Here is an 84,452-nt window from a genome sequence, read left to right on the forward strand (position 1 = left end):
GACAAGCTATGATTTTATCCTTGAAGCTCTATTTTATGAAGCATTATTATATGCATCTTCATAGAGAATTGGTATGACAGATAATAGGATGTGATAGATAAAGAGAAATTACATAACCCGACAATAAATACAAAAGTTATTTTGCTTATTTATTTTTGCTTATTTATACTCAGAATAAGAATAAAAGCAAAAACCCCTAAAATTAATAACTTCCGGAATTAAGAACTTCTAAGATTAAGAACTTTTAAAATCAAAAACTTTAAAATAAAAACTTCGGCTGTATTGGTATCTCAATTAAGAACTCGCTCCCCTGATTAGGTTTGGAGAAGCAACTCAATTTTCCACCATGTTTTTCTGTAATTATCTGATCACATATGTATAAACCAATACCAATACCTTTGCCAACAGATTTTGTTGTGAAGAAAGGATCGAATATTCGGTGACGGATTTCATCTGTCATCCCAAAAGCATTGTCTGTTATCTGAATTGATAAACAATTTTTACGAGTTACTTCAGTGCTAATTCTAATTTGAGGATGTATAATTTCTTTTTCTTCGTCGTTGACTGCACACAATGTATTAAGATAATCTCTATTTACTAGTTGCTTATCTTTATTGCGATTGATAGATGGTTTGTTGTTATTAAGAATTAACTCATCTAAAGCATCAATTGCATTGTTAAGGATATTTATAAATACTTGATTTATTTGATTTGGGTAACAATAAACTAAAGGAATGTTTCTATATTCTTTAATAACTTCCACACCTGGATAGAAGTATTCTATAGAATCATCTTGAACCCTTCGGGGCTTAAGACGATGTTGCAAAATTACCAAAGTATTATCAATAATTTCATGGATATCTACTTTTTTGATTTTGGCTTCATCAACCCGAGAGAAATTTTGCAAATATTTGACTATTTCGACTATGCGCTCAGTCCCTCTTCTCATTGAATAAAAAACTTCCCCTAGATCTTCTTGAAGAAAATTAATATCAATTGCAGCAATTTTTTCTCGAATATTGGCACTAGGTTGGGGATATTCTTGCTCGTATAATTTGACTAATTCTAACAACTCTCGAATACGTTTACTGGTACGAATAATATTTTCGTCAATAAAGTCAATTGGATGATTAATTTCGTTGACAACACCAGCAACTAATTTTCCTAAACTCGACATTTTTTCAGTTTGGACTAACTGAACTTGAGTTTTTTGCAAATCATCCAAGGTTTGTTTTAATCTTTCATTGGTTTTTGAAAGATTTTCTTGTGCTTGTTTGCGCCATTGGGTTTCCTCTGTAAGCTCTTTGATTTTTTGATTGAGCAGAAGAAAATTACTGTTGGCTGAAGTACGGTTTTGTAAGCGTAAGAGATTGACTGCAGGAGAATCTGCAGAACGGGCTTGAATAACTGCTCCCTCACAACGAGAACTTAATTCTTCTCCATCAGAGTTACGAAATGTTAAAGAGCCAAGAAGCATCTCCCGAGTCCGCGAACAAGCCCTTAGATAGTCTAGAACTTTTTCATCAGCCTCGGTGACTAAATCGAAAAGCATTTTACCTTGCAATTCTTGCTTGCTCACACCCAACATTATCGCAAGAGGTCTGTTAGAAGCTATTATTTCTCCCTCAGCATTCACAAGCAATAAAGGCTCTGGTAAAATAGTAGCGACTTCAAGAAAATTTTCTGGATTCATCAGGTTTTATTAAATCATTATTGTCTGGAGTTTTACTCCATTTAAGTCTTACTTAACCCTTAAGATATTCTCTACCTTTTACTTCCCGAGCTTCCTCAGTCTGTTTTAAATGAATCACTACTGTGCAACCAGAAGCACCAGAAGCAATGGTTTCTTGCAACTCAACTTTGGCATAACCAAGGTTCTCAGCAGCTATGGAACCAAATACATTTGAGGTCATCATACACATTGAAGGACGACCAATAACTTTTTCTGCAAATGGACAAGTACGATTGCCAAGAACAATCTTTTCATCATTCTCTTCAATAATGTAAAAGTCACCCTGTATTCGTTTTTTCAGATCGACCAACACCTTAGCAACTTGTTCGCGGGAAAGATTAGATAGATTTAATGCAGATTTATATTCTTGGTCTATTTGTCTACCCATTGACTGACCAACTATAGCAATAAACCCCGATGCTTCTTCCAAACCAACTATTTCTTGCAAAGCACCAGACAGTTCTCTGATTAAAGTACGTAAAAACACATCACGTTCGAGGGAAATATCAATATTGGTGATCGATGTTTCTTGGACTGGTAAAGAGGACATAAGATTATTTTCTCGCAAATAACGGCATACGTTTTTTAGAGGTTAATTCAGATATATTCTAGAGAATCTTTGAGATAACCTGCTTAAACATTAGTGCTTATATAGTTTATTTGCAGTTGATGTATTGATATCTAATGGTTATACATTTCTTCATGTGTGAGTATTTGTATATTACCATTAGATCGTGTGTGTTTACATGTTCTCATAGTAACGTATGACATATCTAATGTTAGTACGATTCAATGCATGTTAATCAAGCAAATACAAGCATTGCTACTAAATTAGGTAATATAAGATTAAGTATTAAAAAATACAAGTATATCTGCATCAACATCTAAATATAAATATTTATGTCAAACTCAAATAAAAGACAGCGATCGCAACGGAAAACTATATGTAATGATTGTGCTTTTCATACGTTGAACAATGGTTCTGTGCAATGTACTCATCCTGATGAGTTAAAAGTTAACTGTTCTACTGTGGTTTTTTGTAATTCCTTTCAACCAGCACAGGAGATTGATAGTCCTTGCGTGTCATTTGATTTTGATAATTAATAGATTTTTATGATTAGTAATTAATCCAGAAGTTGAAAGCCGTTCTTGCAAGTCAAGAACGGTTAGAAAAATATTACCAAATCTAATGGAGGGATCAGAAAGGAAGATTCATCCTAAAAGTCAAAATTTATTTCAACAAGCTCCATAAAACCCATTAGCGATCACCTTGAATCTAAAAAAACTACTAAGAATAGACTATTAAGCAGTTTCTAAGGATGCAATTGGAAAATACTGCTTTAATATCTCAAGCCAACTTGCAATTCGCTCGTCAGTTTTATCGCTTTCATTTACCTCATCAATAGGTAGTCCAACAAATTTACTATCACGCACCGCAAAGGAATATTCGTAGGTATAACCATCAGTTGGAAATTCACCAACTAAAGTTGCACCTAATTTTTTGAAGTGGTCGTACAAAGTTCCTAATGCGCTGACAAATTGTTCACCATGGGTTACATAATCTCCTGCTCCGAACAAGGCAACAGTTTTACCGGTAAAATCGGGTTTGTCCATTTCCATATCAAAGAGTGGATCGCGCCAATCATTTTGTACTTCTCCGGAGCCCCAAGTAGAACAGCCAAAGAGTAAATAATCATACTCAAGCATTTCATCGACACTCATAAAATCTTCTTCCATGCTGTAGATGTCACATACCTCTTCACCAATTAGTTCGTGAATTTTGGTCGCAACTCCTTGGGTAACACCGGAAGTACTACCATAGAAAATAGCTATTTTTGCCATAATTAAAGCTCCTCTGGATCTAACGTAATAAATTTTTCCTTCCGAACGCTAGGATTTGTACTTCCAGAGATTCCTTAAAATTCAAAAAGATAGGTTTGCAGTTGAGAACTTGTAGTTTCTAAGTGTCCTATTAAGATTTACTTCATTTAAAACACTTTTCTTACTCCCTTCACACCAAGACAATTACCTATAAAAATTTCTCTTTTTCTTCCCATACTCCCCACACTTACTTTTCTTCCCACACTCCCCCCTCTTCCCTTTCTTTCCACACTCCCCACTCTTCCTTTTCTTCCCACACTCCCTCCCCCCTCTTCCCTTTCTTCCCACACTCCCCACACTTCTTCTCTCACTCAATCAAGTAATTTTCGACTGAGATAGAAGTGATTATTCCGAGCTAGGTTTGGACAACATCTTTTTTTGAAGCATAGTTTTGCTGTAACTTCCAAAAATTAGATATTTCTTCACTGACTAAATCTGGGTAGAAATAATGGAAGAAGTGACTACCTTGGGGACATTTCCAGACAGTATCTTCAGGTTTTAGCCATTCATCCCATTTATATAACTCTAAATAGCTTAAAATTGGATCTACTTGACCGCCACATATCATTAATGGCATAGTAACACCGCCTACAGGCAATTTTTCTATATTAAATAACGAATGTCTCAAAGGTAAATTTTCTAAATCTCGATCAAATTGATTAATTAATTTTTGTGGATTTAATTTCTGTAGAGTACAAATCGGTTCTTCCCTAAACATATTTTGAATAGTATTGAATAAAGCTTCTGCTCTGGTAAGAGTGTATATTTGACGCTGTTGATAATAATTTACATGCCAAGTATTTGCAGGTTGCGTTGCAACCGAAAGCAAAGTTAAAGATTTGACGAACGGAGGATATTGGCGAGCAAAAATCAATGCAATAGCACCGCCAGCACCATGACCGACCAGATGAACGGGAGATTTTCTAGTTTGTAGGTAGTCATGTAGTAACTTTACTGCTGTATCCATGCAAGCAGCTTCATCCTTTGACTGAACGTATTCCCATCCTGAAATATTTGCATGTCGTAATAATCTTTTAATTAAAGGCATACTTAAAGATCTCAAAGAAGGGCTCGCACTAACCCAAACAGCATCACAAGATATAGACATCCCAAATCCCTCAAAGCAAGATTACAATCACTAGCTAACAACAATTTGCAATAAATGGACTGCCCCTCAACTGCAATTATCCCTATAAATAAACAATATACAGTAAAGCATAGTTGCTTAATGAAGATTAATTGCAATAAGTCCTGATTGAATAGTATTGAGATTAAACATAAAAAAAAGTTTAAATATCACAAATAACATTTAAACTGATGAATTATTTATTACAACTTTTATTTCGTTATTGAAAAAGCGATGAAAGATAACGATCATCTAATTACAGATCAATTGAGAAACATTTTAAAAATTTTATGTTTTTATTCAATTCGCAACTATAGGTTTACTTGAAAGATAGTAAATTAATTAGTATATAAATCCTTGGGGGTGCACCCAACACCCCCAAAACAAAACCATAATTAGCTGACAGATACGGTTACCCCAACACTCTCATTAGCCATTCTGTCCACAGCACAAAGAGCATATGTACCACTTGGCATATCTGCAAAGGTAGTACTTACAGGTATGATTTTCTTGAGTTTCCAGCGTTTTTCTTCCTGCTCGTACAATGTCCAAGAACGAATATCAGCAGTACCAGCAGACCAACTAATTCGACGAGAATTAGCTGTTACTCCTGTGGGTGGTGATGGAGGAGTATTATCCCCTCGCCATTCCATCCTGGGAACTAGCGCGGGGTTGACATAAAGAGCATACTCGAATTTTTCAGCAATACTTTCACGGTTTCGAGTAATAGAATCACTGCTAAAGAAAATATTACCCAGAGATAATTTAGATGCTAGGGTACGACTAATTGTGATTTGTTTAATAATTTCCTGATTTTTCCAAGCTTTACCATCCAAACGGGCAATATTATTACCCGCATAAATATGTCGTTTTTTGGGATTAATACTCGTCCACCATTGGAGTAAAGTTGGATAGCTCTGGGCTGTTTGCTCGATTCGCCAGTAAAGTTGAGGAGCAATGTAATCAACCCAACCTTCTTCTAACCATTTTTTCGCATCGGCGTATAGTACATCATAAGCATCTAAACCAACAATTCCTGCAGGTTGTCCCGGACGATAAATGCCGAAAGGACTAATACCAAACTTGAGATGAGGTTTTGCTGATTTAATTCCTTGGAATAAGCGTAAAACCATACGATTGACATTATCTCGTCGCCAATCGTCTAAATTTAGGTTACCACCATTGGCACGATAGGCCGAATAGGTTTTGCTATCGGGGAAATCTTTTCCGGAAATCGGATAGGGATAGAAGTAATCATCTAAGTGAACGCCGTCAATATCGTAACGTTCTACTACATCCATGATGACATTATACGCCCGGTCTTGTACTGCCTTTGCGCCGGGATCCATCCACAATTGATTACCCCAAGGATAAACATATTCTGGGTTAGTAATTGCCATGTGGGGATTGACATTTCGCGGTCCCTTTATAGATGTTTTGGCGCGGTAGGGGTTGAACCAAGCATGTATTTCTAAATTTCGTTTGCGACATTCTGCGATCGCAAATTCTAAGGGGTCATAATATGGGGAAGGAGCTCGTCCTTGAGCGCCAGTCAACCAAGCACTCCAAGGTTCATATTTAGATATGTAAAAAGCATCTCCTTCTGGTCTGACTTGAAGAATTACCGCGTTAAAATTTAATTTTTGCAGTTTATCAAGTATTTTAATTAATTCAGCTTGTTGTTGAGAAGCAGGAAGTCCGCTTCGGGAAGGCCAATCACTATTCCACACAGTGGTAATCCACGCACCACGAAATTCCCGATAGTGAGAAAGTTTTACGTTGTCGAGAGTTATTGATGGTTCTGGTGGTTTTTCTTTTTCTGGCGCTTTAGGTACTCCATCTGGGGGAATAACTAAGTAACGGGAAGAAATTTTGTCTGCTTCCTTCAAATAAACCAAAGCCTGATAAACAAATAAAGCTACATCCCCTCGAGTAGCAGCCAAATTGGGGTTAAGTATTTTCGTGTTTGGAAAACTACCAACTATACCTGCACGAGTTGCAATTGCTGCGGCTTTTTTTGCCCATCCAGGAATATTTGCAGCATCAGTATAAATCAGCGGTAAGGCATCAAGTAAATCGGATTCGACCCTGGTAGTCCAACCCAAACCACTAATAATTGAAATTAGGGCATTAATTCGTTTAATTCTGTAGGAAGGACGGAATAAACCACCGGGATATCCAGTAATAAAAACCGTTTCGTAAGACTTTTGAATTGCTGATATAGCCCAGTGTGTAGCTGGAACATCATTAAATGGTTGGTAATCTCGTTTTTTGGTAACTTGGGAAAAAGTCGCTGTCACAATTGCAGCAAATTCAGCACGAGTTACAGAATTATTGGGGCGAAATCTGCCATCGGGATACCCGGTTAAAATCCCACGTTTTGCTAAGGCTTCAATAAATGGACGCGCCCAATGATTATTAATGTCCGGAAACCGACTTGAAGTAGATACCATAGTTCGCTTGAGTATAGTTGTATTTAAATTAACCTTGACGCCACTTGTGCCTATGCTACCTCACTCAGTAATTTTTGGCGTCACAATGGTGTTTTAAAGTACTAATAATTTAATTCGTTTTTTTGCGTAGAAGAAATAGTGAGAAGTAAAAAATTGGGAGATTTTGGTTACGGTAACTATCTTCCCGAATTCGACCCAATATTTTCTCTAGTTGTTCTCTATAAAATGAATATTTTTAATTTAGTTGCAAGCAACAAGAATAAATTGCGTAATTAATCGCTAATTTTTATTTTTTCACACAAACTAAATCGAACGCATATTTGAGGAAATATTGATCATGAATCTTAAACTATTTACTATTAGTCTCGCGACTATCTCTACACTGGGTATTTTCAAGACTGCAGTATTAGTCCAAGCAGTTCATAATATCCCCTTAAAAATAAAATAACTGTATATTTACTTCAATCGTATTCTCAATGTGATAAATTCTTAACCGTAAATTAATAAAATTTCCTCATTCGCTAGTTAAACAATTTACAGTTAAAACACACAAAAATATACATATGAACTCCAATACTCCAGGGAAGTTGAACCGTCGTCAGTTTTTACTTTCTTCTGCACTTATGGGTGGAGGAATCATTGCGACCAATCTTATCTCAACATCAAAAGTTTTTGGTCAAGGACCAGCAATTATTACTTCTGATAAGATGCGTCCTAATATCCCCTATGGTGTAGCAAGTGGAGACATTACAAACAATAGCATTGTAATTTGGAGTCGTAGCGATCGCCCCGCTAGAATGTTTGTAGAATATTCTACTAGTGAATCTTTTCGCGGTGACGTAGAGCGTTTTAGGGGACCGCTAGCTTTAGAAAATAGCGATTTTACAGCACGTTTAAATCTAAAAAATCTACCAGCAGACGAACAAATATTTTATCGAGTAACTTTCCAGGATATTGATAACAAAAATATTTACAGCGCTCCTGTTAGTGGTAGTTTTAGAACTGCTCCCACAAGTGAAAGAGATATATTCTTTGCTTGGAGTGGAGATACTGCAGGTCAAGGATGGGGAATTAATCCCGACTTTGGTGGGATGAAAATTTACGAAACTATACGCCAACTAAATCCCGACTTTTTTATCCATTCAGGTGACAATGTTTATGTTGATGGTCCCGTTGAATCATCTGTAATATTAGATGACGGTACCACTTGGAAAAATATTACTACGGAAGAAAAATCCAAGGTAGCAGAAACTCTAAAGGAATTTCGTGGTAACTATATATATAACTTGTTGGATGAAAATGTGAGGCGTTTTAATGCAGAAGTTCCCATTCTAGTACAGTGGGACGATCATGAAGTAACTAACAATTGGTATCCAGGGGAAATTCTCCCTGCAGATGACGATCGCTACACAATAAAAGATGTTAACTTGCTCGCAAAAAGAGGAAGACAAGCATTTTTGGAATATAGCCCCATCCGATATAAAGGTAATAATCCACAAAAAACAAGAATTGACCGCTTCTTTAACTATGGTGAATTGTTAGATATTTTCATGTTAGATGAGCGCAGCTATCGTGGACCAAATACCCCTAACAATCAAACAATACAAAGTGAAGAAACAGAATTTCTGGGTTCTAGACAATTACGAAAGTTAAAAAGAAAGCTGCTTAAATCAAAAGCGACCTGGAAAATCATTGCTAGTGATATGCCCCTAGGACTAGTAGTTAGAGATGGTAGCACTAATTTTGAAGCTTGGGCAAACGCAGATGATTTAGCTTTGGGTCGGGAACTAGAACTTACTGATTTACTTAGATTTATTCAAAGAAAGAACATTCAAAACGTTGTTTGGTTAACTGCAGATGTGCATTACGCTGCAGCACATTATTACGATCCGGCTCAAGCACGGTTCAAAGATTTTAAACCTTTCTGGGAATTTGTTGCTGGACCTCTAAATTCAGGTACATTCGGACCAAATCAACTGGATAATACCTTCGGCCCAGTTGTGAAGTTTCAAAGTATACCATCAGATTTGCAACCAAACCGTCCCCCTAGTGAGGGGTTACAGTTCTTCGGTACAGTTAGGATAGATAATGATACAAAAAGAATGACAGTAACATTGCGTAATTTGGCTGGTGAGACTCTTTATAGCGTAGATTTATCGCCCGAGTAATCTTGAATATAATTTCAACCCTTCTATAATGTACCGAGCTTTAAAAGTGCACAATAGCTTAAGTAAGTAGGCAAGAAAAAAGTAAACTATGTAAATAAATATAAAATATCTGTATTTGGCTAGTAGTAGCGCTTTAGCGCTAAAGCGCGATTACAAACAAGTTATGATTTTTCTTACTAACGTACTTAGCACTACGTCATAAAGTTAAAATATCGGTGAATTTGGGAAATTCTCATCCTGAAAGACTTATATTCTCTACATAAGAAATAAAAAAAATTGATTTAGAAATATTACCTCATAAAAATAAGATAGCTGTATTGCACATATTTTTAATTAGCCTATACTTATACGGCAAAATGTAAAATATTATATCAGCGCGTGTTCCTATAATATTGATAGGATTAAGAATCAATTATGAGAATAAACGAGAAATATTAACTTGATATTTTTATTTGCTTTTTTATGCTTAAAAAAAAGCTATTTAAGGCAAAAATAAATGTGTCAATTCAGTCTTAAAGTGAGTCCATTAGACAAAATTTTGTGAATAAATTTAAATCATCCTAAATTGTGGAATAAGCAAAAATTTAGTGTAGTTAATAACATAATAATTCAGAAATAGTTTTTTATTTAAGTATTGTAAATTTTCGAGGGGATGTATCTATGTCTTTTAATACTCGCTTTAGATTTTCGTTTTTAAGAACACAAAAATTTACCGTTAGGATAGCAATTTTATTGCTCCTTTTTTCGTCGCCCTTGTTTTTCTGGAATGCTAGTTGGGGACAAAATATCACTTCTGTAAAGAGTCAGCAGAAACCAAGTAAAATACCTGAAAATTCTGAAATATCAGACAATATTAATACTGAATTAAAAAAATTCAATTCCCAATATAGCTCCTTTGAAGATAAAAAAGAAGCGATTTATGTTCTTCGAAAGTACCTCAAAGATCCAAAAAAACAGGTACGCATTACTGCATTGGATGCTTTAAGTGCTATCGGTACTGGTGCTGACGATGCTTTAGACGATCTCAAATACATGATCAAAACAGAGCAAGATCCAGAAATTTTGAGTAATGCGATCACTACAATAGGGTCAATTAATGCCACACATGCAATTTCAGAATTAATTGATGTATTCAAAGATGAAAAACAAGATTTACAAGTACGTTTATCAGCTGGTGAAGTAATTACTTATACAGAAGAAAACAAAAAATTAATATCAGATCTAATTCCTTGGCTACTGGATGTATTAAAAAATCCGAATGTAAGCGAAACCAAACTACGTATAAAGGTTGCAAAGCTTTTGTCAAAAAAATTGCATCAACTGAAGCGAAAACAATATCCAGAAGAGACTGTAGAAGTTTTAACAGAAGCACTAAAAGACCCCACTTGGCGAGTACGTAGTTATGCTGCTGACACCTTAGGAAATATAGGTTTTAATGCAGAATCTTCTATTGACCAACTTGTTGCAGCCTACAACAGAGGACGCAACAATACCATGAAAAATAGCGTAATCGGAGCTTTAGGAGATATTGGCAGTAGTAAGAGGACGAATAATAAAAGATCTTTAATGATTGTAACTAAAATGACAAACATTCTAAAAGATGAGAAGAACATAAATATATATATATTCACAAATATAACTGATGCCCTGACAAGGGTTGTTGTCAAATTAGAGCAAAACAAAACCAACCATATAAAACCAAAACAGTTAAACGGTCTAATCTCAAATTTAGAAAAAGCTCTAGTAAGTATAGAAAAATCGAACTTCAATAGTGTTTACATACAAACAGATACAGTAAATTTACGCTCTAGTCTTGAGAGGTTGCAACATCATCAAGTTATTAATGAGATTATCAAGAACCCCTCCGTATGGGGTCTCGGAGTTTATCTAATCTCTCTATTTGGGATTTTTTGGCTACGTCCTTTATGGTTGCTTAAAATTGACAAAGCTCTAAAATCTGTTGGTTATTTCAAACTGCCTGTAATTGATAAAGAGATATCTTTAAACTGGTTACTACTAACACTGAAATATCGCCCGAGAGTACTGGATGCTTGGGTGCAAGAATATCTGAAATCAGTACAAAATGAATTTGAGCAAAAGGATACAGTAAGCGACAGAAATGTTTACATTTCCATCCCTGTGGTACGTGATAAAGACAAACCTATTGCCGAACTCAAAAGCGAACATTTGCGTTCAACCTTTGACAAAAAACGAGGTTGCTTGCTAATTCAGGGTGAAGGGGGAGTTGGTAAAACAAGTCTTGCTTGTCAAATCGCCAAGTGGGCGATGTCAGATGATAAGTCACAACTCCTGTGCAAACACCGAATGTTACCAGTATTGATTGAAGAAGACTTAGAAATTTCAAATGAAATTGAAATTGAGATGGGAAAGTTAAGCAAATCACCTCTTATTGCTGCTTTGATAGATACAATCCAAGGACAATTACAAGACTTGACGGATGAAATAGAACCAGTTTCTGAAGAACTGCTCGAACGTCTCCTCAGAGAACGTCGAATTTTGGTAATAGTTGACCATCTTTCGGAGATGAACGAAACTACACGTAAGGCAATTCGACCTGAGTCTCCAGATTTTCCCATCAATGCTTTAGTTGTTACCTCTCGCTCAGAGGAAAACCTTGGTAAGGTGACCAAAACTACTCTCAAACCTCTCCGCATTCAAGGAGATAGACTGTCGTCATTCATGGAAGCCTACTTAACTCAAGCTAACAAACGTGAATTATTCACCGATACAGAGTTTTTTCAAGCTTGTAGTGGTTTATCGCAGATGGTAGGGGAACGAAATATTACCGCCCTGCTAGCAAAACTCTATGCTGACCAGTTAATTGCAACTAAAGTAGAGGGAGTTCAGCAAGTACCTTTACAGAAATCTGAAAATATTCCTGACTTAATGCTATGGTATCTTAACGAACTTAACCGCACTGTACTTAGTGACTACAGGTTAACCAATCCCACTATTCAACAAGATGCCAAAGTTATTGCTTGGGAATGTGTAAAACGAACTTTTCAACCAACAGATGCTCAAAGAGATAAGATTTTAGCTTCTCTTCAAGGTGATGACGCAGAACTTCGTCTAATTTATTTTGAAAAACGCCTGCGTATTATTCAAACTACTGATGTAGCACAAAAGAAGATCCGCTTTGCACTCGATCCCTTAGCTGAATATCTGGCTGCAATGCATTTTGTAGAGCTTTGTCAACACTCTAATAATCATCAAGAACACAATCCCTGGAATGATTTTAGTTACAAATTAAATGAAGGATTAATTAAGATAAATTTAATTAAAGGTTTTTGTGTCGCATTATATGATTACTGCCAAATTTTAGTAGAAAAAGAAGATGAACCAGTACTGGAAGTAGCTCGATTTATTCTTCAGCAATTTGAAAAGGAAAAGTCACCATTGAAACTGTTAATCAATCCTTCCACAAGTAAAAGTGATACCTCGCAAGAAAAACTCATTAGAATCAATTGAATATCAAGTTAATATTCCATTGTAATGAGAACTTACCCAGCTTTATGGAGCCGTTAATTAACCCTTCCATAAAGCTGACAAATTAATCACTAATAACTACCCACTACAGCAACATCGGTCGGAATACAAGCATTTACCAAAGGTAAGAGAGGTCCAAGCTGATCTTGTCCATTTACAGCTAGATCGCTGTGACACAAGTAAACCTTTTCCGAAACGCGAGCAAGTAAATCTCCTAAAATCATTTGTAGTCTGTTTTCTTCTGCTTCGGTTTCATCTAAAGCAGTCCAAGGTTGTCCCAATCGATGTTGTAGAAATAAGGGTGCGCCAAATAAAGTTGCAGAACCTCCCTTTGACCACAAAGGAGAACCTATATCAAGCCAAAAATGCCAGCGATGAAAACTTCTACTTGCACGGTATTGATAAATTGTTGCCAAAGTTACAGCATTAGCTGCAGGTCCCACCGGACGAACAGGAAAAGAATTTGCGGCGATCGTACCGCGTCGTAGCAGTTGAATGAATTGGGCAATATTATCTATTTCTAAATTACCTAGGTTAATGGTGGGTGAATTATTCTCGTTCTGGGAGGCTTCTATTTGTTTAATACGGGTATTAATTTCCCAGTAATGTTGAGCGGTTTCTAGTAATTCCCGCAAAGCTGCTAATTGTTCGTAAGCGGTGTATGCAATGTTAGAGAGAAATTTTTCAATGGTGCTGTATAAAAGAGATACAGGACTGGGAATTAGATGTTGTTGGTAATTGGAACGCTGTTGTTCCAACCATTGTAATATTTCATCATAGGCTTTGGTCGATCCATATCCCAGACGGTCCCATCTATTGTATGCATTAACTGGTAATAATTGAGGAACTTCAGGATGAGGTCTAAAACAGTAATCTGCAATTAAGCCAGCACGTACAGGATCTATTTCAGTAGTTAAGCCGGTATTTTCGTTATTTGCGAAAGAAGATGGGATACTTCCCTGTTTGCGACTTAAAACTACCAACATTTGTGCGATATCATTTTTGTCTACTAAACGTCCTAGACCGGGATAAACTAGGGCTAAAATTGTCAGCAAAGAACGGACTAAGGGCGAACTAATTAAAGGACGCTGATACTTGAGGGAATTAACGCAGATTCCTTGTTTGTGAAGAATTTCAATTAAAGTATAACGAGCGATCGCATCTAAACCTGGAGCAATTATGGCAATATCTTGGGGTTGAATAGACCCTGAGTCAATGACTTTAGTGATAGTTTCAGCAGTTTTTCGTAATAATTGAGCCCGGGAAGTAGTTTGGATGGATTGCACTGTCTGGGGTAAGCTTGACAAGGTCATGGGTTCAAAGACCAAATCCAGCATTGGTTTAGTTAAACTGGGAGCTAATGAGGAAAAAACTTCTTGTTCTAAGGTTTCAACTTTGCAGCGTCCTGCTAATTGAGCCATGTATTCGGGATCGGCTCCCAAACCCAAACGTACTAAACCTTCGTGGTTATAACTGAAAGCTCCCACAACCCCATTATCCAAAAGAAACTCAAATAAATTTCCCATACAAGCAGGATAATCTTGTATATCGTCTGCTAAAACAGCTTGATAACGCCTAAGTAACTGCTGTTGGTATATGGGATCGGATAATAAATACTGGTTGTACAGTTCAGTTACGATTCCATAAGTTAAAAAACCTCGTTCCAAACACCATTCACGCCAGTTTAATAATAATTCCGATGTTAGGTTTGGTTCCAATTGGATAGTATTTTCATCAGTTGCAGTAGATTTACTAATAATTTCTTCTATTTGTTTGCAGGGAACTTGACTGTAAGCTGCTAATTGTAATAAATCCAAAATTCGTCGAACCAAACGATATTCGTTAAGGCCCAGTCGACGCAAAGTTGTATCATCTAAGTGGGAACGCCAAAGTTTTGTCGCAAATTCCTGTTCTGTCTCAGGACGTAACCTGACTGGGAATTGAGCTTTTAAATTCAATGTTTGAGTTAACAAAGGCCAAAATAAAATTACCTCATCTTGAAAGAAACCTAAAGGCGTTTTAGTTCGTAATGGATATTTTCCCTGAGTTCTGCTCAGAATTTTATCTGTTAATTGCTGGCGATTATCATTATTTGCAGAAAATACTAAAATTCCCGGTTCTAACTGACCAATATCTAGCTCTTTTTGTTCATTGTAATTACTTTTTGTCAATTTTTGACTTGCATCAAATGACTTATTGTAAATTGAATTGTATTGTAGCCAACTATAAAATTCTTCTACTAAGCGAGTGCTTTTTCCACTACGACTGGAGCCAAGTACCCAAAGAGAGTTAAAAGTCACAAATTATCTCCTTGTAAATTTGTTACTATACCTCGTACATTAGTACGTTAAAAAAATAGCGAGCAATGCTCTTCTAATTTACCTAAGATGAAAAATTCTGATTGGGGACGAGAAATTTACTCTTTTCTTTTGTCAGCTTACAAAAGGTACTTAACAACTCCAGAACGTTCTCTGGAAGAAGCTTATAAAGCAGCTTTACAGATTAAAAATATCGAAGATAATTATTTTAATGGCGAAAAAATAGCCCTAGAATCCACGCAATACAGTCGTAGTATCGTCGAACTATTTGAGTCAGATTTAAAGAAACATCTCAAAACAGTAAGAATGCGGCTAACAGAATTTAAGGCTAGTCGCTTTTTCTTGAGTGAATTCAGTCAAAATGCTTTGAAAAAACAAGAAATCAAAATTCTCGAACCTGATTTCATTTTAGAAAGGTTGAGATTTATTGATGAAATCGTCGGCAAGTACAATACTATTGATGATGATACCAGCCATGAGGATCTATTAAGACAATCTAAACTCAAGCGTTCTAAGTTAGTAAAGTTTGACTCCGCGATCGCCAAAGAAAATGAACTTTCAGATTTAATAGAGCCGGAATCATCTAAAGTCGCAAGTAAAGCTGATGCGACAGGAGTTTTACCCCGTTCTATTTTAAGTACGATTAATCGCTTGCAAGTAGAGTTAAATCCCAACTCAGAGCAAGATGTTGTCAAAGATTTTCGCAGGTCTCAAAGAAGAACTTTGGTATCTGTTAGATTTTTATTATTACTAATTATTATTCCCCTCCTAACTCATCAGTTGTCAAAAGCTATTATTGTTGGACCAATTGTAGATAAATTTAGACCCCCAGAAAAGACTGAAATTTTTCTAAATTATGAGATGGAGGAAAAAGCTTTAGTAGAATTGGGAGCTTATAGAGAAAAAATTATATTTGAGAATTTTATTAAAGATGAAGCGATTTTCTCTGTTGATGAAGTAAATGAAATAGTTAAAGAAAAAGCCAGAGAAATTGCTAATGAGTATAAGAGCCAAAGTGGTAGCGCGATCAAAAATGTCTTTGCAGATATGTTTTCAGTTGCTGCTTTTGTGATATTTTTAGTCTTTAGTAAATCTTCAATAGCGGTACTTAAAGATTTCTTTGACCACATAGTTTACGGTCTGAGTGATAGCGCGAAGGCGTTTATTATCATTTTGTTTACAGATATCTTTGTTGGTTTCCACTCACCCCATGGATGGGAAGTAGTTTTAGAAGGAATTTCTCGTCATTGGGGATTACCTGCTAGTCACGATTTTATATATTTGTTTATTGCAACTTTTCCAGTAATTTTGGATACCATATTTAAGTATTGGATATTCCGTTATTTAAATCGAATTTCACCTTCTGCGGTTGCAACTTATCACAATATGAATGAATAAAGAATCAGGAGTCAGGAGTCAGGAGTCAGGAGTCAGAATAGTGCGCAATAGCGCACCGCTTTGCTAACAGAAGTCAGAAATCAGGAGTATAATCGTTTTGATAATAGACTTTCAGCTTTTAAACTGTACCTTACTGACTTGTAAGCCGCATAAATACTTAAACATGTTAGTGACGGCGCGTGCGCTGCTTAATAATAGATAAAGTCTCGGGATCGTTCTTCCAACCACTGACTAACTCTTCAACTGCTGCACGTCGAACGCCCCAATTTTCGTCACCGGTAGCGCGCTGCTTCAGCCAAATCAGAGTCTCAGGATGATCTTTCCAAGCATGAGCGACTTCCTCTAACGCTATGCGTCTGACCTCAGGGTCAGGATCGGTGGTAGCGCAATCTTTCACCCATGTAAAAGTATCTGGATGTTCCTTCCAACCGTGGGCTAATTCTTGTATCGCTACACGTTTGAGATCGGTATCACCCAACATGGTAAGTTTTTTCAACCATCTTAAAGTTTCGGGACGCTCCTTCCAACCACGGGCTAATTCTTGTACTGCTACATGTTGTACGCGATAATCATCAGTGGTAGTAAGCTTTTTCAGCCACCTTAAAGTTTCAGGTTCATCTTTCCAAGTATTAGTAATTACTTTAATTGATTGAGTAATAATCTTTCTAATTTTGTTATTATTTTCTTCGGCATGGGGATTGATTAATATCTTATAAACACCATAGTCAATTAATTTTTTAAGTTCAGATAATAATTGGTTACCGATAGATATAGTTACCTTGCGATTTCTCACTTCTGCCAAGCATTCAGCAGCCAAAATCAGATTGACAAAATTCTCTTTTTCTCCACCAGATATTTTCATTAAATATTGAATGATTTGCACCACAAATTTGGCATCAATCATTCCTGCAATTAAGCGTAAAACTTCGTGCCAAGATTCATCCATCCAGTGTTTACCAAACACCTGTATTTTCAATTTTTCAATACTTAAAGTTTGGGTTTCTTTAAATTGCCAGACAAATTCCCAAGCACAGAAATATTCTAAAAATGTCCGATGTACAAAAGCATAATAATCTGCACCTAGGTAACATAGCATAAAATTACGGGTTCTAAGTCTATCAATCATTAACTTAGCTGCCGATCTAGGTTTATCAACTTCTATACTTGTTAAATAATCTTTGAGAATCTTTTCTAGATCGCTTTCTTTAATTAAATTACCAGCTAAACCCTTATCGCTAGTTTGCATAAAATAAGCAACGGTACGCAACATTGCTTGTTTATCTTTAGAATCAATTGTTTTGGGATCTAATCTTTTATCTTCAACTAAAGTACGTTCCACATCCCACTGATGCAAGAGCACCCGAGAAGCTTGATTATAAAGTTCTGCTCTGTCCCTTGGTAATTCTTGATTGCGATTGAGAATTGCCATCATTGTTAACAATAAGGGATTTCCCGCTAACTCTTGAATTGCTGCTGAGTTATCAATTCCTGAAAGTAATCTTTGTTTTTTTCTAATTTTATCTACTTCATCATTAAAGGTTAACTCATGCCAACGCTCAATAAAATCTTGAATTTGTTCTGTTTCCAAATCTTGCAGCATGAAGTGTTTAAACTCAGCATCTTGCAATCTTTGGGGTTTATAACCAATAATCCGAGAAGTAACAATAACCTGCACTTTAGGATAGTCATTTGTGAAGTGATGAATATCGGTAATTACATCTTCTCGTTTACCAGGATCGAAAACCTCATCCAAGCCATCAAACATTACTAAGACGTTACCTTCTTGTAGCTGTGTTTGTAATTGATGTTGATTGAGGTGATGTACCACACCGCTACATTTATGGAAAAATTCAAGGAAGTTATTACACTCCCTATCATCCCTTCGGCGCATATAAATGCGTAATTCAACTAATAGTGGGATTGGTTGTTCAATTAAATTACTTAAAGGTGATTCAGCCCAACTTAATGCTAAGTATTGCAAAAAAGTAGATTTGCCAGAACCTGGATCGCCTAAAATAACTATAAACTTATTATTTTGTTTATTATTAGTTATTTCTAAAATGGAACGTATAGGTTGTTCAAAATATTTTTTCTTATAATGTTCTAAATCTTTTTCTTCAATTCCTGATTCTGCTTGCTGATTTTCTTGCAGTCTTCTCAAATGCTCTTTAGGAATTTCGTGCAACTGCGGTAAGATTGAATGTATTTCCCTAACATTCTGCACAATAAACATTTGCCATAACTTTAATTCGTTATAGGCATAACCGCTAGTATCTAGACTTTCTAATTTTAATTTTTTGTATCGCTTTCTGATTCCTCCTTGATATCGCTGCAAATCGAAATCAGGAATTATTCCAGTAGTTTCTTTTGTATATTTATTAATGGATTCGATATTTTTCGAGTCAAGGATTTCCCTGAGTTTATCTGAATCTCTGATGATATTTTTTACTTTTTTGAAATAGGGTTTAGCAATTCGTTTCCATTCAAAATCCTCTGGTAATTCTGGTAACTCTAGCTCATACCATTTTCTTTCTAATTTCTTGGTATCCAAGGTTTTCCGTTCATACTCAAAAGCACTTCCTAAAATCTCTTTAACATCGCGATCGCAAATAAATATCTTAAATGGTTGGATAAACTGCTGCAATTCTTTATCTTCAACTTCTGCGTATTCCAACTCCTGTTGTACTAGTGACAAAAATGCATTTAAAGCTTTACCAGCAGCAATATCTATATCTTTTCTGTGTAAAAAATCAAGGGGATTCGTCGAGAGATTTTTAAATAAGTCTTTAGCCCAATCCTTAGCTGCATTCTTTGCAATATTTCCCAACTCTTTTGCTAAATCTTCCAAAATAGGCTTAAAAACAAAGCCCGCAGTCTGAGTGACTCCCCAAAGTAGTAACAAATCCATAATTATAATTAAACTTGTTAACTGTTAATTATGAGTATAGTTGTAAATTTTGTAGTCAAATATAACATCGACTATAAAATTTATTTGTGAGGAGTAATCCTCATTGGGGGAACTACAACCACGCCACATGCTACAACGGGGGGAACCCCCGCAACGCAGTGGCTCCCGCCACATGCTACAACGGGGGGAACCCCCGCAACGCAGTGGCTCCCGCCACATGCTACAACGGGGGGAACCCCCGCAACGCAGTGGCTCCCGCCACATGCTACAACGGGGGGAACCCCCGCAACGCAGTGGCTCCCGCCACATGCTACAACGGGGGGAACCCCCGCAACGCAGTGGCTCCCCTGTATTCCCTCAGAAAAAGCATTGGGAACTACTTTTCTTATGATATTTCCACTTCCATTACAATCAGCATTTATCAAGATTCCTTCTAGACTACGAAATAATCCGCGTTTAACTCTTTTACCTTTATAATTTAGTTATTTAGATAAAGGTTCTTCGTCAATAAATGAACATTTGGAAGTGTAACTTTCCTCTGTAATAATTACTTTGATTCCGATTAGTTTTGCTTTATACTTAAGCATTGAAATAAATCGGTCAAAAGGAATTGATACGAAGTTCTGATTGTTGCGTTTACCAAGACCGATTGATTGTTTCCACTTATCGTTATGACCAATTATCAGTGTCCCAATTTGGTTTGCTGCCAGATAATCAATGATTAAACGACTTGACTTATGGAGATAATCATAAATCTTGAAATTTCTTTTACGAGTCAGATTTTGGATTTGGTGAGATGTTTTGTGTTTACTCGGTAATAGAGATTGTAACTTACTACGTATTTTATGATAGTAAGCATTGATTTTATTTAATGGTTTACCATTTACTAATATTGGTTTAAAGCCTTTGATATTAGATGTTACAGCTGCCAGGTTATTTAATCCGATATCAATCCCGGCGATACCATCGCTTGTATGAATTTGTGGCTCTTCCAAACGTTTATAAACAACTTCAAATACGTAATAACTTCCTTTAGGAACTAATCTTACTTGACGAATTTGATTTACATTCGTAGGAATAACAATGTTAGTCTTGGAGGGCTTTATCTGGGAATGTTTTAGATATTTCTTACTGATTGCTTGGATGGTATAAATACAAGGAAAGCGCCCATTTGTTTTATGAAGATAAGATGGAATACGTGGAGAACAGAAGAATTTTTCTGGTTCTTCCTTATATGAAGCTAAAGAGCTAAAAAATCCTTGCCATGCTTCATGTAATCGCATCAATATCTGCTGTGCAACTTTTGCTGGTAAAGCTTTATAATCAGCACTACCCTGACAGAGTTTCTCCATTGCATTATAGTTGAGATATTTTCCCTCAAAAATAAAGCTCTGCCTGATTAAATAATTGGCGTAATTATAAAGATTTTTTGCCAAAAAGCACAAATTATCTATCTCCTTAAAATAGGAATTATGTTTTTTGATTACGTGCTTTTCAACCAGAAGCATTTTTATTCAACAACATAGGTATTTGTATGAGGATATTATCATTTTTAGCCAATCAGTCAAAAATCATGTGATAAATGTCTATATTTGGTTATATCTACGTTAAAATTGTGCGATACATAATATGGTGAATGATACTTAATAGTTAATGATACATCTCTAATTAATTATCTCAACAGATACCATGAGGTTAATTAACAGAAATGGCAGATAATCTCTCTATCTCAATTAAAATCTTAGGTATTCTCTATTCAGAAAAACCTGTTCACATCAATTTGTTTATCGTCAAAGACTTAAAATATGAAGTTTGATGAACTAGATCGCAAGAAGACTTGATTTATGGAAGCAATTATTTTTATTGGAATCCAAGGTGCGGGGAAATCTACTTTTTATCGCGATCGCTTTTTAGATACCCACATCCGGATCAATCTTGATATGCTCAAGACCAGACACCGAGAAAAAATCATCTTTCAAGCTTGTTTGGAAGCTAAGCAACGTTTTGTCATAGATAACACAAATCCAACGGTAGAAGATAGAAGTCGTTATATTATTTCAGCAAAAGCAAAAAAAATTCAGGTTATAGCTTATTATTTTCAGTCAAAATTAGAAGACTGTAAACAACGCAACAGTCAACGTTCTAAGAAAAAATCAGTTCCTTTACCTGGACTATTAGCAACTTATAAACAACTAGTTGTACCGAGTATAGAAGAGGGATTTGATGTAATTTACTCAGTGAAAACTAATCTCAACTATTCATTCACTGTTGAAAAAATTTAATCAATTTTATAAAAAATAATTCATAAACAAAACAGGAGGATTTGCTTAAACTTTATAGTTACAAGCATTTCCTCCTCATTTGACTCGTTTATACAATTAGCGACTAAACAAGTCAAATTGATATTCATTAGGCTTACAAGAGCCTTCAACAAATATTTAGCGTACTTAGTTTGATGTCCAACAATAAGGCTTAGTGAAAATAGTATTAGATATTATCACTTAGAAGCAAGGATACCACTCTGGGGATAATAGTAATTATTTTCAGTCACATTTAATTCGATTTTAATTCCTGTGAAGTCCTGTCCATTGCTTTTATTGAAAAATTCATCATTTGCTTCAACAAACTCATCAAAATTAAATGAAAGACCACCAGAAATAGTTGCTTGTTTTTCTGAATTTAATTCTTCAGAAATTAAATTATCGAATTGATTTAGGTTAGACATTGAATTAAATCCTCACAACACTGAAATATTAGTTGCTAAATGACAAGAAGCTTTGCTTATTTCCTGTCTACAATCAATAATGTAAATAATTATGGTGACAAAAATGAAATAAAAAAGTTACATTTATGGCACTTTTCCTTCGTCAAAAAATAATATATTTTTTCCTATTCTTGATGAATAAAAGTTTAATGAGGTGATAGAATTTGAGACTTTATATAGAAAGTTATTAGTGATTCCAACATATTGCATCAACGGGATTGATACTTGTGATAGCTTTACACTAAACAATTTTTATTGATTTAGCAATAGATGAAAGAATAATTGGCGTGATAAATTTACATGGTTATCTACTACTGTCAGACGCAAACAGAAAAATAGGAATGATGCAATATTTTGCCAGTAGTATTAAGTGCTGCTACTTAATCAATAATAACAAGTAAATCATGACAGCAAGCTACTGCATAGTATTTATGGAGTTTGGATACAATAACTTAATTATTACTATTGATTTATTGTTGTATTGATTTTTATCATTGATTGGGTGTGAGAATCTTAGTAAATCAATTAAGTATGAAATAAGATTAAGTATACACTTTTTACATATGAATAAAAATATTCACTTAACTAAAAAAATATTGTTTACCAAAAAAACTTGATAAATTGAATATTATGTATGGATAATTTAAATAGATTTATTACATCACTGCTCTAAGAAATGGAAATGAATACTAGCTGTAAGGTATCATTACTATTTACAAAAAAATATGCGCCATCTCTAATTTATAACTGTAGTAGGATGACGACGCAAGTGTGAAGTTTATGAGATGTACTTCAATAGTTTAAATTTCGAGGCTTAGATCTCAAGAATTAGATCTCAAGAATTAGATTTCAAGAATTAGATCTCAAGAATTAGATCTCAAGAATTAGATCTCAAGATTCAATCTCTCAGTTTAACGCCCCTAATTGCATAATCTAATAATTCCATTGGATGCATAATCTTAATATCTTTCCCTTCGGATTTTAGATGTTTACTAATTTGCAAACTGCAACCAGGATTTGCAGAAGTTATCAAATCCGCACCGGTGTTAATTAAATTCTGTGCTTTTTGTTTGCCCAATTCATCTGCCACTTCAGGCTGTAACATATTATAAACTCCTGCACTACCGCAGCATAAAGCAGCATCTATGGGTTCGCGTAACTTGACTCCAGGAATTTTCCGTAATAGTTGACGGGGTTGGACGCTAATTTTTTGACCATGTAATAAATGACAAGCATCTTGATAAACCATCGTTAGTGGTTCATCCGTTAATGGGGATAATTTCGCTGTTACACCAACATTAATTAAAAATTCATTCGCATCTTTGACCTTAGCAGCAAATTTTTTAGCTTTTTCCCGGTACTCAGGGTCGTCAGCTAAGATGTGACCATATTCTTTTAAAGTATGACCACAACCAGCTGCATTAATGACGATAAAATCTACTTCTGTATTTTCAAAGCTATCAATCATGCGTCTTGCTAAAGCCTTAGCTTGTTCGGTTTGTCCCTGATGCTCGGGAAGCGCAGCACAACAACCTTGGGTTTTAGGAATCACCACTTCGCAACCATTCGCTGTCAATACCCTAACAGTTGCTTCATTTACAGGAGAGAAAAATAATCTTTGTACGCACCCCAAAATCACTCCGACTCGATAACGCTTTTTCCCTTGTGCAGGAACAATTGTAGGAAAATCATCTTGAAACGATTGTAGGGTAATTTGAGGCAAAATCGATTCCATTGCAGCTATACGAGGAGATATGCGCTGTAACAAACCAGTAGCGCGTAACAGCTTTTGTAATCCTAGTTTTTGATAAATAAAGAGTGGAATCAGTAAAAATCGTAAAATTTTGGGGTAAGGAAACAGAGAAAATATTAATTTGCGGAATAGTCGCTCGGGTAAACTACGGGGATAATTACGCTCAACCTGATGACGAGTTGCAGAAATTAATTTGTCGTATTCTACCCCTGAAGGACAAGTAGTAACACAAGCTAAACATCCCAAACAACTATCAAAATGTTCTGTAGTAGCAGTATTTAAAGCAATTTCACCTTCATTAATTGCATCCATCAGATAAATTCTTCCCCTGGGAGAATCCATCTCTTTCCCAATGACTCTGTAGCTGGGACAAGTTGAAAGACAAAAACCACAATGAACGCAACTATCAATTAGTTTTGGGTCCGGTGGACGATTATTATCAAATCCTTTTAAATTTTTTATACTAGCCGTTTCACTATTTTTAAGATGATTACTAGTATTATTCGTATTGTTATCTGAAACTTGCATCTCTAATTACCAACCCCCTAAATTACCTGTCCCTGCGTGATTTATGATTTATTATTTGTAGTTTTGCAATCCCTATGTTTTAAATAAATCGACCAGGATTGAGAATATTCTTTGGATCGAATTGCTTTTTTATACCTTGCATTAATTCCAAAGCATTGCCGTTATATCCCCATACGTCAATTTTACTTTTAACTAATACAGGTGCCATTAAAACTGACAAAAAACCACTGTTGCTTTGACAAAGATTTCGCATTTTTAGTATTTCCCCTTCATGCTCGAATCGGGCTACACCCAAACCACTGCTGTTATGAATTAAAACTCTACCCACACTATTTAATATTTTCATTGCTGCAGAGGGTAGTATTCCTATTTTGCAAACAATTGGGGCATCTGTGCTAGTAAAATAGATTTGTTCTTGCAATCTCTTCCATAAGTCGCTTTCTTCAGAACCAGAAAACTTTGTTCCTTCTAAACCCAATTTTTTCCCAACTTCTAATAGTCTATTTGATTGCTCACTAACACTTTCAGGTATATTTTGAAAACGAACAATTAATCCCAAATTACTACCTAAATTTAAATCAGATACAAGTTGAGTAGACAGTAAATCAGCTTGAGTTGGGGTTAAAGCGGAGGCTCGAAGTGTTGTCGCTGCGGTGGATACTCCATCTGCATCTCCCGTTAGAAGTACCGTTTCTGATGCTTGTTGTGTAGGATAAACTCGAAAAGTTACCTGAGTAATGACACCTAAACTCCCATAGGAACCAGTAAATAACTTCATTAGGTCGTATCCGGCAACATTTTTTACCACTCTACCGCCAGCACGAGCTATTTCTCCATCAGCACGCACAAAACTAATACCGAGTAACTGATCGCGGACGCTACCATAACGTTGTCTAAAGGAACCAGTATTAGCTGTTGCAACAATTCCCCCAATTGTCGCATCTTGGGGTATAGCAGGATCGAGAGCAAGGAACTGATTTGCTGTTGTTAATATTGATTGCAGTTCGCAAAATTTCATTCCAGCTTCAACAGTAACGGTTAAATCTCCCACAGCATGGTCAATGAGTTTGTTGATGCGTTCAGTACTAACTACAATATCTACAGCTTCAACTAAATCGCCCCAGCTAATTTTACTACTACTTCCACAAACTAAAACTCGCCAATCTTGACGATAAGCTTCAGCAATCACTTTAGCTAATTGTTCTTGAGTGTGGGGATATACAACCCAATTGGGAGGAGTGGAAGATGCAATTCCTTTCTCTATTTTCTTTTGCTGCTCAACTTCCAAGATTTCCCACGGTTTTACGGTATCTTTCTCACCTATAATCTCAATTAAGTGGGAAGACACCGAGTCCACACATTTATCACTAGACATGTTCTTATTTGGTTAAATTTTACTCCCATATCTAATTTACTTGTTAAATAGGGGCGATTTGTAGGTGGAAGTTCTTTTTTCTTAAGCGTGTTTCTACATCTGCTTGTTTATCAATCTTTGTGGTGTCTAAGAAAATTGTTTTTCTTCAACCTTAAAATCTCTCGGTAAATGTCCCTTGCTTCTTCAATACTACGCAATTCGGAGTCATGACCTGCGGTCACGCTACGCGACCACAAATCCAAAAAGGAAGTGTGCTTAAATCTTTTCTGTGTGGGTATACTTCGCATCCAAAAGCCAGTCGAGCAATAACGTTTTTCCGACATTCAATACAGAATATCTTCTTATTTGCTTCAAGCATAAATATTAAGGCATGTAAATCATGGGTTACAGGACGCTAATAACAGTGAATAGAAAGTATATTCTTTTGTACGCCCAACACACCCTACGATAATTTTATTTTTCATTTACAAATACTTGCTTAGAAAACTAGAAAAAGACATAAAGATTGCGATCGCATCGAAATTTATGCAATAAATATAGTATGAAAAAGTTGTTATTTATTTGTAGTCAAAATAGATTGCGTAGCCCAACAGCAGAAGCTGTATTCTCTGAATATGAAGGTCTAGAAGTAGAGTCAGCAGGAATAGATAGAACTGCAGAAATATCTGTATGTAGCGAATCAATTCAATGGGCAGATATAATCTTTGTCATGGAAAAGTCCCATCTCAGAAAGCTTTCTCATAAGTTTCAACCTTCGCTCAAAAATAAGCGAGTAATTTGTCTTGATATCAAAGACGAATATGAGTATATGGAACCAACTCTAATAGATTTATTGAAGAAAAAAGTACTACCGTTGTTGGGAACATTTTAGATTTCTGAGTGAAGAGAAATTTAAACATGATAGCGATCGCAAATACAATAGCGATCGCATTAATGATTCTGTCATAAAGGACATTTATGAGATTTAAATGGCAAAACATTTCTCAAATTCCATAAGTGTCCCTTTATTTTTACTAGAATCTAAAACTGAAAAAATAACCTTTTTAAATCGACCCCAAAATGGACCATTCGCTAGTAACAAATCTGCAAACATCCTAGCAACTAAAGAAGGTTGATTTCTAAATACCCCACATCCCCAAGCACCTAAAATCAGAGTATCGCAATTATGGTAAGCAGCTAAACTCAATAATTTTGTCGTTCGAGTATAAAAAACTTCTGGAATCTTGTCTAAATCTGTGGGTTTATTCCTCAAAATTGCTCCAGCATTGGGCGCAGGACTAGTAATAAAATCTACTAGATAAGGTTCTTCTAAGAGAGTTCCATCATCTTGCTTGAAAACTGGACAATCTGGAGAATAAATCATGCGATCACTATACAATAGGGATCCATGACGACGATGAAAATCATAGTATTCGGGACACAATAAGAGACTTTTATAAAGTGCGGAACTGCGCGCTAAACTCTCTTCCTGTGCTTGCGCTCCTTTAAGAAAACCGCCACCAGGATTTTTTGCGGAAGCAAAGTTGAGAACGCCGATTTTTTCAAATTCTTGACTCGCACTAATTCTCTGGGCTCCCATCAAACTAGTTTCATTTTTAACTTCAAAGTCAGTACTATGATATTGAGGCTCACTACCAAGAATATTCTGTTGAATTTGGAAGAGCTGATCAGGTTCACAATATTCAGTTGCAGCTAAGCAGCAGCGCAAACTCTGACCCACATTAACTTCCTTACCTGTAGGAGAAGTGTAGCTACCAATGTCAAGAATTTTGACTGTATCTTGTGCAATCGAAATTCTCCTCATTATTTTTATTACCCCTCATCAACCAATTACAAGCTTTATACTATTTACAAAAAATATTATCAGTAATAATATTTTCCATAATATTCAGGACTTACGCACGAACAACACTATTACAGTCATTGCAATGCAAGGTTAGCAGCTAGCGCAGCGTAACGTAGTTATTGCGTTTCCGCAAGGAAATAGCATTCACCGTAGGTGCGGTTCACCCCAAACCAATGACCTTGCGGTCACGCTATAGCTATAGCTGCGCTACCTGCGGAGCCGCTACCTTACGGATCCGCTAATGGAAATAAGTCCCAAAGGGACTCGCTACGCTAAGGTAACGAGTGCGTAAGTCCTAATATTTAAACAACACATATCGATAATACATTCAAACTACAATAATCGCAATATTGTAGTACAAGCTTTCTGGTAAGAAAAAGTGGTGTTACTTAAATTATTATTGATTCACAAAAGGTCAAAAATACTTGTAACGTAAGTGTGGAGTTAAAGAATTTTATTTTTGACAAAACTACTAATGCAATTTAAACGTCTTAAGTGGCTTAATATTGTGGAATGACAAAATTAACGTTCGCCCTACTTTATTCAATATAGGAATCATGTTTGATTCTTGAAAAGATTTTTACCAACAACTCCTGCAAAAAAGACTTTTGAGTCTCAGTATATTTTTAAAATTCAAATCGGATTCCTATATAATTTCGTACTGATTAATCTAAACTGCCGATACTGGAATACCGATACTGTGAGTTGCTTTGAGCATGTGATAGGTAATAAGTAACTGAGTTAAAGCCAGCGGATAACTTTGCAAAGTCTCACCTGTAGTACCAGCTATTTTACCCAACTCAGGATTACTTTCGCGGTCGCAAACACTCTTAAGATTTGGCATATCAGAACAAATAATTTGCTCTAACTTATTGACCTGTTCTAAGTTTGCATGACGGTCAACTTCCAATACATCAACAGGCTTACTCATATCTCTATCCAACCCTAAACGAATAGAAGACATGGAAGTACCATTAGTTGATTGGATAATCTCAGTGAAATCTGGGTGGGGAATGGTAGGACGCAATACCAATCGGACATTTAATTGTCCATTATTTCGAACAGGATCTTCCTCTGGAGGATAAAAGCTAATAACAATATCCGACCATTGACGTTGGGGACGAATATAAGCCTCAGAATCTGGCTCTCTTTTTCTTAGTTGTTCGAGTACTTCCTCTGGAGAATAACCTCGCTTTTGAGTATCCCGTTTGATTTTCCACTGAGCGCGTAAAGATTCTGGTGGTGCGAGATAAACCTTGACATCATAGCAATCGCGAGCAGCACGGGTTGAATAACCTAATAATCCTTCAATAATCACAAATTTACTAGGCTTGATATATTCTGGGGGATCGAAGCAGCCTGTTTTGTGGTTATAAATTGGCTTGAGAATTGGCTGTCCCGTTCTTAGCAACGATAGATGCTGTTGCATAATATCGAGATGATTGCAGTCAGGGTGAACGGCTGTAATACCTATTTCTGCTCGTTGTTGTCGGTCATATTTATGGTAATCATCCGTACAAATTACCGTTACATTTTCCGGACCGAGTACCTGAGCAATACCTTTAGTTAAAGTTGTTTTCCCTGCAGCGCTGTCACCAACAATACCAAGAATTATCGGACGGCTCATCTTACCCCCTGAACATGCATATAGTTGATTTTGAAATTGTATGTTAATTTACTTATTTTATAATATTTTCAGAAACTTCTCAATGACTATAATTATTTTTTCTAATGCTTTATAGTACAAAAATTAGTGACAAAAAAAACAGGAAATGCTTATCTAAAGCAATTTAGTGTTACTTCAGGCAATAGAAATTATTCGTCAAGGTTTGCGGACAATTTAAAGTTAGAATCACTGTAAATTATTATTCTGAAGGGTATGTACCAAGTAAATAACCTTTGGGTTCCTTTGATTTTGTTGGGTTTAATTGTATGTGCGGCAATTTTCTTTTCTTATGAATAGTTAAACTAATTGATTTTTTCAGTTTTCTTATACAAAGAATAAATCTTATACATACAGTGAAGTGTAAGAATAATAAATGACATATTGTATAAATATCACACTGTAGTGAACGAGTTCTAATTCTAATAGAATTACAAACTGGTTATTTAAAAAAAGCAGCAAAAATGTCAATTAGAACCTTAGGCTTGGGAGAAAATCTACGGGAATACTTGCTTTCGGTATCTCTGCGAGAACCGGATATTTTGACTCTGTTACGCCAAGAAACGAGTTTGCATCAAATGGGGATTATGCAAATTTCCCCCGAACAGGGACAATTTATGGCTCTGCTAGTAAAATTGATGGGTGCAAAAAAAACTTTAGAGATTGGTGTATTTACTGGTTATAGTGCTTTGATTGTAGCCTTAGCTCTGCCTAGTGATGGTAAAGTTATTGCTTGTGATATTAATGAGGAGTACACATCAATTGCTTGTCGCTATTGGCAGAAAGCCGGTGTGAGCCATAAAATCGATTTGCATGTTGCTCCAGCGGTGGAAACATTAGATAAGTTACTCAAAGCAGGGGAAGCGGAAACATTCGATTTTGTTTTTATTGATGCTGATAAAAGTAACTACGATAATTATTATGAGAGAGCTTTGCAACTCGTACGTCCTGGTGGTTTGATAGCTATAGACAATGTGTTATGGTCGGGAAAAGTTGCAGACCCTGCGATCGAAGATAACAGAACAAAGAAAATTAGAGCTTTAAATCAAAAATTACATCAGGACGAACGAGTTAATTTGAGTATGGTACCTATCGGCGATGGTTTGACTTTGGCGATGAAAAACTAAGCTAGGGGTGAATAATTGGTAATTAGTAACGGGAAAAACTAATTTTATTGAGTTGTTCAATTCTCTGTAAATATCGTTTTGTCAATCGACCGGCTTTCTCTGAGTGTAAACTTAGCTATTCTAATAAGGAATAAGTTTGATGCAAAGCGAACGAATTATAACTATTGATGCGGTACAGAAGGATTGCTTACAGAAGATTCTAGTTCAATCGCCTACACTCACTAGTAACGAGGTCAACTGGAATGCAATTCGCTTTTTCTACCATCGACAACCAGCTCATGAAATACCTGAATGTTCTTTTGCACAGCACCTTATTAGCATTTATTTAGGATGTTTTCAAGCAAGACGAATGGTGAACGGTCATTGGCATGATGATTGCTATACCAGTGGGGATATAGGTATATTTCCTGCGAATCAAATTGCACCAAAATCCCAGTGCGATCGTCAAGCTGCTTTTATTACCCTATTCCTAGAAACAAGATTTTTCGAACAAGTTGCTTGGGAATCAGTGGATGTCAGTAAAATCGAAATCATACCGCGATTTAAACTTCGCGATCCTTTGATTCAACAAATTGGTTTGGAACTAAAAAGAGAACTTGAGTCAGGTGGAATAGATAGCCGTTTATATGCTGAATCAATGGCTACTGCTCTTTCAGTACATTTGATTAGTAGATATGCATCACGCGATCGCCAATATGAGTTAGTAAATTATACAGATGGATTGTCAAAATATAAATTGAGACAAATAATTGCTTATATCAATGAACAAATTGACCGAAGTATTAGCTTAGCCGAATTAGCCGACGTGGTTCAAATGAGTCCTCACTATTTTGCTAGCCTTTTTAAGCAATCTACGGGACTTACACCTCACCAATATGTGACTAAATGTAGGCTCGAACGCGCTAAAAAGCTACTTGCTCGAGGCGATCTAAGTATAGTAGAAGCTTGTCACCAGGTTGGCTATCAGAGTCAGAGTCATTTTACCAGGGTTTTTCGTCAACACTTGGGAATTACACCCAAAGCATACAAAAATTCATTATAGTTCTACGATCTGTTAGGTCAATGGAAGATTGCGATATTTTTCGGAAGAATAGACAAGACGGATAAACACCAAGCGAACTAAACTCAGTAACTACAGACAATTATTGAGTATTGAATCCTATGAAAAATTCATCGCTCGTTGGCTGGAGTTTAGTTATTGCTAGCTCTCTTTTTATCCTATTAATTACAGGTTTAATTTTCTATGTGGGTGTAAATGAACAAACCATTAGAACTGTTTTAAGATTCACCTCTGTTACTTCAGTAGTACCATTTTTGTTAGTATTTGTATCGAAACCTTGTTCTTATATTCAAAGGCTTCAGGAATATTCGCTATGGATAGAAAATTATCGCCGGTATCTGTGGCTAATACTGAGTATTTCTCATCTTGTTCACCTTTTTGGGATATTTGTCTTCGTACAACTTCGGGTTAAACAAGTACCCGGTTATATTTGGTTCACAGGTGGGATTGCTTATTTGATTATTATGATATTTGCAGTTATGGAATTGGTAAACTCAAGTATTTTTGATGAAGTGAGTAAAGGTGTATCTGATAGTTTTAGCAAATTAATTTATGTAAGTGGGATATGGTATATCTGGCTTTACTTTCTTTTTGCCTATGTAGGAGCAGCAAGTGGTTATTCTCCACTAACTAAAGGCAGACAATTATTTTATACTATCCCCGCAGCAATTATCTTTATCGCGACAGCTTTGTTGCACGTGCTCGTTCGAATTCGATATAAAAAGTTAGATAGCCTAAGTTCAGAATGAGTTGACAGTTCATTTTGAGGACTTGGATGATCCTAGAGGAAACAAGGTGTGTTTCACCCATTTGTCAGCATCGTGGTGATAGCACTGTTAGCGACCGATGCTAGTGCAACAGGATCGGAAGATATAGAGATGTGCGGTAATAAATTATTATACCAAATCTGATTTTTAAAACCCCTTTATATTTTTTGGAATTTCCCCCCACACTTCCCACACCTCCCACACTTCCTTCTCTCATTCTAGAAAGGGGTAATTAACCCAGACTTAGTATTACTACTGGCGATCTAGTTTTTTCCAATTACCTTTCGGGATTCCTAATTTTGTTATCGGGAATCTTAAAATTAGAATTTGTAATAAACGACTTATCCGTTAAACTTTGCAAGAATTCTAATAAATCTTGCTTCTCCCTTGGATTTAATTGAAAACCAGAAATGAATTGACTTTTGAGAGGATTTTCACTTCCTACCCCAGCATTTTTACCAACATGAATCGTTCTACCACCAGCTGCATAATGTTCGATAACTTCTTCTAAAGTTGCAATACTACCATCATGCATATAGGGAGCAGTTAGAGCTATATTTCGCAATGTGGGTGCTTTAAACTTGCCCATATCAGATGGTTCATGGGTCATTTCATACACGCCAGTATTTTTACCCGGATATGCACCTTTACCATCGATATTGTAAAGCCCAGTGTTGTGAAAAGCAATTTCCTCAAACGCTAAGCGTTTATGTTTGATTGAGTCACTAAAGTTAAAACCACCATGACAGTGAAAACATTCTAAGCGTTCGCTATTAAATAATGCTTCCCCCCGTTTCGCAGATGCAGAAATTGCATTTTTGTCATTTCCATACCGATAGCGATCGTAAGGTGAATTTGCAGAAATTAAAGTTCTTTCAAAAGCTGCGATCGCTTTGGTTAAGTTATTGATATTAATATTATTACCCTTTCCAAATGCAGCAGCAAATAATTTTTGATAATTACTATCGTCTCGTAATATCTGGAGAACTTCCTCTTCCTTTCCTGCTAAACCCATTTCTACGGGATGTTCCCCAAACATGGGAACTAAAGCTTGTCCTTCTAATTGTTTCATTCCTGGATTAGCCCAGGTAAGTACGGAGTTATACGCTATATTAGCTAGACTCATGGTATTTCGTGGGTGCTTTTCCCCAGTTGCTCCCACTCCAACAGGTTTTGCATCAGTAAAAGCTAAGGCTTGAATGTGACATGAAGCGCAGGAAAATTTACCATTAACAGAAAGGCGTTGCTCATAAAATAAATTTCTTCCGAGTTCTACTTTTTCCGCTGTCATAGGGTTATCAGCAGGGACAACTGGTTCGGGGAGCCAATTGGGAATATCCCATGTATAAGTATTAGTCGAACCAGAAGCAGATAAAACTCGACTCAAACCAGTAGATAAGCACAATGTCAATGCAAAAATTACTGTCAGAACAAAGTAACGTTTCCTGTTATATCTCATTGGTTTTACTATACTTTGACAACCATTCACTCAACTCGGAAAAAAGTTTGTTTTACTGTAGTATCACTGCCAAAAGGTATACCAAAACTTTCCATAAGATTTCTACAGTCATTATCATCAGGACTTGACATGCAGCCCGCAGGTGTATCTGCTTGATTCTTGTTTAGATCGGTATTTTCCAGCAGTTTACCAATATCTGCAATGACTACATTTTTAGCTGGATTAAAGTTGGTAAAGGAAATAATTGATCTGTTAGGATTACTGCATTCAGTTTGAGGTTTTTGGCTGGAAGTTTCTGCTTGACAGCCCGTACTACCTAAGTGGATAGGAAAACCTTGAGATTTAGCTGCATTTCTATGATTGTCTTTATGTTTCTGCTGTGAATGCGGATTTTGGGAAACAACTTGGTTTTTTAGGTCAATGCGGGCAAACTTATATCCGAAGCGCCAATTCCACCATAAAGAAGTGAGATTTAAGGGTGAAGGTGCCAGGGTAGAATCTTCATGGTTGAGATTAGATGGAACACCCAAAGTAAATTGTAAACCTCTGTAATTACCTTTAGGAACTGTACCAACAACTTTATTTCTTATTTCTGTGGTTCCATTGGTACAAGCACCTGTTTTATCCTCAAAATCAATTAAGGCTACATTTTGATATTGCCATTTATTATCTTGGGTAAGGTTTAGGGGAACAATTTTACCATTAGCATCAATTAGAGCAATATTAGAAATATAAAAGCGGAAATCTGCAATTTTCGTAGTGGTAGCAGATTTTCCTAAATTGTAATTACTATCACAACTGAAAGGGGTATCGCCTACTTTTGAAGCAAACCTAACAGTTACTTGTTGGGTTTGAGTAGCATTCACCTGTTGTAATTTCCAGGTGTTTAAAAATGGCAAGCTTCCTAAAAGGAAAAAAAATAAAACACCAGGTTTGATTAAATTTATCATGGTTCCAATACTTTATTTTTTATGTATTAAATTTAACTATTTAGTAATTAACGTTCCAAATTTCCAATAAAATATTCAACAAATTTTGAACAATAATTTACTAATCGTATATTTCATTAATCCTATACGTTTGATGAAAATCAATTTTTTTAGATGTTTTCAACATAACATTTTCAATATAATTTATTCATAAAAAATAAATATGATTCTTATTTATTCGATTGAGAAATTATCATGCTTGAAATATTTTGTCAAAGGACAAGGTATCTAAATCTGTTATGTTCAGTTATATTGATATCTATTTTTACCTACTGATATGTTTTCAAAGGAACGAAATATTTATTAAATCATCATAGAGCAAAGATATTTATAACAATGATAATAGCTGAGATTCTCAAAGTTCATACAAATGATGCAGAAATTTATTACTCTGCCTCCAAGTGTATGCGAGGCAAGGAAAGCATTGGCAGTAAAGCTGATTGATCAAGGTTAATTAAAGGCTAATTATATGAAGAACTTCAAATAATTCTAGGTGTATTTTTGGGCTCAATAACGAGTTGGAAACAAGTTTATGAACTTGAGGGATTAATTATATAGATAAATGCACTACATCTTAATCATAAAGGAAGAAAAAATTACTTGGTGGCAGACCTCCCAGACCACTTTCACTCATGCAAGTATAGTGTAAACTATATTACAAGTATTGTTGGTTTTCACGCTCATTCTTAAAAATCTTGCTTTTTTGTTGCTTTTTTTTATATTCTATTTATCAATAATTTTTAAACAAACGACAGGCAACACAGTGTCTTTTTCGTTTCTTGGTAAGGGTTTCTTTGCAATTTACCTTATTATGGGTATGAATACTTTTTCTCACATAGTTATCCGGCATAGTCACCCTGTATGTTAATGTGTAATATTTCCAGAGTTATGGAGGATTGTAAATAAATACCTAAACAACATCCAAAGCAGCGAAATATTTTCGACACAGAAAACTGAACCTCAGCAAAATATTAAAAAAGCAATTACAGATGCACAAAAGCAAAGTGTTCCAGTTTGTTTAAAACCTCATGTCGATATCAATGATGCTTAATGGAGAGGCTTCCTCGAACTAAAGCATCGATATTCTGGTGAGAAACAAGAGTCTAGAGAAATTTTGCCGTTTCTACCAAAATTAGTTATATATAAGTATTTCGCTTACAAGATAATTTGAACTCTTAAAACCTTTATACTACGAGCAATATCTTAAGCGATATGGTGCTATGCGTAAGTCATTAGTACTTAGTGAGCAGCGTAAGCCTACCACAGGTATTCTATACCGGAACCGTAGGTAGTGCAGCTAGAGGCTATAACTACATTACCTATCGCTGCGCTACGTTCCGAACAGATCTGCCGACGCCGCAGGCTCTGACTAACTTCACAAACGTAATTCCGGTGTTAACGGCTAGCGAAAGCGTACCGTAAGTATTATGGAGCGTTAGCACAGCAAAATTTACCAGTTATAGGTTTAGCGTTCATCAATGTCCTAACCTAATTACATAGTCTGATGAAGGCGATCTAAAGTAATAATATTGACTTAGAAACGTAGAAGGGAAAAACACACGCTTACGTCATTATCTCGCATATCTACATAGGGAAACATTATGCTATTCCAAATCCGTGTATACACTTAATTAAGCACTTTAATTGACTGTTATTTAATAATTTTAAGTATAGAAAATTACTAGTTATCAGCTAGTAGATTCTGCGTCTATATAATATCTTCTTCTGGGTTTATATTTCGCTAAAATATGCTAAATATCTAGAGATATGGGTTGTGGGTTTTATTTTTCCTTTGATGCTAATCTTGCTAAATATTTAATGCCCTTGAGAGGAAAAGTAAATTGGAAGGAGAAATGAATGAAAGCGTTCAATAGAGTAGTATGTGGAGCCTTAGTCGGCGGAGTGGTCTTGCTTGGGTCAGTTCTCGAGCCAAAACCAGTGCAAGGGCATGGGGCACCGGAATTCCCAAAGAGTCGCTCGTACGTATGTTTTGAGGAAAATCCAGAAAATCCCAAGTCAGATGCATGTGAGGAAGCTGTTGACGTTGGGGGAACACAGGCATTTTATGATTGGCATGAGGTTAATATCAGAGATGCCAATGGTCGTCATCGGGAGCTTATTCCTGATGGTCAATTATGTAGTGCTGGTAGAGAGAAGTACAAAGGATTAGATCTTGTACGTGGTGATTGGCCAGCGCAAATAATACCGACAGGATCCAATTTCGATTTTATCTATAGGGGAGCAACACCGCACGCAGTTAAGTATATGAGGGGATATATCACCAAAAAAGGATTTGACCCGGCAACACAACCCTTGACATGGAATGACTTGGAAGAAACCCCCTTGTTTGATGCACAAGGCATAACTACCACAGATGGTAAGGATACTGCTAATGGTAAATATGTAATTTCTACCAAATTGCCAGATGATAGAGAGGTAGGAAGTAGAGCTATCATATACATGATTTGGCAGCGTTCTCTAAGTCCAGAAGCCTTTTATGCATGTTCAGATATTATTATTGGTGATAGCAATGGTAATGCACCAACTCCAACACCAGATCCTACAGAACCTGCTGAAAATATACTGCCTTGGAAAGCAGGGACTTCTTATAAAAAAGGCACTAAGGTGACTTTTGAAGGTTCAACATATAAGAGCCGTCTTGACCACACTGCAGGACAGTATGAGAAGCCACCCTGGCGTCCTGATATGTGGAGATTGAAAGATTAATCTTTATCAATAAACTGCTTGTTCTTAGGTGTTAAGAACTTACTCATAACTTTTCTAAGAATCTGTATAGCATTAGCGATAATCTGTTTTACAAATACTTCTTCTAAAATGGGGTAGGCTTAAAGTCCATGAGCTTGCTCGTGGGTATTAGAGTTTCTTTATAAAATCCTGCCCCACTTTTACAGGAAGCGTTGTTACCTTCCCAAGGCAAGCACATCTAATCTTAAGATTAAAGGGGTGGTGCACTGCAAGCGCACCACTCATCAAGCTTTATGCATTCAATCATAGAGATAGAGGCATTGTAGAATTGTGACTTGAAGCAATTTGCATGGATACTGATACCCTTTTACGAAGGGTAATTAATTCAATATGGATCCAGTTGAGGGAAATTTTTCTTTCTGTAAAGCTTATCTAGTAGGGGTGTGAGAAGATAGTTTTAAAGCCAATTAGTCCTCAATTATTACCCGTCCCTTGGCTTTAGCTATACAAGTAAGAACATGGTCTTCTTCACAGTTTACATCTTCTTCGTAAAGTACTTTTCCAGAAAGCTTATATAGCTTGCATTGACCGCAGGCTCCCATTTTACATCCATAGGGTAATTCAATTCTTTCCCGTTGAGCAGCTTCTAAAATAGTTTCTTCTGGGTCGCAAACAATTTCTTTCTGAGATTTAGTAAAAACTACAACATCTGTAATTTGAGAGTTTGAAGCTTGGTCAACTATCTTGGAGGTAGTAGCTTGTATTGTGTTTGCGCAAAAAAATTCAGATTGTCTTTGAATCTCTGGTTTTGCTGATGACAAAACTTTTTTTTGCTTTTTTGCTGAGCCAAAGCTTTCTTCATGGTAAGAAGACATCGGGAACTTAATTTCCTTGAGTGCTTCTTTAACATTGCTTCTAAAGCCATCAGGACCGCAAACGTATGCAGTACGTTCTTTAAAATCGGGAGCGATCTTTTGTAGCATTGACTTATTGAGTCTACCAGTATAAGCCGACCAAGTTGGATGATGGCTACCAGTTAAGGTAATAGCTAGTTGAAATTTGGGGTATCTTGATGCCATCAACTCCAGTTCTTGGCAAAAAATGATATCTCTTACTGTTTTCGCACTATGAATAAAGATTACATCAGCATCTGCTTTTAGATCGTATAACCATCGAGACATAGACATCATGGGTGTGATACCACTACCTGCTGAGATAAACAGGAGTTTTTCGTTAGTATGATCAAAACAAGTAAAATTTCCCATTGCTGGGCTGACTTTCAAGGGGGAGTTAACGGTAAAGCGATCATGTAACCAATTAGAAACCAAACCAGCAGGAATATTAAGTGCATCTGCTGGTGAAGGGACTCGCTTAACAGTGATTTCCAAATTATGAGGGCGTGAAGGAGTTGAAGAAATCGAATAAGAACGTTTTACTGGTTTACCATTAATTTCTAAATCTAAGGTCACGAACTGACCTGGTTTGTAATTATCAAATAATTTTGGTTGAGAAGAAACTAAGCGAAAAGTTTTAACATCGTGGGTTTCATCTATAACTTGAGAGCAATGAAGTATTAATTGATCATTACTATTAAGAGTTGCCTCTTTGGAAGTATTCGTATTTTTTGGTTTTAAAAACCAGTAAGGTTGTGATTTATGATTAATTTCTTCAAACAATATGACGAAATCGCTGATTCGAACTGTATCACCAGCATTTAAAATATATTTTTGCTTGAACTCTACTCCTTGATTATTAATACGCGAACCATTACTACTAGCAAGGTCAATAAAATAGTAGTTTTCTTCAAATCTAAGGATAATAGCATGGACACGGCTGACTTTTGGACTGTTGAGAATTAAGTCACAACCGGGATATCTTCCAATCAAGTATAGTTGTAGATTTCCTCTTTTTGGTGAGATAACACTTTCTTTTAACACTCCTGTTAAGTGATTAAAAGCTATTATTTTCATAATTATTTCAATTTTAGTAACGCTAATAAGGGTAAATGGATTATTAATGTATTTTTCCTGAAATATTTCTCTCTGATAGGCAGGTATTCTGTACTTAGTCAAAAAATGACTAAGTCATTTTTTGAATATTTTAGGTGATGCTTAAATCCTGAAATTATAAAACCACCTTAAAAAATTGAGAATTTTCTCAACTATTTTAGAGATTCCAAAAAACCTACCCTTGAAAGGACATATTCCCTCCCTTCTTTGATGTGAATAGATATCAAATGTATAACAGGAGGCCTATCTTCAAGAGTCCAATTGCTATCCTGAAGGACATAGTACAAATGAAAAACAAAAACCATCATCTCAGGCTTTCTACAAAATACCGATTTTAGCGATTTGTGACAACCTAAGGCTTGAAAAAATTTGTCAATACCACTATGGGTTAAATGTAATGATTGTTTCTGATTGAGAATCTCTAAGATAAGCGGCAGATGGATTTTCTCCAGTGATATCGAATAAGACGAAATAGTGTTCATCATCATTTAAATCCATTTGCTGGCGCAGTTCTTTGAGAACTTCAAAAGTATCTGCAGGAGTGATATTCCCTTGGATTAAAGCTTCTTGTAATATTCTTTTGTAAATTTGCAAACGATCTCTACGCTGGAATTGAGGTAAAACAGAATTCAACACAAACAGTTCGTTAGATGTCAGGTCGTCAAGAGAACTATTATTTAAAAATGAGGAAATATCAATTGGTAACTTTTTAAGTTGGCGGCGTAAATTGTAAGCTAGGGCATCTTTTTCATACTGCTCGGAACTACGTCCCCAAGTTTGAGCCAACCACACAGTGCTAACCAGCACGACAAAAGCATTAAAAACTAGTTGTAACCAATGGGGAAGACGAAGAATCTCCGGACGACCACCATAGATAAAAAAAGCATTAAAAGCAATGAAAGTAGAAATAGATAGGGTCTTATGCAATACTTGTTCGGAACTTATATTGGAGTGACGTCTTCTGAGATAAGCACGATAAGTCTTTTCTAGTTTCCTAGCAACAAAATAGACAATAATGACAAAAAAGCCTAAAGTTAAAGGAACAGCAAAGATTTTCGGTATATTAATTGCCTGACCCAATATGTAAAATCCTGGATCCCAAAGAGTTCCTAGCTGATTCTTCTCATGAGTCCAAGCACCAGAGAAGTAATAATTAAAATCACCTGCGTACAACCCATAATAGACAAAATAACCAATAGCTAATCCAAGATAACCGTATTGGATAAATCTACGTCCTGGCTTTTTGAGGTCATTCCAGTAAGAATTTTCTGCATCAATATCTATGCAATTAGCTTTGCAACTAATACAAACACTTCTTTCTTTAGTAGTTGTTTTGTCTACTTCGCGACACATGGACTGAGTAATGCTTCTTGGTGGTGCAGTATAAGCGTCGCTTCCCAATAAACCACCTGGACCGGTAAAAACTGTTTGGACTAGACCAAATGGACACACATAATGGCACCAAGTACGACCACCATATATAAAGACTACTAAGATTGCTGAGAAAATTGTAGTCAGAAGGAATAAACCTAAAATGATTCGAGCAGAGTTAGTGAATAAAATCCGAAAATTTAAACCAATAAATAGGAAAGTAAATTGTAAGTAAAGATGATTGCGAATTAGCCAATTATTTTTATGTACGTCTAACTTGGGCTTTAATCCTAAAGCACGAGGAATTTGGGATAAAAAATATAAAGGACAAATACGCCTCCAAGTTTCATGTCCAAAAACTAACACAATCATAATTGCACTGGGAACAGTCATACCCCAGAAAATTCTTGCTCCGATTGGATAAGGCTTTTGTTTTAATGGATTCCCCTGTACTAAAACATTTATTGGGGGATTTTCACTCAGTTGTTGATCTCTAAATGGAGATAGTGAGTTATTTGGATCTGTTAGATATTGGGTAATTGGGTCATAAAATAGGGATAAAATTAACAATAGCCATCCAGTTACAAGGACCCATCTAACAAAATGTATCTTTTTTTCTGAAACTTTACTCAACAAAATCCTGTAACCTCATTTATTAATAATTCTTTAGTACGAGCAATAATTATACAAAATTTTATATCACCAACGATGATTTTAATTACATCTTTAGTAAGCCCAAACTTTGGTGACTTTACTAAATAAATTGTTTTTTTAGCAGCGACAGGAATTTATTTAAATCTTAAATAATGCATCAAAAGTCAAACTGAATATTTCAATATTTCTGTAAATTTTGAATTGTAAAGTGTAGCTCTATGGAATCGATAAGGATTACGGCAGTGTGCTATTTTAAACCATGTTATGGAGGTTCAAATATTACAGCAATTGGGGCAATATAGTGATGGGCTTATCGTAGATTTCTAGGAGCATTTAGTTCATATTTACGAAAAAATACACCCTATTTTGCAAGTGAGTGCAAATAGAAATTTACATATATCAGTCTCTGTAAAGCTTTGAAGTCTCGCACCGAGAACTAGTATAGCTTTAAGTAAAAATTTTAACTTGTATATTTGCAGGTTTTACTGGAAGCGAATTTTTAGAAAATTTAAGTATTTACAATTATGTCCCAACTTTGTCACTTTTAACCTATAAATTTGCATAGTAATACAATAAATAATTAATAATTCCTGGTCGTTGTAAGATACCATTAAAACTTGACAGCCAAAAGATAAAGTAGAAAAAGTCTCAGGTTAAGCTAGTTATATTTTACACAATGCAGGAGTGATTTTCATTTATTTAGTTTTATCGCCTTTAATAAAACTCAATACGCTTCACATCCTGTTCTGTACCTCCAAGAATGATTTGAATAATCAAACTAGTACCGCCGCGCGAAAGTTAAAACAGACCGTGTTCTTACGGATGAACAAAAGTCAAAAGTCAAAATTATTATATTATCTAACTTCTAGACTTTATAAATGGTTGCTTTATTTCCGCCTACCTGTACTAGATTTTTATAAATCAAATAAAGCCCAATATTTACTTTACTATGAACACCTCAAGACTAAAGCTAAAGGGGATGAGCTGTGCTTCCTGTGCTAGCAGTATAGAAAAAATTATTAGTTCCCTTCCAGGAGTCAAGGAATGTGCTGTTAACTTTGGTGCACAACAAGCGACTGTTAAATATAATTCTCAAAAAATTGAGCTAAAACAAATTCAAAGTGCTGTAGATGCTGCTGGTTTTAAGGCTTACCCTCTCAACAAAGAAGGGATGACGATAGGGGAAGATGATAAGGAAAAAGCAGTTCGTAAAGCTCAAGAACGGGATCTAATTCTTAAACTGGTTGTAGGGAGTATTATCAGCATTATTTTAGTTGTTGCTTGTCTCCCGATGATGACTGGTTTGGAATTTTCCTTTATTCCTCGATGGTTGCATAACCCCTGGTTACAGTTAATATTAACGACTCCAGTACAGTTTTGGTGTGGTTACGGATTCTATATTGGTAGTTGTAATGCTTTAAAACGTCAGACCGCGACTATGGATACCTTAATTACTTTAGGTACGAGTGCGGCGTTTTTGTATTCTCTGGTTGTAACTGTATTTCCTGACTTCTTTGTCGAGAGAGGTTTGAGAGCGGAAGTCTATTACGAAACTTCTGCAGTTGTCATCACCTTAATTCTCTTGGGAAGATTATTTGAGCATCGTGCTAAGGGAAAAACTAGTGCAGCAATTCGGAAACTAATTGGTTTACAACCTAGAAATGCTCGCGTAATTCGTAATGGAAGGGAAATAGATATTCTGATTCAAGAAGTTCAACTTGATGATGTGGTTATTGTCCGTCCTGGGGAAAAAATTCCGGTAGATGGGGAAGTGATAGAGGGTAATTCTACTGTAGATGAAGCAATGGTGACGGGTGAAAGTTTACCTGTTAAAAAACAACCCGGTGATGAGGTTATTGGTGCAACGATTAATAAAACTGGTAGTTTTAAATTTAAAGCAACCAGAATTGGTAAAGATACGGTTTTAGCTCAAATTGTGCGATTAGTACAGGAAGCTCAAGGGAGTAAAGCTCCGATTCAACGCATAGCAGATCGAGTTACAGCTTGGTTTGTACCTGGGATTATTGCGATCGCGATCGCGACTTTTATTATTTGGTTGTATGGGACCAGAAATATTACTCTAGCTTTAATTCCCACCGTCAGCGTTTTGATTATTGCTTGTCCCTGTGCTTTGGGTTTAGCTACCCCCACATCGATTATGGTGGGAACTGGTAAAGGTGCAGAAAACGGTATTTTGATTAAAGGAGCGGAAAGTTTAGAATTAGCTCACAAAATCCAAACTATTGTTTTGGATAAAACCGGTACCTTAACGGAGGGAAAACCTACGGTTACTAATTTTATTACTGTGAATGGTACAGCTAACGGTAATGAGTTAAAAATACTGAGTTTGGCTGCTTCACTAGAGCGTAATTCCGAACATCCTTTAGCGGAAGCGGTGGTTAGATATGCTCAATCTCAAGAGGTTGGAGTTAAAAATGTCCGCGATTTTGTCGCGGTTCCTGGAAGTGGGGTACAAGGATTTGTTTTAGATCATTTTGTACAGATTGGTACTTTACGCTGGCTAGAATCAGAGGGTATCGATACCCAAATGTTTCTTCTTCAAAACAATACTTGGTCTAATGAAGGAAAAAGCGTGATTTGGCTCGCTGTGGATGGAAAAATAGAAGCATTAATGGGAATTACTGATACCCTTAAAAGTACATCTAAAGAAGCAGTCAGGATGCTGCACAAATTAGGTTTAGAAGTGGTAATGCTCACGGGAGATAACCGTCCAACAGCAGAAGCTATTGCTCGTGAGGTTGGGATTGATCGCGTATTTGCTGAAGTTCGTCCTGATCGCAAAGCCGAACAAGTAAAAACGCTACAAAAGGAAAGTAGTAAAAAAGAACATAAAATTGTCGCGATGGTGGGTGATGGGATTAATGATGCTCCTGCATTAGCACAAGCAGATGTGGGAATTGCTATTGGTACAGGAACAGATGTTGCGATCGCGGCTAGCGATATCACCTTAATTTCTGGAGATTTACAGGGTATCATTACCGCTATTAAACTTTCCCATGCGACGGTTGGAAACATTCGTCAAAATCTCTTTTTTGCGTTTTTCTACAATATTTTAGGGATTCCCGTCGCTGCGGGGATTTTATTCCCCTTGTTTGGTTGGTTACTGAACCCAATCATTGCTGGTGGTGGAATGGCTTTTAGTTCTGTTTCCGTGGTTACAAATGCTTTGCGTTTGCGGAACTTTAAAGCATATTAGGGATTTCTAATAAATAAATTATCCAAAAAACTCAATTTACTATAGTGTATAAGAATAATAATCATTATGATGTCGAAGAGGAGAAAAGGATATTGATGTCAACTTAAGGAAAAAGAAAATCTAGACAGACCTAAAGCAAAAAGATATGTACCGGACCCAGCGAACAAGGAAATAGAGAATAAGAATATGGAAATTACTATTTCTTTCGAGCAGCGTTGCTGAATATATTGTTGCAAGTTAAAATCTACTTTAAAATAAAAAAAAATTAGATTACTTTCACAATACAATAAAATATATTTTCTTGCTTTTACTAGCTTGTATCTCAATATGCTTGGTTCGAATTTTTGTAGTATATGAACAAAACCTCCACTCTTTTAATAACTATTTTGTTATTAACTTTCAATTCAATTGGTTGTTCAAACAATACTAATACAACAGTAGAAAGATCCCAGATTCAAGCAGAAGCAAACTTAAGTAGAAAACAAGATTCAGCACAAAGAATTGTAACACTAACACCTTTAGCTGCAAACTTAATTTACAATTTAAACCCAAGTAAACTAGTTGCAATTCCAAATAGTAGAGATACTAACAAAAAGCCACAATTTACCAATTATCCAAAGGTTGCTCTTTACGGTAACGTCAATTTGGAAAAAATTATTGCACTCAAGCCCGATCTAGCTATCGGTTCTGGAGGTATGCATTCAGAAGCTTTGGCAAAATTGGAAAAATTAGGAGTAGATATCATTTCCCAAGAGATAAGAAGTTGGGAAGATTTAACAAATTTTACTCAAAAATTAGCAGTCCGGATCGGTGCTAATCCTCAACCAATTTTAGACAAGTATCAATCCTGTGTTGATAATATCCCGAAAAATGATAAATCAGTTTTAGTTTTAACCGGTAGAATACCCACATCTTCCCCTAACAGAAATAGTTGGACGGGAGATTTATTAAATAAATTTAATTATCAAAATTTAACTGCTGATTTTCAATCAAATAGACCATTTTCAGGCTATTTAACTCTTTCACAGGAAAAAATATTGACAGCAAACCCCGATCTAATTTTTTTAGTTGAGTCTGATAATCTTAATCCAAATGTATTAAAAAAACTTCCCTTTTGGAAGAATCTAAAAGCAACACAAAAAGATCAGGTATATATTTTTCACCATGACGGTTTAATTACTCCTACTAGTCTTGAAACCATTACAGAAGTTTGTAGAAAATTGCGTCAACTAGCACAGTCATAGAAAATAGGGTGCTATGTGCAAATCATTAGCACCTACGCGTCACATTGCGTTAATGCGTGTCCGTARGACATAAGTCAACAGTTAAAAGTTTATGAATCATAGGTTTTAGCCCGTCTACGACAAACAACTTTGACAAATTTTTTAATTACGTAGTGTTATAGCTATATTAATTACAATTACTTTTCAGATGAAACATAATTGCAGTAGAAAGCCCATCCCAAAGCGGTGTGTTGACGTTTGCTTTTCTTAATGCTCTTCCGGTCCAAGAGTTACAATTATTTAAAATTGAGTAGTTACCAATTGCAGCATAAAAACCCGCATTATTCGTATGACCATTCCCAAAACGGATATTTTGACCTTTTGTGTTTTGTTTAAATGTCGATTGGATAAACTGAACTAGTTGTAAATAATCTGTTTGATTAACTTTAATACATTTAACTTGTTCGTAAGCTGGTATTGATTGATATCCCTTCACATAAATAACGGAAGGTGTGGAAATAAATAAAGCTGCAAAAGTAGTAGAAAATCTCCAATCTGCAACGGAAGGAGTTGACATATAAAAATCGCGATCGCCCCATCCAAAACTCAAATAATTGTAATCGCGAACATTATCAATACCGATTTTATCTATAGATAAATAGCTATGCCAATCAAATATTTTATTTGTAGTCGGTACTATGATATTGGAGTGAATTCCTGTATCAGAAATACAAATTTTAGTGTTGCAAGCACTTTTTGCAGAATAATTCCATTTTCTCGGTATTAATGCAGCGATGGTCAACAAAGTTAAAGTAGTTAATATCGTACCGAAGAAAAAAATACTAAATTTAGATACGAGGTGAGTTAATCTCTTACTGGATGGCATAATTCACTGGCTAGATCGAGAATTAAACAACCCGTAGATTAGCACTGATCGCTTATATATAAATCACACCAAATATATAGCAAATAAATATGCAATCGCTAAATTTAAAATCCCTCTCGATATCGAGAGGGAATAAATTTATTTTTTTATGAAAATCCGCTTATTTCTGACTCTAAAACATATTCATTATGACGATAATACTGGCACTTGTAATCACTAACATTGCTCCCATAACTACAATGATGCCTAACTCGCTAGGAACTTTTGAATCGTTCATTTTATTAACATTCCAGTCTATCAGAATTATTATTAATATAGCAATATAAGTATATTTATCTATGAAAACAAGTTAAAACTTAAATTACCTTAATTTTTTTTAATATTTTTAGTTGTATCTACTAGCAGTAAAATTACTGTTTACAATAGTAAATTATTATGTTTACGAATATTTCGTTAGAGGAGAGATAAGTGTAAAAAGCGACGCAATTGTTCTCCTACTTACAAGTATCAAATCTGATTAATGGTTTTATTTTTTCTTGAATAGCTTTTATAGACATAAGTCGTATACTGAAGGGTTTAATATATTACTTTAATTTCTTAAGTAATTATTTTGAATAGTTGAAGTAAATAATAATTTAATATTTATAGTGATACCATGTAATAAAAATTTTATATATACGTAAATCATCTCGCAGTTTTATATAAACAAACGTATATACAGAAATGGCACTTAATTACAGGATTTTGAACCACTTAATCTCAGATATGCGAATATTTGGGTAGACAGAAAAATAATGTTGAAATTCAGGTTACTTAATAGCAACAGTTAATTACTAAGCACTAAAAATTATGATTAAGGTTCTACATCTGTCGGATATTCATATGGGAAGTGGTTTCACCCACGGACGTATTAATCCGGAAACGGGTTTAAATAGCAGGTTGGAAGATTTTATGAGTACCCTTGCAAGGTGCATTGATCGCGCGATCGGGAAAGAAGCAAATGAGGAGCCTGTGGATCTAGTAATTTTTGGTGGTGATGCTTTCCCTGACGCAACTCCTCCACCATACGTGCAACAAGCTTTTGCAAGACAGTTTCGCCGTTTGGTGGATGCTCAAATCCCTACAGTATTATTAGTGGGCAATCACGATCAACATTCCCAGGGTCAAGGTGGAGCAAGTTTATGTATTTACCGCACTTTGGGAGTACCAGGATTTGTGGTTGGCGATACATTAACAACTCATCACCTTCCAACTCGCAACGGTCCAGTACAAGTCATTACTTTACCTTGGTTAACTCGCTCGAGTTTGATGACTCGTAAAGAAACCCATGGTTTATCTTTAGCGGAAGTCAATCAACTTTTAACGGAACGCTTACGAGTAGTTTTAGAAGCGGAAGTTCGACGTTTAAATCCGGATGTTCCCACAATTCTTTTAGCACATCTAATGGCGGATAATGCAACTTTGGGTGCGGAAAGATTTTTGGCTGTAGGTAAAGGTTTTACCTTACCGATGTCATTATTAACCCGTCCTTGTTTTGATTATGTAGCTTTAGGACACGTTCACCGTCATCAAAATTTGAATAAAACTAATGACCCCCCAGTAATTTATCCCGGAAGTATTGAAAGAGTGGATTTTAGCGAAGAAAAGGAAGATAAAGGTTATGTGATCGTAGAACTACAACGGGGTAAGGTGGAATGGGAATTTTGTCCTTTACTGGTGCGCAAATTTTCTACCATTGAAGTAGATACATCAAAAGCAAAAGACCCCCAAGCAGCTATAATTAAAGCGATCGCAAAGCAGGAAATTGAAGATGCTGTGGTGAGGTTAATCTACAAAATTCGTTCCGAACAATTGGACTTAATCGATACATCTGCGCTACATGAAGCTTTAAGTTCGGCACATACCTATACTATTCATCCAGAATTAGTCAGTCAATTAGCCCGTCCCCGCGTTCCGGAGTTAAGCGCTAGTAGTAGTATTGACCCCATGGACGCGTTGAAAACTTATTTAAATAATCGCGAAGATTTGCAAGATATTGCAGACCTAATGATGGATGCAGCTCAGAGGTTGCTTGCAGATGATGAGGAAGAATTAGAAGAAGAAGAGGAAGAAATCGAGCAGAAAGAAACAGTTTCTGCTAGTACTGAAAATACACAGTTACGTTTACTGTAGTGGGTAATTGGTAATTGGTAATTGGTAATTGGTAATTGGTAATTGGTAATTGGTAATTGGTAATTGGTAATTGGTAGTAATAAAAACCAAAATTTATTCTACTATGGGCTTATTTTACTACCTTACCCAAACTGCTCTACCCAAGAATTATTCAAAATCTTAAGAAGAAACTGAAACTACTGGTAACTTGAGTTTAGAAGCTTTTTCCCCACCACTATAGATTTTCACCGTAATTATCTTTGCATCTTGCAAAGTTGCAGAACTCATCGGTAAATCTGAACCTGTATTCATAGCGTACGCAGGAAAACATGCTGCACTCAAACTAATTCTTAAAGCATTACCCTTAATGATTTTTGCACATGTTGCCTGCAATTTAATATGCTTGGGACTAGTGGGATTAGATGGTTGGGGATTAGATTCACGGTCGCAACGAATATAACCCTGAGTTAAGTTATATACTTTCCCATCAGGATAAACTTGGGATAATACAGCGCAAAGGTCGTAACTCGTAGTATCAGCTTCACTCCAAACTTCAACAATTGCTTCACCTGCGATACGCAAAACAGAATCTAAAGGAGCAGTAGTATAGGTTAAAACATCATTGCGACAGTCAATGTGCGATCGCTCAAAAGAACCTGCAGGTAAACCAGCATGACCACCTAAAGAAGGAACAGGTCGCCAAGGGTCATGTACAATAACATCAACTGAATTTAGGATATGGTCGTCGGGGTTTGTTGTCAGCTGACCAGAATCTTCACGGATGCTAGCAAGTCCCCTACTTGAAAAATAATATGATATATGGATTGGATTGGGAAATTCAGAAAAAGTCCGCCAACTATTTGTACCTATTTGAAATAAACATACGGTAGGTTCTTCAAATATTCCTGTATTAATATCTTTGAGGAATCGGTCGAACCAACGGATTTGCATTTGATCTACTGGACTTGCAGCTTTTACCCCAAAGTCAACTTCACCAGCTTGACGACCCCAAGGTAAATGGGTCCAAGGACCAATCAACAATTCTTGACGTTGACTATTTCGCCCCACCATATCTCGATATAAATTTAAAGTACCCCGCAAATAAGCATCAAACCAACCGCCAATATGGAACATGGGTAAATCTACATCTTGAAGATATGTTTTGGGTGAAAGTTTTTCCCAGTATTCATCTGAATTCGAATGTTCTAACCAATCATGATAGAACGAATCCGGTGCGAAATTCTTCAGAACTTCCGGACGTGCAGGATTATGGTCATACAAAGGTAAATTACGAGCAGCGGTGAATAATTCTTGATAAGCTTGTGTATCTCCTTTTATTCTGGCTGTTTCTGTCGCCAATTGAATCGCCCAAGCAAGATTAGTTTGCAAACAAAATGCTCCACCTTCGTAAGCCCAATCAGTATATAGATCGTAGCCAATCATTGCTGGACAAATAGTCTTTAAAGCAGCTGGTTTTGCAGCAGCAGCATATAACTGGGTCATTCCTTGGTAAGAAAAACCATACATTCCCACCTTTCCATTACTACCAGGTAGATTTACAGCCCAATTAACACTGTCCTCACCATCTTCAATTTCACGAGCAAATAATTTAAATTCACCCTCAGAAGTTCCTCGTCCTCGAACATCCTGAATTACTACAATATAACCTTGGGCAGCATACCAAATTGGATGGGCATATACTACCGTAGATGCAATTTCCCTACCATAAGGCTGGCGCATTAATAATACAGGAAATTCCCCTATTGCATCAGGACGGTACACATCTGCATCCAAACGTACTCCATCACGGGTATGCATATATACAGTTTCTTTAGAACAAACTTTCAACATAATAATATGACTTAAGTTTTAACCTTTATATTTACAGTAATGACTTTAGAGAACGGTGATTATTCCTTGAATAAAGTTTATCGATCTATGGTCACCTCACATCTTGCACCAATAAAAGTTGATGTACTTTCATCACTCAATATTAATCTCAAACGCCTAATCTAGGGCTACAGTTCAAGTAAAACAATGCAGCTTTATTGCGCTACTTTGAAGCTTTTCGTAGTTTATACCCAGAGGTGCAAGATATCAGTCACCCTAAAAGAGTGTAGTTTTTATTGTCACCACTAAAAATAAGTTTTATCAAGAACTTGGATAAAAAGAGGGTTTTTATGGAAACTTTAAAAAAATTTATGTATCATTTTTAGTACATATAACGATGAAGGAAGTCCGTCTATATGTTAATCAACAGATTGAAATTAGGTCTTATAGGCTTGTTTGCTGCCTCTATGACACTTCCCATTGCGGCTCCAGCTAGTGCTTCGATCTCAACTAATTCTGAAGAGTCTATTACGATTTCAAAGCAAGAACCTCTTTTAATTGCCGGTCGTAAATACAGGCGTTATCGCCGCTATTACCGTTATCGTCGCCGCTATCCACGATTCTATCGGATACGTCGTCGCAGATACCCAAGATACTACCGATATCGTAAATATCGAAGATATTACCGGTCTCGCTATCCAAAATATTATCGATATCGTAAATATCCGAGGTATCGTCGGTATCGCAGATATCGAGTATATTACTGAAAATAGTTAAATATCAAGAGTTACATTAAGGTTTATCAGGTTTTGAGCACTATCATCGTTAATCAAAATGTTTTCGACTTAACTTAATCCTTGATGATTACTCAATCGATTTGAGGATAGAAATTTTTTTGATGGAGTCACATCTCCTGTCTTGGTGTAATTTTACCTAATTGAGTGAAAGGTGAGGTGTGGGAAGAAGAGGAGACATTATTGTAGTTAATCATCTCAGTATAAAGAGAGTATTAAACAAATTAGGAAACACATCGAGCCGGAAATATACTCATAACCTACTGTTAGAATTGCTTCTGTGAAGAAAATCTCAAATCAAAATTAACTCAACTCTATTAACGATAAATAGCCTTATGATTGAACTAAGTGTTATTAATGACATCTACCAAAGTATTCACGCCACTTGACTTATCACTCAGCCGAAAACAACGCCTTTGTATTCGCAAAAAAAATTAAATATGCTGTGGAAGTTAGTTTGTGAAGAGTAGTACAAGGTTATTATGTTTAGGCTGAGTCTAAATTGAAAATTAACAGTTAAAAGTACACCTTGCCGAGGTTGAATCTGCAGACTCTGCACTTATCGTTGGATGAATATTAAAACATACCTATAACTAACAAATTAGCACTGTTCGAAATTTACTGGTAAAGACACCACATAAGACGATAAAGATATTTAGATGGTAGTCGCATTAAGAAAACTTTGTCGATGCGGGTTCATCGGGACGCTATGGGCTTTGAGATGCACCGCGATTTATTCTCTGCATTCTTGAGTAGACATGTTTGTGACGATAAACTTTCATTGCTGGATGCCCAGTCTGAGTATCCGAGGGCGGAGCCGCTCTTGATGGATGCATGGAAGCAATATCGTTCGCCGCGAGGCGCGGAACGAAAAACCGCGAACCGAGTAAGCGAGTCTGTTCGTCCGTCAGGGCGCGTCGTTGAAAGTAGGAAGTGTTACAACTCCTCAGAGCGGTTATCCATCCAAGTGCTAGCTTCTGACCAGATAGTCATTAAGGACGACAAGTCAGAAAGYCATGCCTGATATGCCGCAAGGCGGCACGCAAGTGCTATCCCCGTCAATTTATTGCGGGGAGTGGCTCAAATCATGTCAGATAATCGCTTCAAATATTAAATTTGGATGTGAAGGAAACAGGAGATATCAAAATCTCCCCAAAATAATGACTAAATTTATAACTATTAACTAACCCGCATACTTATAAAATTAAGTTTTGTAAGTATAAGTTTTGTTTAAGTATAAATATCTTGAAATCTTGACTACACAATACTTATTCAAGAAATGAATCAATTAAATTTTCACAATTAAATATAAAAATTTAAAAAATATAAGGTTCAAAAGCACGAGATTCAGCACGATAAATCTTAATTATTCAGGAAATATAAAAATCTGCTAACATCGCCGGCTTTAATAAAATTAAGTCAATATATTAAGTCTGAGTAAAACTTACTAGCAGGACTAGATTTTTTCAAGAGTTAAAACTTATAATCTTGCTCGCGCTATCTCATACTATTCCACACCATATAGCATTACAAGTTGTAAAAGTTATATCGATTCCTAATTACGATAATCATCAAGCAAATAAGCTGATTTTAAATAATGATTTAAAAATAAAAAATGTAACTATTGAGTTCAGAATTATTTGCCAAAGCCAAATAAATTATATTGTATAATGCATAATCCGTTAAAAACATTTGTGCCTGCTGTTGAGACTATTTATGGTGATGATTATTTTTGCCACAGATAGTATTTTATATCCTTAATTTTTTAGTAATTTAATTAATTCCTGGGAAAGTCTGATGCATGACTTACAAAATTTAACTCAAGAAAACATGTTTAATCATGCCGTACAACTGCGTAACATGGATGTAGGCGTCAGTAGTATGGAACAAATGGCAGGGCAGATGGTGAGGTATCTATATAAAAATCTTACCCTGCCGGATGGTAATTCTGCTTGTGCCCTTGTCAGATTTTTCAAAACTCATCCTTATCAAGAACTACCTGAAGACCTGCAGGAATCAGCACAAGGAATATTGAAAGGACGTGAAATTCATAACGCTACAAAGTGTTTAACATTAGTTGCAACTGCTGGAGATAACTCACAGTGGAACTCAAGAAAGTTGTCTGTTGGACACAAGGCTATTCCATTAGTAGATGAGGATTCCGTTGCTAGAATTCCGATGATTTCACAGTTAATCTCGCAGTTTGGTGTCAGTGTAGAGAATGTTATTAAACCAGATCCCGAAATTATTCTTAATTTAGGAAAGAGAACCTTCAATGTGTTCTATATCCCTGAAGCTATGAATAGTCCCTACATTCCCGCTCAAGAAGAATTTGTTATTCCCTACCAAATTAAATCAGTTTTGGGAATCGGAGGTATGTTGTTATCGGGTAATATCTTCACAATTATCTTATTTTCTAAAATTGAAATACCTTTTCACGTCACTCACCTATTCAAGTGGGTAGCTATGTATGCCAAAATTGCTACAAACTCTGTTGAGGGTGATAAAAATCTTTTTGATAAATCTCCTTCCCCTGCACTTTCAGGCAGTTCAAACTATCAAAGTACGATCGCAAATAATACTATCAGCACTTCTAATACCAAATTACAAACATCCAATACTAAATTACAAACATCAAGATTTCAAACGATTAATCAATCAAAAGTTGATATATCTACCATTGACTTCCAAAATGCGGATCTAAAAGGTATCAACTTACGAAATGCAAATCTTGAAGGAGCAGATCTCCGTGGAGTAAATCTAAAAGGAGCAAATCTTGAGGGTACGGATCTTAGGGGGATTAATTTACAGGGAGCAAATCTCCAAGGTGTCAACCTCCAAAGCGTAAATTTTCAAGGTGCAAATCTTCAAGGAGCAAATCTTCAAGGGGCTAACCTCCAAGGAGCAATAATGCCTGATGGCACAATTTATCAAGAATAATCGAGCGAGAATGATTTTTAAGGTTCTTATGGCAATTACTGGATTTATATCCGGATTCAAATATTGAACTGAAACAGAAATATTAGTTTCTAAAAAGAGTTGTTATCGCTTTTATTAGATGTGAACGTTCTATTAGTAGAAATCACTAATAACTATTTTCAAGATAGTGAAGTGCTCTAAAAATAGAGCCGTAGAGACAATTAGAGCATTAAAAGCGTAAAACTGTTAAGACAACAATTTCTTAAAAACAACAATTTATTCAATTAAAAATTCATTTTTTCATATTGAAAATTAACAAATATTACCTAGAAATTATCCCAAATCAACTCAAATAGAAATATAAAGTAGAAAAGTGCATATCTTCTCCCAAAAACAATCATAGAGTTACCTTTTTGGGTTGAGGCATTATTTTTGGGTTGGGACTTTGTCTGTTCCCTATTCTTCTTTTCCTATTACATTTTAGAAAAATATAATATTCTGCCCAATACGCTTGCTTCTGTACGCTCTTCTGTATTTCTAAATATCAACTGAATAATATATTTTGTAGATTTAGTCACATAATTTAAAATACTTACGCAAAGAACGCGTCGTAAATAACATTCATGATAAAATATTAATTACCAGTTAATTTGATCTACATCACTCTGCGAAAACCTTAGACAACTGGTATTATCTCCAGACAATATCGGAACGAAATCTAATACACACATGTATTTCTAATACACACATGTATTAGAGAATATTTTTTGAGAAGAACATTCGAGCAAAATTTCTCTGTTTGGGTTAATAATCTTTGCATTATAAATCCTCTCTTGAAAATACTTGTTCTAAGTATGAAGAATAAAATGTTTACTCTCGAAACATATTATGCAAGTGATTAGTGATACCACTAATTGTGGTTGCTTGATATCAGACGTAACTCCCTAGCCTTGTTATGGAGAATAACTTAATTAATATTTCTTAATCCTATGAGAAGTACAAACCTATCACTTATTTCGACATCAAATCTACACCCTGCTTGTAAATGATAGAAAGATTCAAGTGTGTATTGTACTGAGATGAGAAATATTGTGCTGCTTTTAAAAAGCTGATTATTGAGCATTAAACTGATCGTACCCTGTCACCTTTTCGGGTGAATAATTAGTGACTTGGGTTAGTAGCAAACTAAACAGGAGTCAACCTATGGATATAAAGACCCTAATCACTCCAAAAGAACTTTCTGTTTTGCTTGAACAGCAAAAATCAAATCTCATTGTCATTGATACTCGAAGCCAAGAAGAGTATGCAATTTCCCATATTCAAGGTTCAATAAACCTTCGGGATATTTTTACCTATTTAGCAGATTCTACTTCTCAAGGCTCAGAGCATTTACACGTGCACTTTGCTAACCTTTTGGGTGCAGCAGGTATATCTGGTAAAGAGTCGATCATAATCTATGAAGATGCCATGAACACGGGTTATGGACAATCTTGTCGGGGTTACTTTTTATTGAAATATTTAGGCTGTCAGAATGTTGCAGTTTTACATGGAGGCTGGAAAGCATGGCTCGGTGCAGGCTTTTCTACAACTGCAGAGGTACCAAAGTATGAAACTAAAGAATTTGTTTTAAATATTAATTCCTCAATCATGGCTACAACTGAGGAAATGCTGCAAATACTTGAAGACCCTAAAATTATCAAGTTAGATGTACGAGATGTTGATGAGTGGATTGGTACTAGCTCATCTCCCTACGGAGTAGATTTTTGCCCCCGTAAAGGTAGAATCCCAGGAGCTGTATGGATTGATTGGCATCGTATGATGAAAAATGATTCAGAAATTCCAATGTTTAAATGCTCAGAAGAAGTGCGTAAGATTGCTGAGGAAGTAGGAATCACATCAGAATCTAACGTGTACGTTTATTGTTTCAAAGGTTCGCGCGCTGCAAATACAATGATTGCTCTAAATGAGGCGGGAATTACCAATGTTCACAATTACTTTGCTTCCTGGAATGAGTGGTCGCGCAATCCATCTTTACCTATTGATAGTAGAGTTTTTAATGAGTGATAAGTAATGAGTGATGAGTAATGAGTTGTGGGTTGTGAGCGATCGGTAAACCTTCTGTCAGATTTTGATTCCCCCGATCCCCCTTTCCTATGGTGTATACAATGAATTGAGGGAAAATTAGATAGATCGTAGTTCCCCTATTTCTAGAAGAACTATAGCCTTAGCTGCACTACCTACGGATCCGGAGCCGCTATCTTTGGATCCACTAATGGGGATTTAGGGGAATCTAAAGATAATCTACAAAGTTTTGTTTATAACTAGCAACTTTGGTTATTACTGTGCGCTGTCGCGCCCCGCTACGCTAACATTATCATCCGAGTTCAAAATATTAAGACAAATTAATCATCTACAAGTAAAACTAAAAATAATTAAGAAAATATTATAAATAAGCACTAAAATACTAAAATATGCAGACCAAAATTTCCAGATAAAAGTTCCTATCTTAAATTTTTGTAAAATTTTAGGAAAGTATTAAAATTATTCATATAAGGATTTCAAGGCACATCATACTTTGTCAAAAGATTGTTTAAAGGTAACAATATTTAAGAGATTATCAAGGGTAAACTTATTATCAAGAATTCATTTCCTGCTTGCAAAAAAGTTAATTTATTTACAACTTAAATTTGAACTCGCAGTATCATTGTTACTTAACTGGTTTGCTAGCTTATAGCTTTGATCCCAAACTTTAACTCTTCAATACTGAATAACTCTGAGCACCCTGCAAAGCGACTCTTATCAATCGAGAGCAAATAATTATTGCAGGGAAAGTATACCTACGGGGATGTGGTTAGCTCAAAAATATAAGTTTTATTTTATACTTTTTATTAAGATTTGTAAGTGTAAATAATCCACAAATTTAGCTGCTGACAATAGACTGATTTATCTTTGATAGCTCTCGACTAGATACTAGGCAAAAAATTACAATAGATACCATGAAATACTGCCATAAACACGTAAGTAAATGATTCTTTTTAAACTTGCAATCAGTGTTTATACTTCTGTGTATTAAGATAAAATAAGATTTAGAAGATAAATTTTAGTAAACTTTAGTTAAATAACACAAAGCAAACAGAAAAATACAGGGAAACATTTGTGTAGCACAAATAGGACCTAACACAGCACACATAAAAACAAAATCTTAATTTTTAGAGAGGGAAATAACGGAGTGAATTCGCAAGTCCCAACATCAAAAAATCGCAACTACGACTCACAAGCAATTGCCCGTCACTATCGCTATCGACCTTGGCAAGCTTGGATGCGTGCACTCACAGTCATCTGGTTTTTTTCTGGATTTATTATTAATCTTAAACTAGATGAATGGCGCGGGTTAAGCGAACAAAACAAATTTAAAAGAGCTAGTGAATTACGACAGTTACTAACTCGTCTTGGTCCTACCTTCATTAAAGTAGGTCAAGCACTTTCTACACGACCGGACTTAATTCGCCAGGATTTCTTAAATGAGTTAGTCAAATTACAAGATCAGTTACCTGCCTTTGATAGCGAACTTGCCTACAGGATTATATCTTCAGAACTTGGTAGCCCAATATCAGAAATATTTAGCGAACTTTCACCACAGCCAGTTGCTGCAGCTAGCTTAGGTCAAGTATATCGCGGTCGCCTACACAGCGGAGAAGAAGTAGCAGTTAAGGTACAACGTCCTAACTTACGTCCAATTTTATCTTTGGATTTGTACTTGATGCGTTGGGGTGCAAGTTGGCTCTCACCTTGGTTACCCCTTAACCTGGGACACGATCTAACTTTGATTGTTGATGAGTTTGGTACAAAACTATTTGAAGAAATAGATTATCTCAACGAAGCTAGCAACGCTGAAAAATTTGCTGATAACTTCCGCAATAGTTCCCAAGTAAAAGTTCCTGTAATCTATTGGCGCTATACCAGTTATAGGGTTTTAACTTTGGAATGGATTAACGGCTTTAAACTTACAGATACTGCAAGCATTCGTGCTTCCGGCTTAGACCCAGAAGAAATTATCAAAATTGGTGTTACTAGCGGCTTACAACAGCTTTTAGAACATGGATTTTTCCATGCAGATCCTCACCCAGGTAACTTATTTGCTATGCCCGATGGTCGAATGGCTTACATTGACTTTGGTATGATGGATCAGCTCGAAGAAAGTAATAAAGAAAGCTTGGTAGACGCCATAGTACATTTAGTCAACAAAGAATACGACGAACTAGCCGAAGACTACGTTAGATTAGGTTTCCTTACTCCAGATATAGATATTCGCCCCATTGCTCCAGCTTTGGAAAGAGTGTGGGGAAATGCTATTGGGAAAAATGTTGGTGATTTTAACTTTAAAACCATCACCGATGAATATTCCAAACTGATGTATGAATTTCCTTTTCGGGTACCAGCTAAATTTGCATTAATCATTCGTTCGCTAATAACTCAAGAAGGAATTGCCTTAAGCCTAAACCGGGAATTTAAAATTATTGAGATTGCTTATCCTTACATTGCAAGACGTTTACTCACGGGAGAATCCCCAGAATTGAGACGCAGACTACTTAATGTCTTATTTAAGGATGGTAAATTCCAATGGCAAAGGTTAGAAAATCTGATTGAAATTGCTCGCGCAGATAGTAGCTTTGACGTTTTACCCACAGCCCAATTAGGTTTTCAATTCTTACTTTCAGAAGAAGGAAAATTTTTACGTCGTCAGTTACTAATTGCGCTCACAGAAGATGATCGCCTCCATACAGCAGAAGTCGAAAGTTTGTGGAACCTAATCAAAGAGGACCTCAAACCAGCTCGCTTGCTTGATGTTGCTTTTGGTGCCCTTGCTGATTTCTCTCGGGAAGGATTTGCAGCGGTTTTACCAAGCTTTACAGCCAATAGTTAATTCAAATTCAAGAATTAATCTACATTCAAGAATGAAGCTGAAAATTCACATTTGGGCGTTCTAGCATGAATGGGTGCAGTCACGCACAGGAGAGTTAGCAGTTGTCAGTTCGTAGGCGATCGGTTGAGCCTTAATTGGATAAATCTAAAACCTACAGGTGATATATTCAGGGGTTGAGTGCAAGATATTAACTGACGACTGCTGATTGAAATAAAGTTGGCAAGGTATTTGTAGGGAAGGGGAAAAACGGGGAGAAAGTAGAAAGAAGTAAATAAACGGATATGAATGAATACCAAAATACCAAAAAATAAATACAAAGCATATAGCTCAATAAACATAAATAGCAAATAAATATCAGCTAGTAATTTATACTTAAAAAAACTATAATTAAATAAAGATTAAAGTAATAATTCTTCATTTTCAATTTAACTTTAATTTTCAATCTCAGTTTAAATTTCCATACCTACCATTACCAATAGATAGTTGATATGTACTACTATTCCTTTCATCCCCCTTATTTCTTGGTTATTCTTGGACTGTTTGTGGCAGTGACCTCCGGTGCAGCTTTTAGCGGTACATTAAAATTAAATTTACAAGAGTGGCAACAAGGCGTTACTGAAAACCCAGAAGCTCGTCTATCCACTAAGAGTTCAATATTCCCATTTCTTGGTGTTGGTATTGGTATTGGCTTGTTTTTATGCTCGGGTTTGAGAATATTTGGATTCTCTGCACTACTTGCTTGTGCTGTTGGTTTACCCACTGCTCTTTTCACCTGCTGGCTAGTTTGGAAGCAGTTGGGAAGTATGTTGGCTTATGCAGAAAGCAAAGGTGGAATAGAATCTTTAGATTTGGATTCATTGTTTTAATGGGTTTGGTGATTGGTATACACCCGCATCGCTGGCGCGATGAGTGGTAATGGGTAATGGGTAATGGGTAATTGTTAATGTAATTGGTAATGGGTAATTGTCGTAATTCCTAAAATATTTACCAATCCCCAGTCGCCATATGGCTAACGCCACGCAATAACTATAGCTGCGCTACCTTGCGGATCCGTTACGCTGCGCTAAGCGCTAACCCCAATCCCCAATCCCCAATCCCCAATCCCCAATCCCCAATCCCCAGTCACCAATCCCTTGTCAACACTTTCGTCAAAATTTGCCTGACATGGAAGGAGATTTCAGGTTAAATGTTCTCAGTTAGACTCTTTCTGAAAACTCTCAGGTAGAATTTGTGACGAAACAAAAACAAAAACCATCTCGTTCTTTAGCTGGGATTGCAGGTATTATTGCCGCAGCAACCTTAATTAGTAAAGTTTTCGGGTTGGTAAGACAACAAACTATATCAGCTGCTTTTGGTTTGGGTCCGGCAGCTGATGCTTTTAATTATGCTTATACTATTCCTGGTTTTTTATTAATCTTACTTGGTGGAATCAACGGACCATTTTACAGTGCAGTTGTCAGCGTTCTAGCTAAGCGTGACGAAGAAGAAGCAGCACCACTAGTAGAAACAATTACAACTTTGGTCGGGTTCATTCTATTAGTAATTGCAATTTTTATATTTATTTTTGCTCCCAATTTGATCGATATATTTGCTGCAGGTTTACGCACTACTGGTAAGGAATTAGTTAGGGAAATTGCAATTCAGCAACTGCGAGTAATGTCGCCGATGGCTGTTTTAGCCGGACTAATTGGAATTGGTTTTGGAGTTCTTAATTCTGCTAATCAATACTGGTTACCTGCGATAAGTCCGTTATTTTCTAGCAGTGCAGTAATTCTTAGTTTGGGTATACTTTATTTACAGGTGGGAACTAACATAGGTACTGCAACTAGTGAATATGCGACTATTGGAGGAATGGTTTTAGCCGGTGGATATGTAGCCGGAGCATTTTTACAATGGTTAGTGCAAATTTTTGCCCAGGTAAAATCGGGTATGGGTAGATTTCGGTTGCGATTTGACTTTCAGCAACCGGGTGTAAGAGAAATTTTGCGAATTATGTTACCAGCTACCTTTTCTTCGGGGATGCTGCAATTTAATCTTTACACGGATTTATTTTTTGCTTCTAGAATACCCCAAACAGGAGTTGCTGCAGCTTTAGCAAATGCTGGTTTACTAGTACAAACACCGGTGGGAATTCTTTCTAATATGATTTTAGTTCCCTTACTGCCCATGTTTGCTCAACTTGCTGCTCCAGACAATTGGGATGAATTAAAATTACGCATTCGCCAAGGCTTGATTCTTTCTGGGTTTACTATGCTACCTTTAGGTGCTTTAATGATATCTCTAGCAGTACCGATTGTGCGCATAGTTTACGAACGTGGTGCTTTTAATCCAGAAAATTCCATGTTGGTAGCTTCCCTACTAGTAGCAAATGGAATTGGAATGTTTATTTATTTGGGGAGAGATGTTTTAGTTAGGGTATTTTATGCTTTAGGCGATGGTAACACCCCTTTTCGTATTAGCACCTTTAACATATTTCTCAATGCTTTATTAGATTTCTTATTTCTGGAAGTGTTTAATTTGGGCGCACCCGGTTTAGTATATGCAACCGTTGGTGTTAACTGTAGTTCCATGTTGATGCTGTTATTGTTACTTAATCGCAAACTTAATGGTTTACCTCTGGGAGAGTGGGGTTTGATAATTTTGGGTTTGGTTGGTGGAAGTATAGCTACAGGTCTTGCAAGTGGGAGTACTTTGAGATTAACCCAGCAGTTTTTAGGAACAGAAGGTTTAATTCTTCAATTATTGCAACTATCCATATCTTCTGCAGTTGGTTTGGTAGTTTTTGCGATCGTGGTTTCCCAAATGAAACTACCAGAGGTGAATGTTTTTGTCGCAAAACTAAGACAGAAATTTTTGAAGAGATAAACTGCAAGCAGTAAGCAATTATTTATTATCCAATCGCCAATCCCCTAATCAGCACCCTGCTAAATCTAGACGTTGCTCGCACAGTTCTATTAAGCTGCTGGTAAAGGGCTGTCTTGCTGGAAATTGAGTACTCAAATAAATATGTCTTACTAGGGTGAGTGTGGTATACGATTCCACTGCGGTACGAGTTGCTGTACTTGAAAGTCGTAAAAATTCTTTCTTTAAAGCAGCTTCTCGATCTGCTAAAGTACTTATCTTTCCTGAAGTACGTAGACTTTGCTCTATGATATGCCCAATAAAGTTACCAATGTCCAGACTCGGATCGCCTTGACAATATAAATCCATATCAAGCAAGTAAAGACGATTCCCATCGACGATAATTTGGTCGGGGTAAAAATCCCTGTGAATACCTTGGGGTGTTACTTCTGGAATAGAAGCACCGAGTTGATCGCAAGCATCTAAAATTCTTGCTAAGCGTTTTTGTCGTTCGGGAAATATTTCGGCTACGATACTAATGCGATCGCGCAATATTTGCAGTTCGTCAGCAATTGTATGACTACGGTGACTGGAAATTCCTGCTTGGTGTAGTTTATGAACCGCTCGAGCAATTTGTCTTGCGAGGTTGATTCCCCCTGGCTCCGCTAATAATTTAGTAGCAATTATTCCCGGTACTTTACGCTGAAACCACATATTCCAAGATTCAATCATTCCCATTGGTTCGGGAACAAAGACGTCATCTTTACTATTTTTACCAAAATTTTGCTCCCAAAAGGATTTAACCAAAGAATAGTTACGCCGATCTAAGCCGCGCGATCGCGCTTTACCAATGAGGGTAATTGCTTGCTTTGACCCATCGATTTCTTGGACTGTAATGTCATACTCAATTAGACACCTTCGTTTGGGTTTATAACGGATCGTCCGAATAGCTTGGAGTTGAATTTGTTTGGCTTGACTACTTAAAGAATGTACGTGATGCTCAAATTGTTGTTGTACTTCAAGGGGATTGAGAGCTTGAAGTAAAAAAGGCATTTTTGGATCTTCAGTAATATTGAATGGATCGATAATCTCGATATTCGTCATGTGAAGGTTGTTGAAGAATTTGCTCTATTCGATCTAAAAACATGGTCATTATTTCCGACCAGTTTGATTTGCGGTAGCGGAAAGGTTCGGGGGTTAAGCGAAATAAACCGATCGCAGCGTAAAGCTTAATTCTTGCTGTAATTAGCTCGGGTGATACTGTCTGATAACCCGATTGTAATGCTTTATGTATCTGACTGATTTGACTTTTAGATAACTTACCGTAGACTACTTGACGTTCTAAGTGAGCAAGGAAATTACCAAGGTCGGCTGCGGGGTCACCTCCCATAGCCCGGTCGAGATCGATAATAGCTACGCGATCGCCAGTTATTATGACCTGATCGGCATAAAAGTCACCATGGATTGGATAGTTTAAAGTGGGTAGTGATACTAAATAATCGACAAGTTTTTGAGCTAGGAAATTTATTTGTTTCGTTAGAGGGGGATAGACCAAACTCAGCCAATTTGCCAACAAGAGTAGATTTTGAGCCTCTGCTTCTCGGCTCATAGATTTTAATTTGTTTGGGTATTGAGTGTGAAGTTCAGCTAGCGCTACACCAACATTTTTAATTAGAGATAACTCCAGATTTCTCTGAGCTATCACCTCACTTAATAAGTAACCGCTTAACCATTCAAAGCCAATAATATTATTACTTTGGGAAGCTGTAATTGGCTTGGGTAAACACAAAATATCACGGGATTGGAATCTCGTTGCATTATTGTAAGCAACTTGATAATCTTTGTCGGTGTAAGCTTTTAATAATGCTCGGGGTTTGTTTTTAACTAACCATTGAGCAACATAACGTCTTTCCGTCTTGTATCGCAAGCGCTTTAATTTTCCTCGCCATAATTGAGGCTGTTGAGGAAAAAGTTGTTGTAGTTTTTCTGGATGGGAGTTTAATTGAGCCAAGTAAGGAAGTCCTTTAAGCTTGGCATCATTTGGAGTGATATTTACCACTGTTAGGGAGTCTTCAAAAAAGATACGTCCGCTACCCAAAGCTCCTGCTAATGCTGGATATTTTGCTAATTTTTTGAATTTACCACGTTCATCAAATCGCAAAGCTTTGGCGTGAATATCTATTTCCTCTCCATTTACTTCGATCTTATAGCCAACTAAACAGTTCGTCTTAGGTTTGTAGCGAATATAGTGGCTAGAAGCATTTCCGAAGTTGAACTCGGGTAAGTAAGAGGCTAGACAACTAACTAAAGCCTCAGAATCTAATATTATTTCTAAGCCGGGAATCTCTGGATCTCGGCGAACAAAATCGGTATCAAGTTGTGAAAGCATTTAAAAATTATGGCTAAAAATTATGGCTAAAAATTATGGCGACTGCTGTATATTTCCCGTTACCTGTTCCCTTTCAAATTGATTGAGTCTTTTGTCTTTTTTCTCCTGTTTCCTTTTTCTTCCTTGCTTGTTGTCGATACAAGATTGCATAACGACCATCAGTCTCAACCATTTGCTGGTGAGTACCTTTTTCTATAATTGTTCCATTTTCTAAATACAAAATCATGTCAGCGCGAGCAGCAATTTCTAAATCATGGACGATTAAAAATGTTGTATGACCTTGTGTTAATCGTTCTAAAGCATCCAGTACAGCTTGTTCGTTACTCCCGTCTAAACCCGTGGTTGGTTCATCCAGAATCAAAATTGGAGCCCGACGAATAGCAGCGCGAGCAATAGCAATCCGTTGACGCTGTCCGCCAGAAAGGGTAACTCCCCGTTCGCCCAAAACAGTATCGTATCCTTGGGGTAAGTTTTGTACGATAAAGTTATGGGCATTTGCAAAACAGGCTGCTTGGATAATTTCCTCTTTTGTTGCTCCTGGATTTCCATAGGCAATATTTTCCCAAACTGTCGCCGCAAATAATAAACTATCTTGCAAAACAACGCTAATTTGGGCTCGCAGAGAGTTGAGGGTGTAATTGCGAATATCTTCCCCGTCAATTGTGATTCGCCCTTGCGTAGGTTCGTACAAACGTAAAATTAAACTGGTTAATGTTGATTTACCACTACCAGAAATACCTACTAAAGCGATTTGCTGACCTGGCTCAACGGACAAGTTAATATTATTTAAAACAGGATAATCAGATTCATAAGTAAAACTTACATCCTCAAATTTTATATGGCCTTCAAAATTAGGAGCAGGCTTTGCCGTTGGTAAATCTTGGATATCTGAAGAACGGTCTAGAAGTTCTAAAATGCGATCGCCAGCGGCTGTTGCTTTTGCTAGTCTCCCGGTGTATTTAGCAAAATTTCGCACAGGTTTAAAGGCATTTTTTAAATAAGAGAGAAAGACAAGTAAATCTCCAGGGCTAAGAGTATGATTTACTACCATCAATGTACCCCGTCCCAAAACTATGGCAGTTGCAAGTGCAATAATTACATCTACGGTACGCTCTAAACTTGCAGTTAGGCGTTTAACTTTGACTCCGTCCTCAAGATTGCTATGGTTCTGTTTGGCAAAAATTTGAGCAAATTCTTTTTCTAAAGAAAGGGTTTGAACAATCTTGATTGCGTTCATCGATTCAGCCACTGTAGTAGCCATCGCACTCTGTCTTTTACGCTGCTTTTGAGAAACAGTCCGAATTTTTTTGCTTAAATGAGTAGTACAAAACAAAAATAGAGGAACGCTTAACAAAGCTAGTAACATCAACTCGGTGTTAAGCCAAAACATTATAATCACCATGCCGCACAAAATCAGCATGCTTGCTAGCAATGGCATAAAAGCAGTTACAAGTACTTCTTTAAGTAGACCGACATCACTAATAACACGAATTGTTAAATCCCCGCCCCTAGCTTTGTTATGAAAAGAAAGGGATAGGTTCTGGAGATGACAATAGAGATCGTAACGAACTTGAGTTAGGGTTCTACTACCAACAAGGGCAAAACCGACTGTACTAAAGTAGGATGCAGATGCTCGCAGTACAGCAATCGCAATTACTCCAACAGAAGCAAACAATAACATTTGTATCGGTTGCAAATTATCAATAAGTGCAAGACCAGAAAGATATTCAGAGCCATCTACTTCAATAACCCGGTCAAAAATTAATTTGAGGGGCCAAGGTTCCAGCAACCGTAGACCAACTTCAGCAAATAACACAATAAAAGAAGCTACAATTAAGCCTTTATCTTGATAAATATAGGGCCAAAAGCGTTTAATTATCCGCCAGAAACCCGGCAATATTTCCTTAAGTTTCTGCGGTCGTCCCATCGAGGAATTCTCCTAACATGATTCTGTTATTGAAGTTGATTATTTACAGCTTGTTATTTAAAGTTTGCTTTTTAACACTCGTTAATTGATTCTTTTTTACTTTATTATCAATTCTGCTTCAGGAAAGCCAGAAAAATTAAGAATGCGCCGAACGACAATATCCCAAGTATAGTATTTATCTATACATTCTTTTGCTGCCAGACCCAAACTATCCCGGAGTTCGGAGTCGGATTTAAGCAAATGCAATTTTTCCGCTAAACAGTCTGAATCATCTGGAGGATAAAGCAAACCATTTACTCCATCTTGGATCAGTTCTGCTAACTGCCCAATCCTACTAGCTACAACTGGTAAGCCTGCAGCCATATATTCGTAAACCTTGAGGGGTGAAAAGTAACATTGATCGTTGAGTGAGTAAGGAGCAACTGCAACATCTATGGTTGCAAGTAACCCGGGTATTTGCTCGGGAGGAACCGCACCAGTAAAATGAACGGCTTGGCTGCAGTTATGGGTAGATAAATTATCTATAACTTTCTTTAAACCTTTTCCATCTCCCACCATTAGCAGTCGAGTGTTAGAATCTTCGCAGTACAACTTAGCGAAAGCATCGACAAGACTGGATAGATCATGCCAAGGTTTCATTGTACCGACAAAACCAATGATAAATTCTTCCGGCTTACGCACTAAACTTGGTTTAACATCTGTTGAAAAGCGCTTCGGATCTACCCCATTAGGTACCACATGAATTCGTCCTTGTGCCATTGGGTAATTTTCTAAATATTCGCCTACTGCGTGGGAAACAGCAATTAAGGTAGTAGCTGCAGCAAAGACTTTTTCTGCAGCTTGTCGAGCTAGTTCCCGATTTACCAGGGTTCGATATTTTATTTGTTCTTCTATGAGGGGCGCATTTACTTCTAAAACTCCTGGAATACTATTTGTACGAGCATAGTCCATTCCTGCAAAACTCCAAAGAGAATAACGCTCGTAGACTAAGTCGAAAGGTCCTTCAGCTTCGAGAATAGAAAATAGCTTGGAATTGCTCAAAAACAAAGCCTGTTCTCGAGCATTACAATCATCACTCTTAGGATGTTCAGGAAGTTTATGAATTTGAACCATCCTTAAGTCTGTTGGAGGAGAAGTTCCCAAACAAGAAGTAAATAAATGTACTTCATGTCCTTGACGTACAAGGGTGCGCGTGACTGATTGTACGTGAATCGAGCTACCTTTACAACCAAATACAGGTATTCCTGGGTCATTACAAATGTAAGCAATTTTCATGGATTAACTGTCTGAGGAGTTGTTAGTGAAGAATGATCAATTTCCATTACGGAACTTACTATATTTTTAGTTGATGCTGTGTAGAAAACTTGGCGAACATCAGTGGTATTGCGGTGAATATCAAACTTTTCTACTATTAATTTTCTGGCTTTCATCGCAAGTCGCACCCTTAAATATGGATTGTTCAATAGTGTTTCTATTTCTGCAGCTAAAGCAATTGGGTCGAGTTGAGGAACGAGCAAGCCTGTCTCTCGATCTTTGATAACTTCAGGAATACCTGTAACATTGGTTGATATACAGGGGGTTCCCAATGCCATAGCTTCTAACAAGACAGTTGGTAAACCATCTCTATTCCCGTCGCTACCAATGATATAGGGACCGACAAAAACAGCAGCTTCTTGTACCAATTCAATGATTTTATTTTGAGGTTGAGGTCCAATGAGTTTGACAACATCAGTTAAATGCAATTGCTCGATTAGACTGCGTAGTTCAGCCTCTAATACTCCCTTTCCAGCTATTTGACAAGTGAATCGACAGCCGCGTTTAGCCAGAAGAGCGCAAGCTTCAATCAGGGTAGAAAATCCTTTTTTTTCTACTAGTCGTCCCACACTAATGATTTGAGGTGGACATTTTTCGGGAGACCTAAAAGGAAATTTTTGTAAATCTAAACCATTATAAATACGTCTTACTTTCCCTGCTGTTGCACTATAAGTTTGACAGAGGTAGTTGCGATTATAATCACTTATGGCAATTGTGGTAGTCGCATCTCTGAGTTTACGTTCCAAGTCATTATATTCGACATCTTGATGAAAAATATCTTTCGCATGAGTCGTAAAACTGTAAGGTATTTCTGCAAAGTGACTTGCAAGTCGGGCTACACTTGTGGGTGAAGTTGCAAAGTGAGCATGTAAATGAGTGATACCCGTCGAATGGGCTTTATAGGCTATTTGTAAAGCTTGAAATATATTATGAACATCCTCTCCTTCGGAGTAAACTAACCTGCTCCAAATTTCGGGTATAACTTCACTCACTTGCTCGATCGCTTCCCAGAGCTTAATCCCTTGCAATCTCTTATAACCCCTCAAGAAATGCACTGGTGCTTGTACTTGGGAAATAATATCTTGAAAGTGTGAGTCAAGTGTTGGTCTTAGGGAAAAAATTTCAATATCTAGACCCGCTGCTTCATGGGCTAAAATCTCATTAACAATAAATGTCTCAGAGTAACACGGATATCGTTTGACTATGTAGCCTACGCGCTGTAATTTACCCATTGGCATTGATTATCTTATCTATTATTTTTACAATTGAATGTGGAAAAATCTTGCGTAAATATTGCCTTAAATTGTAAATTATTTAATACCTCCAATACTGCTATTTACAATGTATATAATTATTCTATAAATTAGAAAAAATTACACAATATTATTGACCTAAACCTTCATAACATTTGTTACGCTTTCCTCAATTTCAAATTTTATAAAAATAGGGTCAAACGATTTTCCAATATTCAAAAACAATCGAAAAACTTTAGATTAAATACTTGCATGAAGAAGCATCATACAATTGATATATGAATATTATGACGACGGGATCCCACCAATAAACACACTACATCTGTAATAGGATCTACTCGACGCTAACGTATTCAAGCAATTAATACTGCACCACACTAATTTTGATATCTTATAGAGGTGCAACAGCAACATGTCACTAAAATAGAGAATCTCGAGTTTTTTAACCTTGGTTAAATTGCCAAATCTATGCTCGGAGCCGGCTTATATTTATTTTACTCAATATTAATGATAACTTAACCTGTTTATTAAATTTTAGCAAGTATCTGTTTAAGTATAAAATATATATCTAGATAAGTAGGAATCACAAATAATTTGCACATAACATGATAATCGTGAGAATTACAACAATTGTATATATTTATTTTTACAAATAGTAATCATTTATCTACTATTGTAAATTGTAATTAATCACTAATTTTATAAGAATTATCTTATACTTGGATGAAATAAAATCAAACTTTAGTTGATAAGATTTTGCTCATCTAACGATTAAAATTAAGATTAAGAATTATCTTATACTTGGATCGAAGAAAATCGAATTTTAGTTGATAAGATCTTGCTCATCTAACGATTAAGGTAATGCTTGCAGCAAAATTTTGAGAATCAGTGGTTTCTTAAAGTGGATATTTGCTCTCTATAAATTCTCCCGACTGATGATAGAGAAAAGCCTGTAACGTATATTATGTAATTACTTAATATAGGTCGGAGTTCTTCATTACTCCTAGCTTTGAAGGTGAGTGAATTTTTTATAACTAAGAATAATTCTCTGAATGGATGAATAAGTGTCAAAACCAGGTTATGTAAATCATCAGGTAAAGATTAGTTGCGATCCCAACAACTTATTCACTTATAGTGATAAATTAAATACTATAGCTTAAATAGCTTATTTGGCAGATATGACAGCCAATATTGTTCATTGTTATTTAGTCCCAGAGGTCAAAACGCTGTTTCATCATCTGTCTTCTCAAATGACAACAACACCCAAACAAGCAAACTTATATTTCCTCATCTTGGTAAATTGAGGGCAATTGCACTTATTTTTAAATTGGCTCAATAGTCATTTTTCTTACTAATTGTAATCCCAGGTCTTAATATGAAAAAGAGGAGATTCCTAGGTCTGCAGCTTCCTGGGTGTTGTTTTAAAATTTTTATTATTCTTACAGAATTTAATTTTCAAAATTTAATTATCAAAAATACTTCACACTTCGCTTCAAAATTTGTAAAGTGGCAAGAAGTAAAGTGCAGTGTAAAGGAATGCTACTGAAATTATTTAACTATTCTCTACTGCGCTAAGGCTTTGAGAGCTTCGATATCTGTTAAACCTTTAGCACCTGTGATATTCCTATTTCTACAGGGTCTGTAATAATAAATCCCTATTACCTATCGTCGATTACCAATTACCCATCACAAATAAAAGCTAAAATAACAACGACATTGCTGTAAAGGGTTAAAATACAGTGAATTTCGCCCCACTTCCCAAATTATCAATTCCCGCACCCCTCATAGGGGCTGAAAAAGGTAGCTTTACTGAATTTACTGTAACTCAACGCATGCCGGATATCGCCCGTAGAATTGTGAAAGAAAACAATTTTCCGAGTGATATTAACGATAAGTTGGAAAATCTAGCTAATGAATTAGTTTCAGGAGATGTACAACCTTTGCAACCTGATACTGGTGCTGATTTTTCAACTTGGCAAAAATATCTCGAACCTTACCAAGGACAAAGATGGATTGATATTCCTTGGTTTTTTGCTGAAACATATTTTTACCGATTGATTCTTAACATTACCAATTATTTCAACCCCGGACAATGGGAAGGCGTAGATCCCTTTGCATTACAAAAAGAACGTGGTTTGGAATCATCTTTAGATGCGATCGCTACTTTATCTAGTCAAGTCGAGAAATGGTTAAATAGTTCCATTGAAACTGAAATGTCCCCAGAATTGTCCAATCATAAAGCTTTAATTGCGCTTTTATATTTTGATTTATGGGGAAATCGGGTTGACCTTAGTTTATGGTCAGCACTAGGAGATGAAAATCGTGCTGAGTTTGATATTGACACTCAACAAGGTCATATATTAGTAGACGATTCTGAGCAAGTAGCAAATCTACTAACCAAACTTCAATCTGGACGAGTTGATTTTATTGTAGATAATGCTGGGTTTGAACTGATTTGCGATTTATGTTTGGTAGATTTCATTTTGTCTAGCGGTCTAGTTTCCCAGGCTAAACTACATCTAAAACCACATCCAACATTTGTTTCTGATGCAACCATTAAAGATGTCCTTCACACCATAGATCTTCTTGCTAATTCCAACAAAGGCGAAATTGCATCTTCAGGTCAACGCTTACAAAGACATCTCGGTTCGGAAAAGCTAATTCTCACCGACAATTACTTTTGGACTTCACCTTTAGCTGCTTGGGAAATATCAGATCCACTCAAGAATGAATTAGGGGAAGCCGAATTAATTATAGTTAAAGGAGATGCAAATTATCGGCGTTTGCTAGGAGATAGACACTGGAATTACAGTACTGATATTGCAGACATTGTTTGTTATTTACCAAGCCCCATGATTGCATTACGCACACTCAAATCCGAAGTCGCTGCAGGTATACCAACTGACGTGATCGCAAAACTAAATCAAACTGATCCTAATTGGTTAACTAATGGACAATGGGGCGTAGTTCAATTGGTAATGGGTAATGGGTAATGGGTAATTGATGAATATCAGTATCTGACATTACGCGAGCGTTAACAATAACATCAAGAATCTTAAATTCGGTAGGTGATGAATAAATTCACCTACCGGGCTAATACTAACTACAATGTGTTAAAAAACTAAAAAACAGAATGGTTACAAATGATTAAATCGGATTTTTTTAATAGCTCCCGGCGACTCCTTCGCTAGTGGATGCTAACTCAGAAGTACAAGCACGACAACGAGTCGCAGCAACGGGTACTTTTTCCAAACAGAAGGGACATTCCTTTTCTGTTGGAGCAGGTGGAGCTGTTTCTTCCTTACGTTTAAATCTTGCGATCGCACGAATGGCTATATATAAAGCGAAAGCAATGATTACAAAGTCGAGAACAGTACCTAAAAATTGACCGATTTTTAAGCCAGGAGGAATTGTCAATTCTCGCCAATCTGTACCCGTAGCACCCAAAATAGGATTGAGCATCGGCATAATTATATCTTCTGTGAAAGAGGTGACTATTTTCCCGAAGGCTGCACCAATAATCACACCAACCGCCAAATCCATTACATTACCTTTGAGAGCAAATTCTTGGAAATCTCGAGCGAATCCGGTTGCTCTTCTTCTCGTACGTCCTACAGCCATAAACTTTAAAGACTTACTCAGGCAACAATTACAAGCATTTTATTACGTTATAATTTCTCCGGAGTATTTAGTTAAAAATACTTAGTATTATCAATACAAAACAAAAATAAAAAAATATAAATATAAATATAAAATAATTAACGATGTTGGAAAGTCCCTGGGATATTATTCCAATTCATTTATGAATAATTAATATTCATTTACATTATTTTTATATTACTTATTATGTGTCATATTTACCTCACTACTTTACAAGGTATGTGATGTAATTATTTTGGCTGTAAGATATTAATCTGTAGTACCTGTAAGATTTATCGATTATTTTCCATGTTGGGTATTTAAGGGTCGAATTACTAATTACTTAGTAATTTAAACTACTCTTATACATATTTATATTTGATATATCCACAGAATTTATCATGACAAGACCAATATATATTTGTTAAGAATAGTAACGATAAATCATAACAAATCAAGGATTAAACCTGATGTTAGAAGAGAGCTTGAAACAAGAGCGTCATAAAGTTGTTGTTGTAGGTGGTGGTTTTGGGGGGTTGTATGCAGCTAAAAATTTGGGAAGGGAGAATGGTGTGGATGTCACCTTAATAGATAAGCGCAATTTCCACTTATTTCAACCACTCTTATATCAAGTTGCAACAGGTACTCTTTCCCCTGCTGATATATCTTCACCTCTGCGTTCCGTATTAAATAAAAGCAAAAACACGAAAGTTTTATTGGGAGAAGTAACAGATATAGATCCCGAAGAACAACAGGTGTTAATGGGTGATGAAAAGATACCCTACGATACATTGATAGTCGCAACAGGTGCAAAGCATTCTTATTTTGGTAAGGACCATTGGGAAAATTCCGCACCGGGTTTAAAAACAGTAGAAGATGCAATCGAAATGCGTCGCCGAATTTTTACTGCTTTTGAAGCTGCGGAAAAAGAAACCGATCCGGAAAAACGTCGTGCGTGGTTAACTTTCGTGATTGTCGGTGGTGGTCCCACGGGTGTAGAACTTGCGGGTGCGATCGCGGAATTGGCTTACCACACGATGAAAAATGATTTCCGCAATTTCGATACTTCAGAAGCACAAGTTCTGTTATTAGAAGGTCTGGATAGAATACTACCGCCATTTGCACCGGAATTATCTGCAGAAGCAGAAACATCTTTGAAAGGCTTAGGTGTAACGGTACAAACTAAAACATTAGTTACTAATATTGAAGATGATATTATCACCCTTAAACAAGGTAATGCTAATAAAGACGATCAATTTGAACAAATAACTGCTAAAACTGTATTGTGGGCTGCAGGAGTTAAAGCTTCTGCCATGGGAAAGGTTTTAGCAGACAAAACAGGTGTGGAATGCGATCGCGCTGGTAGGGTAATTGTCGAACCAAATTTAAGTATTAAAGGATATCCAAATATTTTTGCGATTGGTGATTTGGGACATTTTGCACATCAAAGCGATCGTCCCCTACCTGGTGTAGCTCCAGTTGCGATGCAGCAAGGAAAATATGTTGCTTCTTTAATTAAGCGGCGATTGAAAAATCAAACGTTGCTATCATTTTACTATGTAGATCGAGGAAGCCTGGCAGTCATTGGTCAAAATGCTGCTGTTGTTGATTTACTATTCATTAAACTTAAAGGTTTCTTCGCTTGGTTGTTCTGGTTGTTAATTCACATTCACTTTTTAATCGAGTTTGATAACAAGTTAGTAGTGATGATTCAGTGGGTTTGGAATTACTTTACTCGCAATCGCGGTGCAAGATTGATTACAGGTAAAGAACTCGAACCAATTGGTGGTGACGGTGATGATAGTAATAATGGTGATTACTACCAAGCTCCGAAAAAACGCCAGACTGCGAACGCTTAAGATTTTTCTGCTCCATCATCTCGGGTAAATAGCAGATTAATACGAATTGAAAATAATTACTGCAAATAAAACTCAATCGAAGTGAGGTGTGTTACCAAAAAGTGTAATGCACCTAATTTTTGAATTTTTTATATTGTGTTGCAATACGCAATAGGAGAGTACTATTTACCTCATCTCCCCCGAAATTTCTTGCTCTCCTTATGCAGTTCATATTGCCACTAATTCAGCAGAAGCAAGCGGGGTAAATATGTCTTCGGGAATATTACCGAAGATAGAAATGTTATTTCGGACAATGTACTAATATCGGTTTTATCAATGCAATAAGCTTGAGGATATTTATGGATTATTTATTGGTATTCAAACTATAAACGAGCTGACACTGTCTTTTTTTAAACAACATTTACTAACAGAGTCAGGATTCAAGAATACATTAAAGCAGTATGATGAATTACTTGAAACTATCAATTTCTAGATTTATATTTTTCCAAAGCTAATTAACTTATCTTATAAGATGGAATACTGACAATAAATGTACTTCCCACACCTTCTTTACTGACAATATTAATTTCCCCGCCGTGGATATCTACGTATTGTTTGACTATTGATAAACCCAAACCCGTTCCTGGGATATTTCCCACATTACGAGCGCGATGAAAAGAAGTGAATAAATTTTCTTGATCCGCTTCGGGAATTCCAATCCCTTCATCCTGAATTCGGAATATTACTTCTTTCTCCAGATAGAATAAGTCAAAACGTATAGTTCCACCTTGAGGTGAATATTTAATAGCGTTTGTCAGTAAATTGGTCAAGATATGACGTAATAGTTTTCGATCTAAATAAGGTAAATTAGTTGTTGTCGCTGGGGGTGAAGAATCTGAACCAAAGGTGAATGCTGTTGAATACTCACATTCTTCCTGTACTGAAAATATAATTTCATGTATATTGCTAGTCCCTATTTTTAATTCTGCAATTAGTTCTTCACAAAAATTATGTAAGTCCAATGGTTGTGGATTAAAACGTACTTTTGGTGCTTCTGCTGTCTCAATATTTAAAACATCATTTAATATTTGTGAAAGGTGTTTCACAGCGTTTTGAATGTGAATAAAATATTCATTTCTCTTATTCTCATTCAACTTATGATTATGATGGATTAAAATTTCAGTAGAAGTAAAAATAGTACTTAAAGGATTACGAAACTCATGACTAACCATCGATACGAAACGAGATTTTACCTGTCGCATTTCTTTCTCTTTTAATAAAGCTTCCCGCATTATCTCTTCAGTTCTATGCTTATTAAGAGCTATCTCAATAGTTGTAACTAACTGTGTTTCTTCAAAAGGCTTTAATATATAACCGAAAGGCTGAGTAGTTTTGGCTTTATTGAGGGTATATTCATCAGAATATGCGGTCAAAAAAATAATCGGAATATTCAAGCGTGTGATAATTTCTTCAGCAGCTTCTATACCATTTTTCTTACCCTTCAACATGATATCCATCAAAATTAAATCTGGATTTAATTCTTCTGCTGTTTGGATCGCTTTTTCTCCATAAGCAGTAATTGCTGGTACATCATAACCAAATTTCTCGAGACAGTCTTTGATATCGCAGGCTATAATTCTTTCATCTTCAACAATCAAAATACTTTCTTTCATTTTTCTTATTCCTATGACTGCTCAAAGAATACAATTTCAAATGAAGTTCCAGATTTAACCTCACAACTAATTGAGCCTTCTATTTGTTCAACTAAATTCCATACTAATTGCAATCCAATTGTTTGCTTCTGATGCAAATAGTCTTGATTTATCCCAATACCATTATCACTAATTTTTAATAAATATTTATCGTTCCCTAAAGCTGAAAAAATAATTATTATTATATTTTTATTATTATATTTTGGAAATGCATACTTAATTGAATTGGAAACTAATTCATTGATAATTAAACTACATATAATTGATGTATCTATCTTTAAGTAAATTTCCTCTATCTCTAATTTTATTTTAATTAGCTCGTTGGCTCGGAAAGAAAGAATTAGATTGCTAGCCAAATTATTAATATAGTCGCAGATTTTTATTTTGGCAAATTCAGTAGATTGGTATAATTTCTCATGAATCATTGCCATCGCATGAACCCGATTTTGGCTATCTCTAAATATATTTGAAACTTCTGTATCTTGAATTTTTCGTGCTTGTAAGCGTAGTAAGCTAGAAATAATTTGTAGATTATTTTTTACTCGGTGGTGAATTTCTTTTAATAAGATATCTTTTTCTTTCAAAGAAATTTTCAGCTTATCTTCAATTTGCTTGTTTGTACTAATATCTGTATTAGAACCAGCAATATAGCAAGGTTTATATCCGTGATCTTGAATAAGATTACCACGGGCTAGAAACCATAGGTAACTACCATTTTTATGTCGCATACGATGTTGAACTTCATACTTCGATTTTGTTCCTTGCAGATAAGAATTTAATTCCAAATTTACTAATTGTAGGTCTTCAGGATGAATTAAGTTCAACCAATCACTAAAACAATTGGATACTTCGTATTCGTTATATCCCAGAATTTTTTTAAGATTAGGATCGATATAAATCTGATTATTTTCAAGATTCAATTCCCAAATTCCAACTTTTCCTGCGTTGATAGCACGCGCATACCTTTCTTCGCTTACGATTAGTGCTTGCTCAACATGCTTGCGGTTAAGAATATTACCTAACATTTCTCCAAGCATTTTTAATAAAATTAGACTTTCTTCTGTCCAATTTTGCATATAACCAATGGATGCAAGTACCAGAGCTCCAATTAAATTACCACCGCAAATAATTGGAAGAATTATCAATGATTGGATATTTTCTAGATTTAAGTATTCTTTATTTAAATCTCTAAATTTAATTAAGTTTTTTATATCATGAATATGGACTATTTCAAACCTAGATAGGTTATCAACTACATAAGAAGAAAAAAGCGAATTAATATCTGCTTGATGAATGATTATTTTTTTTGTTTTTTCAGAATACCATTCATAAGCAATATCTATTTTACTTTTATTCTCACTGAATAAACATACACAACTGCAATCAATATTGATAAATTTACAGATAGTTTGTAGACTCTCTTTAATCCCAGCATCGATTTCATTGGGTGCTAAATTAATGAAGTTAGTAGATATAGCGGTGATTAATTTCTCAAATTCAACTCTATATATTAATTCTTCTTCAATGCGTTCTCGTTCAATTATTTCTCTAAATAAAAGCTCATTAGCTTTCTTTAACTCTTTAGTTCTTTCTTCTACCCTAATTTCCAACTCATCTTTTGCATTTTGTAAAGCCTTTTCTGCTTTCTTACGTTCGCTAATATCGCGGATTATAACTATAATATGGTGCTGAATTGAAGGTACTAGTCTAGCTTCAAAACTTTTATAATCCCCAGCTATGTCTAGATAATACTCAACAATAAAAGAGGATTGACTTTTACGAATATGATAAATAGCTTCTTTAAACTTACAAGCTATATGTTTGGGAAAAACTTCTTGTATTTTCTGACTAACAAGATGTTCTGGAGGTAAATATAAGTGACACGATTCTCTTGCATGACAACTGAGAATAGTTCCATCGGTTTTGAGGCGTAAATATACATCTGGAAAAGCCTGAAATAACTCTTGTAATTCTGAAGTGGTTTGTAGCAACTGTGCTTCTGTTGCAATGCGATCACACATTGCTCTTTGCAAGAGTTTATTAGTTTTCTCTAATTCTTGTGTTCTTTCTAAAATTTTAATTTCTTGTTGTCTTATTTCTTTATTTAAAAATTTTTCGGCTGTTACTAGTCTTAAAATATAATTGTTTTGACTTTTCTTTTTATTTTGAAGTTGTAAATCTTCTTCTATTGCTAATAGTTGTTTCTCGAATTGTTGAGCAATACTTTCCGAAGTAACTATCCCTAAAAAATTTGTAGAATCATCAATTACCGGTAAATAATTATTACCATATTTTTTCATAATTGAAAAAGCTGATTTCGAATCGAAATTATCTGTTAAATTAGTAACAGGATAGTTCATAATTTCACCAGCATTTATTTTTTCCCAATCCCTATTGGAAGCTATTATTCCGATGATATCCTGAGAGCTAAAAAGTCCTAGTAATTTTGATTCTTCTACTACACATATACAATCAACAAATCGATTATTTATATCTATATTTGTGTTTTTAACTGCATACCGATCTATAATCTCTACAACTTCTATTAAAGGAGTAGAATATGAGACTGTAATTATATTTTTCGTCGGTACATAATTTAATATTAACATAACATATCAAAAGGTCACACGATTGATTTTAGTTGTGTACTTCTATATAGAAACAACTTTTTATACTTGGTTATTGATATATACAGTTTTAGTAGATAATGATGATATATATCGCTAATATATATTGCTCTATAATTTTTTATGTACCTATAATGATTAAGACAAAAAAACATGTATCTCCTCCCTAGGGAAGATATTTTAATAATCTATTTCTCTATTCATGTATATTTGGATTATATAATAATCATTTAACAAGGCCTTATTATTATTTAGATTTTCTCTAAACTAAGTAAGTAAGCGAGAAAAAAGTAAACWATGTAAATAAATATAAAATATCTGTATTTAGCTCGTAGTAGGGCTTTAGCGCTAAAGCCCTACTACAAACAATTTCTGAGTTTTATTACTAACATACTTATATTTATTTGTTAAACCAAATATGATTTGTTTTTACTGTAATTTCGATTCAAGAAAATAGTAAATATTTCATGAAAGATATAAAAAAAGAAAGTTTTCTGTTTTTTCAAGAGATATTTCATTTTTTATATTAACCACTCATTAAATCATATAGCAACCATATTTTATTTGTGAATAGACGAGTCCCAGAAAGATGCGAAATCTTGCGTCTCTACAATATTGCTTTTTATAAATTATTTAACGTTCGCATGTTTATATATTCAAGCATAAAAAACTGTCCATAGTGAATACTGGGAAATAATTTAAAAAATTAACTTCGAGTATATCTGATAACAAACAAGACTAAGTTATTTATATGGTGATTATAAAAGAATTAGGATTTGAATTATCTAACTATCAATATTTGATAATAAAAGCGAGCTTTACAAAATTACTGTTAATCATACAATTGACATTATGACTCCGAGCGAATATTAAGTAATAAAAATTTTGACGATAATATAGATATTTTTGGAAACCGATTTAATAAAAACTAAGATTTCAATAGCTAGGTTAGATCAAAATTTACGATATGACCTCGTAGTTAATACTTAGAATAATATTTATTTTCGAAATAATCTTTTTAAAGTGATATTCAATAGGACTTATGTAAAAGCTACTTAATTACGCTATTACTAACATTTGCTGAAAATGTTCTCCTTGAGAAGCGATGGGATCTCTCCAGATGATGGGATTACTATCTCCTTTTGGGAGACGCAATACCTATAGGTAAGCTAAAAGCCATGTGATGACTAACGTCACGCTGTCGCTAACATCGTAGATGCTTCTAACGCTAGGCGCTAAACCCATACTTTTTTCTGGTCGCAATGGCAATTTATATTTGCGTAAATTCTATTTAGAATCATCTATTCTCAACTTGATTTTTTGTACTAATCTTAAATTTCTTGATGTAAGTCCTGATCTTCAGTGGATAGTCTCAATATTCTATTCAAATATAGCTAATAGGCTGTTTTCACACTAAAAATGGCTCAAATCAAATATCTTCGTAAAAAATCATAACTTTTGAGACTTTAAGGGGGAAAAATAGGAACAAGTATATCTATCATCAAATTTTTCGTTCTCATTTATGACTTATTGCCTCAGAATTGCGGACATGGTAGAAAATGAACGTCCGCGCGAACGTTTATTAGCTCATGGCGCAAAAGTTTTAGCAACTGCTGAATTGATTGCAATTCTGTTAGGAACAGGTCAAGGAGCAGGTAAACTTTCTGCGGTGGGTTTAGGACAATATATTCTACAAGAATTAGGTCAACATCAAAGAGACCCCCTCACAGTACTCAGAGAAGTCAGCGCTGCAGAATTGATGCAGATTAATGGCATTGGTCCTGCAAAAGCAACCGCTATTTTAGCGGCGATCGAGTTAGGGAAAAGAGCATTTCATTCCCGTCCTGGAGAACAAACTCGAATTGATAGCCCTGCAGTTGCAGCTGCGACCTTAAGCCAAGATTTGATGTGGCAAGGACAAGAACGCTTTGCCGTTTTACTATTAGATACTAAAAATCGTCTGTTGGGGACACAGGTTATCACTATTGGTACGGCGACAGAAACTTTAGCCCCTCCCAGAGAAATATTCCGAGAGGTTATTCGTCAAGGAGCAACAAAACTGATTGTTGCCCATAATCATCCTTCTGGGAATTTAGAGCCTAGCCCAGAAGATATAGAATTAACTCGTCAATTATTGAGGGGAGCCCTATTGCTAGGGATCCCCTTATTAGATCATTTAATTTTGGGTGATGGTAACTATCAGAGTTTGCGAGAAATCACAAGTTTATGGGAGGAACATCCCCAAGGTGATTGAGTTTTGCAACGATGTTAATCAACCTAAAGCTTCGTTACTACCAAGATTAAGCAGGTAACTTTGCAGTTCTCCTTGGTTATTACCGTTGACGTTAACGGTCACAATATCAATGGAACCATTGAAACTCACGTTGAAACTATCGCTATCACTTCCCAAAACCACATCTTTCACGCTGCGATCGCTAGTATTGATAATTTCATCCTGATCTAATACAAAGTCAACGATAGTATCGCGATCAAAGTCACCCGAAAGTATAAATTTATCTTTACCAGCACCACCAATTAAAATGTCATCACCGTTTTGACCATCGAGTACATCGTCACCAGCACCCCCATCGAGAATATCGTCATCATTTTCAGTGGGAATACCCTCAATTTCGCCAAGAAGTAAGTCATTACCAGCTTGACCGCGAATTACATCATCACCGGTACCACCTTCAATAGTGTCGTCGCCTTTGTTACCTCTTATATTGTCCCAACCTGCACCACCAAGAATATTATCTCCAGCTTCAGAACCGATGATTCTATCGTTTCCACCACGACCGTTGATGTATGCAATGTTTTTGAGATCGATCTCGGAAAAATCCCAATTATTATCGCGACCCTTGTTAGCATCGCGTAATACTGCACTACCAGCAGGGAAGTCTGGACCACCAGTAGCGGAACCACCGGTACCATTTGCACCATCAATAGCAACTATTGATTCGAACTTTTGAGAATCGAAGTCTGTGGGTAATTCAATGTCACCTGTTTCACCGGGAATTATGGTTACTTGTTTTGGTAGTCCGGGAACATTATTGAAGTCACTGGGTTTGTTATCGGAAACGCTAAATGTAACCTGATTTGGATTCCCAGTATCAACAGCCCATACTTCTTGACCATTAACACCATCATCGGCGCTAAAGTACAACCTACCATCAACATTGGTTAATTGACCCGGGTTAGAACCTTCACTACCAGGGCGAATATCTTCTACTAGAACCGTACCTTCGGCTGTACCGTCACTCTTCCATAATTCAGTACCATTGATACCATCGTTGGCTGTGAAATAAAGGGTACCATCAACATTAGTAAAGTTATCTAGAGAAGAACCTTCACCACCAGAACGAATATCTTTAACTAAAACCGTACCTGACTCTGTACCGTTACTTTTCCAAAGTTCTATTCCATCACTACCGTTGTTTGCAGCAAAAAACAGAGTACCGTTAACGTCAGTAAGTTTGTCTGGATTAGAAGAACCATTTCCAGCAATAATATCTTTAACTAGGACCGTACCGTCTTCGGTTCCGTTACTCTTCCATAATTCAGTACCATTATTGCCATTGTCAGCAGTAAAAAATAATTGACCATTAACTTGTGTCAAGTTATTGGCGTTAGAACTTCCACTACCGGAAACAATATCTTTAACTAAAACAGTACCTGCATTAGTACCATCGCTCTTCCATAATTCTCGACCGTTGGTACCATCATCGGCTGTAAAGTAGAGCGTACCGTTGACATCGGTAAGATTTTCGGGGTCGGAAGCATCGTTACCAGGGTTAATATCTTTAACTAAAACAGTACCTGCATTGGTACCATCGCTCTTCCAAAGTTCGCGGTTGAGTTGTTCCTCTTCAGTTCCATCTCCCCCAGCAACAAAATAAAGGGTATTACCGACACCGGTTAAATTTACTGGTGCGCCAAATCCAATTAGACCAAAATCATCCTTAACTGTAGTTCTCTCAAAAGTAGTAGGATCGAATTTAATCAATGCTGGATCCGAAGAGCTAAAACTACCTTGGAAAGATGTTGCAAATAGGCTACCATTGACTTCCGTTAGGTTAAATGCTGTTGGTGGTCCGAACCTTGGATCATAGCTATTAATACCAAAGGTTCCTTCTGAAGTTCCATCAGTTGTCAATAAACTGACACTTACATTGCCCGAAGTTAATTCGAAGAATATCCTACCATCGGTACTGGTTACATTACCAGGAGGAAAACTCATATTGCCAAAATCCCGGATTGTAACTGTACCGGTTTCTGTACCATCAGTTCTCCATAGGGTCGTATTTAAACCCCTGGGGTTAAAGGTACTAAAAATTAAATTACCGTCAACCTTACCCAATAAAGTTGCTATGGAAGGTTCGTCACCAGGAATGATGTCTTTGACTAAGAATGGATTCATAACGTTAACTCCTCACTTGAAGTATTGTGAAAATACAATCTTTGATTGATTACTATTCATTAATACTGTTTGCTGCTTAAAATTTATGAAATTTCCAGCGATTCAGTTGATTAACAAGAATTAGCCTGTAAATAAACTTAATAAGGTAAAGCTTCATTACTACCAAGACTAAGCAAATAGTTTTGCAATTCTCCTTGGTTATTACCGTTGACGTTAACGGTCACAATATCAATAGAACCATTGAAACTCACCTTGAAACTATCGCTATCACTTCCCAAAACCACATCTTTAATGGTGCGATCACTAGTGTTAGTAATTCGATCTTGATTCAGGACAAAGTCAACAATAGTATCGCGATCGAAGTCGCCAGAAAGCACAAATTTATCTTGACCAGCACCACCAATTAAGACATCGTCACCATTTTGACCGTCGAGAATATCATTACCAGCACCACCAATGAGAATATCGTCATCGTTTTCGGTGGGATTAGCGCTAGTTTCTCCTAAAAGTAAGTCATTACCAGCTTGACCGCGAATTACATCATCACCAGTACCACCTTCGATGGAATCGTCTCCTTTATTACCTCTTAGATTGTCTCCATCAGCACCACCAAAAATATTGTCTCCACCTTCAGAGCCGATGATTCTATCGTTTCCACCACGACCGTTAATGTATGCAATATTTTTGAGATCGATCTCGGAAAAATCCCAATTATTATCGCGACCCTTGTTAGCATCGCGCAATACTGCGCTACCAGCAGGAAAGTCGGGACCACCAGTAGCAGAACCACCGGTACCATTTGCACCATCAATAGCAACTATTGATTCAAACTTTTGAGAATCGAAGTCTGTGGGTAGTTCAATGTCACCTGTTTCACCGGGAATTATGGTTACTTGTTTTGGTAGTCCGGGAACATTATTGAAGTCACTGGGTTTGTTATCGGAAACGCTAAATGTAACCTGATTTGGATTCCCAGTATCAACAGCCCA

The 84,452-nt window shown here is 36.1% G+C and carries 55 protein-coding genes and 1 pseudogene; 25 read left to right on the plus strand and 31 right to left on the minus strand.

Features of this window, described 5'->3' with window-relative positions:
• Nucleotides 1-259: 259 nt before the first annotated feature.
• Together BC008_RS30975 and BC008_RS30980 are read right to left on the minus strand one after the other, a co-directional pair.
• Nucleotides 260-1,693 carry an ATP-binding protein gene (locus tag BC008_RS30975; RefSeq protein ID WP_027845531.1) on the minus strand — a complete coding sequence of 478 codons (1,434 nt, stop codon included), beginning with the start codon at nucleotides 1,691-1,693 and terminating at the stop codon, nucleotides 260-262.
• A gap of 52 nt (nucleotides 1,694-1,745) precedes the next feature.
• Entirely contained in the window at nucleotides 1,746-2,282 is a 537-nt protein-coding gene (locus BC008_RS30980) for a methanogen output domain 1-containing protein (protein WP_027845530.1), read from the minus strand.
• 350 nt (nucleotides 2,283-2,632) lie between these two features.
• Between BC008_RS30980 and BC008_RS46920 the strand changes: the two genes are divergently transcribed.
• A complete protein-coding gene (locus BC008_RS46920) occupies nucleotides 2,633-2,836 on the plus strand; it encodes a hypothetical protein (RefSeq protein ID WP_072207706.1) in 204 nt (67 codons plus the stop codon).
• A gap of 198 nt (nucleotides 2,837-3,034) precedes the next feature.
• Here the strand turns inward: BC008_RS46920 and BC008_RS30985 are convergent, their stop codons facing one another.
• The 4 genes from BC008_RS30985 to BC008_RS31000 form a co-directional block, all read right to left on the minus strand.
• Nucleotides 3,035-3,574: a flavodoxin gene (locus tag BC008_RS30985; RefSeq protein WP_027845529.1), complete on the minus strand. Its 540-nt coding sequence runs from the start codon at nucleotides 3,572-3,574 to the stop codon at nucleotides 3,035-3,037.
• A 146-nt stretch (nucleotides 3,575-3,720) separates the two neighbouring features.
• Nucleotides 3,721-3,924, minus strand: a complete 204-nt coding sequence (locus BC008_RS50810; RefSeq protein WP_058183454.1) for a hypothetical protein — start codon at nucleotides 3,922-3,924, stop codon at nucleotides 3,721-3,723.
• A 44-nt stretch (nucleotides 3,925-3,968) separates the two neighbouring features.
• The gene (locus BC008_RS30995; protein ID WP_027845528.1) at nucleotides 3,969-4,721 is read right to left on the minus strand and encodes an alpha/beta fold hydrolase; all 753 of its coding nucleotides are present in this window, start codon (nucleotides 4,719-4,721) and stop codon (nucleotides 3,969-3,971) included.
• Between the two features lie 413 nt (nucleotides 4,722-5,134).
• A complete protein-coding gene (locus BC008_RS31000; RefSeq protein WP_027845527.1) occupies nucleotides 5,135-7,192 on the minus strand; it encodes a glycoside hydrolase family 10 protein in 2,058 nt (685 codons plus the stop codon).
• Between the two features lie 138 nt (nucleotides 7,193-7,330).
• On the opposite strand from BC008_RS31000, the gene BC008_RS49820 reads away from it, so the two are divergent.
• The 3 genes from BC008_RS49820 (at nucleotide 7,331) to BC008_RS31010 (ending at nucleotide 12,849) form a co-directional block, all read left to right on the plus strand.
• A complete protein-coding gene (locus BC008_RS49820) occupies nucleotides 7,331-7,468 on the plus strand; it encodes a hypothetical protein (protein WP_161938093.1) in 138 nt (45 codons plus the stop codon).
• 287 nt (nucleotides 7,469-7,755) lie between these two features.
• Complete coding sequence (locus BC008_RS31005; RefSeq protein ID WP_027845526.1) at nucleotides 7,756-9,360, plus strand: alkaline phosphatase D family protein; 1,605 nt, start codon at nucleotides 7,756-7,758, stop codon at nucleotides 9,358-9,360.
• Between the two features lie 660 nt (nucleotides 9,361-10,020).
• Nucleotides 10,021-12,849: a HEAT repeat domain-containing protein gene (locus BC008_RS31010; protein WP_058183453.1), complete on the plus strand. Its 2,829-nt coding sequence runs from the start codon at nucleotides 10,021-10,023 to the stop codon at nucleotides 12,847-12,849.
• An 89-nt stretch (nucleotides 12,850-12,938) separates the two neighbouring features.
• Here BC008_RS31010 and BC008_RS31015 read toward each other — a convergent pair whose 3' ends face one another.
• Nucleotides 12,939-15,167 (minus strand): PD-(D/E)XK nuclease family protein, encoded by a 2,229-nt coding sequence (locus BC008_RS31015; protein WP_027845497.1) that lies wholly within the window; start codon nucleotides 15,165-15,167, stop codon nucleotides 12,939-12,941.
• Between the two features lie 87 nt (nucleotides 15,168-15,254).
• On the opposite strand from BC008_RS31015, the gene BC008_RS31020 reads away from it, so the two are divergent.
• Nucleotides 15,255-16,583, plus strand: a complete 1,329-nt coding sequence (locus tag BC008_RS31020; RefSeq protein ID WP_027845498.1) for a proton extrusion protein PcxA — start codon at nucleotides 15,255-15,257, stop codon at nucleotides 16,581-16,583.
• A 166-nt stretch (nucleotides 16,584-16,749) separates the two neighbouring features.
• On the opposite strand, the gene BC008_RS31025 is transcribed toward BC008_RS31020, so the two are convergent.
• Nucleotides 16,750-19,491, minus strand: a complete 2,742-nt coding sequence (locus tag BC008_RS31025) for an NACHT domain-containing protein (protein WP_058183452.1) — start codon at nucleotides 19,489-19,491, stop codon at nucleotides 16,750-16,752.
• A gap of 103 nt (nucleotides 19,492-19,594) precedes the next feature.
• Between BC008_RS31025 and BC008_RS50815 the strand changes: the two genes are divergently transcribed.
• Nucleotides 19,595-19,882, plus strand: coding sequence for a hypothetical protein (locus tag BC008_RS50815; protein WP_201026197.1), 288 nt, complete (start codon nucleotides 19,595-19,597; stop codon nucleotides 19,880-19,882).
• 91 nt (nucleotides 19,883-19,973) lie between these two features.
• On the opposite strand, the gene BC008_RS31035 is transcribed toward BC008_RS50815, so the two are convergent.
• On the minus strand, nucleotides 19,974-20,999 hold the full coding sequence (locus BC008_RS31035) for an RNA-guided endonuclease InsQ/TnpB family protein (RefSeq protein WP_058184180.1): 1,026 nt from the start codon (nucleotides 20,997-20,999) through the stop codon (nucleotides 19,974-19,976).
• Between the two features lie 336 nt (nucleotides 21,000-21,335).
• Here BC008_RS31035 and BC008_RS31040 point away from each other — a divergent pair, with 336 nt between their 5' ends.
• Nucleotides 21,336-21,773 carry an AAA family ATPase gene (locus tag BC008_RS31040; protein WP_027843945.1) on the plus strand — a complete coding sequence of 146 codons (438 nt, stop codon included), beginning with the start codon at nucleotides 21,336-21,338 and terminating at the stop codon, nucleotides 21,771-21,773.
• Nucleotides 21,774-21,988: 215 nt separating this feature from the next.
• Here the strand turns inward: BC008_RS31040 and BC008_RS31045 are convergent, their stop codons facing one another.
• The 3 genes from BC008_RS31045 to BC008_RS31055 form a co-directional block, all read right to left on the minus strand.
• The gene (locus tag BC008_RS31045; RefSeq protein WP_027843944.1) at nucleotides 21,989-22,216 is read right to left on the minus strand and encodes a hypothetical protein; all 228 of its coding nucleotides are present in this window, start codon (nucleotides 22,214-22,216) and stop codon (nucleotides 21,989-21,991) included.
• Nucleotides 22,217-23,153: 937 nt separating this feature from the next.
• Nucleotides 23,154-24,536: a (Fe-S)-binding protein gene (locus BC008_RS31050; protein WP_027843943.1), complete on the minus strand. Its 1,383-nt coding sequence runs from the start codon at nucleotides 24,534-24,536 to the stop codon at nucleotides 23,154-23,156.
• Nucleotides 24,537-24,615: 79 nt separating this feature from the next.
• Complete coding sequence (locus tag BC008_RS31055; protein WP_036265829.1) at nucleotides 24,616-25,911, minus strand: FAD-binding oxidoreductase; 1,296 nt, start codon at nucleotides 25,909-25,911, stop codon at nucleotides 24,616-24,618.
• 541 nt (nucleotides 25,912-26,452) lie between these two features.
• Here BC008_RS31055 and BC008_RS31060 point away from each other — a divergent pair.
• Entirely contained in the window at nucleotides 26,453-26,782 is a 330-nt protein-coding gene (locus tag BC008_RS31060; protein WP_027843941.1) for a low molecular weight protein tyrosine phosphatase family protein, read from the plus strand.
• Nucleotides 26,783-26,875: 93 nt separating this feature from the next.
• Here BC008_RS31060 and BC008_RS31065 read toward each other — a convergent pair whose 3' ends face one another.
• Together BC008_RS31065 and BC008_RS31070 are read right to left on the minus strand one after the other, a co-directional pair.
• Nucleotides 26,876-27,715, minus strand: a complete 840-nt coding sequence (locus BC008_RS31065) for a TIGR02452 family protein (RefSeq protein WP_027843940.1) — start codon at nucleotides 27,713-27,715, stop codon at nucleotides 26,876-26,878.
• 712 nt (nucleotides 27,716-28,427) lie between these two features.
• Nucleotides 28,428-29,384 (minus strand): phosphoribulokinase, encoded by a 957-nt coding sequence (locus BC008_RS31070; protein WP_027843939.1) that lies wholly within the window; start codon nucleotides 29,382-29,384, stop codon nucleotides 28,428-28,430.
• 500 nt (nucleotides 29,385-29,884) lie between these two features.
• Here BC008_RS31070 and BC008_RS31075 point away from each other — a divergent pair, with 500 nt between their 5' ends.
• The 3 genes from BC008_RS31075 to BC008_RS31085 all read left to right on the plus strand — a co-directional run bounded on the left by BC008_RS31075 (nucleotide 29,885) and on the right by BC008_RS31085 (nucleotide 32,356).
• Nucleotides 29,885-30,547: a class I SAM-dependent methyltransferase gene (locus tag BC008_RS31075; protein ID WP_027843938.1), complete on the plus strand. Its 663-nt coding sequence runs from the start codon at nucleotides 29,885-29,887 to the stop codon at nucleotides 30,545-30,547.
• A 139-nt stretch (nucleotides 30,548-30,686) separates the two neighbouring features.
• Entirely contained in the window at nucleotides 30,687-31,589 is a 903-nt protein-coding gene (locus BC008_RS31080) for a helix-turn-helix transcriptional regulator (protein WP_027843937.1), read from the plus strand.
• Nucleotides 31,590-31,708: 119 nt separating this feature from the next.
• Nucleotides 31,709-32,356: a hypothetical protein gene (locus BC008_RS31085; RefSeq protein WP_027843936.1), complete on the plus strand. Its 648-nt coding sequence runs from the start codon at nucleotides 31,709-31,711 to the stop codon at nucleotides 32,354-32,356.
• 295 nt (nucleotides 32,357-32,651) lie between these two features.
• Here the strand turns inward: BC008_RS31085 and BC008_RS31090 are convergent, their stop codons facing one another.
• Together BC008_RS31090 and BC008_RS31095 are read right to left on the minus strand one after the other, a co-directional pair.
• Entirely contained in the window at nucleotides 32,652-33,833 is a 1,182-nt protein-coding gene (locus BC008_RS31090; RefSeq protein ID WP_027843935.1) for a methanobactin export MATE transporter MbnM, read from the minus strand.
• A gap of 26 nt (nucleotides 33,834-33,859) precedes the next feature.
• Nucleotides 33,860-34,783 carry an MbnP family copper-binding protein gene (locus tag BC008_RS31095; protein WP_058184181.1) on the minus strand — a complete coding sequence of 308 codons (924 nt, stop codon included), beginning with the start codon at nucleotides 34,781-34,783 and terminating at the stop codon, nucleotides 33,860-33,862.
• A gap of 1,572 nt (nucleotides 34,784-36,355) precedes the next feature.
• Here BC008_RS31095 and BC008_RS48750 point away from each other — a divergent pair.
• Nucleotides 36,356-36,457: pseudogene (locus BC008_RS48750) on the plus strand (IS1 family transposase); the annotation flags it as partial.
• 303 nt (nucleotides 36,458-36,760) lie between these two features.
• Nucleotides 36,761-37,549 carry a lytic polysaccharide monooxygenase gene (locus BC008_RS31100; protein WP_161938185.1) on the plus strand — a complete coding sequence of 263 codons (789 nt, stop codon included), beginning with the start codon at nucleotides 36,761-36,763 and terminating at the stop codon, nucleotides 37,547-37,549.
• Between the two features lie 446 nt (nucleotides 37,550-37,995).
• On the opposite strand, the gene BC008_RS31105 is transcribed toward BC008_RS31100, so the two are convergent.
• Together BC008_RS31105 and BC008_RS31110 are read right to left on the minus strand one after the other, a co-directional pair.
• Entirely contained in the window at nucleotides 37,996-39,498 is a 1,503-nt protein-coding gene (locus tag BC008_RS31105) for an FHA domain-containing protein (protein WP_058184183.1), read from the minus strand.
• A 420-nt stretch (nucleotides 39,499-39,918) separates the two neighbouring features.
• Complete coding sequence (locus tag BC008_RS31110) at nucleotides 39,919-41,544, minus strand: 4Fe-4S binding protein (RefSeq protein WP_058184184.1); 1,626 nt, start codon at nucleotides 41,542-41,544, stop codon at nucleotides 39,919-39,921.
• Between the two features lie 967 nt (nucleotides 41,545-42,511).
• Between BC008_RS31110 and BC008_RS31115 the strand changes: the two genes are divergently transcribed.
• Nucleotides 42,512-44,779 (plus strand): heavy metal translocating P-type ATPase, encoded by a 2,268-nt coding sequence (locus BC008_RS31115; protein ID WP_058184185.1) that lies wholly within the window; start codon nucleotides 42,512-42,514, stop codon nucleotides 44,777-44,779.
• 353 nt (nucleotides 44,780-45,132) lie between these two features.
• Nucleotides 45,133-46,023, plus strand: coding sequence for an ABC transporter substrate-binding protein (locus BC008_RS31120; protein ID WP_027846582.1), 891 nt, complete (start codon nucleotides 45,133-45,135; stop codon nucleotides 46,021-46,023).
• 166 nt (nucleotides 46,024-46,189) lie between these two features.
• Here BC008_RS31120 and BC008_RS31125 read toward each other — a convergent pair whose 3' ends face one another.
• Nucleotides 46,190-46,888 (minus strand): DUF2459 domain-containing protein, encoded by a 699-nt coding sequence (locus BC008_RS31125; RefSeq protein WP_058184186.1) that lies wholly within the window; start codon nucleotides 46,886-46,888, stop codon nucleotides 46,190-46,192.
• An 849-nt stretch (nucleotides 46,889-47,737) separates the two neighbouring features.
• Between BC008_RS31125 and sbcD the strand changes: the two genes are divergently transcribed.
• A complete protein-coding gene (gene sbcD / locus BC008_RS31130; protein WP_027846581.1) occupies nucleotides 47,738-49,060 on the plus strand; it encodes an exonuclease subunit SbcD in 1,323 nt (440 codons plus the stop codon).
• A gap of 159 nt (nucleotides 49,061-49,219) precedes the next feature.
• Here sbcD and BC008_RS31135 read toward each other — a convergent pair whose 3' ends face one another.
• Nucleotides 49,220-50,890 (minus strand): CocE/NonD family hydrolase, encoded by a 1,671-nt coding sequence (locus BC008_RS31135; RefSeq protein WP_235595962.1) that lies wholly within the window; start codon nucleotides 50,888-50,890, stop codon nucleotides 49,220-49,222.
• A gap of 446 nt (nucleotides 50,891-51,336) precedes the next feature.
• Here BC008_RS31135 and BC008_RS48755 point away from each other — a divergent pair, with 446 nt between their 5' ends.
• The 5 genes from BC008_RS48755 (at nucleotide 51,337) to BC008_RS31165 (ending at nucleotide 60,372) form a co-directional block, all read left to right on the plus strand.
• Nucleotides 51,337-51,636 carry a hypothetical protein gene (locus BC008_RS48755; protein WP_161938186.1) on the plus strand — a complete coding sequence of 100 codons (300 nt, stop codon included), beginning with the start codon at nucleotides 51,337-51,339 and terminating at the stop codon, nucleotides 51,634-51,636.
• A 1,824-nt stretch (nucleotides 51,637-53,460) separates the two neighbouring features.
• Entirely contained in the window at nucleotides 53,461-54,603 is a 1,143-nt protein-coding gene (locus BC008_RS31150; RefSeq protein ID WP_027844131.1) for a pentapeptide repeat-containing protein, read from the plus strand.
• Nucleotides 54,604-55,785: 1,182 nt separating this feature from the next.
• Nucleotides 55,786-56,646: a sulfurtransferase gene (locus BC008_RS31155; RefSeq protein WP_027844132.1), complete on the plus strand. Its 861-nt coding sequence runs from the start codon at nucleotides 55,786-55,788 to the stop codon at nucleotides 56,644-56,646.
• Between the two features lie 1,165 nt (nucleotides 56,647-57,811).
• A complete protein-coding gene (locus tag BC008_RS31160) occupies nucleotides 57,812-59,506 on the plus strand; it encodes an ABC1 kinase family protein (protein ID WP_027844133.1) in 1,695 nt (564 codons plus the stop codon).
• 488 nt (nucleotides 59,507-59,994) lie between these two features.
• Nucleotides 59,995-60,372, plus strand: a complete 378-nt coding sequence (locus BC008_RS31165; protein WP_058184189.1) for a hypothetical protein — start codon at nucleotides 59,995-59,997, stop codon at nucleotides 60,370-60,372.
• Here the strand turns inward: BC008_RS31165 and BC008_RS49825 are convergent.
• Complete coding sequence (locus BC008_RS49825; protein ID WP_161938187.1) at nucleotides 60,361-60,525, minus strand: hypothetical protein; 165 nt, start codon at nucleotides 60,523-60,525, stop codon at nucleotides 60,361-60,363. The two genes, BC008_RS31165 and BC008_RS49825, sit on opposite strands and share 12 nt — an antisense overlap.
• 211 nt (nucleotides 60,526-60,736) lie before the next feature.
• On the opposite strand from BC008_RS49825, the gene murJ reads away from it, so the two are divergent.
• Complete coding sequence (gene murJ / locus BC008_RS31170; RefSeq protein WP_027844134.1) at nucleotides 60,737-62,371, plus strand: murein biosynthesis integral membrane protein MurJ; 1,635 nt, start codon at nucleotides 60,737-60,739, stop codon at nucleotides 62,369-62,371.
• Nucleotides 62,372-62,419: 48 nt separating this feature from the next.
• On the opposite strand, the gene BC008_RS31175 is transcribed toward murJ, so the two are convergent.
• From BC008_RS31175 to BC008_RS31195, 5 genes are all read right to left on the minus strand, one after another.
• Nucleotides 62,420-63,451 carry a phosphotransferase family protein gene (locus BC008_RS31175; RefSeq protein WP_027844135.1) on the minus strand — a complete coding sequence of 344 codons (1,032 nt, stop codon included), beginning with the start codon at nucleotides 63,449-63,451 and terminating at the stop codon, nucleotides 62,420-62,422.
• Complete coding sequence (locus tag BC008_RS31180) at nucleotides 63,411-64,736, minus strand: phosphotransferase (protein WP_027844136.1); 1,326 nt, start codon at nucleotides 64,734-64,736, stop codon at nucleotides 63,411-63,413. The genes BC008_RS31175 and BC008_RS31180 overlap by 41 nt, the downstream gene beginning before the upstream one ends.
• 73 nt (nucleotides 64,737-64,809) lie before the next feature.
• Entirely contained in the window at nucleotides 64,810-66,663 is a 1,854-nt protein-coding gene (locus BC008_RS31185; RefSeq protein ID WP_027844137.1) for an ABC transporter ATP-binding protein, read from the minus strand.
• Between the two features lie 96 nt (nucleotides 66,664-66,759).
• Entirely contained in the window at nucleotides 66,760-67,938 is a 1,179-nt protein-coding gene (locus BC008_RS31190) for a glycosyltransferase family 4 protein (RefSeq protein WP_027844138.1), read from the minus strand.
• A complete protein-coding gene (locus tag BC008_RS31195) occupies nucleotides 67,935-69,215 on the minus strand; it encodes a glycosyltransferase family 4 protein (RefSeq protein WP_027844139.1) in 1,281 nt (426 codons plus the stop codon). Before BC008_RS31195 ends, BC008_RS31190 begins: the two co-directional genes overlap by 4 nt.
• Before the next feature lie 1,754 nt (nucleotides 69,216-70,969).
• Between BC008_RS31195 and BC008_RS31200 the strand changes: the two genes are divergently transcribed.
• Nucleotides 70,970-72,223, plus strand: coding sequence for a damage-control phosphatase ARMT1 family protein (locus BC008_RS31200; protein WP_027845349.1), 1,254 nt, complete (start codon nucleotides 70,970-70,972; stop codon nucleotides 72,221-72,223).
• A 169-nt stretch (nucleotides 72,224-72,392) separates the two neighbouring features.
• On the opposite strand, the gene mscL is transcribed toward BC008_RS31200, so the two are convergent.
• A complete protein-coding gene (gene mscL / locus BC008_RS31205) occupies nucleotides 72,393-72,851 on the minus strand; it encodes a large conductance mechanosensitive channel protein MscL (protein WP_027845350.1) in 459 nt (152 codons plus the stop codon).
• Nucleotides 72,852-73,339: 488 nt separating this feature from the next.
• On the opposite strand from mscL, the gene BC008_RS31210 reads away from it, so the two are divergent.
• On the plus strand, nucleotides 73,340-74,728 hold the full coding sequence (locus tag BC008_RS31210; RefSeq protein WP_027845351.1) for an NAD(P)/FAD-dependent oxidoreductase: 1,389 nt from the start codon (nucleotides 73,340-73,342) through the stop codon (nucleotides 74,726-74,728).
• Nucleotides 74,729-75,222: 494 nt separating this feature from the next.
• Here the strand turns inward: BC008_RS31210 and BC008_RS31215 are convergent, their stop codons facing one another.
• Nucleotides 75,223-76,380 carry a hybrid sensor histidine kinase/response regulator gene (locus BC008_RS31215; RefSeq protein ID WP_027845352.1) on the minus strand — a complete coding sequence of 386 codons (1,158 nt, stop codon included), beginning with the start codon at nucleotides 76,378-76,380 and terminating at the stop codon, nucleotides 75,223-75,225.
• 11 nt (nucleotides 76,381-76,391) lie between these two features.
• Complete coding sequence (locus BC008_RS31220; protein WP_036267250.1) at nucleotides 76,392-79,028, minus strand: histidine kinase dimerization/phosphoacceptor domain -containing protein; 2,637 nt, start codon at nucleotides 79,026-79,028, stop codon at nucleotides 76,392-76,394.
• Between the two features lie 1,540 nt (nucleotides 79,029-80,568).
• Here BC008_RS31220 and radC point away from each other — a divergent pair.
• Nucleotides 80,569-81,300 (plus strand): RadC family protein, encoded by a 732-nt coding sequence (gene radC / locus BC008_RS31225; RefSeq protein WP_027845353.1) that lies wholly within the window; start codon nucleotides 80,569-80,571, stop codon nucleotides 81,298-81,300.
• 18 nt (nucleotides 81,301-81,318) lie between these two features.
• Here radC and BC008_RS31230 read toward each other — a convergent pair whose 3' ends face one another.
• Together BC008_RS31230 and BC008_RS31235 are read right to left on the minus strand one after the other, a co-directional pair.
• Nucleotides 81,319-83,463 (minus strand): ELWxxDGT repeat protein, encoded by a 2,145-nt coding sequence (locus BC008_RS31230; protein ID WP_058184190.1) that lies wholly within the window; start codon nucleotides 83,461-83,463, stop codon nucleotides 81,319-81,321.
• Between the two features lie 137 nt (nucleotides 83,464-83,600).
• The coding region (locus tag BC008_RS31235) for a calcium-binding protein (protein ID WP_161938188.1) at nucleotides 83,601-84,452 on the minus strand (852 nt) is incomplete at its 5' end.

The organism is Mastigocoleus testarum BC008, from assembly GCF_001456025.1.
Classification (GTDB): domain Bacteria; phylum Cyanobacteriota; class Cyanobacteriia; order Cyanobacteriales; family Nostocaceae; genus Mastigocoleus; species Mastigocoleus testarum.

What these genes read in the sequence shown, in the direction of transcription:
- BC008_RS30975 (WP_027845531.1), bottom strand. Translation starts at nt 1,693, where the DNA reads ATGAATCCAGAAAATTTTCTTGAAGTCGCTACTATTTTACCAGAGCCT.
- BC008_RS30980 (WP_027845530.1), bottom strand. Translation starts at nt 2,282, where the DNA reads ATGTCCTCTTTACCAGTCCAAGAAACATCGATCACCAATATTGATATT.
- BC008_RS46920 (WP_072207706.1), top strand. Translation starts at nt 2,633, where the DNA reads ATGTCAAACTCAAATAAAAGACAGCGATCGCAACGGAAAACTATATGT.
- BC008_RS30985 (WP_027845529.1), bottom strand. Translation starts at nt 3,574, where the DNA reads ATGGCAAAAATAGCTATTTTCTATGGTAGTACTTCCGGTGTTACCCAA.
- BC008_RS30995 (WP_027845528.1), bottom strand. Translation starts at nt 4,721, where the DNA reads ATGTCTATATCTTGTGATGCTGTTTGGGTTAGTGCGAGCCCTTCTTTG.
- BC008_RS31000 (WP_027845527.1), bottom strand. Translation starts at nt 7,192, where the DNA reads ATGGTATCTACTTCAAGTCGGTTTCCGGACATTAATAATCATTGGGCG.
- BC008_RS31005 (WP_027845526.1), top strand. Translation starts at nt 7,756, where the DNA reads ATGAACTCCAATACTCCAGGGAAGTTGAACCGTCGTCAGTTTTTACTT.
- BC008_RS31010 (WP_058183453.1), top strand. Translation starts at nt 10,021, where the DNA reads ATGTCTTTTAATACTCGCTTTAGATTTTCGTTTTTAAGAACACAAAAA.
- BC008_RS31020 (WP_027845498.1), top strand. Translation starts at nt 15,255, where the DNA reads ATGAAAAATTCTGATTGGGGACGAGAAATTTACTCTTTTCTTTTGTCA.
- BC008_RS31025 (WP_058183452.1), bottom strand. Translation starts at nt 19,491, where the DNA reads ATGGATTTGTTACTACTTTGGGGAGTCACTCAGACTGCGGGCTTTGTT.
- BC008_RS31035 (WP_058184180.1), bottom strand. Translation starts at nt 20,999, where the DNA reads ATGCTTCTGGTTGAAAAGCACGTAATCAAAAAACATAATTCCTATTTT.
- BC008_RS31040 (WP_027843945.1), top strand. Translation starts at nt 21,336, where the DNA reads ATGGAAGCAATTATTTTTATTGGAATCCAAGGTGCGGGGAAATCTACT.
- BC008_RS31045 (WP_027843944.1), bottom strand. Translation starts at nt 22,216, where the DNA reads ATGTCTAACCTAAATCAATTCGATAATTTAATTTCTGAAGAATTAAAT.
- BC008_RS31050 (WP_027843943.1), bottom strand. Translation starts at nt 24,536, where the DNA reads ATGCAAGTTTCAGATAACAATACGAATAATACTAGTAATCATCTTAAA.
- BC008_RS31055 (WP_036265829.1), bottom strand. Translation starts at nt 25,911, where the DNA reads ATGTCTAGTGATAAATGTGTGGACTCGGTGTCTTCCCACTTAATTGAG.
- BC008_RS31060 (WP_027843941.1), top strand. Translation starts at nt 26,453, where the DNA reads ATGAAAAAGTTGTTATTTATTTGTAGTCAAAATAGATTGCGTAGCCCA.
- BC008_RS31065 (WP_027843940.1), bottom strand. Translation starts at nt 27,715, where the DNA reads ATGAGGAGAATTTCGATTGCACAAGATACAGTCAAAATTCTTGACATT.
- BC008_RS31070 (WP_027843939.1), bottom strand. Translation starts at nt 29,384, where the DNA reads ATGAGCCGTCCGATAATTCTTGGTATTGTTGGTGACAGCGCTGCAGGG.
- BC008_RS31075 (WP_027843938.1), top strand. Translation starts at nt 29,885, where the DNA reads ATGTCAATTAGAACCTTAGGCTTGGGAGAAAATCTACGGGAATACTTG.
- BC008_RS31080 (WP_027843937.1), top strand. Translation starts at nt 30,687, where the DNA reads ATGCAAAGCGAACGAATTATAACTATTGATGCGGTACAGAAGGATTGC.
- BC008_RS31085 (WP_027843936.1), top strand. Translation starts at nt 31,709, where the DNA reads ATGAAAAATTCATCGCTCGTTGGCTGGAGTTTAGTTATTGCTAGCTCT.
- BC008_RS31090 (WP_027843935.1), bottom strand. Translation starts at nt 33,833, where the DNA reads ATGAGATATAACAGGAAACGTTACTTTGTTCTGACAGTAATTTTTGCA.
- BC008_RS31095 (WP_058184181.1), bottom strand. Translation starts at nt 34,783, where the DNA reads ATGATAAATTTAATCAAACCTGGTGTTTTATTTTTTTTCCTTTTAGGA.
- BC008_RS31105 (WP_058184183.1), bottom strand. Translation starts at nt 39,498, where the DNA reads ATGAAAATAATAGCTTTTAATCACTTAACAGGAGTGTTAAAAGAAAGT.
- BC008_RS31115 (WP_058184185.1), top strand. Translation starts at nt 42,512, where the DNA reads ATGAACACCTCAAGACTAAAGCTAAAGGGGATGAGCTGTGCTTCCTGT.
- BC008_RS31120 (WP_027846582.1), top strand. Translation starts at nt 45,133, where the DNA reads ATGAACAAAACCTCCACTCTTTTAATAACTATTTTGTTATTAACTTTC.
- BC008_RS31125 (WP_058184186.1), bottom strand. Translation starts at nt 46,888, where the DNA reads ATGCCATCCAGTAAGAGATTAACTCACCTCGTATCTAAATTTAGTATT.
- sbcD (WP_027846581.1), top strand. Translation starts at nt 47,738, where the DNA reads ATGATTAAGGTTCTACATCTGTCGGATATTCATATGGGAAGTGGTTTC.
- BC008_RS31135 (WP_235595962.1), bottom strand. Translation starts at nt 50,890, where the DNA reads ATGTTGAAAGTTTGTTCTAAAGAAACTGTATATATGCATACCCGTGAT.
- BC008_RS48755 (WP_161938186.1), top strand. Translation starts at nt 51,337, where the DNA reads ATGACACTTCCCATTGCGGCTCCAGCTAGTGCTTCGATCTCAACTAAT.
- BC008_RS31150 (WP_027844131.1), top strand. Translation starts at nt 53,461, where the DNA reads ATGCATGACTTACAAAATTTAACTCAAGAAAACATGTTTAATCATGCC.
- BC008_RS31155 (WP_027844132.1), top strand. Translation starts at nt 55,786, where the DNA reads ATGGATATAAAGACCCTAATCACTCCAAAAGAACTTTCTGTTTTGCTT.
- BC008_RS31165 (WP_058184189.1), top strand. Translation starts at nt 59,995, where the DNA reads ATGTACTACTATTCCTTTCATCCCCCTTATTTCTTGGTTATTCTTGGA.
- BC008_RS31175 (WP_027844135.1), bottom strand. Translation starts at nt 63,451, where the DNA reads ATGACGAATATCGAGATTATCGATCCATTCAATATTACTGAAGATCCA.
- BC008_RS31180 (WP_027844136.1), bottom strand. Translation starts at nt 64,736, where the DNA reads ATGCTTTCACAACTTGATACCGATTTTGTTCGCCGAGATCCAGAGATT.
- BC008_RS31185 (WP_027844137.1), bottom strand. Translation starts at nt 66,663, where the DNA reads ATGGGACGACCGCAGAAACTTAAGGAAATATTGCCGGGTTTCTGGCGG.
- BC008_RS31190 (WP_027844138.1), bottom strand. Translation starts at nt 67,938, where the DNA reads ATGAAAATTGCTTACATTTGTAATGACCCAGGAATACCTGTATTTGGT.
- BC008_RS31195 (WP_027844139.1), bottom strand. Translation starts at nt 69,215, where the DNA reads ATGCCAATGGGTAAATTACAGCGCGTAGGCTACATAGTCAAACGATAT.
- mscL (WP_027845350.1), bottom strand. Translation starts at nt 72,851, where the DNA reads ATGGCTGTAGGACGTACGAGAAGAAGAGCAACCGGATTCGCTCGAGAT.
- BC008_RS31210 (WP_027845351.1), top strand. Translation starts at nt 73,340, where the DNA reads ATGTTAGAAGAGAGCTTGAAACAAGAGCGTCATAAAGTTGTTGTTGTA.
- BC008_RS31215 (WP_027845352.1), bottom strand. Translation starts at nt 76,380, where the DNA reads ATGAAAGAAAGTATTTTGATTGTTGAAGATGAAAGAATTATAGCCTGC.
- BC008_RS31220 (WP_036267250.1), bottom strand. Translation starts at nt 79,028, where the DNA reads ATGTTAATATTAAATTATGTACCGACGAAAAATATAATTACAGTCTCA.
- radC (WP_027845353.1), top strand. Translation starts at nt 80,569, where the DNA reads ATGACTTATTGCCTCAGAATTGCGGACATGGTAGAAAATGAACGTCCG.
- BC008_RS31230 (WP_058184190.1), bottom strand. Translation starts at nt 83,463, where the DNA reads ATGAATCCATTCTTAGTCAAAGACATCATTCCTGGTGACGAACCTTCC.